At 71.7% G+C, this 112,340-nt stretch carries 107 protein-coding genes and 1 pseudogene (2 of these 108 only partly in view); 44 read left to right on the forward strand and 64 right to left on the reverse strand.

Features of this window, described 5'->3' with window-relative positions:
* The 5 genes in view from cobN to cobI are tightly spaced (each overlapping or abutting the next) and all read left to right on the forward strand, a layout consistent with a single transcriptional unit that may run on beyond the window.
* Positions 1-183, forward strand: partial view of a cobaltochelatase subunit CobN gene (cobN, locus tag ACFVQG_RS15260; RefSeq protein WP_383381916.1) — the 3' portion only. Its footprint begins 3,474 nt before the window's first position; the window shows 183 of its 3,657 coding nt (coding positions 3,475-3,657); the start codon falls outside the window, past its left edge; its stop codon occupies positions 181-183.
* Positions 180-2,168: a putative cobaltochelatase gene (locus ACFVQG_RS15265; RefSeq protein WP_383381919.1), complete on the forward strand. Its 1,989-nt coding sequence runs from the start codon at positions 180-182 to the stop codon at positions 2,166-2,168. Before cobN ends, ACFVQG_RS15265 begins: the two co-directional genes overlap by 4 nt.
* Positions 2,168-2,767, forward strand: a complete 600-nt coding sequence (gene cobO, locus ACFVQG_RS15270) for a cob(I)yrinic acid a,c-diamide adenosyltransferase (RefSeq protein ID WP_383381922.1) — start codon at positions 2,168-2,170, stop codon at positions 2,765-2,767. The genes ACFVQG_RS15265 and cobO overlap by 1 nt, the downstream gene beginning before the upstream one ends.
* Complete coding sequence (locus ACFVQG_RS15275; protein ID WP_383381925.1) at positions 2,764-4,227, forward strand: cobyrinate a,c-diamide synthase; 1,464 nt, start codon at positions 2,764-2,766, stop codon at positions 4,225-4,227. Before cobO ends, ACFVQG_RS15275 begins: the two co-directional genes overlap by 4 nt.
* The gene (gene cobI / locus ACFVQG_RS15280; RefSeq protein ID WP_383381928.1) at positions 4,212-4,958 is read left to right on the forward strand and encodes a precorrin-2 C(20)-methyltransferase; all 747 of its coding nucleotides are present in this window, start codon (positions 4,212-4,214) and stop codon (positions 4,956-4,958) included. Before ACFVQG_RS15275 ends, cobI begins: the two co-directional genes overlap by 16 nt.
* Positions 4,959-4,972: 14 nt before the next feature.
* Here the strand turns inward: cobI and ACFVQG_RS15285 are convergent, their stop codons facing one another.
* Positions 4,973-5,701: a ZIP family metal transporter gene (locus ACFVQG_RS15285; RefSeq protein WP_383381931.1), complete on the reverse strand. Its 729-nt coding sequence runs from the start codon at positions 5,699-5,701 to the stop codon at positions 4,973-4,975.
* A 133-nt stretch (positions 5,702-5,834) separates the two neighbouring features.
* Here ACFVQG_RS15285 and cobM point away from each other — a divergent pair, with 133 nt between their 5' ends.
* The 6 genes from cobM to cobC are packed head-to-tail and all read left to right on the forward strand — an operon-like array spanning position 5,835 to position 12,128.
* The gene (gene cobM / locus ACFVQG_RS15290) at positions 5,835-6,656 is read left to right on the forward strand and encodes a precorrin-4 C(11)-methyltransferase (protein ID WP_383381934.1); all 822 of its coding nucleotides are present in this window, start codon (positions 5,835-5,837) and stop codon (positions 6,654-6,656) included.
* Entirely contained in the window at positions 6,653-7,882 is a 1,230-nt protein-coding gene (cbiE, locus tag ACFVQG_RS15295; RefSeq protein WP_383381937.1) for a precorrin-6y C5,15-methyltransferase (decarboxylating) subunit CbiE, read from the forward strand. Before cobM ends, cbiE begins: the two co-directional genes overlap by 4 nt.
* Entirely contained in the window at positions 7,879-9,567 is a 1,689-nt protein-coding gene (gene cobJ / locus ACFVQG_RS15300; protein WP_383381940.1) for a precorrin-3B C(17)-methyltransferase, read from the forward strand. Before cbiE ends, cobJ begins: the two co-directional genes overlap by 4 nt.
* The gene (locus ACFVQG_RS15305; RefSeq protein ID WP_383381943.1) at positions 9,564-10,151 is read left to right on the forward strand and encodes a precorrin-8X methylmutase; all 588 of its coding nucleotides are present in this window, start codon (positions 9,564-9,566) and stop codon (positions 10,149-10,151) included. Before cobJ ends, ACFVQG_RS15305 begins: the two co-directional genes overlap by 4 nt.
* Positions 10,148-11,080, forward strand: a complete 933-nt coding sequence (locus ACFVQG_RS15310; protein ID WP_383381946.1) for a sirohydrochlorin chelatase — start codon at positions 10,148-10,150, stop codon at positions 11,078-11,080. The genes ACFVQG_RS15305 and ACFVQG_RS15310 overlap by 4 nt, the downstream gene beginning before the upstream one ends.
* On the forward strand, positions 11,070-12,128 hold the full coding sequence (gene cobC, locus ACFVQG_RS15315) for an Rv2231c family pyridoxal phosphate-dependent protein CobC (RefSeq protein WP_383381949.1): 1,059 nt from the start codon (positions 11,070-11,072) through the stop codon (positions 12,126-12,128). The genes ACFVQG_RS15310 and cobC overlap by 11 nt, the downstream gene beginning before the upstream one ends.
* Here cobC and ACFVQG_RS15320 read toward each other — a convergent pair.
* From ACFVQG_RS15320 to ACFVQG_RS15340, 5 genes are all read right to left on the reverse strand, one after another.
* Positions 12,119-13,024: an SCO1860 family LAETG-anchored protein gene (locus ACFVQG_RS15320; protein WP_383381952.1), complete on the reverse strand. Its 906-nt coding sequence runs from the start codon at positions 13,022-13,024 to the stop codon at positions 12,119-12,121. The genes cobC and ACFVQG_RS15320 overlap by 10 nt on opposite strands.
* A 220-nt stretch (positions 13,025-13,244) precedes the next feature.
* Positions 13,245-14,339, reverse strand: a complete 1,095-nt coding sequence (locus tag ACFVQG_RS15325; protein ID WP_383381955.1) for an amidohydrolase family protein — start codon at positions 14,337-14,339, stop codon at positions 13,245-13,247.
* Between the two features lie 21 nt (positions 14,340-14,360).
* The gene (locus tag ACFVQG_RS15330; protein WP_383381958.1) at positions 14,361-15,152 is read right to left on the reverse strand and encodes an amino acid ABC transporter ATP-binding protein; all 792 of its coding nucleotides are present in this window, start codon (positions 15,150-15,152) and stop codon (positions 14,361-14,363) included.
* On the reverse strand, positions 15,149-15,985 hold the full coding sequence (locus ACFVQG_RS15335) for an amino acid ABC transporter permease (protein ID WP_383381963.1): 837 nt from the start codon (positions 15,983-15,985) through the stop codon (positions 15,149-15,151). Before ACFVQG_RS15335 ends, ACFVQG_RS15330 begins: the two co-directional genes overlap by 4 nt.
* Before the next feature lie 4 nt (positions 15,986-15,989).
* The gene (locus tag ACFVQG_RS15340; protein WP_383381966.1) at positions 15,990-16,838 is read right to left on the reverse strand and encodes a transporter substrate-binding domain-containing protein; all 849 of its coding nucleotides are present in this window, start codon (positions 16,836-16,838) and stop codon (positions 15,990-15,992) included.
* A 369-nt stretch (positions 16,839-17,207) separates the two neighbouring features.
* On the opposite strand from ACFVQG_RS15340, the gene ACFVQG_RS15345 reads away from it, so the two are divergent.
* From ACFVQG_RS15345 to thpD, 5 genes are all read left to right on the forward strand, one after another.
* Entirely contained in the window at positions 17,208-18,311 is a 1,104-nt protein-coding gene (locus ACFVQG_RS15345; protein ID WP_383381969.1) for a pyridoxal-phosphate-dependent aminotransferase family protein, read from the forward strand.
* 356 nt (positions 18,312-18,667) lie between these two features.
* A complete protein-coding gene (ectA, locus tag ACFVQG_RS15350) occupies positions 18,668-19,174 on the forward strand; it encodes a diaminobutyrate acetyltransferase (RefSeq protein WP_383381972.1) in 507 nt (168 codons plus the stop codon).
* Between the two features lie 66 nt (positions 19,175-19,240).
* Positions 19,241-20,524, forward strand: a complete 1,284-nt coding sequence (gene ectB / locus ACFVQG_RS15355; RefSeq protein ID WP_383381975.1) for a diaminobutyrate--2-oxoglutarate transaminase — start codon at positions 19,241-19,243, stop codon at positions 20,522-20,524.
* 58 nt (positions 20,525-20,582) lie between these two features.
* On the forward strand, positions 20,583-20,981 hold the full coding sequence (locus ACFVQG_RS15360) for an ectoine synthase (protein ID WP_383381978.1): 399 nt from the start codon (positions 20,583-20,585) through the stop codon (positions 20,979-20,981).
* Between the two features lie 7 nt (positions 20,982-20,988).
* Complete coding sequence (gene thpD / locus ACFVQG_RS15365; RefSeq protein ID WP_383381981.1) at positions 20,989-21,894, forward strand: ectoine hydroxylase; 906 nt, start codon at positions 20,989-20,991, stop codon at positions 21,892-21,894.
* 5 nt (positions 21,895-21,899) lie between these two features.
* Here the strand turns inward: thpD and ACFVQG_RS15370 are convergent, their stop codons facing one another.
* From ACFVQG_RS15370 to ACFVQG_RS15380, 3 genes are all read right to left on the reverse strand, one after another.
* The gene (locus ACFVQG_RS15370; protein WP_383381985.1) at positions 21,900-22,949 is read right to left on the reverse strand and encodes an aminotransferase class V-fold PLP-dependent enzyme; all 1,050 of its coding nucleotides are present in this window, start codon (positions 22,947-22,949) and stop codon (positions 21,900-21,902) included.
* Between the two features lie 97 nt (positions 22,950-23,046).
* Positions 23,047-23,763 (reverse strand): DsbA family oxidoreductase, encoded by a 717-nt coding sequence (locus ACFVQG_RS15375; protein ID WP_383381989.1) that lies wholly within the window; start codon positions 23,761-23,763, stop codon positions 23,047-23,049.
* Positions 23,764-23,994: 231 nt separating this feature from the next.
* A complete protein-coding gene (locus tag ACFVQG_RS15380; protein ID WP_383381992.1) occupies positions 23,995-25,524 on the reverse strand; it encodes an aldehyde dehydrogenase (NADP(+)) in 1,530 nt (509 codons plus the stop codon).
* Positions 25,525-25,673: 149 nt separating this feature from the next.
* Between ACFVQG_RS15380 and ACFVQG_RS15385 the strand changes: the two genes are divergently transcribed.
* The 3 genes from ACFVQG_RS15385 to ACFVQG_RS15395 all read left to right on the forward strand — a co-directional run bounded on the left by ACFVQG_RS15385 (position 25,674) and on the right by ACFVQG_RS15395 (position 28,480).
* Positions 25,674-26,447, forward strand: coding sequence for an IclR family transcriptional regulator (locus ACFVQG_RS15385; protein WP_383381996.1), 774 nt, complete (start codon positions 25,674-25,676; stop codon positions 26,445-26,447).
* A 5-nt stretch (positions 26,448-26,452) separates the two neighbouring features.
* Complete coding sequence (locus ACFVQG_RS15390; protein ID WP_383381999.1) at positions 26,453-26,926, forward strand: GNAT family N-acetyltransferase; 474 nt, start codon at positions 26,453-26,455, stop codon at positions 26,924-26,926.
* A 96-nt stretch (positions 26,927-27,022) separates the two neighbouring features.
* Entirely contained in the window at positions 27,023-28,480 is a 1,458-nt protein-coding gene (locus tag ACFVQG_RS15395; RefSeq protein WP_383382002.1) for a peptidoglycan D,D-transpeptidase FtsI family protein, read from the forward strand.
* On the opposite strand, the gene ACFVQG_RS15400 is transcribed toward ACFVQG_RS15395, so the two are convergent.
* Positions 28,477-29,934, reverse strand: a complete 1,458-nt coding sequence (locus ACFVQG_RS15400) for an NCS2 family permease (RefSeq protein ID WP_383382005.1) — start codon at positions 29,932-29,934, stop codon at positions 28,477-28,479. The genes ACFVQG_RS15395 and ACFVQG_RS15400 overlap by 4 nt on opposite strands.
* Before the next feature lie 251 nt (positions 29,935-30,185).
* On the opposite strand from ACFVQG_RS15400, the gene ACFVQG_RS15405 reads away from it, so the two are divergent.
* From ACFVQG_RS15405 to ACFVQG_RS15415, 3 genes are all read left to right on the forward strand, one after another.
* On the forward strand, positions 30,186-30,758 hold the full coding sequence (locus ACFVQG_RS15405) for a SigE family RNA polymerase sigma factor (RefSeq protein ID WP_383382008.1): 573 nt from the start codon (positions 30,186-30,188) through the stop codon (positions 30,756-30,758).
* Complete coding sequence (locus ACFVQG_RS15410) at positions 30,755-31,588, forward strand: hypothetical protein (protein WP_383382011.1); 834 nt, start codon at positions 30,755-30,757, stop codon at positions 31,586-31,588. Before ACFVQG_RS15405 ends, ACFVQG_RS15410 begins: the two co-directional genes overlap by 4 nt.
* A 102-nt stretch (positions 31,589-31,690) precedes the next feature.
* On the forward strand, positions 31,691-32,524 hold the full coding sequence (locus tag ACFVQG_RS15415) for a pectate lyase (RefSeq protein ID WP_383382014.1): 834 nt from the start codon (positions 31,691-31,693) through the stop codon (positions 32,522-32,524).
* Positions 32,525-32,531: 7 nt separating this feature from the next.
* On the opposite strand, the gene ACFVQG_RS15420 is transcribed toward ACFVQG_RS15415, so the two are convergent.
* From ACFVQG_RS15420 to ACFVQG_RS15490, 15 genes and pseudogenes are all read right to left on the reverse strand, one after another.
* Positions 32,532-33,719: a dienelactone hydrolase family protein gene (locus ACFVQG_RS15420; protein WP_383382017.1), complete on the reverse strand. Its 1,188-nt coding sequence runs from the start codon at positions 33,717-33,719 to the stop codon at positions 32,532-32,534.
* Complete coding sequence (locus ACFVQG_RS15425; RefSeq protein ID WP_383382020.1) at positions 33,716-34,819, reverse strand: pectinesterase family protein; 1,104 nt, start codon at positions 34,817-34,819, stop codon at positions 33,716-33,718. Before ACFVQG_RS15425 ends, ACFVQG_RS15420 begins: the two co-directional genes overlap by 4 nt.
* Before the next feature lie 70 nt (positions 34,820-34,889).
* Complete coding sequence (locus ACFVQG_RS15430) at positions 34,890-36,191, reverse strand: polysaccharide lyase family 1 protein (protein ID WP_383383771.1); 1,302 nt, start codon at positions 36,189-36,191, stop codon at positions 34,890-34,892.
* Positions 36,192-36,224: 33 nt separating this feature from the next.
* Positions 36,225-36,524: pseudogene (locus ACFVQG_RS15435) on the reverse strand (rhamnogalacturonan acetylesterase); the annotation flags it as partial.
* 75 nt (positions 36,525-36,599) lie between these two features.
* On the reverse strand, positions 36,600-37,958 hold the full coding sequence (locus tag ACFVQG_RS15440) for an ABC transporter substrate-binding protein (RefSeq protein ID WP_383382023.1): 1,359 nt from the start codon (positions 37,956-37,958) through the stop codon (positions 36,600-36,602).
* A 75-nt stretch (positions 37,959-38,033) separates the two neighbouring features.
* On the reverse strand, positions 38,034-38,303 hold the full coding sequence (locus tag ACFVQG_RS15445) for a hypothetical protein (RefSeq protein WP_383382026.1): 270 nt from the start codon (positions 38,301-38,303) through the stop codon (positions 38,034-38,036).
* Between the two features lie 33 nt (positions 38,304-38,336).
* Complete coding sequence (locus ACFVQG_RS15450; protein ID WP_383382029.1) at positions 38,337-39,860, reverse strand: family 43 glycosylhydrolase; 1,524 nt, start codon at positions 39,858-39,860, stop codon at positions 38,337-38,339.
* The gene (locus ACFVQG_RS15455; RefSeq protein ID WP_383382032.1) at positions 39,857-40,702 is read right to left on the reverse strand and encodes a PmoA family protein; all 846 of its coding nucleotides are present in this window, start codon (positions 40,700-40,702) and stop codon (positions 39,857-39,859) included. Before ACFVQG_RS15455 ends, ACFVQG_RS15450 begins: the two co-directional genes overlap by 4 nt.
* Complete coding sequence (locus ACFVQG_RS15460) at positions 40,699-41,868, reverse strand: Gfo/Idh/MocA family protein (protein ID WP_383382034.1); 1,170 nt, start codon at positions 41,866-41,868, stop codon at positions 40,699-40,701. The genes ACFVQG_RS15455 and ACFVQG_RS15460 overlap by 4 nt, the downstream gene beginning before the upstream one ends.
* A complete protein-coding gene (locus ACFVQG_RS15465) occupies positions 41,865-42,764 on the reverse strand; it encodes a carbohydrate ABC transporter permease (protein WP_383382037.1) in 900 nt (299 codons plus the stop codon). Before ACFVQG_RS15465 ends, ACFVQG_RS15460 begins: the two co-directional genes overlap by 4 nt.
* On the reverse strand, positions 42,761-43,696 hold the full coding sequence (locus ACFVQG_RS15470) for a carbohydrate ABC transporter permease (RefSeq protein WP_383382040.1): 936 nt from the start codon (positions 43,694-43,696) through the stop codon (positions 42,761-42,763). Before ACFVQG_RS15470 ends, ACFVQG_RS15465 begins: the two co-directional genes overlap by 4 nt.
* 99 nt (positions 43,697-43,795) lie before the next feature.
* On the reverse strand, positions 43,796-45,517 hold the full coding sequence (araD, locus tag ACFVQG_RS15475) for an L-arabinonate dehydratase (protein ID WP_383382043.1): 1,722 nt from the start codon (positions 45,515-45,517) through the stop codon (positions 43,796-43,798).
* Positions 45,514-46,422, reverse strand: a complete 909-nt coding sequence (locus ACFVQG_RS15480) for a dihydrodipicolinate synthase family protein (RefSeq protein ID WP_383382046.1) — start codon at positions 46,420-46,422, stop codon at positions 45,514-45,516. Before ACFVQG_RS15480 ends, araD begins: the two co-directional genes overlap by 4 nt.
* Positions 46,419-47,087, reverse strand: coding sequence for a GntR family transcriptional regulator (locus ACFVQG_RS15485; RefSeq protein ID WP_383382049.1), 669 nt, complete (start codon positions 47,085-47,087; stop codon positions 46,419-46,421). Before ACFVQG_RS15485 ends, ACFVQG_RS15480 begins: the two co-directional genes overlap by 4 nt.
* A 180-nt stretch (positions 47,088-47,267) precedes the next feature.
* Complete coding sequence (locus ACFVQG_RS15490; RefSeq protein WP_383382052.1) at positions 47,268-47,858, reverse strand: TIGR03086 family metal-binding protein; 591 nt, start codon at positions 47,856-47,858, stop codon at positions 47,268-47,270.
* A 162-nt stretch (positions 47,859-48,020) separates the two neighbouring features.
* Here ACFVQG_RS15490 and ACFVQG_RS15495 point away from each other — a divergent pair, with 162 nt between their 5' ends.
* Positions 48,021-49,244: an MFS transporter gene (locus tag ACFVQG_RS15495; protein ID WP_383382057.1), complete on the forward strand. Its 1,224-nt coding sequence runs from the start codon at positions 48,021-48,023 to the stop codon at positions 49,242-49,244.
* Between the two features lie 63 nt (positions 49,245-49,307).
* Here ACFVQG_RS15495 and ACFVQG_RS15500 read toward each other — a convergent pair whose 3' ends face one another.
* The gene (locus ACFVQG_RS15500; RefSeq protein ID WP_383382060.1) at positions 49,308-50,474 is read right to left on the reverse strand and encodes a hypothetical protein; all 1,167 of its coding nucleotides are present in this window, start codon (positions 50,472-50,474) and stop codon (positions 49,308-49,310) included.
* Positions 50,471-51,412, reverse strand: a complete 942-nt coding sequence (locus ACFVQG_RS15505; protein WP_383382063.1) for a 5-dehydro-4-deoxyglucarate dehydratase — start codon at positions 51,410-51,412, stop codon at positions 50,471-50,473. Before ACFVQG_RS15505 ends, ACFVQG_RS15500 begins: the two co-directional genes overlap by 4 nt.
* Positions 51,413-51,592: 180 nt before the next feature.
* On the opposite strand from ACFVQG_RS15505, the gene ACFVQG_RS15510 reads away from it, so the two are divergent.
* From ACFVQG_RS15510 to ACFVQG_RS15535, 6 genes are all read left to right on the forward strand, one after another.
* Complete coding sequence (locus ACFVQG_RS15510; RefSeq protein ID WP_383382067.1) at positions 51,593-52,402, forward strand: NAD-dependent epimerase/dehydratase family protein; 810 nt, start codon at positions 51,593-51,595, stop codon at positions 52,400-52,402.
* 319 nt (positions 52,403-52,721) lie between these two features.
* Complete coding sequence (locus ACFVQG_RS15515; protein WP_383382070.1) at positions 52,722-53,504, forward strand: DeoR/GlpR family DNA-binding transcription regulator; 783 nt, start codon at positions 52,722-52,724, stop codon at positions 53,502-53,504.
* A 110-nt stretch (positions 53,505-53,614) separates the two neighbouring features.
* Positions 53,615-54,982, forward strand: coding sequence for an ABC transporter substrate-binding protein (locus tag ACFVQG_RS15520; RefSeq protein ID WP_383382073.1), 1,368 nt, complete (start codon positions 53,615-53,617; stop codon positions 54,980-54,982).
* Positions 54,979-55,926, forward strand: a complete 948-nt coding sequence (locus ACFVQG_RS15525; protein WP_383382076.1) for a carbohydrate ABC transporter permease — start codon at positions 54,979-54,981, stop codon at positions 55,924-55,926. Before ACFVQG_RS15520 ends, ACFVQG_RS15525 begins: the two co-directional genes overlap by 4 nt.
* On the forward strand, positions 55,926-56,786 hold the full coding sequence (locus ACFVQG_RS15530; protein WP_383382079.1) for a carbohydrate ABC transporter permease: 861 nt from the start codon (positions 55,926-55,928) through the stop codon (positions 56,784-56,786). The genes ACFVQG_RS15525 and ACFVQG_RS15530 overlap by 1 nt, the downstream gene beginning before the upstream one ends.
* Positions 56,783-57,772 carry a zinc-dependent alcohol dehydrogenase family protein gene (locus ACFVQG_RS15535; RefSeq protein WP_383382081.1) on the forward strand — a complete coding sequence of 330 codons (990 nt, stop codon included), beginning with the start codon at positions 56,783-56,785 and terminating at the stop codon, positions 57,770-57,772. The genes ACFVQG_RS15530 and ACFVQG_RS15535 overlap by 4 nt, the downstream gene beginning before the upstream one ends.
* A 125-nt stretch (positions 57,773-57,897) precedes the next feature.
* Here ACFVQG_RS15535 and ACFVQG_RS15540 read toward each other — a convergent pair whose 3' ends face one another.
* A complete protein-coding gene (locus ACFVQG_RS15540; protein ID WP_383382084.1) occupies positions 57,898-58,200 on the reverse strand; it encodes a hypothetical protein in 303 nt (100 codons plus the stop codon).
* The gene (locus tag ACFVQG_RS15545; protein ID WP_383382087.1) at positions 58,197-58,433 is read right to left on the reverse strand and encodes a hypothetical protein; all 237 of its coding nucleotides are present in this window, start codon (positions 58,431-58,433) and stop codon (positions 58,197-58,199) included. Before ACFVQG_RS15545 ends, ACFVQG_RS15540 begins: the two co-directional genes overlap by 4 nt.
* A 451-nt stretch (positions 58,434-58,884) precedes the next feature.
* Here ACFVQG_RS15545 and ACFVQG_RS15550 point away from each other — a divergent pair, with 451 nt between their 5' ends.
* Both ACFVQG_RS15550 and ACFVQG_RS15555 read left to right on the forward strand, forming a co-directional pair.
* Positions 58,885-60,096 (forward strand): helix-turn-helix domain-containing protein, encoded by a 1,212-nt coding sequence (locus ACFVQG_RS15550; protein ID WP_383382090.1) that lies wholly within the window; start codon positions 58,885-58,887, stop codon positions 60,094-60,096.
* Between the two features lie 112 nt (positions 60,097-60,208).
* Positions 60,209-61,411, forward strand: coding sequence for a TerD family protein (locus ACFVQG_RS15555; protein ID WP_383383774.1), 1,203 nt, complete (start codon positions 60,209-60,211; stop codon positions 61,409-61,411).
* Between the two features lie 42 nt (positions 61,412-61,453).
* Here the strand turns inward: ACFVQG_RS15555 and ACFVQG_RS15560 are convergent, their stop codons facing one another.
* From ACFVQG_RS15560 to ACFVQG_RS15585, 6 genes are all read right to left on the reverse strand, one after another.
* Positions 61,454-63,037 carry a TROVE domain-containing protein gene (locus tag ACFVQG_RS15560; RefSeq protein WP_383382093.1) on the reverse strand — a complete coding sequence of 528 codons (1,584 nt, stop codon included), beginning with the start codon at positions 63,035-63,037 and terminating at the stop codon, positions 61,454-61,456.
* 343 nt (positions 63,038-63,380) lie between these two features.
* The gene (locus ACFVQG_RS15565; protein WP_383382096.1) at positions 63,381-64,808 is read right to left on the reverse strand and encodes a hypothetical protein; all 1,428 of its coding nucleotides are present in this window, start codon (positions 64,806-64,808) and stop codon (positions 63,381-63,383) included.
* A 145-nt stretch (positions 64,809-64,953) separates the two neighbouring features.
* The gene (locus ACFVQG_RS15570) at positions 64,954-65,658 is read right to left on the reverse strand and encodes an antibiotic biosynthesis monooxygenase (RefSeq protein ID WP_383382099.1); all 705 of its coding nucleotides are present in this window, start codon (positions 65,656-65,658) and stop codon (positions 64,954-64,956) included.
* 214 nt (positions 65,659-65,872) lie between these two features.
* Positions 65,873-66,304 carry a DUF3618 domain-containing protein gene (locus ACFVQG_RS15575; protein ID WP_383382102.1) on the reverse strand — a complete coding sequence of 144 codons (432 nt, stop codon included), beginning with the start codon at positions 66,302-66,304 and terminating at the stop codon, positions 65,873-65,875.
* A 63-nt stretch (positions 66,305-66,367) separates the two neighbouring features.
* Complete coding sequence (locus ACFVQG_RS15580; RefSeq protein ID WP_383382105.1) at positions 66,368-67,042, reverse strand: hypothetical protein; 675 nt, start codon at positions 67,040-67,042, stop codon at positions 66,368-66,370.
* A complete protein-coding gene (locus ACFVQG_RS15585; protein ID WP_383382108.1) occupies positions 67,039-67,179 on the reverse strand; it encodes a hypothetical protein in 141 nt (46 codons plus the stop codon). The genes ACFVQG_RS15580 and ACFVQG_RS15585 overlap by 4 nt, the downstream gene beginning before the upstream one ends.
* 172 nt (positions 67,180-67,351) lie before the next feature.
* Between ACFVQG_RS15585 and dapA the strand changes: the two genes are divergently transcribed.
* A complete protein-coding gene (dapA, locus tag ACFVQG_RS15590; protein ID WP_383382110.1) occupies positions 67,352-68,254 on the forward strand; it encodes a 4-hydroxy-tetrahydrodipicolinate synthase in 903 nt (300 codons plus the stop codon).
* 27 nt (positions 68,255-68,281) lie between these two features.
* On the opposite strand, the gene ACFVQG_RS15595 is transcribed toward dapA, so the two are convergent.
* The 12 genes from ACFVQG_RS15595 to ACFVQG_RS15650 form a co-directional block, all read right to left on the reverse strand.
* On the reverse strand, positions 68,282-68,509 hold the full coding sequence (locus ACFVQG_RS15595; RefSeq protein ID WP_383382113.1) for a hypothetical protein: 228 nt from the start codon (positions 68,507-68,509) through the stop codon (positions 68,282-68,284).
* 97 nt (positions 68,510-68,606) lie between these two features.
* Positions 68,607-69,596 (reverse strand): 2,3,4,5-tetrahydropyridine-2,6-dicarboxylate N-succinyltransferase, encoded by a 990-nt coding sequence (gene dapD, locus ACFVQG_RS15600; RefSeq protein WP_383382116.1) that lies wholly within the window; start codon positions 69,594-69,596, stop codon positions 68,607-68,609.
* A gap of 150 nt (positions 69,597-69,746) precedes the next feature.
* On the reverse strand, positions 69,747-70,283 hold the full coding sequence (locus ACFVQG_RS15605; protein WP_383382119.1) for a TetR/AcrR family transcriptional regulator: 537 nt from the start codon (positions 70,281-70,283) through the stop codon (positions 69,747-69,749).
* Positions 70,283-70,603 (reverse strand): DMT family transporter, encoded by a 321-nt coding sequence (locus tag ACFVQG_RS15610; protein ID WP_383382122.1) that lies wholly within the window; start codon positions 70,601-70,603, stop codon positions 70,283-70,285. The genes ACFVQG_RS15605 and ACFVQG_RS15610 overlap by 1 nt, the downstream gene beginning before the upstream one ends.
* Before the next feature lie 46 nt (positions 70,604-70,649).
* Positions 70,650-70,982 (reverse strand): metal-sulfur cluster assembly factor, encoded by a 333-nt coding sequence (locus tag ACFVQG_RS15615; RefSeq protein ID WP_383382124.1) that lies wholly within the window; start codon positions 70,980-70,982, stop codon positions 70,650-70,652.
* Entirely contained in the window at positions 70,979-71,446 is a 468-nt protein-coding gene (gene sufU / locus ACFVQG_RS15620) for a Fe-S cluster assembly sulfur transfer protein SufU (RefSeq protein ID WP_383383777.1), read from the reverse strand. Before sufU ends, ACFVQG_RS15615 begins: the two co-directional genes overlap by 4 nt.
* A 17-nt stretch (positions 71,447-71,463) precedes the next feature.
* Positions 71,464-72,720 (reverse strand): cysteine desulfurase, encoded by a 1,257-nt coding sequence (locus ACFVQG_RS15625; protein ID WP_383382127.1) that lies wholly within the window; start codon positions 72,718-72,720, stop codon positions 71,464-71,466.
* A complete protein-coding gene (gene sufC / locus ACFVQG_RS15630; RefSeq protein WP_383382130.1) occupies positions 72,717-73,481 on the reverse strand; it encodes a Fe-S cluster assembly ATPase SufC in 765 nt (254 codons plus the stop codon). Before sufC ends, ACFVQG_RS15625 begins: the two co-directional genes overlap by 4 nt.
* 7 nt (positions 73,482-73,488) lie before the next feature.
* On the reverse strand, positions 73,489-73,806 hold the full coding sequence (locus ACFVQG_RS15635; protein ID WP_031166073.1) for a non-heme iron oxygenase ferredoxin subunit: 318 nt from the start codon (positions 73,804-73,806) through the stop codon (positions 73,489-73,491).
* On the reverse strand, positions 73,803-74,993 hold the full coding sequence (gene sufD, locus ACFVQG_RS15640; protein ID WP_383382133.1) for a Fe-S cluster assembly protein SufD: 1,191 nt from the start codon (positions 74,991-74,993) through the stop codon (positions 73,803-73,805). Before sufD ends, ACFVQG_RS15635 begins: the two co-directional genes overlap by 4 nt.
* A gap of 92 nt (positions 74,994-75,085) precedes the next feature.
* On the reverse strand, positions 75,086-76,507 hold the full coding sequence (gene sufB / locus ACFVQG_RS15645; protein ID WP_383382135.1) for a Fe-S cluster assembly protein SufB: 1,422 nt from the start codon (positions 76,505-76,507) through the stop codon (positions 75,086-75,088).
* Entirely contained in the window at positions 76,504-77,247 is a 744-nt protein-coding gene (locus tag ACFVQG_RS15650; protein ID WP_383382138.1) for a helix-turn-helix transcriptional regulator, read from the reverse strand. Before ACFVQG_RS15650 ends, sufB begins: the two co-directional genes overlap by 4 nt.
* Positions 77,248-77,408: 161 nt before the next feature.
* On the opposite strand from ACFVQG_RS15650, the gene ACFVQG_RS15655 reads away from it, so the two are divergent.
* The 4 genes from ACFVQG_RS15655 (at position 77,409) to ACFVQG_RS15670 (ending at position 81,143) form a co-directional block, all read left to right on the forward strand.
* Positions 77,409-78,221, forward strand: coding sequence for an aminoglycoside N(3)-acetyltransferase (locus tag ACFVQG_RS15655; protein WP_383382141.1), 813 nt, complete (start codon positions 77,409-77,411; stop codon positions 78,219-78,221).
* 91 nt (positions 78,222-78,312) lie between these two features.
* Positions 78,313-79,236, forward strand: coding sequence for an ABC transporter ATP-binding protein (locus ACFVQG_RS15660; protein WP_383382143.1), 924 nt, complete (start codon positions 78,313-78,315; stop codon positions 79,234-79,236).
* A 53-nt stretch (positions 79,237-79,289) separates the two neighbouring features.
* A complete protein-coding gene (locus ACFVQG_RS15665) occupies positions 79,290-80,006 on the forward strand; it encodes an ABC transporter permease (RefSeq protein WP_383383780.1) in 717 nt (238 codons plus the stop codon).
* Positions 80,007-80,111: 105 nt separating this feature from the next.
* Entirely contained in the window at positions 80,112-81,143 is a 1,032-nt protein-coding gene (locus ACFVQG_RS15670) for a heme A synthase (protein WP_383382146.1), read from the forward strand.
* Here ACFVQG_RS15670 and ACFVQG_RS15675 read toward each other — a convergent pair.
* The 4 genes from ACFVQG_RS15675 to ACFVQG_RS15690 form a co-directional block, all read right to left on the reverse strand.
* On the reverse strand, positions 81,098-81,835 hold the full coding sequence (locus ACFVQG_RS15675; RefSeq protein WP_383382148.1) for a nucleotidyltransferase domain-containing protein: 738 nt from the start codon (positions 81,833-81,835) through the stop codon (positions 81,098-81,100). The two genes, ACFVQG_RS15670 and ACFVQG_RS15675, sit on opposite strands and share 46 nt — an antisense overlap.
* A 161-nt stretch (positions 81,836-81,996) precedes the next feature.
* Positions 81,997-83,103 (reverse strand): amidohydrolase family protein, encoded by a 1,107-nt coding sequence (locus ACFVQG_RS15680; RefSeq protein ID WP_383382152.1) that lies wholly within the window; start codon positions 83,101-83,103, stop codon positions 81,997-81,999.
* A 93-nt stretch (positions 83,104-83,196) separates the two neighbouring features.
* Positions 83,197-83,529: a hypothetical protein gene (locus ACFVQG_RS15685; RefSeq protein WP_383382154.1), complete on the reverse strand. Its 333-nt coding sequence runs from the start codon at positions 83,527-83,529 to the stop codon at positions 83,197-83,199.
* An 88-nt stretch (positions 83,530-83,617) separates the two neighbouring features.
* Entirely contained in the window at positions 83,618-84,604 is a 987-nt protein-coding gene (locus ACFVQG_RS15690) for a heme o synthase (RefSeq protein WP_383383785.1), read from the reverse strand.
* 359 nt (positions 84,605-84,963) lie between these two features.
* Here ACFVQG_RS15690 and tkt point away from each other — a divergent pair, with 359 nt between their 5' ends.
* Genes tkt through pgl form a run of 5 tightly spaced genes read left to right on the forward strand, consistent with a single transcriptional unit; the run spans position 84,964 to position 91,560 of the window.
* Positions 84,964-87,051, forward strand: a complete 2,088-nt coding sequence (gene tkt, locus ACFVQG_RS15695) for a transketolase (RefSeq protein ID WP_383382157.1) — start codon at positions 84,964-84,966, stop codon at positions 87,049-87,051.
* Positions 87,052-87,085: 34 nt separating this feature from the next.
* On the forward strand, positions 87,086-88,204 hold the full coding sequence (gene tal / locus ACFVQG_RS15700; protein ID WP_383382159.1) for a transaldolase: 1,119 nt from the start codon (positions 87,086-87,088) through the stop codon (positions 88,202-88,204).
* Between the two features lie 4 nt (positions 88,205-88,208).
* Positions 88,209-89,744, forward strand: a complete 1,536-nt coding sequence (gene zwf, locus ACFVQG_RS15705) for a glucose-6-phosphate dehydrogenase (RefSeq protein WP_383382162.1) — start codon at positions 88,209-88,211, stop codon at positions 89,742-89,744.
* Entirely contained in the window at positions 89,741-90,781 is a 1,041-nt protein-coding gene (opcA, locus tag ACFVQG_RS15710) for a glucose-6-phosphate dehydrogenase assembly protein OpcA (protein WP_383382165.1), read from the forward strand. The genes zwf and opcA overlap by 4 nt, the downstream gene beginning before the upstream one ends.
* Positions 90,778-91,560 (forward strand): 6-phosphogluconolactonase, encoded by a 783-nt coding sequence (pgl, locus tag ACFVQG_RS15715; RefSeq protein ID WP_383382168.1) that lies wholly within the window; start codon positions 90,778-90,780, stop codon positions 91,558-91,560. Before opcA ends, pgl begins: the two co-directional genes overlap by 4 nt.
* A 51-nt stretch (positions 91,561-91,611) precedes the next feature.
* On the opposite strand, the gene ACFVQG_RS15720 is transcribed toward pgl, so the two are convergent.
* From ACFVQG_RS15720 to ACFVQG_RS15740, 5 genes are all read right to left on the reverse strand, one after another.
* Positions 91,612-92,451: a carbohydrate ABC transporter permease gene (locus tag ACFVQG_RS15720; protein ID WP_383382171.1), complete on the reverse strand. Its 840-nt coding sequence runs from the start codon at positions 92,449-92,451 to the stop codon at positions 91,612-91,614.
* Positions 92,448-93,818, reverse strand: coding sequence for an ABC transporter permease subunit (locus ACFVQG_RS15725; protein ID WP_383382174.1), 1,371 nt, complete (start codon positions 93,816-93,818; stop codon positions 92,448-92,450). Before ACFVQG_RS15725 ends, ACFVQG_RS15720 begins: the two co-directional genes overlap by 4 nt.
* A 7-nt stretch (positions 93,819-93,825) precedes the next feature.
* Positions 93,826-95,154 (reverse strand): ABC transporter substrate-binding protein, encoded by a 1,329-nt coding sequence (locus ACFVQG_RS15730; RefSeq protein ID WP_383382178.1) that lies wholly within the window; start codon positions 95,152-95,154, stop codon positions 93,826-93,828.
* Positions 95,155-95,192: 38 nt separating this feature from the next.
* Entirely contained in the window at positions 95,193-96,803 is a 1,611-nt protein-coding gene (locus ACFVQG_RS15735) for an alpha-amylase family glycosyl hydrolase (RefSeq protein WP_383382181.1), read from the reverse strand.
* Between the two features lie 151 nt (positions 96,804-96,954).
* Positions 96,955-98,223: an ABC transporter substrate-binding protein gene (locus tag ACFVQG_RS15740; protein WP_383382184.1), complete on the reverse strand. Its 1,269-nt coding sequence runs from the start codon at positions 98,221-98,223 to the stop codon at positions 96,955-96,957.
* A 119-nt stretch (positions 98,224-98,342) separates the two neighbouring features.
* Between ACFVQG_RS15740 and ACFVQG_RS15745 the strand changes: the two genes are divergently transcribed.
* From ACFVQG_RS15745 to ACFVQG_RS15755, 3 genes are all read left to right on the forward strand, one after another.
* Positions 98,343-98,858: a PadR family transcriptional regulator gene (locus tag ACFVQG_RS15745; RefSeq protein WP_383382188.1), complete on the forward strand. Its 516-nt coding sequence runs from the start codon at positions 98,343-98,345 to the stop codon at positions 98,856-98,858.
* Positions 98,855-99,610, forward strand: coding sequence for an ABC transporter ATP-binding protein (locus ACFVQG_RS15750; protein ID WP_383382191.1), 756 nt, complete (start codon positions 98,855-98,857; stop codon positions 99,608-99,610). Before ACFVQG_RS15745 ends, ACFVQG_RS15750 begins: the two co-directional genes overlap by 4 nt.
* Before the next feature lie 69 nt (positions 99,611-99,679).
* Positions 99,680-101,965, forward strand: a complete 2,286-nt coding sequence (locus ACFVQG_RS15755) for an FtsX-like permease family protein (protein ID WP_383382193.1) — start codon at positions 99,680-99,682, stop codon at positions 101,963-101,965.
* Between the two features lie 6 nt (positions 101,966-101,971).
* Here ACFVQG_RS15755 and pgi read toward each other — a convergent pair whose 3' ends face one another.
* From pgi to whiA, 8 genes are all read right to left on the reverse strand, one after another.
* Complete coding sequence (pgi, locus tag ACFVQG_RS15760) at positions 101,972-103,627, reverse strand: glucose-6-phosphate isomerase (protein ID WP_383382196.1); 1,656 nt, start codon at positions 103,625-103,627, stop codon at positions 101,972-101,974.
* A gap of 143 nt (positions 103,628-103,770) precedes the next feature.
* Positions 103,771-104,106, reverse strand: coding sequence for an RNA polymerase-binding protein RbpA (locus ACFVQG_RS15765; RefSeq protein ID WP_078066843.1), 336 nt, complete (start codon positions 104,104-104,106; stop codon positions 103,771-103,773).
* A gap of 289 nt (positions 104,107-104,395) precedes the next feature.
* On the reverse strand, positions 104,396-104,626 hold the full coding sequence (gene secG / locus ACFVQG_RS15770) for a preprotein translocase subunit SecG (protein WP_381606224.1): 231 nt from the start codon (positions 104,624-104,626) through the stop codon (positions 104,396-104,398).
* Between the two features lie 114 nt (positions 104,627-104,740).
* On the reverse strand, positions 104,741-105,517 hold the full coding sequence (tpiA, locus tag ACFVQG_RS15775) for a triose-phosphate isomerase (protein WP_383382200.1): 777 nt from the start codon (positions 105,515-105,517) through the stop codon (positions 104,741-104,743).
* 5 nt (positions 105,518-105,522) lie between these two features.
* The gene (locus tag ACFVQG_RS15780; RefSeq protein ID WP_383382202.1) at positions 105,523-106,734 is read right to left on the reverse strand and encodes a phosphoglycerate kinase; all 1,212 of its coding nucleotides are present in this window, start codon (positions 106,732-106,734) and stop codon (positions 105,523-105,525) included.
* 133 nt (positions 106,735-106,867) lie between these two features.
* Positions 106,868-107,875 (reverse strand): type I glyceraldehyde-3-phosphate dehydrogenase, encoded by a 1,008-nt coding sequence (gene gap, locus ACFVQG_RS15785; RefSeq protein WP_383382205.1) that lies wholly within the window; start codon positions 107,873-107,875, stop codon positions 106,868-106,870.
* Positions 107,876-108,104: 229 nt separating this feature from the next.
* Complete coding sequence (locus tag ACFVQG_RS15790) at positions 108,105-111,059, reverse strand: M14 family zinc carboxypeptidase (protein WP_383382209.1); 2,955 nt, start codon at positions 111,057-111,059, stop codon at positions 108,105-108,107.
* A 422-nt stretch (positions 111,060-111,481) separates the two neighbouring features.
* On the reverse strand, positions 111,482-112,340 hold the 3' portion of the coding sequence (gene whiA, locus ACFVQG_RS15795) for a DNA-binding protein WhiA (protein WP_383382214.1). 131 nt of this gene lie beyond the right edge of the window; only the last 859 of its 990 coding nucleotides appear in the window; the start codon falls outside the window, past its right edge — the gene reads right to left on this strand; its stop codon occupies positions 111,482-111,484.

Here is a 112,340-nt window from a genome sequence, read left to right on the forward strand (position 1 = left end):
TTCGACCCGGAGAACCGGGACTTCATGAAGCAGTCGAACCCGTGGGCGCTGCGCGGCATCACCGAGCGCCTGTTGGAGGCGGCGGAGCGGGGGCTGTGGGCCGAGCCGGACGCGGACACGCTGGAGCGGCTGCGGGCCACCTATCTGGAGCTGGAAGGCGACTTGGAGGGCGACGACAAGTGAGCACCCCCTTTCCGTTCTCGGCCGTCGTCGGTCAGGACGACCTACGGCTGGCCCTCCTGCTGAACGCCGTGTCCCCGCAGGTCGGTGGCGTACTGGTGCGCGGCGAGAAGGGCACCGCGAAGTCGACCGCCGTTCGGGCGCTGTCGGCGCTGCTGCCCGAGGTGTCCGTCGTGCCGGGGTGCCGGTTCTCGTGCGATCCGTCGGCGCCCGATCCCTCGTGCCCGGACGGACCGCACGACACGAAGCCGGGTGCCTCGCGCCCGGCCCGCATGGTCGAACTGCCCGTCGGGGCGTCCGAGGACCGGCTCGTGGGCGCGCTGGACATCGAGCGGGCGCTCGCGGAGGGCGTGAAGGCCTTCGAGCCGGGGCTGCTCGCCGACGCCCACCGAGGGATTCTGTACGTCGACGAGGTCAACCTGCTCCACGACCACCTCGTGGACCTGCTGCTGGACGCCGCCGCGATGGGTGCCTCGTACGTCGAGCGCGAAGGTGTCTCCGTCCGGCACGCCGCGCGGTTCCTGCTCGTCGGGACCATGAACCCGGAGGAGGGCGAGCTGCGACCGCAGCTCCTCGACCGGTTCGGGCTGACCGTCGAGGTCGCGGCCTCGCGGGAGCCCGAGCAGCGGGTGGAGGTCGTGCGGCGGAGGCTCGCCTACGACGATGATCCGGCGGGGTTCGCGGTGCGGTGGGCGGACGAGGAGACCGCCGTACGGCGGCGGATCGTGGCGGCGCGGGAGTTGGTGCCGTCGGTGCGGCTGGGCGACGGGGCGCTGCGGCAGATCTCGGCGACCTGCGCGGCCTTCGAGGTGGACGGGATGCGGGCCGACATCGTGATGGCGCGGACCGCTACCGCGTTGGCGGCGTGGGCCGGGCGGACGGAGGTGCTCGCGGAGGACGTGCGGCAGGCCGCGCTGCTGGCCCTGCCTCACCGGCGGCGGCGGAACCCCTTCGACGCCCCGGGGCTCGACGAGGACAAGCTCGACCAGACGCTGGAGGAGTTCTCCGGCGAGTCGCCCGACGACGATCCCGACCCCGACGGGCCGGGGGGCGGGGGCGGCGGGCAGCCCTCCCCCGACTCCGGGCCGCAGCAGGACGGGGACACCGCCGCGCGGCCCGAGGCCGGGGAGGGCGGGCAGCCCGCCGGGGGTGCCGAGCAGTCCCCCGTACGGGCCTCCGAACCGTTCCGGACCAAGGTGCTGAGCGTGCCCGGGATCGGCGAGGGGGCCGCCGGGCGGCGTTCGCGGGCGCGGACCGAGCAGGGGCGGACGACCGGGGCTCGGCGTCCCCAGGGCGCGTTGACCAAGCTGCATCTGGCGGCGACCGTGCGGGCGGCGGCCCCGCACCAGCGGGCGCGGGGGCGGTCCGGGACGGGGCTCGTCGTGCGGCGGGACGATCTGCGGCAGGCGGTCAGGGAGGGGCGCGAGGGGAACCTCGTGCTGTTCGTGGTCGACGCGTCGGGGTCCATGGCCGCCCGGCAGCGGATGGGTGCCGTGAAGGGTGCCGTGCTGTCGCTGCTGCTCGACGCCTATCAGCGGCGGGACAAGGTGGGGCTGGTGACCTTCCGGGGGTCGGCCGCCGATGTCGCGCTGCCGCCCACGTCGTCCGTGGACGCCGCCGCCGTACGCCTGGAGTCGTTGCCGACCGGTGGGCGGACGCCGCTCGCGGCCGGGCTGCTCAAGGCGCGTGACGTGCTGCGGGTGGAGCGGCTGCGGGATCCCGCGCGGCGGGCGCTGGTCGTCGTGGTGACCGACGGGCGGGCGACCGGTGGGCCCGAGCCCGTCGCGCTGGCGTCCAGGGCGGCCCGGCTGTTCGCGGCCGACGGGGTCGCCTCCGTGGTCGTCGACTGTGAGTCGGGGCCCGTGCGGCTGGGGCTGGCCGGGCAGCTCGCGGGTGAGCTGGGCGGGACCGCCGTGACGCTGGACGAGTTGCGGGCGGACGCGATCGCCGGGTTGGTGAAGGACGTGACGTCGAGGAGGGCCGCGTAGTGCCGCAGGGACAGCCGAGTGTCGTACCGGACGATGGACTGACGACTCGTCAGCGGCGCAACCGGCCGCTGGTCGTCGTGCACACGGGAGTGGGGAAGGGCAAGTCCACGGCCGCCTTCGGGCTGGCGCTGCGGGCCTGGAACCAGGGGTGGCCGATCGGGGTGTTCCAGTTCGTGAAGTCGGCCAAGTGGAAGGTCGGCGAGGAGAACGCGCTGCGGGTGCTGGGGGCGTCCGGGGAGGGCGGGTCCGTCGACTGGCACAAGATGGGCGAGGGGTGGTCCTGGGTGCAGCGGGACTCCCAGATGGACAACGAGGAGAAGGCCCGGGAGGGCTGGGAGCAGGTCAAGCGGGACCTCGCGAGCGAGACGTACAAGCTGTACGTGCTGGATGAGTTCGCCTATCCGATGCACTGGGGGTGGGTCGACACCGATGAGGTGATCTCCGTGCTGCGGGAGCGGCCCGGGACCCAGCATGTCGTCATCACCGGGCGGAACGCGCCCGAGAAGCTCGTCGGGTTCGCGGATCTCGTGACCGACATGTCCAAGGTCAAGCACCCCATGGACGTCGGGCAGAAGGGGCAGAGGGGCATCGAGTGGTGACCTGTGCCGTCCCTCGGCTGGTCGTCGCCGCGCCGTCGTCGGGCAGTGGCAAGACCACCGTCGCCACCGGGTTGATGGCCGCGCTCGCCGCGCGGGGACTCGCCGTGTCGCCGCACAAGGTCGGGCCGGACTACATCGACCCCGGGTACCACGCGCTCGCCAGTGGGCGGGTGGGGCGGAACCTCGACGCGTACCTGTGTGGGCCACAGCTGGTGGCTCCGCTGTTCGCGCACGGGGCGCGGGGGTGTGACATCGCCGTGGTCGAGGGAGTGATGGGGCTGTACGACGGGGCCTCAGGGGAGGGCGAACTGGCGTCCACCGCGCAGGTCGCGAAGTTGCTTCGGGCGCCGGTGGTGCTGGTGGTGGACGCGTCGGCGCAGGCGCGGTCGGTGGCGGCGCTGGTGCACGGGTTCGTGTCGTGGGATCCGGGGGTCCGGGTCGGGGGCGTGATCCTCAACAAGGTCGGGTCCGATCGGCACGAGGGGGTGTTGCGGGAGGCGTTGGAGTCGGTGGGGGTGCCGGTGCTGGGGGTGTTGCGGCGGGTGGCGCAGGTGGATACGCCGTCGCGGCATCTGGGGTTGGTGCCGGTGGCCGAGCGGCGGGGGGCCGCGGTGGCGGCGGTGGCGGCGATGGGGGCGCAGGTTGCCGCGGGGTGTGATCTTGAGGGGTTGGTCCGGCTGGCGCGGAGTGCGGGGGATCTGCCGGGTGCGGCCTGGGGTCCTGCTGATGCCCTGGCTTCTTCGCCCCCGCCGCCCCTTCCCGTCCCGACCCCGGGGGCGGTGCCCCCGGCCTCCCCCTTCGACCCCGGAAGGGCCTCGTCCTCGAACGCCGGACGGGCGGACAGCGGCGACCCGCGTCAGCCGGTCGTCGCCATCGCCGGTGGGCCCGCCTTCACCTTCTCCTACGCCGAGCACGCCGAACTGCTCGCCGCGGCCGGGGCCGAGGTCGTCGTCTTCGATCCGCTGCGGGATGAGGAACTGCCGGAGGGGACGAGGGGGGTGGTCATCGGGGGCGGGTTCCCGGAGGTGTACGCCGCCGAGCTGTCCGCCAACGAGAAGCTGCGCAAGGCCGTGCGGGAACTCGCGCTGGCCGGGGCGCCCGTCGCCGCCGAGTGTGCCGGGCTGCTGTACCTCTGCCGGGAGCTGGACGGACAGCCGATGTGCGGGGTGCTGGACGCCGACGCGCGGATGTCGGAGCGGCTCAGTCTCGGGTACCGGGACGCCGTCGCCGTGAGTGACAGCGTGCTGGTCGGGGCGGGGGCGCGGATGCGGGGGCACGAGTTCCACCGGACCGTCGTCGAGCCGGGAGCGGGGGACGCGCCCGCGTGGGGCGTGCGCGGGGCGCGGCCTCGTGTCGAGGGGTTCGTACAGCGCGGGGTGCACGCGAGTTATCTGCACACGCACTGGGCGTCGGCGCCCGGTGTGGCCCGTAGGTTCGTGGAGAGGTGCCGGACGTCATGAGCAGCAGCACGTTGGTCGGTGTCGGGGTGGGGCCCGGTGACCCGGAGTTGGTGACCGTCAAGGGCGTCAACGCGTTGCGCGCCGCGGACGTCGTCGTCGTACCCGTGATGGACACGGGCGAGCGCGGGCGGGCCGAGGCGACCGTGGTGCACTACGTGCCGCAGGAGAAGGTCGTCCGGGTGGTGTTCGCGCTGAACGAGCGGACCGACCGGGCGCGGCGCGAGGCCGCCTGGGACGCGGCCGGGGAGCGGGTGACGGGGCTGCTGCGCGAGCACGCCCGCGTCGCCTTCGCGACCATCGGTGATCCGAACGTGTACTCCACCTTCACCTATCTCGCGCAGACCGTCGCGGGCGCCGTGCCGGGTCTGGTCGTCGAGACCGTGCCCGGGATCACCGCCATGCAGGATCTCGCCGCCCGGTCCGGGGCCGTGCTCACCGAGGGGACCGAGCCGTTGACGCTCGTGCCCGTGACCGCGGGGTCCGCCGTGCTGAAGGACGCACTCAACGGGCCCGGGACCGTCGTCGCCTACAAGTTCGGGCGGCAGGCAGCCGAGGTGGCGGAGGCGTTGCGGGACAGCGGACGGCTCGACGGTGCCGTGTGGGGGTCCGCGCTCGGGCTGCCGGAGGAGTCGATCCGGCCCGCCGCCGAGTTGGACGGGGCCGCGCTGCCGTATCTGTCGACGCTCATCGCGCCCGCGCGGCGTGCGGGCGGGCGGGGCGGGAAGCTGTGAGTTCCCGTGCCCCCTCACTCCGCGACGCCCACCACCAGCCAGATGAACAGCACCCCGGCCACCGTGCACAGCAGTGTGGGGCGGGCCGGGTGTTCGTGGTGGGCCTCCGGGAGGATCTCCGCCGCCGCCAGGTAGAGCAGTGCGCCGCCGAACAGGCCCAGGTAGCAGCCGAGCAGGGGTTCGGGAATCGTGACGAGCGTCGTGGACGCCGCGCCCAGCACGGGGGCCACCGCGTCCGCGAACAGCATGGCCAGCGCCCTGCGGCGGGCGTTCCCGTACAGGCTGGTGATCGTGTACGTGTTGAAGCCGTCGGCGAAGTCGTGCGCGATGACCGCGAGGGCGACCGCCGTTCCCATGCCGCCGCCGATCTGGAAGGCGGCGCCGATCGCCACGCCGTCCATCGCGCTGTGACCGACCATCGCCGCCGCGGCCGTCAGGCCCACCTCGGGGGTGCGGACGTCGTTCTCCTCGGCGCCGTGCGCTGCCTGTCGGGCGGCGAGCAGGCGTTCCACCAGGTGGGCGAGGAGGAATCCGGCGACGAAGAACAGCAGGGCCGCGGGGACGCCGTGCACCTCGTCGCCCGCCGCCTCCAGGGCCTCCGGCAGCAGGTCCAGGCCGACCACGCCCAGCATCAGGCCACCGGCCAGGCCCAGCACCAGGTGGCGGCGGTCCGTCACGCGTTGTGCCGTCCAGCCGCCCGCCAGCGTCATCAGGAACGCGCCGAGCGCGACGAAGACCGCCATCCGCCCTTGCTATCCGATGAGCGGGGGCGCCCGCGCCTTCGACATCACCCGCCGCGGTTCTCGTAGCACTTACATCACCAACCGCAGTACTCGTAGCACTTATAGAAGACCTGCAGGAGAGGACCCGAATCCCATGGCCGATGCCCCCACCGGCAAGGTGACCTTCGTCGGTGCCGGTCCCGGCGCCGCCGATCTGCTGACGTTCCGGGCCGCGCGTGCGATCGCCGAGGCCGATGTCGTGATCTGGGCGGCGAGCCTGGTGCAGGCGGAGGTCCTGGAGCACGCCCGTGCGGGGGCCGAGATCCTGGACTCGGCGGCCATGTCGCTGGAGGACGTGGTCGCGGTGTACGAGCGGGCGCACGTGGCGGGGCTGCGGGTGGCGCGTATCCACTCCGGTGACCCGGCGCTGTGGGGCGGTACGCAGGAGCAGCTCGACCGGTGTGCGGCGATCGGGATCGCGACCGAGGTGGTGCCGGGTGTCTCGGCGTTCTCCGCGGTCGCGGCGCTGGCGCGGCGGGAGCTGACGATTCCCGAGGTGGCGCAGTCGGTCGTACTGACCCGGCTGGGCGGCGGCAAGACGCCGATGCCGCCCGGTGAGGAGGTGCGGGAGTTCGCCCGGCACGGCACCACCATGGCCGTCTTCCTGTCGGCGGCGCGCAGTGGGCAGTTGGTGCGGGAGCTGCTGGAGGGCGGTTACCCGACCTCGACGCCGGTCGTGGTCGCGTATCAGGCGACCTGGCCGGAGGAGCTGCTGGTGCGGTGCACCATCGGCACGCTGGAGGAGACGGTCAAGGAGCACAAGCTCTGGAAGCACACGCTGTTCCTGGTCGGCCCGGCGCTCGACGCGCACGGCACCCGCTCGCACCTGTACCACCCCGGCCACTTCCACGGGTACCGCAAGGCCGACCCGGAGGCCCGCAGGGCGCTGCGCTCGGCGCGGGGGACGCAGACGTGATCACGGTCGTCGGTACGGGGACGGGGGCGCCTGCCCCCGACGCGCTGGTGGCTGACCTCGTCGTCGGCGGGCGGCGGCACCTGGACGCCGTACGGCTGCCGGAGGGCGCCGAGCGGATCGTGCTCGGGCCGCTGGCGCCCGCGTTGGACGCCATCGGGGAGTACGTCGCCAAGAAGCGGCCGGTGGTGGTGCTGGCGTCCGGGGACCCGGGGTTCTTCGGGATCGTGCGGGCGCTGGCCGAGCGGTTCGGGCCGGAGCGGCTGGACGTGCGGGCCGGAGTGTCGTCCGTGGCCGCCGCGTTCGCGCGGGTCGGGCTGCCGTGGGACGACGCCGTCGTGGTCAGCGCGCACGGGCGGGAGCTGCGGACGGCGGTGCACGTGTGCCGGGCGCGGCCGAAGGTGGCGGTGCTGACCGGCCCCGGCAGCGGTCCGGCGGAGTTGGGGGCGGCGCTGCTGCACCACGACCGGGTGCTGGTCGTCGCGACCGCGCTGGGGGATCCGGCGCGGGAGCGGGTGGAGCGGGTGACGCCCGCCGAGGCCGCCGCGCGGGACTGGGGTACGGCGGTGAGTGTCGTCCTCTGTCTGGACGAGGCGCGGGCGCTCGGGCCGGTGCGCACGCTCGCGGGGCCGGAGCGGGCGCCCGGCGGGTGGGCCCTGGCCGAGGAGGCGTTCGCGCACCGGGACTCGATGATCACCAAGTTCGAGGTGCGGGCGCTGGCCCTGGCCCGGCTCGGGCCGCGCCTCGGTGACCACGTCTGGGACGTCGGCGCGGGTTCCGGTTCGGTGGCCGTGGAGTGCGCGCGGCTGGGCGCCGCCGTGACCGCCGTGGAGAAGACCGCGGACGGGGCCGGGCGGGTCCGCGCCAACGCCGCCGCGCACGGTGTCGACGTACGGGTGGTGCACGGGGCGGCGCCGACGGTGCTGTCCGATCTCGACGACCCGGACGCCGTGTTCATCGGCGGTGGGGGGCGTGAGCTGCCCGCGATCGTCACGGCGTGCGCGCGGCGCGCCCGGCGCACGGTGGTGGTCGCGATGGCGGCGCTCGACCGGGTGCCCGCTGCGCGGGCGGCCCTGACGAACGCCGGGTTCGGCTGTGACGGGGTGCTGTTGCAGTCGTCACGGCTGGCGCCGCTGCCGGGGGACGTGACCCGGCTCGCGGCGGCCAATCCCGTTTTCCTGCTGTGGGGCGAGCGGCCCCACGCCTGTGCTGAAGGAGTTGACCAGTGATCGGCCTCATTTCCGCCACCGCGGCGGGGGCGGCGGCGCGGGACCGGCTGGCCGCGGCCTGGCCGGACCGGACGCGTGTGTACGACGGTCCCGTGCCGGGTGCCCTGCGGGCCGCGTTCGCGGAGTGCGAGCAGCTGGTGTGCTTCCTGGCGACGGGGGCGGTGGTACGGCTGCTCGCCCCGCTGCTCGACGACAAGCGGACCGACCCCGGGGTGGTGTGTGTCGACGAGGCCGGGCGGTTCGCCGTGTCGCTGGTCGGCGGGCACGGCGGCGGCGCCAATGAACTCGCCCGCGAGGTGGGCGCGTTGCTGGGCGCGGAGCCGGTGGTGACGACCGCGACGGACGCGGTGGGGCTGCCGGGTCTGGACACGCTCGGGTTCCCGGTGGAGGGCGATGTCGCCGGGGTGACGCGGGCGCTGCTGGACGGTGAGCCGGTCGCGCTGGACGCCGAGGTGGCGTGGCCGCTGCCCGCGCTGCCGTTCACCGCGCCGGAGCAGGGGGCGTACACCGTGCGGGTCACCGACCGTGCCGTGGCGCCCGGTGAGCGTGAGGTGCTGCTGCGCCCGCCGTCCCTGGTGGTCGGGGTGGGTGCCTCCAAGGGCGCCCCGGTCGCGGAGGTCCTCGAGCTGGTCGAGGAGGCGCTGTGGGACGCGGGGCTGTCCCCGCGCAGCGTCGCCGAGCTGGCCACCGTGCACGCGAAGGCGAAGGAGCCCGGCATCGTCGGGGCGGCCGAGCGGCTGGGGGTGCCGGTGGTCACCTACTCCGCCGAGGAGCTGTCCCAGGTGGACGTGCCCAACCCGTCGGACGCGCCGCTCGCCGCGGTCGGCACCCCGTCGGTCGCGGAGGCCGCGGCGCTGGTGCGCGGCGGTGAACTCCTGGTGCCGAAGCGGAAGTCGGGCGCGCGGCCCGCGATGGCGACCTGCGCGGTGGTACGGCGGCCGGGGCGCGGGCGGCTCGCGGTGGTCGGGCTGGGACCGGGGGCGCGGGACCTGCTGACCCCGCGTGCGCGGGCGGAACTGCGGCGGGCGTCGGTGCTGGTGGGGCTGGACCAGTACGTGGACCAGATCCGTGATCTGCTGCGGCCGGGCACCCGGGTCATCGAGTCGGGCCTCGGCGCCGAGGAGGAGCGGGCCCGCACGGCCGTGGCCGAGGCGCGGCGCGGGCACGCCGTGGCGCTGATCGGCAGCGGCGACGCGGGCGTGTACGCGATGGCGTCACCGGCGCTCGCGGAGGCCTCCGACGACATCGACGTGGTGGGGGTGCCGGGGGTGACGGCGGCGCTGGCGGCGTCGGCGGTCCTGGGCGCTCCGCTGGGCCACGACCACGTCTCCATCAGCCTCTCCGACCTGCACACGCCCTGGGAGGTCATCGAGCGCCGGGTGCGGGCGGCGGCGGAGGCGGACATCGTGGTGACCTTCTACAACCCGCGCTCCCGGGGCCGTGACTGGCAGCTGCCGACGGCCCTGCGGATCCTCGCCGAGCACCGGGAGCCGACGACCCCGGTCGGCGTCGTCCGCAACGCGTCGCGGCCGGACGAGTCCAGCCGGGTGACGGTGCTGGCGGAACTCGACCCGGCGACCGTCGACATGATGACGGTCGTGACGGTGGGCAACACGGCCACCCGGCGGATAGCGGGCCGCATGGTGACCCCGCGCGGCTACCGCTGGCAGGAGGCGTCGAAGTGAACCGCGTCGTCCACCCCATCGAGCGGGAGTCCTTCCGGCGGCTGCGCGCCCGCCTGGACACCTCGCACTTCCCGCCGCTGACCCGGGCGGTGGTGGAGCGGGTCATCCACTCCGCCGCCGACCTGGAGTACGCGAGCGACCTGGTCATGGCCGAGGAGGAGCTCGCGGGCGCCCATGCCGCGCTGCACGCCGGGGCGCCCGTCGTCGTGGACGTGGAGATGGTGGCCGCCGGGATCACCCGGCGCGAGACCGTCTGCCGGTTGAAGGACGCCGTGGCCGGGCCGGGACTGACCCGTTCCGCGCACGCCGTCCGGCTGGCCTACGAGCAGGTCGGCCCCGGCGCGCTGTGGGTGATCGGCTGTGCGCCGACCGCCCTGGAGGAGCTGCTCACCCTGGACGCCTCCCCCGCGCTCGTCATCGGTCTGCCCGTCGGTTTCGTCGGCGCGGCCGAGTCCAAGGCCGCGTTGCGCGACAGCGGGCTGCCCGCCGTCAGCAACGTGTCCGAGAAGGGCGGTTCGGCGGTCGCCGCCGCCGCGCTCAACGCCCTGCTGTACCACCCGATCCACGCCGAGGAGAACCAGTGACCACCCCGCCGCCGCCCGCCCTGCTCATCGCCGGTCACGGCACCCGGGACGACGCCGGAGCCGAGGCGTTCCGCGACTTCGTGCGCGAACTGGGGCGCCGCCACCCCGAACTGCCCGTCGCGGGCGGCTTCATCGAGCTGTCCCCGCCACCGCTGGGCGAGGCGGTGACCGAGCTGGTGGAGCGCGGTGTACGGCGCTTCGCCGCCGTTCCGCTGATGCTGGTGTCCGCCGGGCACGCCAAGGGCGACATCCCGGCGGCGCTGGCCCGCGAGAAGGAACGCCACCCGGGGATCTCGTACTCCTACGGCCGTCCGCTGGGCCCGCACCCGGCGCTGCTGTCGGTGCTGGAGCGGCGCCTGGACGAGGCCCTCGGCGGGAGCGGGCGCGCCCCCGGTGACCGGGCCGACGTGACCGTGCTGCTGGTGGGGCGCGGGTCGACGGACCCCGACGCCAACGCCGAGGTGCACAAGGCGGCGCGGCTGCTGTGGGAGGGGCGCGGATACGCCGGTGTGGAGACGGCGTTCGTGTCGCTGGCGGCGCCGGACGTGCCGAGCGGCCTCGACCGGTGCGCGAGACTGGGCGCGCGGCGGATCGTCGTCCTGCCGTACTTCCTGTTCACCGGCATCCTGCCGGACCGGGTGCGGCGGCAGACCGAGGGCTGGGCGGCGGCGCACCCGGAGGTGGAGGTACGGTCGGCGGACGTCATCGGGCCGGAGCCGGAGCTGCTGGACCTGGTCATGGAGCGGTACCGGGAGGCCGTCCGCGGCGACCTGCGGATGAACTGCGACTCGTGCGTGTACCGGATCGCACTGCCGGGCTTCGAGGACAGGGTGGGCCTGCCGCAGCAGCCGCACTTCCACCCCGACGACGACGGACACCACGGTCACGGTCACCACCACGGAGGGCACACGCACTCCCATGCGCACTGACGACGGGCACGATCTGCGCCACCACGGGGACGCGGAGGTACGCGACGACGGCTCGGCCCTCGTCGACCTGGCGGTGAACGTCCGCGCGGACACGCCCCCGCAGTGGCTGCGCACGCACATCGCGGCATCACTGTCGTCCCTCGCCGCCTACCCGGACGGGCGGGCGGCGCGGGCGGCGGTGGCCGCGCGGCACGGGCTGCGGGCGGAGCGGGTGCTGCTGACGGCGGGCGCGGCGGAGGCGTTCGTGCTGCTGGCGCGGGGGCTGAAGGTACGGCGGCCCGTGGTGGTCCATCCCCAGTTCACCGAGCCGGAGGCGGCGCTGCGGGACGCCGGGCACAGCGTGGACCGGGTGCTGCTGCGGGAGGCGGACGGCTTCCGTCTCGACCCGGCGGCCGTGCCGGAGGACGCGGACCTGGTGATCGTCGGCAATCCGACGAACCCGACGTCGGTGCTGCACCCGGCCGCCACGATCGCCGAGCTGGCCCGGCCGGGCCGGTTCCTGGTGGTCGACGAGGCCTTCATGGACGCCGTGCCCGGTGAGCGGGAGGCCCTGGCCGGGCACACCGACGTGCCCGGCCTGGTCGTGCTGCGCAGCCTGACCAAGACCTGGGGCCTGGCCGGGCTGCGCATCGGCTACGTCCTCGCCGCCCCGGACACCATCGCCGACCTGGAACGCGCCCAGCCCCTGTGGCCGGTGTCCACCCCGGCCCTGGCCGCCGCGGAGGCCTGCGTGAGCCCGCGCGCGTTGGCGGAGGCGGCCCACGCGGCCCACCGCATCGCCGCCGACCGGGCCCATCTCGTCGCCGCGCTCGCGGAGTTCGCCCCGGTGGGACTGCGGGTGGTGGACCCGGCCGAGGGCCCCTTCGTCCTCGTCCGGCTCCCCCACGCCACCGCCGTACGGCACCGTCTGCGGGACCTGGGGTGGGCGGTTCGCCGTGGGGACACCTTCCCCGGTCTGGGCGGGGAGTGGCTGCGCCTGGCGGTACGGGACCGGGAGACGACGGCGGGGTTCATCGGCGCCCTGCGGCGGGCGGTGGCTCAGGCGTAGTCGCTCCGACCGCCACGACGCCGCCGCGCCAGCGCCACCGCTCCCCCGCCCACGGCCAGCAACGCCACCGCGCCGCCCGCGACGTACGGCGTCGCCGAACTGCCCCCGGTCTCGGCGAGGCCCGCCTCGGCCGGAGCGCCCTGGGGTGTGACGTCGGCGGGTGCCGCCGGTGGGACCACCGAGGAAGCGACCGGCGGCGCCTCGCACGTCGCCTCGGCCAGCGTCAACGAGCCCGTCACCTCCGCCACGTTCAGCTCCAGCGGATTCACCTCCACCGCCAGCTCCAGCGCCGTCGCGCTCGCCGTACGCGTCGTCGTCTCGCGCTGGGACAGGTCGAGACGGACCTCGCCGACCCCCGGCACGGTCACGTTCGTGGGACCGCCCGCGGTGAGGCTCACCCGCTTGCCGAGCACCGTCACCGCGCCCAGCACCTGGGACTCGGCGACCGGCGCCTTTCCGGCCTCGCAGGTCGCCGTGGAGGTGACGCCCTCGATCTCGATGACGGAGAGCAGGGGAAGGCCGGGGACGTGGACCTTGGCGTGGGCCAGGTGGGTCGAGGCCTCGGCCCTGGTGTCGGTGACCGTCGCCTTGGCCTGGGCCACGTCCGCGCCCAGGACGGTGAACGGCTTCCCGCCGTCGACGCCGTCCAGTCGTGCGGTCAGGGCGGTCTTCTCGGCGCTGGCCGGGGCCTCGACCTCGTTCAGGGCGACCGTGAGCGGGACCCGCACGGTCTTGTTGAGCAGGGCCACGTCGAGGCCGGTGCGCAGGACGACGGCGCTGGCGTGGCCCTCGTCGGTGGCGTGTGCGGTGCCCGCGCCGGTCAGCGCGGCCAGGACGGTCGCCGTGGCGACGGCGGTGAGGCGGCGTGCGGGCAGGCGGGAGTTGTTGCCGTTCACGATGGTGGGACCCCTCAGGAGACATGCTTGGGACCCGGCAAGAATTACGCACTGAGAGTGAACGGGCGGCGATCCTGCGTGACTTCACCCCATCGTGGGGATTTCGCGCGCGTCTTCGAATCCGTCGGCACGGTTGTTCCCCGCCGTCACCCGAATCCCCCCACCACCACGCTCCCACCCGGCGCGCGAGTCGGATCCAACGACCGGCCACCGCCCACCGTCACGCCCCGTCAACCACCCGCCCGTTCAGCACCACCCGCCGCGGCGCCGCCAGCACCCGTACGTCGGCCCGCGGATCCTCGTCGTACACCACGAGGTCGGCCGGAGCCCCCTCGTCCAGGCCGGGGCGGCCCAGCCAGCGCCGGGCGCCCCAGGACGCCGCCGACAGGGCCTCGACGGGCGGGATGCCCGCGGTGACCAGTTCGGCCACCTCGCCCGCCACCAGGCCGTGCGCCAGCGCGCCCCCGGCGTCCGTGCCGACGTACACCGGGATCCCGGCGTCGTAGGCGGCGCGGACGGTGTCGTAGCGGGCGTCGTAGAGCCGTCGCATATGGGCCGACCAGCGCGGGAACCGGGACTCGCCGCCGTCGGCGAGGCCGGGGAAGGTGGCGATGTTGACGAGGGTCGGGACGATCGCGACGCCGCGTGCGGCGAACAGCGGGATCAGGTCCTCGGTGAGGCCGGTGGCGTGTTCGACGCAGTCGATGCCCGCCTCGACCAGGTCCGGCAGGGAATCCCGGGCGAAGCAGTGCGCGGTGACGCGGGCGCCCAGCCGGTGCGCCTCGGCGATCGCCGCCTCGACCGCCTCGCGCGGCCAGCAGGCCGACAGGTCGCCGAGGTCGCGGTCGATCCAGTCGCCGACCAGCTTGACCCAGCCGTCACCGCGCCGGGCCTCCCGGGCGACGTACGCCACCAGGTCCTCGGGCTCGATCTCGTGGGCGTAGTTGCGGATGTAGCGGCGGGTGCGGGCGATGTGCCGCCCGGCACGGATGATCTTCGGCAGGTCGTCGCGGTCGTCGATCCAGCGGGTGTCGGAGGGCGAGCCCGCGTCCCGGATGAGCAGGGTCCCGGCCGCCCGGTCGGTCAGCGCCTGCTTCTCGGCCACGTCCCGGGGCACCGCCCCGTGCGCGTCCAGGCCCACGTGGCAGTGGGCGTCGACGAGGCCGGGCAGCGCCCAGCCGGACACCGTGCGGAGGTCGTGGGCGCCCACGGGGCGGTCGTAGGAGACCCGGCCGTCGATCACCCACAGTTCGTCGCGGATGTCGTCCGGACCGACCAGCACCCGCCCCGTGACGTGCAGCACTTCACCACTCATGCACCGCACGATAGTCAGCCGCTACGGCGCCTTGCCCACCTGGTCCGACGTCTCCTCCTCCACCTCGGCCATGGCGGGGTCGAGGAGGCGGGAGAGGAAGTGGCGGGTGCGTTCGTGGCGGGGGCTGCCGATGACCTGGTCAGGGGTGCCGTCCTCGACGATCACGCCGCCGTCCATGAAGACGACCCGGTCGGCGACCTCGCGGGCGAAGGTCATCTCATGGGTGACGACCATCATCGTCATGCCCTCGTGGGCCAGCATCCGCATCACCGCGAGGACGTCGCCGACCAGCTCCGGGTCGAGCGCCGAGGTCGGCTCGTCGAAGAGCATCACCTCGGGGCCCATGGCGAGCGAGCGGGCGATGGCGACGCGCTGCTGCTGGCCGCCGGAGAGGGAGGCGGGGTAGGCCGCGGCCTTCTCCGCGAGGCCCACCCGTTCCAGGTTCTGAGCGGCCACCTTCGCCGCCGTCGCCTTGTCCCGCCTGAGCACCCGGCGCTGCGGCAGGGTGAGGTTCTCGGTCACCGTGAGGTGCGGGAAGAGGTTGAACTGCTGGAAGACCATGCCGATACGGCGGCGTACGGCGTCGATGTCGACGTCCGGGTCCGTGAGTTCGATGCCGCCGACGAAGACCTGGCCCTTGGTGGGTTCCTCGAGCAGGTTCACGCACCGCAGCAGCGTCGACTTGCCGGAGCCGGAGGGGCCGATGACGCACACGACCTCGCCCTGGCCGATCTCCAGGTCGATGCCGCGCAGCACCTCGTTGTCGCCGAAGGCCTTGTACAGGCCCCGGACCTCGATCTCGGGACGGGTCATCGCACGGCCTCCTGAGCCTTGGCCTCCATGCGGCGCACGACGAAGCCGAGCGGGATGGTGATCAGCAGGTAGCACAGGCCCGCGACCAGGATCGGGGTGGAGTTGGCGGTCTGGCTGGCGAGGTCGCGGCCGAACTTGGACAGCTCCCGCTCCTCCAGGGTGACCCCGAGGAACAGCACCAGCGAGGAGTCCTTGAACAGCAGGACCAGTTCGTTGGTGAGCGGCGGCAGGATGATCCGGAAGGCCTGCGGGATGATGATCGAGACCATCGCGCGGGCCGGGGAGAAGCCCAGTGAGCGGGCCGCTTCCATCTGGCCCTTGGGTACCGCCTGGATTCCGGCGCGGATCGTCTCGGCCATGTACGCCGCGGCGACCAGGCCGAGCGCGAGCGCGACCTTGCCGTAGGTGCCGCCGGGGATCTCGGTGCCGGGGAAGGCGAGGGGCACGGCCACGCCGATGAAGATGAAGATCAGCAGGGCGGGCAGGCCACGGAAGATCTCGATGTAGACGCCCGCGAGCCAGCGGTAGGGGCCCACGGACGACAGCCGCATCAGCGCGATGAGCATGCCGAGGGCCAGTCCGACGGCGAAGCCGGACACCGTGTAGAGCACGGTGTTCTTCAGCGCCAGCGTGATGACCTCGGGGAACATCTGTTCCGCGATGGCCTTCTGGGCGAACTGGTTCCGCAGCCGGTCCCAGTCCGCCGCCACCGCGAACGCGATCACGGCGGCGACGAACACGACGTACTGCGCCCCACGCGACAGGCTGCGCTTCTGCCGCCGCGTGAGGCCCTTCTTCTTCGGCTGTACTACAGGGGTTCCGGTGTCGGCCATGGGGTCAGGACGCGGCCGGGGAGGCGGCGGCGTCGTCGTCGTACGGACCGATCCACTGCTCGTAGAGCTTCTTGTACGTGCCGTCGGACTGGGCGTCGGCGAGCGCCTTGTTGATGGCCTCGCGGAGCTTGTCGTTGCCCTTCTGCACCGTGAAGCCGTACTGCTCGCCGGTGTTGACCTGCTCGGCGACGGTGAAGGCGTCGGCGTTGGCCTTGTCCTTCAGCCAGCCCTGGACCACGGGGTAGTCGATGACGACGGCGTCGACCTGGCCGGTGCGCAGGCCGTTGAGGACGGCGTCGGAGGACTCGAAGGAGACCGGGTCCAGGCCCTGGCTCTTGGCGTAGTCCTCACCGGTGGTCTGCGCCTGGGCGCCGACCTTCTTGCCCTTGAGGTCGGCGAAGGAGCCGACGCCGCTCTCCTTGTCCGCCAGCACGGCCTGGGTGGCCTCGAAGTACGGGTCGGAGAAGTCGACGTTCTTCTTGCGCTCGTCGGTGATGGTCATACCGGCGGCGGCCAGGTCGCACTCGCCGGAGTTGAGGAACGCGCCGGTCTTGAAGTTCTCGAACGGGGTGTCGAGGATCTCCTGCTGCACCCCGAGGTCGTCGGCGACCAGGTCGATCAGCGCGACGTCGAAGCCCTGCACCTTGCCGTCGATCTCCGACTGGAAGGGCGGGTAGGGCAGGTGCGTGCAGGTCGTGAGCTGGCCGCCCTTGACCAGTTCGACCCCGCCGGCGGCGGTCTTGCTGGCGCTGCCGCCGTCGTCGTCCGAGGAGCAACCGGCCACGAGAACCAGCCCGGCCGTCGCGGTGGTGGCGGCCAGTACGCGGGCCCGGCGCCCAAGGAGCGTGATCACGGGGGACCTCCTGTGCAGAATCTATGGCTTCCGATTATAAGGAGATGTTTGGGTTACTCAAATTATTCCCATGGCTCGAAGGCCGCCCGGCCTAAGAAGTCATCGGCGGTGGGGCGTTGGCGCGGGGTGACCCAGGGCCTGTCGTCTGGATCACGGTGCAGGGAGGTGACGGCATCTGGTCAGCTGGATCACGGTGCAGGGAGGTGACGGCATCTGGTCAGCGCCGGTGAACGGGGCTGGGGGTGCCCTGCCCGAGCGAAGTCGAGAGCTTGGGGGAGCGCGTGCCAGGCCCCCCGTCCGCGGCGTGACCCCCACGACAGGTCCTAAGCTCGGCGGCGACTGTCCCGCCGTACCGGAGAGAGCACTGCCGTGACCCACCCCTTCCTGGACCTGGCCCCGCTGAGCGCCGAGCGCTTCGCCTCGATCGAGGACCGGGTGGCCCGGCTGCTGGCCACCGAGCAGGACGTCGTGATCATGCAGGGCGAGGCGCTGCTGCCGCTGGAGGGCGCGATCCGCGCCACGGCCGGTCCCGGCACGACCGCGCTGAACGTGATCACCGGGCCGTACGGGCAGACGTTCGGCGACTGGCTGCGGGACTGCGGCGCCACGGTGATCGACCTGGCGGTGCCCTTCCACACGGCGGTCACGGCCGATCGGATCCGGGAGGCCTTCGCCGAGCACCCGCGGATCGACTTCGTGTCCCTGGTGCACGCGGAGGCGGCGACCGGGAACACCAACCCGGTCGCGGAGATCGGCGCGGTGGTACGGGAGCGGGGTGCCCTGTTCTACCTGGACGCCGTGGCCTCGGTCGGGGCCGAGCCGGTGCTGCCGGACGCGTGGGGCGTGGACCTGTGCGTGATCGGGGCGCAGAAGGCGATGGGCGGTCCGGCCGGGGTGTCGGCGGTGTCGGTGAGCGGGCGGGCGTGGGCGCGCATGGCGGCGAACCCGAGGGCGCCACGCCGGTCGTACCTGTCGCTGCTGGACTGGCGGGAGCGCTGGCTCGACGGCGGTCGCCGGGCCCTGCCGCACGCGCCCGCCCAGCTGGAGATGCTGGCGCTGGAGGCGTGCCTGACGCGGATCGAGACGGAAGGGCTGGACGCGGTGATGGCCCGGCACGCGCGCGCCGCCGCGGCGACCCGGGCCGGGGCGCTGGCCCTGGGCGGCGGTCTGGAGCCGTATGTGCACCGGGACGCCGAGGCGGCGCCGGTCGCCACCACCCTGCGGGCGCCGTCCGGCACGGTCGCCGCGGAGCTGGTCGCGCGGGCGCTGGCGGCCGATCCGGCGCTGCCGCTGGCCGCGGGGGGCGGCGCGCTGGCCAAGGAGATGATCCGGGTCAACCACTACGGCGTGGACGCCACGCCGGGCGCGGTGCGCGGGTCCCTCATGGCACTCGGGGCGGCGCTGGCCGAGCGGGGACTGGCGGTGGACCCGGCGGCGGCGCTGCGGGCCGCCGAAGGGGCCTGGCGCGGGTAACGGTTCCGCGGGTGACGGTCTCCTGAATTCTCTGCCATTCACCGAGTGCCGTAATCCCTAATTCCGTAATTCCACCGAGCGCAGCTTCCCGTATTCTTCTGCCCGCTTTCTTTCGACCTAAACACAAAGATTTAGCGAACCTCCGACTACGTAATTCGGGTGCATCTCGCGAAGGTTACACAGTTGTGACGCGTCCCACACAGGCGACCGATTTGTACCTTATCTACCGGTAAAAACGTCACATATCGCCCGACTCTCGCGCGATCGCACGCGCCTGCGCGATAACATAGGAGGGCGCGGGACGTAAGGGCCTGCGGCCATGCAATTTGGAATTTCTCTCGCTAAATTCAATTCGCATGACTGCCGCACAAGCAGACCTGCACATCGACCGTCCGGAGGTGGCGGACGGAGCCGCTCTCTGGCGGCTCGCCAAGGAATCCGGAAGCCTTGACCTGAACTCGTCCTACGCCTATCTGCTGTGGTGCCGTGACTTCTCCGGCACCTGCGCCGTGGCCCGCGGGGACGACGGGGAACCGGTCGGCTTCGTCACCGGGTACCTGCGTCCCGACCGCCCGGGGACACTGCTGGTCTGGCAGGTGGCCGTCGACGCCGCGTACCGCGGCCGGGGCCTTGCCGCGCGGCTGCTGGACGCGCTGACCGAACGGGTCGCCGCCGAGCAGGGCCTCACCGCCGTCGAGACCACCATCACGCCCGGCAACACCGCCTCCGAGCGGCTGTTCACCTCCTACGCGGCGCGGCACGGCGCCCGCGTGGAGCGCGAGGTGCTGTTCGGCACCGACCAGTTCCCGGACGGACCCCACGACCCCGAGGTCCTCTACCGCATCGGCCCGCTGACCGCCTAGCCGGACCGCGTCCGACCACTCGAACCCGCATCACAGGCCCACTGTCGCACCGAGGAGCGATTCGCCGTGACCATCACCCAGCCCGACCTGAGCGTCTTCGAGACCCTGGAGTCCGAGGTGCGCAGCTACTGCCGCGGCTGGCCCGCCGTCTTCGACCGTGCGCAGGGCAGCCGCATGTACGACGAGGACGGCCACGAGTACCTCGACTTCTTCGCCGGAGCCGGGTCACTGAACTACGGCCACAACAACGCCGTCCTCAAACGCGCCCTGATCGACTACCTGGAGCGCGACGGCGTCACCCACGGACTCGACATGTCGACCACCGCCAAGCGCCGCTTCCTGGAGACCTTCCAGAACCTGGTGCTGCGCCCCCGTGACCTGCCCTACAAGGTCATGTTCCCGGGCCCGACCGGCACCAACGCCGTGGAGTCCGCGCTGAAGCTGGCGCGGAAGGTGAAGGGGCGCGAGGCGATCGTGTCCTTCACCAACGCCTTCCACGGGATGTCGCTGGGCTCGCTCGCCGTCACCGGCAACGCCTTCAAGCGGGCCGGGGCGGGCATCCCGCTGGTGCACGGCACGCCGATGCCGTTCGACAACTACTTCGACGGGCAGGTCCCGGACTTCCTGTGGTTCGAGCGGCTCCTGGAGGACCAGGGCTCGGGCCTGAACAAGCCCGCCGCGGTGATCGTGGAGACCGTGCAGGGCGAGGGCGGCATCAACGTCGCCCGCCCGGAGTGGCTGCGCGCCCTGTCCGAGCTGTGCGAGCGGCAGGACATGCTGCTCATCGTCGACGACATCCAGATGGGCTGCGGCCGTACCGGCGCCTTCTTCTCCTTCGAGGAGACCGGGATCACGCCGGACATCGTCACCGTCTCCAAGTCCATCAGCGGCTACGGCCTGCCGATGTCGCTGTGCCTGTTCAAGCCCGAGCTGGACATCTGGGAGCCGGGCGAGCACAACGGCACCTTCCGCGGCAACAACCCGGCGTTCGTCACCGCCACGGCCGCGCTGGAGTCGTACTGGGCCGACGGCTCCGCCATGGAGAAGCAGACCCGCGCCCGCGGTGAGCAGGTCGAGCAGGCCCTGATCGCCGTCACCGAGGAGAACCTCGCCGACGTCAAGGAGTACCGCGGCCGGGGCCTGGTGTGGGGCATGGAGTTCCACGACAAGGCCCGCGCCGGGAAGGTCGCGCAGCGCGCCTTCGAACTCGGGCTGCTGGTGGAGACCTCCGGCCCGGAGAGCGAGGTCATCAAGCTGCTGCCCGCCCTGACCATCACCCCGGACGAACTGGACGAGGGCCTGCGCACCCTGGCCCGCGCCGTCCGGGAGACCGCACCGGCCACCGCCTGAGACGGTTCGGGACCGCCGGAGAAACCAGCACGACCTGACTAGGAGGCATCGCAACACCGTGATCGTCCGATCCTTCAAGGACCTCGAAGGCACCGACCGGCACGTCAAGTCCGCGTCCGGGACCTGGGAGAGCAAACGCATCGTGCTCGCCAAGGAGAAGGTCGGCTTCTCCCTGCACGAGACGATCCTGTACGCGGGCACCGAGACGTCCATGTGGTACGCCAACCACATCGAGGCCGTCGTGTGCACCCAGGGCGAGGCCGAACTGACCGACCGTGAGACCGGGGAGACGTACACGATCACTCCCGGGACCATGTACCTCCTGAACGGGCACGAGCGGCACACGCTGCGCGTGAAGGAGGACTTCCACTGCATCTGCGTCTTCAACCCGCCCGTCACCGGACGCGAGGACCACGACGAGAACGGCGTCTACCCGCTGCTCACCGAGGAGGTGTGAGTCCCCAGTGACCACCACGACCACGCACAGCACCGCCAACGACCTGTACCCGAGCCGGGGCACCGCCGAGGTGAGGATCCCCCGCAAGGACCCCGTCGTCTGGGGCGCCCCGGGCACGCCCGGCCCCATTCCCGGCACCGACCTGGAGTCCTTCGACCGTGACGGCTTCCTGGCCATCGAGGACCTGATCACCGACGACGAGGTCAAGGTCTACCGCGACGAGCTGAACCGGCTGATCGCCGACCCGGCGATCCGGGCCGACGAGCGGTCGATCATCGAGCCGAAGTCGCAGGAGATCCGGTCGGTCTTCGAGGTGCACCGGATCAGCGAGGTGTTCGCCTCGCTGGTGCGCGACGAGCGGGTGGTCGGCCGCGCCCGGCAGATCCTCGGCTCCGACGTGTACGTCCACCAGTCCCGGATCAACGTCAAGCCGGGGTTCGGGGCCAGCGGCTTCTACTGGCACTCCGACTTCGAGACCTGGCACGCCGAGGACGGCCTGCCCCACATGCGCACGGTGTCCGTCTCGATCGCGCTGACCGAGAACTTCGACACCAACGGCGGCCTGATGATCATGCCGGGGTCGCACAAGACCTACCTGGCGTGCGAGGGCGCCACCCCGAAGGACAACTACAAGAAGTCCCTCCAGATGCAGGACGCGGGCACGCCGTCGCACGAGGCGCTGACCGAGATGGCGGGTGACTACGGCATCAAGCTGTTCACCGGCCGGGCGGGGTCGGCGGTGTGGTTCGACTGCAACTGCATGCACGGCTCCGGGGACAACATCACACCGTTCCCGCGCAGCAACGTCTTCATCGTGTTCAACAGCGTGGAGAACCAGGCGGTGGAGCCCTTCGCGGCCCCCGTGCGGCGGCCGGAGTTCATCGGCGCCCGGGACTTCACCCCCGTGCGCTGACCGGCTCAGCCGGACAGCGCGTCGAGCAGCCGGTCCACGTCGGCGGGCGTGTTGTAGAGGTGGAAGGCCGCGCGGAGATTGCCCGCGCGGTCGGACACCTCGATGCCCGCGCCGCTGAGCGCGGACTGCCGGTGGCCGAGCCCCGGCACCGACACGATCGGTGACCCGGGCGCGGCCACCGCGGCGTGCCCGAGCGCGTCGAGCCCCGCCCGGAACCGCTCGGCGAGCGCCAGGTCGTGCTCCCGTACGGCGGCCACGCCGATCTCCTCCAGCAGGGCGAGGGACTGCCGGGCCCCGGCGTAGGAGAACAGGGCGGGGCTCTCGTCGAACCGGCGGGCGGAGCGGGCGAGTTCGTCGACGGGGCCGTAGCAGCTGTCCCAGGGCTCCTCCCCCGCGACCCACCCGGCGAACAGCGGCGTCAGTCCGCCGAGGTCGCCGGGCACGGTCAGGAAGGTCACCCCGCGCGGGCAGAACAGCCACTTGAAGGCGACGGCGGCGGTGTAGTCGTACGCAGCCGCGTCGAAGTCCAGCCAGCCCGCGGCCTGGGAGGCGTCGACATAGGTGCGCGCCCCGTGCTCGCGGGCCGCAGCGCGGATCGCGGGCAGGTCGGCGATCCGGCCGTCCGCGGACTGCGCGGCGCTCACCGCGACCAGGGCCGTGCCCGGCCGCACGGACTCGGCGATCCGCTCCAGCTCGACGGCGCGCACCTTGAGGTCGGAGCGGACGTGGAAGGGATTGACGACCGAGCTGAAGTCGCCCTCCGCGGTCAGCACCTCGGCGCCCTCCGGCAGGGAGGCGGCGACCAGCCCGGAGTACACGGCGACCGACGCCCCGGCCGCCACCCGGTCCACCGGCACGCCGGTCAGCCGGGCGAAGGACGCCCGGGACGCCTCGACGTCGGAGAACATGTCGGTGGGCTGCCCGACGGACGCCGCCTCCACCGCCGTACGCATCGCGGCGACCGTGCGCGCGGGCAGCAGCCCGGTGCTCGCGGTGTTGAGGTAGGTGTTCCTCGGGGCGAACTCGGCGCGGACCAGGCTCTCGAAGGTCTCCATGGACCCACTGTGCTGCCCGCCCGGACCTCTCGTCCATTGCGAATACTTACGTGGTTCCGCTAAGGACTTCTTATACGTCCACCCCGACCTGCGGCTTTCAGCCGTGCTGCGGCACCGCGCACCCGTCGGGCCCGCAGGTGTCCGCGTCACCCTGGTCGACCAGGGTCAGCGGGGACCGCTCACCCCACGCCTGCGCCAGCGCCTGGCCGAAGACCTCGGCGGGCTGGGCGCCGGAGACGCCGTACTTGCGGTCGATGACGAAGAAGGGCACCCCGGTCGCCCCGAGCCGGGCGGCCTCGCGCTCGTCGGCGCGCACGTCGTCGGCGTAGGCGTCGGGGTCGGCGAGCACCTTGCGCACGCCGTCCTCCGCGAGCCCGACGGCCACGGCGATCTCCACCAGCCGCTCGTCGCCGCCGAAGACCGACCGCTCCTCGGCGAAGTTGGCCGCGTACAGCGCCTGCAACAGCTCCAGCTGTCGCCCCTGCTCCTTGGCGAAGTGCAGCAGCCGGTGCATGTCGAAGGTGTTGCCGTTGTCCCGCCCGCGCGTGCGGTACGCCAGCCCCTCGGCGGCGGCCTGGGCACCCACGTTGTCCTCGGCGGCCTGGGCCTGGGCCTCGCTCATGCCGTACTTCTTGGCGAGCATGCCGAGTACGGGCTGGACGTCGCCCTTGGCCCGGCCGGGGTCCAGCTCGAACGACCGGTGGAGGACCTCGACCCGCTCCCGGTGCGGGAAGGCCGCCAGCGCCTTCTCGAAGCGTGCCTTCCCCACGTAGCACCAGGGACAGGCGATGTCGCTCCAGATTTCAACGCGCATGGCGGGGCCTCACTCCAGGTTCAGGGGATTACGTGAACCTTAAAACACCGTGGGGTATTCCCACCCGGGGGGGCGCGGGGCCGGGTCGACATGCGGCTCCGCCGCGGGGCGCGATCCGCCACGTACGACCGGCACCCGGCACCCGGCACCCGGCAGACCACCGCACTCCCGACGGCGAAGCCCTACCGCACCCCGACGGCGAAGCCCTACCGCACCCCCGACGGCGAAGCCCTACCGCTCCAGCCGCCCGTTGAACCTGCGCGGCAGCCCCAGCGGGTTGTCGTCCCGCAGCTCCGGCGGCAGCAGCGCCTCCGGCGCGTTCTGGTACGCCACCGGCCGCAGCCACCGCTCGATGGCCGTCCCCCCCACCGAAGTGGACGTGGAGGTCGTGGCCGGGTACGGCCCGCCATGATGCTGCGCGGGCGCGACCGCGACCCCGGTCGGCCATCCGTTGACCAGCACCCGCCCGGCCAGCGGCGTCAGCTCGGCCAGCAGCTCGGGGCCACGCCCCTGCCCCGCGGCCTCGTCGGACGACACGTGCACCGTGGCGGTGAGGTTCCCCGGCAGCCGCGACAGCACCGCGGTGGCCTCCGCCTCGTCGGCGTAGCGGGCGACGACCGTCACCGGCCCGAAGCACTCCTCCAGGAGCAGGTCGTACGCGCCCTCCTCGGCCAGCTTCTCCGCCGGGACGGTGAGGAAGCCCGCGCTGACCGTGTGCTCGCCGCCCGCGCCGGGCGTGACCGGGGACTCGACGCCGGGCAGCCGGGTGCGCTCGGCGATCCCGGCGAGGAAGTTGTCCCGCATCCGGTGGTCGAGCAGGACGCCCGCCTCGGTGTCGCTGACCGCGTCCGTCAGGGACTTCACGAGCTGGTCGCCCGCCGCGCCCTGCGGGGCGAGGACGAGGCCGGGCTTGACGCAGAACTGGCCGACGCCCAGCGTCATGGAGCCCGCGAGTCCGCCGCCGATCTGCTCGGGACGCTCGGCCGCCGCGGCCTCGGTGATCAGCACGGGGTTCAGGGAGCCCAGCTCGCCGTGGAAGGGGATCGGCACCGGCCGCGCGGCGGCGGCGTCGAAGAGGGCCCGCCCGCCCCGGACCGACCCGGTGAACCCGGCGGCGGCGACCAGCGGGTGCCGGATCAGCTCCAGGCCCGCGTCGAAGCCGTGCACCAGGCCGAGCACGCCGTCGGGGATGCCGTGCTCGGCGGCGGCGCGGCGCAGCACCTTGGCGACCAGCTCGGACAGGGCCGGGTGGTCGGGGTGGGCCTTGACGACGACCGGGCAGCCCGCGGCGAGCGCGCTCGCGGTGTCGCCGCCCGCGACGGAGAAGGCGAAGGGGAAGTTGGAGGCGGAGTAGACGGCGACGACGCCGAGCGACACCTTGTAGCGGCGCAGGTCCGGGATGGGCGGGGTGGCGGTGTCGTCGGGGTGGTTGATGACGACGTCGAGGAAGGCGCCCTCGTCGACGATGTCGGCGAAGGCCCGCAGCTGGTAGCAGGTGCGGGCGAGTTCGCCGGTGAGCCGGACCGGGCCGAGCGCGGTCTCGGCGTCGGCGGCCTCGACGAGCTGGTCCCTGGCGTCCTGAAGCCGCTGGGCGGCGGTGCGCAGGAAGGCCGCGCGCACGGTGCGGTCGGTCAGGGCGGCGCGGGCGTCGTGCGCGGCCCGGACGGCGGCGTCCACCTCCTGGGCCGTGGCCTCCACCGCAACCTGTTCACGCTGCTTCCCGGTTCGGGGGTCGACACTCCAGACTGGTGCTGCTGCCACCGCGGGTCCCTTCACGTGTATCCGGTCACTCATATCCGGTGACTCTGAGCCGGGTCATCCACCAGGGCTGTTCGATATACTGAACGCTGTCTCTGATGGTGAATATGCTGTTGGAGACTATTTCCCGCCGAACGAAGGGGTCAAGGGCGATGTCGGCTGGCGAGACGGGGGGCGGCGCGCAGGTCAAGTCCGCGGTGCGGACGGTTGAACTGCTGGAGTACTTCGCCGGACGCCCCGGTATGCACTCCCTGGCGGCGGTCCAGGAGGCGGTCGGTTACCCCAAGTCCAGCCTCTACATGCTGCTGCGCACCCTGGTGGAGCTGGGCTGGGTGGAGACCGACGCGACGGGCACGCGGTACGGCATCGGGGTGCGGGCGCTGCTGGTCGGCACCTCCTACATCGACGGCGACGAGGTGGTGGCGGTCGCCCGGCCGACGCTGGACCGGCTGTCGGACGACACCACCGAGACCATCCACCTGGCGCGGCTCGACGGCACGAACGTCGTCTATCTCGCCACCCGCCAGTCACAGCACTACCTGCGCCCCTTCACCCGCGTCGGCCGCCGTCTCCCGGCCCACTCGACCTCCCTCGGCAAGGCGCTGCTGAGCACCTACTCCGACGAACAGGTCCGCAAGCTGCTGCCGGAGACGCTGCCCGCGCTGACCGAGCACACCATCACCGACCGGGAGCGGCTCATCGAGGAGCTGCACCAGGTCAGGGAGCAGGGCTTCGCCGTGGACCGCGAGGAGAACACGCTGGGGCTGCGCTGCTTCGGCGTGGCGATCCCGTACCGCACCCCCGCGCGGGACGCGATCAGCTGCTCGATCCCGGTGGCCCGGCTGACCCCCGCCCATGAGCAGATGGTGAAGGACGCCCTCTTCGACGCCCGTGACCGCCTGACCCTCGCCACCCGGAGGCTCTGACCAGCATGCTGATCGCCCTGCGCGCCGTACACGACAGCGACCTGCCCGTGTTCTTCCGGCAGCTGAACGACCCCGAGGCGCTGCGGATGGCCGCCTTCACGCCGGAGGACCCGGCCGACTGGGACGCCTTCGCCGCCCACTGGGGGCGCATCCGCGCCTCGGACGACGTGGTGGCGCGGACCGTGCTCGCCGACGGTGACGTGGTGGGCAGCGCGGCGGTGTACGGGGAACCGGGCGAGCGCGAGGTGACGTACTGGATCGACCGCGCCTACTGGGGGCGCGGCATCGCCACCGCCGCCCTGCGCCATCTGCTGGCCGAGGTGCCCGAGCGCCCGCTGTACGCGCGCGCGGCGGCGGACAACGCCGGGTCGCTGCGGGTGCTGGAGCGCTGCGGCTTCAGGGTCACGGCGCACGCGTCGGGGTACGCGCGGGCGCGCGGCGAGGAGATCGCCGAGGTCGTGCTGCACCTGGAGGGGTGAGTGGACACCGGCGGCCCATGAACGTTCGATGAGAAAACCGCCCGGAACGGTCCGGACGGGAACGATCCGGTCGGCCCCGTTCGTCTTCCGGACGCGATGAACAAGACGATCAGGCGCGCCTCGGTCTTCGCGCTGCTCCTGGTGTTCGCCCTGCTGGTGCGGGCGACCTGGGTGCAGTTCTACGACGGCCAGGCCCTCGCGGACGACAAGGACAACCGGCGGAACGCGATCGCGACGTACGCGGCCCCGCTCGGCGACATCATCGTGGCCGGGGACGCGGTCACCGGCTCGGCCCGGACGTCGGGCGGTGACCTCGCGTACAAGCGCACGTACACCGACGGCGAGCTGTACGCGGCGGTGACGGGCTACGCCTCGCAGGCGTACGCCCCCACCCAGCTGGAGGGCATCTACGCGGACCTGCTCAACGGCACGGACACCCGGCTGAAGACGGTCATGGACACGGTCACCAACCAGCGGGCCGACCCGGGCGACGTGGTGACGACCATCGACCCGGACGTCCAGCGCGCGGCATACGAGGCGCTCGGCGACAAGAAGGGCGCGGCCGTCGCCATCGACCCGTCGACGGGCCGCGTCCTCGGCGTCGTGTCGACCCCCTCGTACGACCCCTCCTCGCTGACCGACGCCAACACCGCCGGGGAGGCCTGGGAGGAACTCAACGCCGACGAGGACAAGCCGCTGACCAACCGCGCGCTGCGCCAGCCGCTGCCGCCGGGCTCGACGTTCAAGCTGGTCGTGGCGGCGGCTGCGCTGGAGGACGGCCTGTACGCGTCGGTGGACGACAAGACGGACAGCCCGGACCCGTACACCCTGCCGGGCACCACGCGGGTCCTGTCCAACGAGAACCCGAACGCCCCGTGCGAGAACGCCACGATCCGTACGGCGCTGCAGTACTCCTGCAACAACGTCTTCGCCAAGATGGCCGTCGACCTGGGCGAGGACGAGGTCCGGGCGATGGCGGAGAGGTTCGGCTTCAACGACGACGAGCAGGACGTGCCGGTGCGCGCGTACGAGAGCGTGTACCCCTCGGACCTGGACGACGCGCAGACCGCGCTGACCGGCATCGGCCAGTTCGACGTCACCGCGCCCCCGCTGCAGATGGCGATGGTGTCGGCCGCGATCGCCAACGGCGGTGAGCTGGTCGCGCCGCACATGGTGTCGAAGATCACCGACAGCGACGGCGACGCGCTGGAGGACTACGACGCCAACGCCTCGTCGAAGGAGATCGTCAGCTCCGCCACCGCGGAGCAGCTCCGGTCGGCGATGGGCACGGTCGTCGACGAGGGCACCGGCTCCAACGCGCAGATCCCCGGCGCCGAGGTGGGCGGCAAGACGGGCACGGCCCAGCACGGCGAGAACAACAGCAAGACGCCGTACGCCTGGTTCACCTCGTACGCCAGGTCCGACAGCTCGGACCGGGAGGTCGCCGTCGCGGTCGTCGTCGAGCAGTCGGACGCGGCCCGCTCGGAGGTCAGCGGCAACGGCCTGGCCGCCCCCGTGGCCAGGGCCATGATGGAGGCGGCCCTCAACGACTAGTGCACGCCGAGGAGTTGCTCGATCGGGTCGATGGCGAAGTACACCAGGAACAGCGCGGCGGCGCCCCAGAGCAGCCAGTGGACGTCCTTCGCCTTGCCGAGGACGGTCTTGATGAGGACGTAGGCGACGAACCCGGCGCCGATGCCGTTGGTGATCGAGTACGTGAACGGCATCACCGCGATGGTGAGGAAGGCCGGGATGGCGATCTCGTAGCGGTCCCAGTCGATGTGCTTGACCTGGGTCATCATCAGGAAGCCGACGGCGACCAGGGCGGGGGCGGCGGCCTGGAGGGGGACGATGGTCAGCAGCGGGGTGAAGAGGAGGGCGAGGGCGAAGAGTGAGCCGGTGACCAGGTTGGAGAAGCCGGTGCGGGAGCCCTCGCCGACGCCCGCCGCCGACTCGATGTAGGAGGTGGCCGACGAGGCGGACGCCGCGCCGCCCGCGACCGCCGCGGCGCCGTCGATGAGCAGCACCCGGCTCAGGCCGGGCACCTTGCCGTCCTCCTCCAGCAGTCCGGCCTCGGCGCTGATGCCGACGACCGTGCCCATGGTGTCGAAGAAGTCGGACAGGATCAGCGTGAAGACCAGCAGGACGACGGTGATGACCCCGACCTCGGGCTCGTCGAACGCGCCGAAGAGGCTGAAGTCGCCGATCAGCCCGAAGTCGGGGGTGTCGACCACCTTGTCCGGCCACTCGGGCGTGGTCAGTCCCCAGCTCCTGATGTCGGCCGCGGAGTTGATGACGATCGCGACGACGGTCATGGTGACGATGCTGATGAGGATGGCGCCCTTGACCTTGCGGGCGAGCAGCCCGATGGTCAGCAGCACGCCGACGCAGAAGACGAGGAGGGGCCAGCCGGTGAGGGTGCCGGTGCCGCCGAGCTGAACCGGCACGGTGGTGTTCGCGGCGTCCGGGATCCGGCTGACGAACCCGGCGTCGACGAAGCCGATCAGGGCGATGAACAGCCCGATGCCGACGCTGATCGCCTGCTTCAGCGACTGCGGGATGGCGTGCATCACGGCCTCGCGCAGCCCGGTCACCACCAGCACACAGATCAGCAGTCCCTCGAGGACGATCAGGCCCATGGCGTCGGCCCAGCTCATCAGCGGGGCGATCTGGAAGGCGACGACGGCGTTGAGGCCGAGCCCGGCGGCGAGCGCGATCGGCAGGTTGCCGCCGACGCCCATGATGACCGTCATCACCGCGGCCACCAGGGCGGTGGCGGTGGTGAGTTGGACGGCGTCCAGCTGCTGGCCGTACTTGTCCTCGGCGCTGCCCAGGATGATGGGGTTCAGGACAAGGATGTAGGCCATCGTGAAGAACGTGGCGAAGCCGCCGCGTATCTCCCGCGTGAAGCTGGATCCCCGCTCGGTTATCTTGAAGAACCGGTCGACGCCGTTCGCCGCTGGTGGCGGGGGGACTGGCCGGTCGGCCACCTGCTGCGTGTCTGCCATGGCGGATGCTCCCTGGTGCCGGAGTGATCAGTGTGCGGATGCTGGCTGGATTGTTCCCCCGCTGAACCGGTTTCAGGTTTTCCCCGTGTTACGGAATCAGAGCCGAACCGTTCGGTCTTCCAACCACCGTTCGGCACCTCGTACGGCACACCCAGCGATCACTGATACAGTCCGGATCCGTTCCCGGCGCACGGCTGTTCGATCCACGCATGCCGACGCATGCCGGGCCACCGCTGCGAGGAGAGACGAGCGTGGGGACAGTCGTCGATGACGCCGCCTCCGTGGAGTTCCATGACTTCTTCGAGCGTCACTACGCCGAACTGGCCCGGCTGGCCCACCTGTTGACGGGCGAGCCCGACGCCGCCGACGACTTGGCGGCCGACGCCCTGCTGGCGCTGTGGCACCGCTGGGACCGGGTGCGCGCGGCCGACCATCCGGTGGCGTACGCCCGTGGCGTGGTCGCCAACCTCGCCCGCACCCGGATCCGCGGCGCGGTGCGCGAGCGCCGCCGGATCGCGCTGTTCTGGTCGCACCGCGAGGAGAAGACGGAGAACCCCGACGTGGCGGGGGTGGTGGACGTCCAAGGGGCGCTGCGCAGACTGCCGTTCCGCAAACGGGCGTGCGTGGTGCTGCGGCACGCCTTCGACCTGTCGGAGAAGGACACCGCGCTGGCCCTCGGTGTGTCGGTGGGTACGGTCAAGAGCCAGACGTCGAAGGGCATGGCGGAGTTGCAGCGCCTGCTCGGCACGGAGGCGACGTCGCGGCGGGTCCGCGCGGCGGCGATGGCGACGCCCGCCGCGGACAGCGAAGGAAGGAACCGATGAGGCGGGACGTGCACGAGGAGTTGCGCGCCCGGCTGCACGAGGCGGCCGAGGCCCACCAGCCCGACCACGCCCGCATGCTGGCCCGCGTCGAGCGCGGCATGACCGAGGTGGACCGCACCCCGGCTCACCGGGCCGTGCTACCCCCGGTGTTCGGCTGGCTCCGGGTCGCGGGCGCCACGGCCGCGGTCGCGGGCGTCCTCGCGGTCGGCGGCTACGCGGTGGCGTCGGCGGTGAAGGAGGAGCCGCCGTCGCGGGGCACGGTCGCCACATCACAGACACCGACGGCGTCACCGACCCCTCCCCCGTCCCCGTCCGCCACGAGCCGCCCGCCCGCCCAGCCGGACCGGACCGAGGACGCCCCGGAGACGAGCGCTCCCCCCTCACGGACACCGCAGAGCCCCCCGCCCCCCACCCCCACGGACGTGGCGGACGGCCCCCTGTGGTCGGACGGCTCGGTGGACCCGCACAGCAACGAGTTCTGGGCGCAGAGCAACGTCACCCTGAAGTCGGAGGAGGAACTGACCTCCCTCACCGTGGAGTTGCGGATCGCCCAGAACGGCGGAGTGACGTCGACGGGCGCCTGGCGCTCCCTCCCGGAGGCCGACTTCGACCTGACGGTGACGGAACGGGACGGCTACCTGATCTACACGTGGGTGCTCAAGGAGGGCCGTACGGTCCCGGCGGGCGAGTTCGTCTTCGCGGGACAGTACGACCACGACAGGGGTGGCCGGGACGCGAAGGACGACGTGTACGAGGCGAGCGCGGACACGGAGGACGACGACCGGCTGGCGGTGACGGGGGACTTCGCCGCGCAGACGGAGACCGACTAGCGCGGGCCCGCTGAAAAAAAACTCCTCAGACACGGCAACCACTTCCCTACCGGTGGCGACAGGAAGACGCAACAGTCACCACCCCACAAAGGAATTCGGCACATGAGTGCTCCAGCAGAACAGCGCGCCCGGCATCGCCGCAGGCTCACCAAGCGGCGGGCCGTGATCGGCTCCGCGACCGCGCTCGCCCTCACGGGAGCGGCGCTGGCCACCACGTCCCTGCTCTCCACGGCGGGCGCGGCATCGACCTGGCCGACGGCGAAGGGCAACAAGCCGGTCACCGCCACGATCCCGGTCTCCGGCACCTACGACGGCGGCTACCAGCGCTTCTACGGCAGTGGCGCGCTCGGCGGCAGCGGTCAGGACGAGGGCCAGGACCCGATCTTCAAGCTGGCCGACGGCGCGGTGCTGAAGAACGTCATCCTGGGCTCCCCGGCCGCGGACGGCGTCCACTGCACGGGCAGTTGCACCCTCCAGAACGTCTGGTGGGAGGACGTCGGCGAGGACGCCGCCACCTTCAAGGGCAAGTCCGCCTCGGCGGTCTACACGGTCCACGGCGGCGGCGCGAAGAAGGCCAGCGACAAGGTCTTCCAGTTCAACGGCGCGGGCAAGCTGGTGGTGACCAGGTTCCAGGTCACCGACTTCGGCAAGCTGGTCCGCACCTGCGGCAACTGCTCCACCCAGTACCAGAACCGCCAGGTCATCATCAACGACGTGGACATCACCGCCCCCGGCAAGTCCATCGTCGGCATCAACTCCAACTTCGGCGAGACGGCGGCCCTGCGCAAGGTCCGCGTCCACGGCGACAGCAGCAAGAAGATCAAGCCCTGCACCCGCTTCCAGGGCAACAACACGGGCGCCGAGCCCAAGGAACTGGGCACCGGCCCCGACGGCACCCACTGCCGCTACGCGACCACGGACCTGACCTACGACTAGGCCCCGGTCACCGGTCCGAGCCCCCCTCGGGCCGGTCCGCCGGAGCGGGCCCCCACCCGTCCGGCACCTCGAGCGCCCCCACCGGTGACGACCGGCGGGGGCGCTCCCCTGGGCCCGTGGTCTCCGGGCGTGGCAGCACGGCACCGAGCCAGTCGAACACCTCGTCCTGCATCCGGGCGGTGAAGGCGTGGCCGACGTCGGGCCAGGTGCGCAGCCGCAGCCGGTCCCCGGCGTCCTGGGACCGCCACACGGTACGCAGCCGGGCGTACGCCGCGCGCACCCCGTCACGGGGGAAAAGCGGGTCGAGAGCGCCGTCGAAGAACAGCATGGGGCGGGGCGCGGCCAGGGACGCCACGTCCGGGAAGTCCAGGTGGCGGGCGAGGCCCGGGTGCAGCATGGGGAACGCCGACTGTCCGCGCAGGATGTTGTTGCCGGGCACCAGAGTCTCCTTCAGGCAGGTCATCCAGCAGACGCAGGCCGCCGCCGCGAGGTCGTCGCCGAGCGCGGCGGTCTGCCACGCGCGGTAGCCGCCCATGGAGAACCCGACGGCCGCGATCCGCCGCCGGTCCACCCGCTCGAGCCCGGCGAGGAACCCGGCGGCGCGGACGTCCTCGCGGGCCATGAGCCCGGCGAGGGAGGAGCCCAGGTGGAACAGCGTGCTCGCCAGCGCCTGCTGCTGCTCGTAGACGAGCGGACCCCGGTCGCCCCAGCCGAGGGCGTCGGTGGCGAGGACGACATGGCCGCGCCGGGCCAGTTCGTCGCCGAGGAAGCGTCCGGCGTAGCAGCGCCGCACCCAGGCGTGCGCGGCGGCGGCGCGGGTGTCGTCGTACCAGGGCCGGACCAGTTTCTCCTTGCCGATGTCGAACCTGGACCCGTGGTCGTGGAGCAGGAGGACGGCCGGGAACGGGCCGGTGCCGTGCGGGGTGAGCAGGGCGGCGCGGACCCGTTCGTGGCGGGTGAGGGAGAGGGTGACCAGCTCCCGGGAGTAGCCCTCGCCGGTGCCGCCGTCCTGGAACTCGGGGGCGTACGGTGTCTCCTCGTCCCGCTCCACCACGAGCAGTTCCTCCACCTTGGCGCGCGCGGCCCGGCGCCAGGCGCCGAAGTCCCGCAGCGGCGCCCGCCCCCAGGCGAGCGGGAAGTCCAGCTCGGCCTTGAGGGCGGGGTGGAAGGCGGGCAGCGGACCGTCGGTGATCACCGCTCGCGGTCGTACGGCCGCCAGTCGCCGAGGTAGGCGCCCCGGGTGTGCCCGGTGGCCTCGGCGGGCGTCAGCTGGGGTCGGTTGTCCGGCACCAGGACGGCCGCTCCCGGGCCCGTGTTGGCGTACTCCCGGAAGCGCATCGACTGCCACGGGTAGGCGTCGCGCATGTTCGCGTACGGGGTCACCGCGTCGATGCCGGGGCCCAGCCAGGTGTCGCGGACGGTGAGCATCGGGACGGCGGTCGGGTCGGAGCTGGGGACCCAGGGGCGGGCCAGTTCGTAGAAGGCGTCGGGGGCTTCGCTGGTGACCCGGCTGCGCAGGACCAGGTAGCCGTGGGGGTTGGGGCCTGCCGTGGAAGGGGCGAAGACGAAACCGTAGGGGGCCGTCGACAGGTCCGTGCGGGTCAGGGTACGGAAGTGGCAGTGCTCGTAGACGGCCGTCGCCCGGCCGAAGACAAAGTCGACGTCGCCCTCGACATAGCAGTGGGCGTAGTAGTGGCGGGCGTACGCGTCGAGGGAGCGGGTGTCGGCGTACAGGGTGTCCTGGTGGCCCAGGAACCGGCAGTGGGTGAAGGCGCTGCGGTCGCCCTGGACCTTGATGGCCACCGCCTGGGTGCCGCTGACGCCGGGGTGGTCGGCGCGCAGCCAGTCGTTGGCGAAGGTGATCCAGCGGGCGGTGAAGCCGTCGGCCTGCACGGTGGTGGTGGCCGAGCCGCTGGTGCCGTAGGTGCCGGAGCCGTCGGGCTTCGGGGTGCCCGCGGCGTTGTCGTGGACGATGACGACGTCCCGGGGGTTCTCGGAGGCGCCGATCCAGGTCATCTCGGTGGCGGTGGCGGCGACCGTCACCGTCTCGCGGTAGGTGCCGGGGGCCAGGACCAGGGTCCAGCCGCTGCCCGCGGCGGTCACCGCGGCCTGGACGGTGGTGAAGTCGCCGCGGCCGTGCGGGTCGACGTACAGGACGCGGTCGTGGGGGCGGTGGGCCGGTGAGCCGTGGCGGCCGAACGGGCGTCGTCCGGTGGCGTGGGCGGGGGTGGCGGTGAGACCACCCACGGCGAGGGCGCCGCCCGCGATGAGCAGGCTTCTGCGGGAGAGGGGCATGCCTGTGGTGCTCCTTCGACTGGAGGGCCGGGGCGGGCGTCTCGTGCCGCCCGCCCCGGCCGGGGGTGGGTCAGCGCAGCCTGCCCGCGCCCGCGCCGCCGTCGACGATCCACGGGACCGCCTTCGGCGAGTGCACCTTGGTGCGCAGGGTGGGCGTCCAGCCCGCGCCGGACTGGAGGGTCTCGGCGGGGATCTCCGCGTTGTGCACGGCGATCAGGTCGACCCGCCTGCCGTTGACGTAGTTGTTCTCGGCGGTCAGCGGCGCCTCGCTCCACTTCTTCAGCGCCTTGCCCACGCTGACGCCCGGGGCCAGCGAGAACGCGTTGTCGGTGGCGTGCAGTCGTGACTCGTGGCCGATGCCGAAGACATAGCCGTAGGGCTGGTCCCTCGTCACGACGAAGTGGTTGTTGTACGAGTCCACCTGCCCGAACCTGACCCGCGGCGCCCGCTCCACGACGCCCTCGAAGCGGTTGTGGTGGAGCGTCACCTTCAGCTTGCCCGCGTCGGTGGCGCCCGCGCCGTCGCTGTTGCCGATCAGCATGGTCTTGTCGTGGTCCCGGAAGGAGTTCCAGGAGACGGTGACGTGGTTGGCGCCGCGCACGATGTCGAGCAGTCCGTCGTGCTGCTGGTAGGTCTTGCCGTAGTACGACGGCAGGGTGCTGTCGGGGTAGCGGCCGTCGGTGAGCGTGTTGTGGTCGATCCAGACGTGGGTGGAGCCGTAGACCACCACGCCGTCGTACTCGGAGTTCCAGGCGCCGGTCTTGTTGTCGTCCGTGGGGTCCCACTGCGGGAAGCAGTCGATCGGGGCCTCGATGGTGAGGTTGCGGACGATGACGTTGTCCACGCCCCTGATCTGCAGGCTGCCGCCGAGGATCGCGGCGTCCCGGCCGACCCCCACGATGGTGGTGTTGGCCGGGACGTCGACCTTGATGGCCCGGTTCTGGTTGGCGGCGGACGCGGCGCGCAGGTCCTCCTGCGTCCCGGTGACGGGGGTGTCGTGGCCCCAGACGGCGGGGTCGTAGTCGGCGAGGTACTGGTCGAAGTCGTACCCCTCGGCCGCGAACGCCTCGCATCCCTGCGACACGGCGTCGATGGTCCCCTTCACCTTGATGATCCGGGGTGCCGTCCCTCCCGCCTCCAGCGCGGCCCGGAACTCCTCCCAGGTGGTCACCGTGTGGACGCGCTCGGCGGCGGCCCCACCGGTCGTGCCGGTCCCCTCGGCGGCCCAGCCGTCATGCGCGCCGAGCACCTGACGGCCGAGGTCCCCGCCGCCACCGGCCTGCGCGGCGGTACCGGTCAGGGACAGGACGAGGGCGGTACAGCCGACCAGTGCGGCGGCTCTGGCATGCCCATGCCATTTCTTACGTTCCATTGTGCGGCTCTCCTTCTCACGTTGGGGGTCTTGCGCGGCGGCCTCCGGCCGGGTGATCCACGCCTCGGGGATCTCCTCCTCCAGCCGCCGTACATCGCGCGGCGCGAGCACCCGCGTGCGCAGCGGCTCCCGCGCCACCAGCCGCGCCACGGCGATGGCACCCGGCGGATGGAAGTGCGTGGTGTCCTGCTCGGTGGCCGTCCAGTCGAACTACTTCTTCGTCTCCTCAGGCCCCGGCTCCTGCCACAGCGGGAGCGCCTGCACGTCGAGCAGCGCCACACCCTCCCGCCCGGCCAGCACCCGCATCGCCGCCGGGTACTCCCCGTGGCCCGGCCGCGGGGCGCGCCCGGCCGGGGGCGGCCCGCAGCCCGAGAACCACAGACCGCCCCACGACGAAACCCGGCGGAATCAACCAGTCTGCTGCTTCCACTCGGCCTGCGCCTCATTCAGCTGCTCCGCCAGCAGGTCGCAGAAGTCCTCCGCGCTCATCTTCCCGAGCAGCACCTTCTGGAAGTTCGGCTCGTTGTCCGCCTTGGAGATCGTGTTCCAGTCAGGCAGGTAGTACGGCAACTGCACGATCGTCGTCGACCCGTCCGACAACGCGTCCGCCGCCAGCTTCGTCGGCTCCGCCTCGGAAACCCACGGGTCCTTCGCCGCGTCGAGATTCGCGGGCACCTGCCCGGCCGACTGGTTGAACTTGGAGTTCGACTCGTGCGACGTGGCGAACTCGATGAACTTCCACGCGGCGTCCTTGTTCTTGGAACTCTTGAACAGACCCAGCCCGTCCACCGGGTTGGACACCTGGACCCGCTTGCCGCCGGGCCCGGCGGGCTGCGGAATGCCGCGGAACTTGTCGGCGCCGAAGGCCTTCACATGGTCCTGGTAGGAGCCCAGGTTGTGGTTGAGCATGCCGATGGTGCCGGAGTCCCACTGCGCGACCATCTTGGTGAAGTCGTTGTTGAGGTCGGCGGCGGGGGTGACCTTCTTGAACAGGGCGGCGTACTTCTCCAGCGCCGCGACGTTCTTCGGGTCGTTGAGGGTGGTCTTCTCACCGCTCGCGTCCCAGAAGGAGGTGATGCCGGACTGGCCGTACATCGCGTCCAGCGCCTGGGCGATGGACCCGGCGCCACCGCGGATGGTGTAGCCGAACTCGTTGTCGTCCGCGTTGGTGAGCTTCTCCGCGGCCTCGTAGAACGCGTCCCAGGTGGCCGGTTCCTCGAGCCCGGCCTTCTTGAAGAGGTCGGTGCGGTAGTACAGGACGCCGTTGTTGGCGGAGGTCGGGATGGAGTACAGGCGCTCGGAGTCACCGGCGGCCTTCAGCGACTCGACCATGTCCTCGTTGAGCCTGCCGTTGAGCGAGGACCCGGCGAGCCGGTTCTCCAGCGGTTCGAGGGCCTGCTGCGCGGCGAACCCGGCGAGCATCGCCGCGCCGACCCCGCCGACGTCGGGCAGGCTGCCGCCCTGGATGGCGGTGTCGACCTTGGACTGGTACTCGGTGGAGGCGATGCCGACGTACTCGACGTCGATGTCCGGGTTCGCCTTCTCGAAGTCGGCGATGATCTCCTTCCAGATGTCGGTGCGGACACCGCCGTTGTTGTCCCAGAAGACGATCTTCCCGGTGCCACTGCCCTCGGCGCCCTTGTCGCCGCCCGAGCCGCTGCCGTCGTCACCGCAGGCGGTGGCGGTCAGCGCGAGGACGGCGGTCAGGGCGACGGCGGCGGACAGCCGCTGCCTGCCGGTGCTGCTTCTGTGGTTGCTGATCTTCATTGGTCGGCTCTCTTCTTTGGGATCCAACGGAGATGTGGAGGGAAAACAGGGAAGTCAAGCGAGATCGGAGGAGACTCAGTGCGGCTGCGGCCCAGCGAACCGCTTCACCGACGCGGGCACGGCCACCGACGGGTCCAGCCGGTAGTCGTGGAAGTCCCGCGGGTCGAAGGCGGGGCCCCCGGCCAGGGCGGCGAACCCGTGCGGCCGGTCGGCGAACCGGTCCGGGCCGGGCGGCGCGGCGTCGGCCTGCCCGACCGCGCCCAGGGCGAGCGCGGCGACCAGGCCCACGACCGCGGCCAGGGTTCTGCCCGCTCCTGGCAAGCGCTTGCTACGGAGGTGCGTCATTGCGGCTCCCAACAGGCGTGTCCATGGGGTGGGTTACGGACGTGGGGCTTCCGGCGCGCCGATCCTGAACCGGCCGAACGTGCCCGCTCCGGCATGCCCCGCCCCCTCCGGCGCCAGGGCGAACAGACCGAGCAGCGCGCCGACCCAGCGCCAGGGCGTGGCCGCGAACACCGGTCCGGAGGGGCGCGGGCCGTCCCCGGTGTCGTAGAAGAACCGGCAGCGGGCCCCGGCGCCGATCTCGACGCGCAGCCGCGCCCGGCCCTCGGGGGCGAGCCGCGCGTGGTCGGCGTCCCGCTCCCGCTCGGCGACGGATTCCGCGAACCGGTGCACCAGGTGGACCGTCCCGTCGGTCCCGCGCTGGAGCCCGATCCACGCGAACGCGTCCCCGAGCACCGCGAGACCGGCCCGTGCGCCGGGTTCCTCGCTGTCAAGCCGCAGGTCCACCTCGACCACGCTCGGCAGGCCCGGCAGCCGCTGGGTCAGGACGTTCGGCAGGGTGCGCAGGTCGTGCGCGGTGGCCGAGCGTACGCAGGTCAGCCGGAGACCGTCGCCGGTGTGCTCGGTGGCCCAGCCGTCCTCGGGGTTGGCCGTCCACTGCCACTGGCGGCCGTGGCGTCCGCCGGGGAAGTCGTCGTCGGTGGCGGGCGCGGCGGGCGGCTGCGGCGGCAGGTCCGGGAGGCGGTGTCGGGCGACGGGGGCGCCCTTGTCCCCCAGCACCGGCCAGCCGTCCGGGCCCCAGCGCATCGGCTGGAGGTGGACGACCCTGCCGTACGCGCCGCGCTGCTGGAAGTGCAGGAACCAGTCCTCGCCGGACCCGGTGCGCACCCAGCCGCCCTGGTGGGGGCCGTTGACGTCGGTGTCCTGCTGCTCCAGGACGATCCTCTCCTCGTACGGACCGAAGAACCCGCGCGAGCGGAAGGCGCCCTGCCAGCCGGTCTCCACTCCCCCGGCGGGGGCGAGGATCCAGAACCAGCCGTCGTGCCGGTAGAGCTTGGGGCCCTCGAGGGTGAACCAGCCGGGGATGCGGTCCCCGTCGACGATCAGCTTGCCCTCGTCGAGGAGGGTGGTGCCGTCGGGGTGCATGCGGTGGCCGGTGAGGCGGTTCTTGACGCCCGACCGGGACTTCGCCCAGGCGTGCACGAGGTACGCCTCGCCCGTCTCGTCGTCCCACAGCGGGCAGGGGTCGATCAGGCCCTTGCCCGGCTTCAGCAGGTGCGGCCGGGTCCAGGGGCCGCGGATCTCGGGGGCGTTGACCTGGAAGACGCCCTGGTCGGGGTCGCCCCAGAAGATCCAGAAGCGGTCGTCGTGGTGGCGCAGGGAGGGCGCCCAGACGCCGCGGTCGTGGCGCGGGACGCGGAACTCCTCGGCGGGTTCCAGACGGTCCAGGGCGTGCCCGACCAGGGTCCAGTTGACCAGGTCGCGGGAGTGCAGCAGCGGCAGTCCGGGGGCGCGGCCGAAGCTGGAGGCAGTGAGGTAGAAGTCGTCGCCGACGCGGATGACGTCCGGGTCGGACCAGTCGGCGTTGAGGACGGGGTTGGTGTAGGTCCCCGCGGTCACTGGGCCACCGCCTTGCGGACCAGGGCCGCGGCCTCGCCCCGGTCGAGGCGGCCGTCGGCGACGACCGTGACGACACGGCGTACGAGGGTGTCGCCGGGCGGGAGCGGGACGCGCTCGGTGTGCGCGAGGGAGGAGCCCACGCCGGGGTACTCGGCGGTGCGCACGAACCAGGGGTCGCGGCGGGTGGCGTCGGTGGCCCCGGCGAACACCAGCGTCCAGGTGGTTCCGGCCAGCGCCAGCCAGTCGGCGGGCTGACCGTGCACGGCCCGCTCGCCCTCGGCGCCGGGCGTGAAGACGTCGGGTGCCGCGTTCTCCTTGCGGGCGCGCCAGAAGAAGCCGCCGTAGGCCGCGCCGGGGCGGCCGTTGGTGGCGGGGCTGCCGAAGGACAGGGGGGTGGAGGTGGGGTTGGTGAGGGCGAAGGTGAAGTCCAGCGCCCAGGCGGTGGCGGTGAGTTCGGTGGCGGCGACCGTGCGGCGCTCGCGCAGCAGCTCGGTGCCCGCCGCCATCCAGCGCAGCTCCTGCACGAAGCCGTCGGGGTCGCGCAGCTGGTAGGCGACGTGCCGCTGGCTGCCGTGATTGGCCAGCTCGGTGGGGCCCTGGTCGCGGACGTAGGTGCGTCCGCCCCAGAAGTTGTGCCCCTCGACGTCGGGAACGGCGACACCGACGCCGAGGTGGTGGAGGTGGTCGGCGGGGCTCAGCTCGGTGACCGCCGTGCCGGAGAGGGTGGTGACGGGGTGCAGGTAGGGGCGCGGGGAGAGCCGCTCGGGCAGTTCGGGCCGGGTGACGTAGCGGCCGACGGGGCGGCCCGCGACGCGCAGCACCGGGGAGTCCTGGCCGGTCATCGGGTGCTCACCTCTTTCCGCGGGGCGTGCGGCTGGTACGGCGCCCAGTCGGCGCCCAGTTCGGAGTACAGGGAGAGGGTGTCGGCGGCTGCGGCCACCAGCGCGTCGACGCCGGGCACCACCCGGCGCCGCTCGGCGGGCAGCGACCGCCAGGCGGTGGGCGGCAGCGGGGCCGGGTCGGGGGCGCCGCGGACCGCCTCGACGACCCGCATGAAGGCGCCGGTAGCCGCCGGGGGGACGAGCAGGTCGGCGCCCGTGGTGAGGTGGGCGACGAGGTTCTCCAGCAGGTCGGTGCGGCCGTACTCGTACTCCCGCGGGCCGTGGTCGGCGCGCTGGAGCAGGACGCGGTCCTGCTTGTACCAGAAGGTGATCCGGCCGCGGCTGCCGTGCACGAGGACGTACGGCTCGCCGGGGTGCTCGGCGCACAGGGTGGCGGCGACGGTGACGGGGCGGCCGTCGGCGGTGGTGACGCGGACGCAGGAGGTGTCGTCGGCCTCGATGGCGTTGGCGTGCCACAGCTCGGTCTCGACGGCGGTGACGTCCTCGGCCCGGGTGGCGCCGCCGAGCGCGAGGCCGGTGGCGACGGCGTGGGCGAGCGGGTTGGTGAGCGCCCCGTCGATCACGTCGGCGCCGTTCAGCCGCCGCCGCCCGGCCCAGGGGGCACGCCGGAAGTAGGCCTCGTCGCGGGCCCAGGCCCCGGCGCCGCCGACGCCCCGCACCTCGCCGATGGCGCCCTCGGCGATCAGCTCACGGATCGCGGGCAGGGCGTGCGAGCCCAGCGACTGGAACCCGATCTGACAGGCGACGCCCGCCTCCGCGACCCCGTCGGCCATCCGGCGGAACTCCGCGTACGACGGCGCCGGGGGCTTCTCGAGGAGCAGGTGGACGCCGTTGCGGGCGGCGGTCAGCGCGAGGTCGGTGTGGGTGGGGATCGGGGTGCAGACGACGGCGGCGCGGGCGCCGGTCGACTGCAGCAGGGCGCCGAAGTCGGCCGACTGGGCGGGGAGTTCACCGCCGTACTCCGCCTCGGTGAGCGGGGTCAGCTCGCAGATGCCCACCAGGCGTACCAGGCCCCGGTCCGCAAGGCGGCGGATGTTCTCGACGTGCCAGCGGCCGTGGCCGCGGGCACCCGCGAGGACGACGGGGACGGGCGGGGGTGTCGTCATCCCTTCACCGCCCCCGCGCTGAAGCCGGTGATCAGCCACTTCTGGATGAAGGCGAAGACGAGGACCACCGGTACGGCGGCGATGATGCCGCCCGCCGCGAGGGCGCCGAGGTCGACGCTGTCCGAACTCATCAGGGTGTTCAGGCCGACCGGGATGGTCTGCTTGTCCTGGTTGTTGAGGAACATCAGGGCGAACAGGAAGTGGTTCCAGGAGTGCACGAAGGCGAAGGAGCCGACGGCGATCAGGCCCGGCCGCAGCAGCGGCAGCACGATCGCGCGGAAGGCGGTGAAGCGGTTGCAGCCGTCGACCCAGGCCGCCTCCTCCAGGGAGTACGGCACGTTCTTGATGAAGTTGCTGATCAGGATCATCGACAGCGGCAGTTGGAACACCGTCTCGGCGATGATCACACTGCCGAGCGAGTTGATCATCTGGAGTTCCGCGAAGATCTCGAACAGCGGGACCAGCAGCAGCGCGCCCGGCACGAACTGCGAGCAGAGCAGGGCCAGCATGAACGCCCGCTTGATCCGGAAGTCGAACCGGGCGAGCGCGTAGCCGCCCGCGAGGGCGACGACGGTGGTCGTGAGCAGCGTGGCGATGCCGACGTAGACGCTGTTCTCGAAGTAGGTGCCGAAGCTGCGTTCGGTCCACACCTTCTCGAAGTGGTCGAAGGTGATCGGCCAGGGCACCAGCGAGGTGGAGCCCGCCGGGCGCAGCGCGAACAGCAGCATCCAGTAGAAGGGGATGAGCGTGAAGAGGAGATAGATCGACAGGGGCAGGTAGATCTGCCAGCGCGGGGCCTCGTCCCAGGCGCGCTTGCCCTTCACCGGGCGCTGCGGCTGAGGAGCGGCGCGCCGGGGCGCGGGCAGCGCGACGGCGGCTTCCTTGGTGGCGCTCACTTGTTCTCACCTCCGAACTTGCTCAGCCGCAGATAGACGATCGAGCAGAAGAGCAGGATCACGAACGCGACCGTGGTCAGGGCGGACGCGTAGCCGAAGTTGTGGGCGTCGACGCTGGTGTTGGCGATGTAGAGCGGCAGGGTGGTGGTCTCCCCGGCCGGTCCGCCGCCGGTGAGGGTGTAGAGCAGGTCGACGTTGTTGAACTCCCAGACCGCGCGCAGCAGCGTGGACAGCACGATGGCGTCCTTCAGGTGCGGGAGGGTGATGTGCCAGAACTGCTTGATGCGGCTGGCGCCGTCGACCTCGGCGGCCTCGTACAGGTCCTTCGACACGGACTGGAGGTCGGCGAGGATGAGGATGGCGAAGAAGGGCACCCCGCGCCAGAGGTCGGCGACGATCGCCGCCGGGAACACGGTGGAGGTGTCCGACAGCCAACTGGTGCCGTAGGAGCCGATGCCCATGTCCGCGAGGTAGCGGGTGATACCGGTCTGGGAGTTGTAGAGCAGCACCCAGATCGCGGAGGTGAGCACGCCGGAGACGGCCCACGGGGAGAACACCAGGGCGCGGCCGAGGCCCCGGCCGACGAAGGTCTGGTTGACGATCAGGGCCAGCGCGAGTCCGAAGAGGAGCTGGAGTCCGACCTCCACGACGACCCACTGGGCGCTGAAGACCAGCGTGTCCCAGAAGACGGGGTCCTCGGTGAAGGCGTGGACGAAGTTGTCGAAGCCCGCGAAGCCGTTCCGCCAGGGCTTGGTGGGGTTGTAGTCCTGGAGGCTGTAGTAGAAGACGCTGAGCACCGGGTAGGCGATGAAGCCCAGCATCAGCAGGGCCGCCGGAGCGATCAGGAGGTACGGCAGCCTCCGCGGTGTGGCGGAGCCACGGCGCCGCCTCGGTGGCGCGGGCGGTTTCGCCACGGCTGCGGCTTGGGCCATGACTTTCTCCGTTCTTGGGGGAAGCGCTTTCTCGAAGTGCGCGGTGCGTTCTTGGCCGTACGGGGCGGGCAGGGCAACCGTCGGCCCGGGTACGGGGCGTCAGCCCGCGTACGGGTCCGGCACGTGGCCCGGGCGGGCCAGGAACTCGAAGTCGCAGCCGGTGTCGGCCTGCGTGATCTGGTCGTTGTAGAGGGCGCCGTAGCCCCGCTCGTAGCGGGCGGGCGGCGGTGTCCAGGCGGCGCGGCGGCGCTCCAGCTCCGCGTCGTCCACGTGGAGGTGCAGGGTGCGGGCGTCGACGTCGAGGGTGATCGTGTCACCGGTGCGCACCAGGGCGAGCGGTCCGCCGATGTACGACTCCGGCGCCACGTGCAGCACGCACGCGCCGTAACTGGTGCCGCTCATCCGGGCGTCGGAGATCCGCACCATGTCCCGTACGCCCTGCCTGAGCAGGTGGTCGGGGATCGGCAGCATGCCGTACTCGGGCATGCCGGGGCCGCCCTTGGGTCCGGCGTTGCGCAGCACCAGCACGCTGTCGGCGGTGATGCCCAGCTCCGGGTCGTTGATGGTGCGCTGCATCGTCCGGTAGTCGTCGAAGACGACCGCGGGGCCGGTGTGCTTGAGCAGGTGCGGCTCGGCGGCGATGTGCTTGATGACGGCGCCGTCCGGGCAGAGGTTGCCGCGCAGGACGGCGACCCCGCCCTCGGCTGCGACCGGGTTGTCCCGGGGGCGGATGACGTCGTCGTCGTGGACCGCCGCGCCCGCGAGCTGCTCGCGCAGGGTGTCGTGGGAGACCGTGGGCCGCTCCAGGTGCAGCAGGTCGGTGATGCGGGAGAGGAAGCCGGGCAGGCCGCCCGCGAAGTGGAAGTCCTCCATCAGGTACCTCTGTCCGCCGGGGCGGACGTTGGCGAGGACGGGGACCGTGCGGGCGACGCGGTCGAAGTCGTCCAGGGTGAGCCGGACGCCCGCGCGTCCGGCCATGGCGATGAGGTGGATGACGGCGTTGGTGGAGCCGCCCAGGCCGAGGACCGTGGTGACGGCGTCCTCGAAGGCCTCACGGGTGAGGATGTCGGAGAGGGTGCGCCCCTTGTGGACCTGCTCGACGATCCGCATGCCCGCCGCGGCGGCCATCCGGTCGTGCCCCGAGTCCACGGCCGGGATGCTGGAGGCGCCCGGCACGGTCACGCCCAGCGCCTCCGCGGCGGCGGTCAGCGTGGACGCCGTCCCCATGGTCATGCAGTGCCCGGGTGAGCGCGCGAGGCCGCTCTCCAGCTCGGCCATCTCGCAGTCGCCGATCAGCCCGGCGCGCTTGTCGTCCCAGTACTTCCACATGTCGGTGCCGGAGCCGAGGGTCTCGCCGCGCCAGTGGCCCGGCAGCATCGGCCCGGCGGGCACGAACACGGTCGGCAGGTCGGCGCTCGCGGCGCCCATCAGCAGCGCGGGCGTCGACTTGTCGCAGCCGCCCATCAGCACCGCCCCGTCGACGGGGTAGGACCGCAGCAGCTCCTCCGTCTCCAGGGCGAGGAGGTTGCGGTAGAGCATCGGGGTCGGCTTCTGGAAGGTCTCGCTGAGGGTGGCGACCGGGAACTCCAGCGGGAACCCGCCCGCCTGCCACACCCCGCGCTTGACGGCCTGCGCCCGGTCCCTCAGGTGGACGTGGCAGGGGTTGATGTCGGACCAGGTGTTGAGGATCGCGATGACGGGCTTGCCGAGGTGCTCCTCGGGCAGGTAGCCGAGCTGGCGGGTGCGGGCCCGGTGGCTGAAGGAACGCAGGCCGTCGGTGCCGTACCACTGGTGGCTGCGGAGTTCCTCAGGCGCCTTCATATCGACCACCCCGAGGCGATGGCGGCGACCTCGGCGCGCTCGTCGTCGGGCAGCGGCTTGCTCGGCGGGCGGACCTCGCGGCGGCACAGACCGAGCGAGGCGAGCGCCTCCTTGACGACGGTGACGTTGTTGGCGGAGCCGTGGGCGGCGCGCAGCTCCTCGAAGCGGCGGATCTGCTCCCACACCTTCATGGCGGCCGGGTAGTCGCCGGACCGCAGCGCCTCGATCATGTTCCGCGAGACGGCCGGGGCGACGTTCACCAGGCCGGAGGTGAAGCCGGTGGCGCCCGCGGAGAAGTACGAGGGCGCGTACGGCTCGGCGAGCCCGGCCACCCAGACGAACCGGTCCAGACCGGCGTCGCGGGCGAACGCGGCGAAGCGGGCGGCGTCCGGGACTGCGTACTTCACCCCGATCACGTTCGGGCAGTGGTCGGCGAGTTCGGCGAGCCGGGCACCGGCCAGCTGGGCGTTGCGGATGTACGGCACCACGCCCAGCTCGGGCACGGCCTCGGCGATGGCGCGGTGGTAGTCGACCCAGCCGGACTGGGAGACGTACGGGTGGACGGGCTGGTGCACCATCACCATCGCCGCGCCCAGCTCACGGGCGTGCCGGGCGGAGGCGACGGCGGTGGGCACGTCGTGGCCGACGCCGACCAGGATCACCGCGCGGTCCCCGGCCTCCTCGACGGTCAGCTCGGTGACCAGGCGGCGCTCCTCGGGGGTGAGGGCGTAGAACTCGCCGGTGTTGCCGTTGGGGGTGAGGGTGGTGATGCCGCCGTCGAGCAGGCGGCGCAGCAGGGCGCGGTGGGTGTCCTGGTCGACGGAGCCGTCCTCGGCGAACGGGGTCACCGGGATGGCCACCACCTCGGCCAGGGCCGCCCGCTGGGTCTCGAACGTCGTGGTCATGCCTGACCGTCCTCTCCCTGGGCCCCGGTCCCCGCGTCGGGAAAGGCCTTCAGCACGAACGACTCGATGTGGGCGTGCAGGGCGCGGGCCGCGCCGTCGGCGTCGCCCTCCGCGGCGAGCCGCAGGATCTCGCGGTGCTCATGGGCCTCCCGCTCCCAGGACGGGTCGGCGGCCCAGGCGACGGCGGAGACGAGGGCGGCCTGGTCGCGGACCTCGTCGAGCATCCGGCCGAGCAGCGGGTTGCCGCAGGAGACGTACAGGGCGCGGTGGAACTCCCGGTTGGCGAGGGAGCGTTCGGCGGTGTCGGTGGCCCCGTCGGCGCGGGTGAGCGCCTCGCGGGCGGCGTCCAGGGAGGCCTTGCGGCGCACGGTGCGGCGGAGCGCCTCGGGCTCCAGCAGCAGCCGGACGTCGTACACCTCGCGCGCCATGTCCGCGTCCACCATGCGCACCGTGACGCCCTTGTACTGGCTCATCACGACCAGTCCGGTGCCGGCCAGGGTCTTGAGCGCCTCGCGCACCGGGGTCTTGGAGACCCCGAACTGTGCGGCGAGTTCGGTCTCGACCAGGGCCTGACCTGGCGTCAGCTGTCCGGTGAGGATGCGGTGTTTGATCCCCTCCAGCACAAACTGCGTGCGGGAGGGGATCGGCGTGGGCACAGAGGTCATGCGCGCCTCTCGGATCTCGCGTCTCGAAGGGAGATCGCGTATCGGATCTCGCGTATCGCGTCTCATATATGACGTACGACGTACGACGCGTTGAAGGTAAGAGCGCCTCTGTGTTTCGTCAATGCTTCTGACAAAGGAAGGTGGGATTGCCTGGTCAGGCGGGGTCACCCAGTGGGTCGTTCAGGGCCGCCACCCCGGATCCCGCCCGCTGAGCCCCACGACCCGGTCCAGCAGCGGGGCATCCGACGGCACGTCGACGGGCGGGCCGAAGAGGCCGGGTACGGGCTCCGGTTCGGCGGCCGTCGCGAGGACGAAGGCGTGGGCGGATTCGAGGGCGGCCGGGTCGGGGGCGTAGGACTGGCCGGTGGCGCGGGCCAGGTCCCAGCCGTGGATGACCAGTTCGTCGGCGGCGACGGCGAGGGCGACCGGGGCGGGCAGCGTCACCCCGCCCGCGCGGGTCTCGCCGGTCAGCGCGGCGGGGTCGCGCCAGGCCTCGGCGAGTTCGGCGAGCACCCTGGGCAGTTCCTCGCGCCAGCCCGGTCCGATGTCCGGCACGGCCGAGTCCGGGCTGGTGTCGGTCGTGGGTCCGAAGTCCTTGCGCCCGGCGTCCCGGAAGGCCACCGCGAGCCCCGCGAGGTGCCCCAGCAGATTCCGTACCGCGTACCGCGGGCACGGTGTCGGGCCGGTGAGCCGGTCGTCGCCGACCCCGGCCACGAGATCCGCGACGATCTTGGTCTGCGGGCCGAGGTCGAGGGGGGCTTGGTCGTTCATGGGGTTCCTCCGGGTGTCGTGATCTCTGTCGGGATTACGGCTGTCGTGGTCCAGCTCATGAGGAAGACCGACGCGACGCGCGGAACTCATCGGCCGGACCACCGGCCGATAGGGCATCCGCCCGATCCCGGCCCGCCCCCCTTAGCCCCACGATGACCAGGCATGACGACGACATGGACGGCTCTGCGCGTGCTGCGCGACCGCACCGCGGGCCGGTGTCTGGCCGGGGTACTGGTCTCCGGCTTCGGCACCTCCGCGCTGTGGCTGGCGGCGGGCGTGTGGGTGAAGGACCTGACCGGCTCGAACGGGCTGGCCGCGCTCACCCTGCTGGCGATGTGGGCACCGGTCCTGCTGGGCCCGCTCCTCGGGACCCTCGCCGACCGCTTCCCCCGCACATCCCTGCTGGTCGGCACGAACCTGCTGCTGGCCGCGCTGCTGCCGACCCTCCTCACCGTCGACTCGGCGGGCGAGGTGTGGCGGGTCCACGCGGTGCTGTTTGTCTACGGCGCCGCGGGCGTCGTCCAGGACGCGGCCGAGTCGGCGCTCGTCACCACCACCCTGGACCCGGCGCTGCTCGGCCACTTCAACGGGCTGCGGATGGCGGTGAACGAGGGCATGAAGCTGGTCGCTCCGCTGGCGGGCGCGGGCCTGTACGCGGCGCACGGCGGTGCGGCCGTGGTGCTGCTGGACACGGCGACGTTCGTGCTGGCCACAATCCTGTACGCCGGGCTGCGGGCGGACGGGCCCCGGTCCGCGCCGCCGACGCCGGGGTGGTGGGCGCGCACCGCCGAGGGCGCCCGCCATCTGTGGGGGCACCGGCTGCTGCGGCCCCTGGTCCTGGCGGGCGGTACGACGATGCTGTGCGCCGGGGTCAACGGCGCGCTGGTGTACGCGGTCGTCGACGGCCTGGGGCACCCGCCCGCGTACGCCGGTGTGCTCGCCGCCGTCCAGGGCGCCGGGTCGGTGCTGGTGGGCCTGGTCTCGGGCAGCGCCCTGCGGTGGCTGGGCGAGCGCCGGTTCGCGGCCTCGGGCATGGCGCTGACCGGCGTCGCGGTGGCGCTGCGGGCGGTGCCGTCCGACCCGGTGGCACTGGTGGCCAGCGCGGCGCTCGGGGCGGGCCTGCCCGGTGTGCTGATCGCCGCGTTCACCGCCGTGCAGCGGCTGACGCCGGACGCGCTGCGGGGGCGCGCGGCGGCCACGGCGAGCACGCTGGTGTTCGTGCCGAACGTGCTCGGGCTGGCGGCGGGAGCGGCCCTGGTCGAGCCGCTGCCCTACGGGCCCCTGCTGGCGCTGTTGGGGCTGGCGCAGGTGCTGTCCGCGCTGCGGCTGCGGCTCAGCGCCACCCGCGGGACCACCGGGGCGGCGTCCGACGCCGGTGCGGCGTGACAGTTCAGCTACCGCTCAGGGCCGCCGGATCGCCGTCCGACGCCGGTGTGGTGGGAGAACGGTTCACCTGCCGCTCAGTGCCTCCCGTACCGCCATCAGGTCACCGTCCGACGCCAGTCCCGCGTGGTACAGGCGCAGTTCGGTCGCCCCGAGGTCCCGCGCGCGTGAGGCGTCGGCCGCCAGGGTCTCGGGGTGGCCGCCCATGCCGGAGACGACGGTGAGGTTGGCGGCGAGGACGGCGCCGTCCCGGTGCTGGTCGGCGAACGGGGTCAGCAGGCCCGCGCCGCCGGTACAGGGCACGACCACGCCGTCCGCGACGGACAGGATGTGCGCCGGGTCGACGCCCGCGTTGGCGCCGCAGTGGTAGGAGACCGGGTCGGCGTGCAGCAGGACCTGGAAGCCCTCCGGCGCGGCGGCGCGGACCGCCGCGACCGCCTCTTCCTGGAGGCCGCGGGCGGTGGCGTCACGCCACGCGCGCGTGGCGGTCGCCTGCGGCTCGCCGAGGAGCTTCTCCACCCCCGCCCAGCCTCCGTCGGAGGGCGCCCCCCGCCACACGGGCTCCAGCGCGGCGCGTACGGCGGCGGCCAGTTCGTCGGCGTCCAGGCCCTGAGCGCCGTATCCCGCGCGGCAGTCCGGGCAGAAGCACAGGGACATCAGGTACTGCCCGGCGTCCCCGAGGCCGACCCCGCCGGTCTTGTCGTGGGCGTGCAGATGGGCCAGGCCGTACCAGCCGAGCGACTCCAGTTCGGTGCCGTGCGCGCCGGGCCGCACCGCCGCCTCCGCCGCCAGGTCGGTCAGGTACGCGCGCGTGGCGGGCTGTGCGACGCACGGCGCCCACGGGTAGCGGTCGCCGTAGGCGTTGACGACCGAGGTGTGCGGATGCTCGGCGCCCAGGCGGGAGTTGTGCGCGAGGACGACCCAGGTGTGCGTCTCCAGGCCCGCGTCCGCGAGCGCGGCGGCGGCCTCGCCGTAGGCGTCGCCGGGCGCCCAGGCCCCGGCCGGGTACGGGCGCAGCTCGCGGCCCCGCCAGCGGGCGTCGTCCACGGGGTAGTGCACGGCGGCGTGTTCGGCGGTGACGACGCGGTGGCGGGGGTGGCGGGGGGTGAGGGCGCGCGTGGAGTGGTAGGCGGCGGCCAGGGTCACCTGTGTCACGCCGAGCGCGGCGATCCGCGCGGGTGCCTCCGGGTCACCGTTGACGTCCCACGGGTAGACGAACGCCGATGCCTTCACTTGGCTCCCTCCAGCAGCGCGTAACCGCGCTCGATCACCTGCGCGAGCTGCTTGACGTGGTCGTCGCCCGGTTCGTGCAGCGGTGGCCGCACCTCGCCGACGTCCAGTCCGCGCAGCCGTACCGCCGCCTTGACCAGGGCGACGGCGTAGCCGCGCCCCTGGGCGCGCAGTTCGACGAACGGACGGTAGAACCCGTCCAGCAGCCGGTCAACCGTGGCGCGGTCGCCCGTCTCCAGCGCCCGGTGGAAGGCGAGGGCGATCTCCGGGGCGAAGCAGAACACGGCCGAGGAGTAGAGCGGCACGCCGATGGCGCGGTAGGCGAGCTGGGTCTGCTCGGCGGTCGGCAGCCCGTTGAAGTAGAGGAAGTCGCCGGGCCCCTCGGTGCGTACGGCGCTGACGGTCCGCTGCATGAGGTCGAGGTCGCCGAGCCCGTCCTTGAGCCCGATGATCCCGTCCGTGCGGGCGAGTTCGACGACGGTGCGCGGGGTGAACACGGCGTTGTCGCGCTGGTAGACGACGACGGGCAGCGCGGTCGCGGCGGCGACCTCGCGGTAGTGCCGCAGCAGCCCCTGCTGTCCGGCGACGACGAGGTACGGCGGCATGGCGAGCAGCCCGTCCGCCCCGGCCGCCGCCGCGAGCCGCGCGTACCGCACCGCGAGGGCGGTGCCGTACCCGGCGCCCGCCAGGACCGGCACCCGCCCGCCGCTCTCCTCCACGGCCGCCCGCACGCACGTCTCGAACTCCTCGGGCGTCAGCGCGTGGAACTCCCCGGTGCCGCAGCAGGCGAAGACGGCGGCGGCCCCGGCCGCCACACCCTGGCGTACGTGCGCGCGGTAGGCGTCGAGGCCGACGGCGCCGTCCGGGCCGAAGGCGGTGACGGGGAAGAACAGCGGCCCGCTGGGGATACTGAGCCGGGCGGCGAGGTCGGCAGGCGTCACAGGCTCTCCCTAGAACAGGGTGGCTACAGGGGGACGTACAGGTTTCTGATCGAAGTTTATGTTTATGAACGGACACCGCGCCACCCTTGACGAGCCACGACCCCGCCCCACACCTTGTCCACGCATGTGAATCCGGGATATGAATACGGCTGACCGTCCAGGAAACCGAGGAGACCGAGGATGCCCGCACCCCGCACCGTTCTGCTCACCGGCGCCGCCGGCGGACTCGGCACCCTGATGCGGGACCTGCTCCCCGAGCACGGCTACCGGCTGCGCCTGCTGGACCTGCGCCCCATCGACGGCGAGCCCGACGCGATCACCGCGGACCTCGCCGACCGGGCGGCCCTGCGCGAGGCCGTGCGCGGCGTCGACGCGATCGTCCATCTCGCGGGCATCTCCCTGGAAGCCTCCTTCGACAAGATCCTCAAGGCGAACATCGAGGGCACCTACCACCTCTACGAGGCCGCCCGTGAGGAGGGCGTCGGCCGGATCGTCTTCGCCTCCTCCAACCACGCGGTGGGCTACACCCCCCGCCCGCGGGGCGACGACCCGCTGATCCCCGTGGACACCCCGCACCGCCCGGACACCTTCTACGGGCTGTCCAAGTCCTTCGGCGAGGACCTCGCCCAGTTCTACTGGGACAAGTACGGCCTGGAGACCGTCTCGGTGCGCATCGGGTCCTGCTTCCCGGAGCCGACCAGCGTGCGGATGCTCTCGGTGTGGATGAGCCCCGCCGACGGCGCCCGCCTCTTCCACGCCGCCCTGACCGCCGAGGACGTCGGCCACACCGTGGTCTACGGCTCCTCCGCCAACACCCGGCTGTGGTGGGACCTGTCCTCCGCGCGGGCGCTCGGTTACGACCCGCGGGACGACTCCGAGCCGTACGCCGGGAAGCTCATCGCCGAGCAGGGCGAGCTGGACCCGGCCGACCCGGCGCACGCCCGCCTCGGCGGCCACTTCGTCACCGAGCCGCCGATCTGGCCGTACTGAGCACGCGTACCGATCCGGCCCGCACGGCCGGAACCGGACGTTCGCGCGAGCGGGCGGGCACCGAACGGGCCCGCCCGCTCACACATTCGGGCATCCACCGTGCCCGATCCCACCTCACCCGTCACACCCGCGCAGGTCCGCGACGGACTCCGAGCCAGCCAAACGGGCACAACCGGGCAGCATCGGATCCGTAACAGGCCTGTTCAGCCAGGAATCCCCGCTGTAGAACTTCCCCCATGACCTCCTCGGGGCCCGAACGGGCAGCTCCGGCGGCCGAGGGGCCGGGAACCACAGCACAGCAGGGAAGCGGGTGTCGACGATGACGACGGCGAAGGCGGCGAGGAGCGCCGAGGAGCGCCAGCGCGAGATCGTGCGCATGGCGCGCGCCACCGGCGCTGTCGACGTCACCGCACTCGCCGACGACCTCGGCGTGGCCAGGGAGACGGTACGCCGAGACCTGCGCGTCCTGGAGGACCACGGCCTGCTCCGCCGCACCCACGGTGGCGCCTACCCCGTGGAGAGCGCCGGTTTCGAGACCACGCTCGCCTTCCGCGCCACCAGCCATGTCCCCGAGAAGCGCCGGATCGCGTCCGCCGCGGCCGAGTTGCTCGGGGACGCCGAGACGGTCTTCGTCGACGAGGGCTTCACCCCGCAGCTCGTCGCCGAGGCGCTGCCCCGGGACCGGCCGCTGACCGTGGTCACCGCGTCCCTGCCGGTCGCTGGCGCGCTCGCCGAGGCCGAGCAGATGTCGGTGCTGCTGCTCGGCGGCCGGGTCCGCTCGGGCACGCTGGCGACCGTCGACCACTGGACGACGAAGATGCTCGCCGGTTTCGTCATCGACCTGGCCTTCATCGGCGCCAACGGCATCTCGCGCGAGCACGGCCTCACCACCCCCGACCCGGCCGTCAGCGAGGTCAAGTCGCAGGCCATCCGGTCCGCCCGGCGCGTGGTGTTCACGGGCGTCCACACCAAGTTCGGGGCGGTCAGCTTCTGCCGGTTCGCCGACATCGGCGTCCTGGAGACGATCGTCACCAGCACCCTGCTCCCCGCGGCCGAGGCCCACCGCTACTCCCTGCTGGGCCCCCAGGTCATCCGCGTCTGACGCACCCTCAGTTCCGCAGCCAGCTCCAGAGCCCACGACAACCCGCCCCTCCAGAGGACTTACGCACCCCTCGTCCGTCCCCTTTGTCACTATTCGTCCAGGAGAACCGCATGCGAACCCAGAGCCGACGGGCACCACGCACCCTCTTCGCCGTGGCCGCCATAGGGACGCTGATCACTCCGCTCGCCGCCTGCTCCGGCGCGGGCGGCTCCGGATCCTCCGAAGGCAACGCCATCAACGTCCTGATGGTGAACAACCCGCAGATGGTCGAGTTGCAGAAGCTCACCGCCGACCACTTCACCAAGGACACCGGCATCAAGGTGAACTTCACCGTGCTCCCGGAGAACGACGTCCGCGACAAGATCAGCCAGGACTTCGCCAACCAGGCGGGCCAGTACGACGTCGCCACCCTCAGCAACTACGAGATCCCGATCTACGCCAAGAACGGCTGGCTGCACTCCCTGGACTCCTACGTCGAGAGCGACACCGCCTTCGACCAGGCCGACATCCTCCCCCCGATGACCCAGGCCCTCACCGCCGAGGACGGCAAGCTCTACGGCGAGCCCTTCTACGGCGAGTCCTCCTTCCTGATGTACCGCAAGGACGTGCTGGAGAAGGCGGGCCTGACGATGCCCGAGAAGCCCACCTGGAAGGAGGTCGCCGAGATCGCCGCCGAGGTGGACGGCGCCGAGTCCGGTATGAAGGGCATCTGCCTGCGCGGACTGCCCGGCTGGGGCGAGGTCATGGCCCCGCTGACCACGGTCGTCAACACCTTCGGCGGCACCTGGTTCGACGAGAACTGGCAGGCGCAGCTCGACTCCAAGGAGTTCAAGGAGGCCACCGAGTTCTACGTCGACCTGGTCCGTGAGCACGGCGAGTCCGGCGCCGCCCAGGCGGGCTACGCCGAGTGCCTGAACAACATGACCCAGGGCAAGACGGCCATGTGGTACGACGCCACCGCGGGCGCCGGTTCCCTGGAGGCCAAGGGCTCCCCGGTGAAGGGCAAGATCGGCTACGTGCCCGCGCCGGTCGAGAAGACCGACAGCTCCGGCTGGCTCTACACCTGGGCCTGGGGCATCCAGAAGTCCTCCGGCAACGCCGAGGACGCCTGGAAGTTCATCTCCTGGGCCTCCGGCAAGGAGTACGAGAAGCTCGTCGGCGAGGAGATCGGCTGGTCCAACGTCCCGGCGGGCAAGCGCGCCTCGACGTACGACATCCCGCAGTACCGCAAGGAGGCGGGCGCCTTCGCCGACGTCACCCGGGACGCCATCGCGAACGCCAAGCCGGAGGACCCGGGCGTGCAGCCCCGCCCCGCGCCCGGCATCCAGTTCGTCGGCATCCCCGAGTTCACCGACCTGGGCACCAAGGTCTCCCAGGAGATCAGCTCCGCCATCGCCGGTCGCCAGTCCGTGGACAGCGCGCTGAAGAAGTCGCAGTCCCTCGCCGAGTCCGTCGGCAAGAAGTACGAGGGATCATGACCGTCACGACTCCCCCCACCCGGGTCGCCGCCGCCCCCGCGCGGCCGGCGGCCCGGCGGCCGAACCGGATGCGCGCCTGGGCGACCCGGGCGCCCCTGCTGCCCGCGCTGATCTTCATGGTCGTCGTGACGCAACTGCCCTTCGTGGCCACGCTGGTCATCTCGTTCTTCGACTGGAACGCGCTCTACCCCGACGACCGCCAGTTCGCCGGACTCTCCAACTACTCCGAGGTCCTCAGCACCCCGGAGCTGCGCAAGTCGGTCTGGACGACGATCCTGCTGACGGCCACGGTCGTCCTGGTCAGCCTGGTACTGGGCCTGCTCCTGGCCCTGCTCCTCGACCGCCGCTTCCGCGGCCGGGCCGCCGTGCGCACCATGCTCATCGCGCCCTTCCTGCTGGTGCCGATCGCGTCGGCGCTGCTGTGGAAGCACGTGCTGTTCAACCCGGAGTACGGCCTCTTCAACGGCGTCCTGAACTGGATCGGCGGCGAGGGCGCGGCCCAGCCGGACTGGATCTCCGAGATGCCGCTGATGGCGGTGGAGGCCTCGCTGATCTGGCAGTGGACGCCGTTCATGATGCTGATCCTGCTCGCCGGACTGCAGAGCCGGGACTCCCAGCTCGTCGAGGCGGCCCGGATGGACGGCGCCAGCGACTGGCAGGTCTTCGTCCACATCACGCTGCCGCACCTGCGCCGCTACCTGGAACTCGGCATCCTGCTGGGCTCGATCTACATCGTGCAGAACTTCGACGCGGTGTTCACCATCACCTCCGGCGGCCTCGGCACCGCCAACCTCCCCTACACGATCTACCAGACCTTCTACCAGGCGCACGAGAACGGCCTCGCCTCCGCGGCGGGCGTGATCGTCGTCATCGGCTCGATCATCCTGGCGACCTTCGCGCTGCGCGTGGTGTCGTCGCTGTTCCGTGAGGAGGTGTCCCGCTGATGGCCGCCACCACCGCGACCCCGGTCGGCCCCCGCGGCGGTCGGCTCAAGGGCGCCGCCCTGGGCGTCACCGCATGGCTGGCCGGACTGCTGTTCGTCGCGCCCATCCTCTGGATGGCCCTGACGTCCTTCCACTCCGAGGCCGACGCGGCGACCAACCCGCCGTCGCTCGCCGCCTCCCTCACCCTGGACAGCTACCGCGAGTTCTTCGGCGTGAACGGCGGCGCGAGCCCCTGGCCCGCGCTGATCAACTCCATGACGGCATCGCTGGTCTCCACACTGCTCACCCTCCTCCTTGCCCTGCCCGCGGCCTACGCCCTCTCCATCCGCCCGGTCAAGCGCTGGACGGACGTCCTGTTCTTCTTCCTCTCCACCAAGATGCTGCCGCTGGTGGCGGGCCTGCTGCCGATCTACCTCTTCGCGAAGAACACCGGCCTGCTCGACAACATCTGGGCGCTGGTCATCCTCTACACGGCGATGAACCTGCCGATCGCGGTGTGGATGATGCAGTCCTTCCTCTCCGAGGTCCCGGTCGCCATCATCGAGGCGGCCCAGATCGACGGCGCGAAACTCCCGACGATCCTCGGCCGCGTGGTCGCCCCCATCGCCCTCCCCGGCATCGCGGCGACGGCCCTCATCTGCTTCATCTTCTCCTGGAACGAACTCCTCTTCGCCCGGGTCCTCACCGGCGTGGTGGCCGAGACGGCCCCCGTCTTCCTCACCGGCTTCATCACCAGCCAGGGCCTGTTCCTGGCCAAGGTGTGCGCCGCGTCGCTCGTCATCTCCCTGCCGGTGCTCGCCGCGGGGTTCGCCGCCCAGGACAAACTGGTCCAGGGCCTGTCGTTGGGAGCCGTCAAATGAAGGCCGCCGTCATCGAGTCCGTGGGCCGCGCCGTCGTCGCCGAGGTCCCGGACCCGACGCCGGGCCCGCGCGAGGTCGTGGTGGAGGTCGCCGCGTGCGGCCTGTGCGGCACCGACCTGCACATCCTCCAGGGCGAGTTCGCACCCAAGCTGCCGATCGTGCCGGGGCACGAGTTCGCCGGTGCGGTGGTCGGCGTCGGCACCCAGGTCACGGAACTGTCGATCGGCGACCGCGTGGCCGTCGACCCCTCCCTCTACTGCTACGAGTGCCGCTACTGCCGCACCGGCCACAACAACATGTGCGAACGCTGGGCGGCGATCGGCGTGACGACGGCGGGCGGCGCCGCCCAGTACGCGGTCGCCCCGGTCGCGAACTGCGTCAAACTCCCGGACCACGTCCGCACCGAGGACGCGGCCCTGGTCGAACCCCTCTCCTGCGCGGTACGCGGCTACGACGTCCTCCAGTCCCGCATGGGCGCCCACGTCCTGATCTACGGCTCCGGCACGATGGGCCTGATGATGCTGGAGCTGGCCAAGCGCACGGGCGCCGCGAGCGTGGACATCGTGGACGTCAACCCGTCCCGCCTGGAGACGGCCCGCAGCCTGGGCGTCTCGGCCTCCGCCGCGACCCCGGACGAACTGGACCGCCCCCAGGGCTGGGACCTGGTCATCGACGCGACGGGCAACGCGGCGGCCATCCAGGACGGCCTGGACCGCGTGGCCAAGGCGGGCACGTTCCTCCAGTTCGGCGTCGCCGACTACGCGACCCGGGTCCAGATCGACCCCTACCGCATCTACAACCAGGAGATCACCATCACCGGCTCCATGGCCGTCCTGCACAGCTTCGAACGCGCGGCGGAACTCTTCGCGGGCGGCGTCCTGGACCCGTCGGTCTTCATCAGCGACCGCATCCCGCTGGACCGGTACCCGGAGGCGCTGGACCAGTTCAAGGCGGGGGTGGGTCGGAAGATCGTGGTGGTGCCGTAGGTAAGAACGGTGCCCTCAACTGACCTCGCACAGTTGGGGGCGCTCGGACTGCCCCGGACAGCGGCTCAGCATCCGCAACCGACGCCGCCGTCCGGCTTCCGCCTCGTACCGCGCCATACGTCCCTTCACGCGTCACCGGCGGACGGGTAGCCCAGCGATTGAGCGACGAGGTCGATTTCCCTGTAGGGGTTGCCCTCCGCAGGACTCACACGCCAATACGTCTCGACCATGGCTTTGTACTGCCGGTGATCGGGATTCATGCCCGTGTGTCTCAGCGCCCAGAGTTCAACGGGCGCAGGGTCGTTGTCCGACGCCGGGGCCTCCGCACCGCATGCCATGCACAGGGCGGAGTAGATGCCCTGCGGGCTGCCCTCGGCGGTCTCCGGTCCCAGCGACCATTCCGCCGCCTTGATGACTGAGCGGGTCACAGTTCCCCCCTGCTCCGCTTGTTCACGGCGGCGAGTTTGACACTCAGCGTGTCCGAATCCTGGGCCTTCTCGGTCACCGGCTCGACGTCATCGAGCGGCACGGGCCATTCCCGCCCTCCGCGCTCCGGGCGCAGATAGGCAGTCGTGCCGATGACGTCGACGAGAATGCCGATTCTCCCGTCCGGGCCGCTCACACGCTTGCCGATCAGAGGGTGGTGTCCGGGCTTGCTCATGAGGCACTCCCCCAGGCCACCGCTGCCCGAGCGCTCCTGGGCTCCTCGCTCAGTGCTGCGACGTAGGGCCGGACCAGGGCGTCTGTCTGTTCCCGGGCATCGTCCGCTTCCCAGCCGCCGGGCGGGAACCATTCGGCGTGCTCCTGCGGGGGCGCGGGTTGCCGATGCCTGCGGGTGCTGCGTGTGATCACCAGGCGGGCACCCGAGACCACCGGGGTGAGGGGCCTGGGCGGCGCGGAAGGCGCAACTGGGGTGCGCGGCCCCAACAGGAAGGCTCTCATCCATTCGAGTGCACGTGATAGGAACTGCATGTCAGCGCTCCTTCGAAGCGTTGGCCATGCCCCCGGGCCGGTCGCACGGTCGCGGGGGTCTCTTCGTCTCCCACGCTTCCGAATTGCCGATTCCCTGCCTAGCGGCCTCATGTAGGCCTGTTGTAGGCCAGACTTGAGACATGCGCGGTGAGACGGCGGCCCACATCATCCGACGCCTACGGCAGGCCAGAGGATGGAGTCAGGCACGGCTGGCGGCGGAGGCATGCCGCGCTGCGGGTTTATCGCCCGACTCCCTTACGCGGCAGGACATCTACCGGTACGAGAAAGGCAAACGCACTCCGCGCGAATGGTTGCCGTTTATTGCTGCCGCTCTGGGCGTGCCTGTGCCCGAGCTGGAACAAGCAGCCGCTGCGGGCTCCCCGGAAAGCGCCCCCGTCACGGTCGCTGATTTTTTGCCGGACGACGACCCGTTGGCGCCGCTGAAAGCTCGACAAGGGCGCCGTATCGGGGCAGGCGATGTGGCTGACCTAGCGGGACGTGTTCACGGTCTGCGCCTCGCCGATGACGTCCTGGCCGGAGGCGACCTCATTGGGCCCGCACTGCGGGAATTACGCTCAGCAGTGAAGCTCTACCGGGAGGGAACGCACACTGAGGAAGTCGGGCGCTCACTGCTCTCCCAGATTGGCGAGCTGGCACAGATCGCAGGCTGGATCGCGTCTGACGCCGGACGCCATGAGGAAGCCGAACGCATTTACAAGCTGGGCATGAGTGCGGCGCAGCAAGCGGGAGACAGGACGCTGGTCGGCAACCTCGCGGGATCGCTCGCCTATCAATACAGCAACACGGGACTGGAAAGAGAAGGGCTGTTGCTTGCCCGGGCAGCGCTCGACCAGGCAGGCGAGGACGCGCCCCCGAAGGCGCGAGCGCTCTACCTCGACCGCGTGGCCTGGGCTCACACCAAAGCCCATGAGGCGCAGCCTGCCATGCGCGCCTTGGGCGAGGCGTCAGAAGCGCTGACCGAGGACAGCGAGGGGTACGAGTCCCCGCAGTACCTCTATTGGGTCGAGGCGGGAGAATTGCAGGTGATGGAATCCCGCGTCTACACGGAGCTGAAACGCCCCCTGCGCGCTGTTCCCTGCCTCCGGCAAGTCCTCGCCCGATACGACGCCACGCACACGCGGGAACTGGCGCTGTACCTGTCCTGGCTCGCCGTGGCATTGGCTGACGCCAACGAACCCGAGGAAGCGGCGGCAACGGCACAACGGGTCATCACGCTCTCCGCGGACGTGGCAAGCGAGCGCACCGCCGAGCGGGTCAAGGTGGTCCTGCGAAGCCTTATGGGGTTTCGGGACATCCCGGAGGTTCGGGAAGTCCTGGAGGGCGCCGCCTAGGGGGCGTGCGCCTGTGGTACCCACCGTTCGCCCCGCCAGCCCTCTCCCCCGCCGTATGGTCCAGGTAAGGGAACGGTAAGAGCCCTTCGATCGTTCACCCGTCATGACCGCTATGACCCCCGGCTCGAACATCCCTCTGCCCGCCCCCCGCGTGGCGGTGGACGTCGCCGCCCCGGTGCGCCTCGACGTCTCGGGCCTCCTGCTCACGGCCGACGGCAAGGTGCGCTCCGACGACGACTTCATCTTCTACAACCAGCCCAGCGGCCCGGGCGTGACCTACCGCTCGGGCGGCGGCGCGGCCCCGGACGCGATCATCGTGGACACCGCCGCCCTGCCCCCGGGCATCGAGAAGATCGTCGTCACCGCCAGCCCCGACGCCGCGGGCCAGACCTTCCAGGGCGTCGAACCGACCGCCACCCTCCGCAACGCCGACGACAACAGCGTCCTGGCCACCTTCACACCCCCGCAGCTCGGCAACGAGACGGCCCTGGTGATCGTGGAGATCTACCTGCGCAACGGCCAGTGGAAGGCCCGCGCGGTCGGCCAGGGATACGCCAACGGCCTGGCGGGCATCGCCACGGACTTCGGCGTCACGGTGGAGGAACCGGCCCCGACCCCGGTGACGCCCCCCACCCCGGTGACGCCCCCGACGCCGGTGACGCCCCCGACCCCGGTGACCCCGCCCGCTCCCCAGGTCCCCCAGGCACCCCCTGCGCCCGCCGCGCCCCCCGCCACCGGCAAGATCAACCTCGACAAGGGCCGCGTCAGCCTCCAGAAGAACCAGACCGTCTCCCTGGTCAAGGGCGGACGCCCGCTGCTCTCCCAGGTCAAGATGGGCCTCGGCTGGGAGCCCGCCTACCGCGGCAAGGACATCGACCTGGACGCCTCGGTCATCGCCTACGGCCCCCAGCGCAACCACGTCGACAGCTGCTACTTCGGCAAGCTGACCATCGTCGGCGGCGCGATCCGGCACTCCGGCGACAACCTCACCGGCGAGGGCGGCGGCGACGACGAGGTGATCACCGTGGACCTCGGCCGTCTCCCCCAGGAGGTCACCGGCCTGGTCTTCACCGTGAACTCCTTCTCCGGCCAGAAGTTCACCGAGGTCGCCAAGGCCTACTGCCGCCTGCTGGACGCCGCGACCGGCGAGGAGCTGGTCCGCTTCGACCTCACCAGCGCCGAAGCCCAGACCGGCGTGATGATGGCCAAGCTGATCCGCCAGTTCTCCGGCGAGTGGGAGATGACGGCCATGGGCGACTTCGTCAAGGCCCGCACGGTCCGCAACATGGTGAAGCCCGCGGCCCAGGCGCTCTGACCAGGCAGGAAGGTGGGGCCGCCGAGGCCCCACCTCCGCCCGTCACACCAGCCACGGCCAGTCGCCGTCCCGACCGCTCTCCAGCAGCGGCACCATCCGGAACGCGGCGTCCGACAGCCCCGCGAAGACATGCCGGTTGCCCTGCCCGGACGGACCCTGGCCCGCCCGGTAACCGGCCAGGTTCCAGGTGTAGACGGGCACATCGGCCGGGACCTGCTCGGTCGGGTCGCCGTGACGGCTCGCCGCGTACTGCTCGTCGGTGACGATCAGCACCCGGTCGTGCCGCCGGTAGTGGCGGCGTACCGCCTCGGTGGTGTCGGTGCCGCCGAGGTCACCGAAGCGCTCCAGGATCCGCAGCACCGACTCGCCCCGCCGGAACGGCACCGCACGACTGCTCGACCCGAACTCGACGAGATCGGCACGCGCCGCCCGCAGCGCCAGCGCGGTACCGAAGATCGCCGCCGCGTCGGCCCGGTTGAGCTGTGAACGGTCCGACATCCGGCTGTAGAACATCGAACCGGAGCGGTCCACGAGCACCAGCGTCCGGCCGGGCAGCGCGGGCACGTGCGCCAGCGAGTGGCCGAGCGCCTGCTCCAGCGGGTACGACCAGCGCAGCGAGGGCGCGTGCTGGTGGGCGGCGAGGTACCGGAAGGGGAACTGCCGCGAGCGCGCGACCTCCGCCGGGTCGCTGATCCGGGCCGCCACCCGGGCGGCGACCTCGTCCGAGACCCCGGCCTCGTCGAAGTTCCGCAGGTTGCGAACGAGTGCCATCGCACCCATGGACGGGATCACCGCCTCCCAGGCGGCCTTGTCCATCGGCCCCTGGAGCCACCCCGCCAGCGCCTCCCAGGTGATCCCCGCGGCGGCGAGCCGCTCGGCACCGTCGGGCGCGGTGACGATCGCCCGCCGCGTCTCGACGGGGACGGCCATCAGCTCGCGGTGCGCGGTGAGCACCCGGTCCGACGCGGGCGGCACGGCGGTCTCCGGGTGGTGGCGGCGGTCCAGGGCGTACTGGAACAGCGCGCCCTGCCACGGCTTGTCCGGGTCCGGCGCCGCGTGCACCAGGTTGAGGACGTCACCGAAGCGGTAGCCCTTGGACGCGGTGTCGTACTTCAGCAGCGCCCGGCCGCCGTACAGCCGCCGTACGGCGTCGGCGATGCCCCGCTTGACCGGCTTGGGCACGGCCCGGCCGTGGGTCGCGGTCCAGTAGGCGAGCAGTTCGCCGGGCTCGTCCGGGCGCTGCAGGACGGAGTCCACGACCTGCCGGTTCGCGGGGCCGTCGGTGACGCCCGCGTCCAGCCGTGCCTGCACGTACTCGGCGGCGCCCACGATGGCTGCCGTACGGAGCTGGCCCGCGCCGCGCAGCCAGCCGAGCAGTCCGGCGGTCCAGGACGGGTCGGCGACGGCCAGCTCCCGTACCAGCCGCACGAAGCGGTCGTCGCGGTCGGCGCCGGACTCGTAGAAGGTCTGCTGCGTCACGAAGTTGGCCACGGCGAGCAGAAAAAGCTCGGAGCGGGCGTCCCGCTCGTGGCCCCGGCCGCCCTGGAAGGTGCGCAGGAGGCGTCCCGTGGAGGTGACGCGAGAGGTGGGCCGCGCCCGGGCCGGGCGGCCGTTGAAGCGTGCCATGCTGAATTCCCCCGAATTCATTCGGCTTTCGGGAAGGAGGCACGGCAGGAGGAGGGGGCCCGAGGACAGAGTCGACGGCGGTACATTGCCTGGCGCGTCTTCCCCTTCCGCCACATCGACCCGAAGTCGATGACGGGATTCGAACCCGCACGATTTCTCACCAGGTCCGGAAGTAACCGCAGCCCGCGCACCGGGCACCCACCACGTGCCGCGCCTCCCGAGATCAAGTCGGCGGCGGCCTGGATTCTTGGAAAGAGAAGTAGCCGCAGCCCGCGCACCGGGAGGTGCGTGAGATTCACTTTAGGCGGGCGTCCCCGGCGGGAGCCAACGAATTACCCGGGTCTCAATTCCCGTGCTGCGAGCGCGCCTTGAACGCCGCCTTACGGGCCTCCTTGGCCACCTTCTTGTCCGGGTGCAGCCGCCCCATCGCCTCCAGTACGTCGCCGGTGGCGGGGTGGTCGACCCGCCAGGCCGCCTCGAAGAAGCCGCTGTGCTGCTGGGCCAGGCCCTGGGCGAGGGCGCGCAGTTCCTCGGAGTTGCCCTCGGCGGCGAGTTGGGCGGCGAGGGTGTCGATGGTGAGCCAGAAGATCATCTCCTGGGAGGGGGCGGGGACGTCCGGCAGCCCGTGCTCGGTGAGCCACACCCGGGCCAGCCCGCCGAGTTCCGCGTCGTCGAGGACCTCGCGCAGCGCGGGCTCGGCCTCCGTGCCGACCAGCGACAGCGCCTGCTGGCAGCGCAGCCTGCGCAGCGGTGCGCCGGGGTCCGCGCCCCGGGCGGCGGCCAGCAGGTCGCGGGCGGCGGCGAGGGGATCGCGGCGGCCCAGCCACCGCTCGGTCTCGGCCTGCGCGGCGCGCGGACCGAACGCGGCGGTCCCGTCGAGCAGCGCGTCCGCGCCCTTGTCGGCGAGGTCCCCGACGGCGGGCGCCTCGACGCCGGACTCCAGCAGGCGGGCCCGCAGCCCGTAGAGCCCGAGGGGCGTCAGCCGGACCATGCCGTAGCGGGAGACATCGGTGTCGTCGACCGGTGCGGCGGGCTCCTCGTCGGTCTCGGCCATCAGCGTCTCGTCGACCGGCTGGTACTCGACCAGCCCCACCGGCTCCAGCACCCGGAACTGGTCGTCCAGCCGCATCATCGCGTCGGACACCTGCTCGAGCACGTCGTTGGTGGGCTCGCCCATGTCGCTGGGCACGAGCACGGACGCGGCCAGCGCGGGCAGCGGCACCGGGGCGTCGCCGGGACCGTCCTCGCTGACGGTGAGGAGGTACAGGCTGCCGAGCACCCCGTCGAGGAAGTCCGCCTCGGCCTCCGGGTCCCAGTCCAGCTCGGAGAGGTCGACCCGGCCGCCCTCCCCCATCGCCTCCATGAGCCCGTCCAGGTCGGGCACACTGGCGTCGGCGAGGACCGTCTCCAGGGCGACCAGCCACACACCGAGGATGTCCTGCGGGGAACCGCCGGTGAGCAGCGCCAGATCGGCGCCCGCCGTGACGGTGCCCTCCTCCTCGTCGACGATCTCCACGAGCCCGGTGTCCACGGCGACCCGCCAGGCCTCGCTGGCGTACGCGGCGGCGTCGTCGCCGGTCAGCCCCAGCGCCTCGGCCGCCGCGGGCAACTGCTCCTCAGCCAGTGCGCCCCCGGCGTCCACCCGGGTTTCCGGCCCGGCCCAGCGGGCGAGCCGGGCGGCACGGGAGAGCACCGGCGTGGACAGCGCGGCACGCGCCAGCTCCGCTTCGGAGGACAGCCGCACCGGCGGCAGGGGGGAGCTGTCTGACATCGGCTGGTTCTCCTAGGAGGTGAGGTTCAGCCGCTCAGCCTAGACGGATTTCCACCCATGCCGCCCGGTTCATCTCCTCGTCGCCCACCGCACATGGCCGAATCCCTGACAAGTGGCCGGAACAAGCGGCAGTTTGGCCCTTCGGTCAGCCCGGCACGAGCCCGAGGGCATGCTCGTACCGACTGACCGTGGACCCTCGCACGCCGGGATACGTCCGCACCCGCTCCCAGTGCGGCGACGGCGTCCCGATCCCCGCACCCGGGGCCGCGAGGGCCGCGTCGTAGGCCTGCTCGCTCTCCCACTCGGCGTAGTTGAGGACGTGGGTGCCGTCGGTGCTGAGATGGAAGTGGGCGGAGATCAGCCCACGGTGCCCGTCGCCGTCCTCGGCGAGCGCCTCCAGGACGGCGTCGACCCAGCCCCGCCGCCGCTCGGCCGCGTCCTCCTCGAAGTCGATCCGCACGGTGACGACCAGACCGGGCGGCCGCCCATCCCCCTCAGCCCGCGTCCGGGACCGGTAGTGGCGGTACCGCCCGAGTCCCAGCCGCTCGATGCCGGGCACGGCGGTGTCGATCTCGTCGACACGCTCCTGCCGCCCGGTCTTGGCGAACGCCTCGTAGGCCTGCTCGGCCGTCCACTGGGAGTGGTGCATCAGGGTGGAACCGTCCCCTCCGACGTAGACGTGGTAGGCGACGAGCCCGGACGTGGGCCAGGGACGCCGCTCCCACGCCTCCGCGATCGCCCCCACGGCCGCCCGCTGCCACTCGGGTCCGTCGACCCGCCAGGTACTGAAGAGGGGCGCTCCGACGTCCGTGCGGGTGAGGTCGGGGTGAAGGTCGGTACGGCGGGTCATGGGAAGCCTCCGTGGGGTCGCTGGTCGGGCTGACGACCCCACCTTTCAACCTCAAGCATGCTTGAGGTCAAGCCCTGCCGTACCCGTCATCCGTCACCGTGCCGTACCCGTCACCCGTCACCCGTCACCCGTCACCCGTCACCCGTCACCGTGCCGTACCCGTCATCCGTCATCCGTCACCCGCCACCGTGCCGCACCCGTCACCCGTCACCCGTCACCGCCCGCCGTGCCGCCTCCGCAGCATCCCCGCCGCGACCACCGCCGCACCGGCGGCAGCCCCCGCGACCAGTACCGGGCGCGGATGGCGCAGTCCGGCCTGCACGACCATGCGGACCGGCTGCGGGGCGCGGTGTTCCACGGCGTGGCCCGCCTGGGTCGCCTTGCCCTGGACGGCGTGGCCCGCCTGGTTGGCCCTGTCCTGGACGGTGTGTCCCGCCTGGGCGGCGCTGCTGCGGAGCTGGACCGTCATCGCGCCCGCCTTGTCGCGGAAGTCGGCCGCCCGGGCGCGGGCGCGGCCCTTCACATCCGCCTTCGCCGCCAACTGCCCGGCGGTGTCGCCGAGTCGGCTCCGGGCGCTCTCCACCTGCTGCCGCAGCTCATCGGGCCCCTTCGCGCCGCCGGTTCCCTTAGCTGCCTTGTGCGTCATCGTCGTGCCCTTTCCACGGCCGTCTGCTCTCGGTTCGCACCCGGGTACCCAGCGTGCACCCCGCTACCCCTGCGCCGTGGCGCCCCCGTCACGCCCCTGCCCGAGCCGGGCCAGCTGGGTCTGGAACCAGTCGAGGCGGGCCTGCAACAGCGCGGCCTCGGCGACCAGTTCGGGCACGCCGAATCCGGCGGCGGGTGCCGCGCCCGGCCCGGCGACCACCCGCAGCCCTTCCCCGGCCAGCCGGGCGAAGGCGGCGAGCGAGAGGGACGTACGACCGCGCACACAGCCCGCGCAGACGGCGGCCAGCCCCCGCCAGCCGGGTCTGCCCCAGCCCGCGTCGGCCAGCACGACCGCCGCGGCACCGCACTCGCACGGTCCCACGGTCGCCGTCCGCACCCGCTGCCGGGCGCAGCGGAACCCCCGCTCGAAGCGGATGTAGGCGCCCAGGACCGTGACCTGGAGCAGCACCGCGCCCCGGTGCTCGGTGGCGCACAGCAGCCCTTCGGCCACCGCGCGGTCGTGCACGCAGTGGAAGCCGCAGTCGCAGCGGCGGTGCGGTACCCGGTGCCGCAGGCCGTAGGCGCAGGACGCGTCGGCCAGGACTCCGTACGGCAGCGCGCCGCCCAGCGACACACCGGTGAACCCGGCCCGGGTGCCGTCCTGGGACAGCACCGGGCGGGCGATCTTGTATCCGGTCGGCGGCTCCGCGGGACGTTCCTCCGGAAGCCGCAGCCTCATCGGGCGACCGGCACCTCTTCGGGGACGGGGCCGGTGGCCTGGACGTCGCTGATCTCCTCGGGGAGTTCCGGAGCTTCCTCACGCACGACGGGCCGCTCCTCGGCGACTCCGGTGGCCAGTGCCTTGCCGAGCTTCATGACGCCTCCCATGACCAGGGGCCGATGACCGTCCCGGCCATGGTGACCCATGAGGGCCGGGTTCGGCAGTGGGCCTGGGGGCGCGTGCGGCACGAACGCTTCACCACCCCTTACCAGCACCTGGAAGCAGAATTAAGTAGATCTGAACGATCAGGGTGCCGAGACTGCTTCCATGACCTACACCGGCTCCCCGCCCTTCGGCCGCGCCCTCTGCGCGATGATCACGCCCTTCACCGCGTCGGGCGGGCTCGACCTGGACGGCGCGCGGCGGCTCGCCGCCCATCTGGTGGCCGAGGGCTGCGACGGCCTGGTGCTCTCCGGTACGACGGGCGAGTCACCGACCACGACGGACGCCGAGCAGGCGGCGCTGATCAGGGCCGTCCGGGAGGCGGTGGGCGACGGCGCCACGATCGTGGCGGGCGTGGGCACCCCGGACACCCGGCACACGGTCCGGCTCACCCAGGCCGCCGAGCAGGCGGGCGCGGACGGCGTCCTGGTCGTGACGCCGTACTACAGCAGACCGCCGCAGGACGCCGTCGAGGCGCACTTCCGTGAGGTCGCGGACGCCTCCGCCCTGCCGGTCATGCTCTACGACATCCCCGGCCGCACCGGCACCCGCATCGAGCCGGAGACGGTCCTCCGGCTCGCCGAGCACCCCCGGATCGTCGCGGTCAAGGACTGCTCCTACGACTTCCTCGCCGCCCAGAAGGTCATCTCCGCGACGGAGCTGGCGTACTACGCGGGCTGCGACGAGCACAACCTCGCCCTGTACGCGGTGGGCGCGGCGGGCTACGTGAGCACGGTCGCCAACGCGGCCCCCGGTCAACTGCGCGCGGTACTGGACGCGTTCGACGCGGGCGACACGGCGACGGCGGCCCGCCTCCAGCGGGCGGCGATCCCGCTCATCGAGTCGATGATGTCCGCGGGCCTGCCCGGCGCGGTCACGGCGAAGGCCCTCCTGAACCGCCTGGGCCTGCCCGCGGGCCCGGTGCGCGCCCCCCTGCGGGCGGCGGCCCCGGAGGCGACGGACGCCCTGCTGTCGGCGTACCGGAAGCTGCCGGAGCCCACCGTCTGACGGACAGGCGATGGGCTCCACGCCGCATCAGCCGAGCAGGTACTCGTCCCCGATCAGCCGGAAGTGCTCCAGCACGTCCTCCATCGGGTCGTCGACCTGACCGAGGTTGACCAGCCCGACCCGCGGGCCGTTGTGCGAGGCCGTGTTGGTCTCGTCGGCGTGCGCGACGCCCGCCGCCGACAGCCAGCACACCGCCCCGACGGCGGCCACCCGGCCCAGCCTGCCCGCCACGGTCCCAGCCCGCTCGTTCCTCATCGCTCCACCCTCGTCTCGCGTCCGCTTGCTCTTCCCGTTCATCGGGAAAGACACCCGGGAGGACACGGAGGGTAATCCTTTTAAGCGATATGCGTGATCAGTTGTGGCTGTGCAGGATGTCGTTCAGACCGCCCCAGTCGGCGTTGTTCGGGCGGGCCTCGACGGTGCCGGTGACCGAGTTGCGGCGGAAGAGGATGTTGGAGGCGCCGGACAGTTCACGGGCCTTGACGATCTCTCCGTCGGGCATGGTGACGCGGGTACCGGCGGTGAGGTAGAGCCCCGCCTCCACGACGCAGTCGTCACCCAGCGCGATGCCGATACCGGCCTCCGCGCCGACGAGGGAGCGCTGCCCGATGGCCACCCGCTCCTTGCCGCCGCCGGAGAGGGTGCCCATGGTGGAGGCGCCGCCGCCGATGTCGGAGCCGTCGCCGACGACGACGCCCTGCGAGATCCGGCCCTCGACCATGGAGCTGCCGAGGGTGCCCGCGTTGAAGTTGACGAAGCCCTCGTGCATCACGGTGGTGCCGGACGCGAGGTGGGCGCCCAGGCGGACGCGGTCGGCGTCGGCGATCCGGACCCCGGCCGGGGCGACGTAGTCGGTCATCCGCGGGAACTTGTCGACGCCGAAGACGCTCAGGTGCAGACCGCGCGCGCGGGCGGCCAGCCGTACGGTCTCCAGGGTGTCCACGGCGACCGGGCCGAGCGAGGTCCAGGCGACGTTGGCGAGCAGGCCGAAGATGCCGTCGAGGCTGGGCTGGTTCGGCCGGACGAGACGGTGCGAGAGCAGGTGCAGGCGCAGATACGCGTCGTGGGTGTCGAGCGGCTTGTCGTCGAGGGAGGAGATGACCGTGCGGACCGCCACGACCTCCACACCGCGCACCTCGTCCTTGCCCAGGGCCGCGACGGCGTTCACACCGAGCAGTTCGGCGGCCCGCTCGGCGTCCAGCCGCTCGCTCCCGGCCGGTCCGGGCTCCGCGGCCAGCTCGGGCGCGGGGTACCAGGTGTCGAGAACGGTGCCGTCAGCGGCGATGGTGGCAAGCCCGGCGGCCACGGCGCCGGTGGTACGAGGAGCAGTCGTGTCGGTCATAAGGGCAACCTAACGCCCGCGACCCTACGGGAGCGAACCGGTCCGCCATCCGACCAACGGCTGAACAGCCGCCCTAAAGGGGCGCGGGGAACTGCGCGACCAGCCCCCACGAACCCGCACCCGGCAACGCACGAGAAACCGCCCCCCACCTCACCCGACAATCCTGCCGAGCATCTCCCGAGCCCACTCCTCGTCATACCGCACATCCAGCAGCAGCGCCTCAAGACAGATCCCGTCCATCAACGCCACCACCGCCCGAGCGGTCGCGGCATCCGTGCGCCGCACCAGCCGCGCGGTGATGTCATCGACCCACTCCGCGGCCACCGGCCGCAGCGCAGGTCGCCGCAGGGCTGCCAGATACAACTCGTACTCCAGCTCGACCCCGGCGCGATCACCGGAAAACCACTCGCCCATCAGAGCGGCCAGCTCGGCGGCGAGATCGCTCGCGGGATCACTGAGACCGTCCCGCGCGGCGACGAGCCGCGCAAACCCCTCGTTAGCCTGCCGCAACGCGGCGACCATCAGCTCGTCGAGGGTCTTGAAGTGGTACGTCGTCGAGCCGAGCGGCACGTCCGCCTCGGCCGCGACCGTACGGTGGCTGAGCCCGGCGATGCCCTTCTCGCCGACCACGCGGATGGCCGCATCGATGATCCGCCGTCGGCGGTCGGGGTCGTACCGCCGGGCCATCAGTGCGCTCCGCTGAGGTTCAGCACGACCACGCCGACCACGATCAGCGCGATCCCCGTGGTCTTGGCGAGGTTCATGCCCTCGCCGAGGAACAGCATCCCGATCGTCGCGATGGCCGCCGTACCAACTCCGGCCCAGATGGCGTACGCCGTGCCGACCGACACCGTCTTCAGGGTCTGGGCGAGCAGCGCGAAGGCCACCAGATACCCCAGCCCCGTCACCAACGACGGCCAGAGCTTGCTGAAGCCGTCGCTGTACTTCATCGCGGTGGTCGCGGCCACCTCGGCGGCGATGGCACCGGCGAGCAGCAGGTATCCCATGCGTACGAGCGTACACAGCGATGTGTACGCCCGTACACAAAATGCGTCAGACGTTGAAGCCCAGCGCCCGCAGCTGGTCGCGGCCCTCGTCGGTGATCTTGTCCGGGCCCCACGGCGGCATCCAGACCCAGTTGATGCGCAGCTCGTTGACGAGGCCGTCCGTGGCGGACTTGGCCTGGTCCTCGATGACATCCGTCAGCGGACAGGCCGCCGACGTCAGGGTCATGTCGACGGTCGCGATGTTCGCCTCGTCGACATGGATGCCGTAGATGAGGCCGAGGTTGACGACGTCGATGCCCAGTTCGGGGTCGACGACGTCCATCAGGGCCTCGCGCAGCTCCTCCTCGGAGGCGGGCTTGATCTCCACGGTCTCGGTCATGCCGTCTTCCTTTCGGCGTCGGCGTCGCCCAGCGCCTGGGCCGTCGCGTCCTTCCACGCCATCCAGCTGAGGAGGGCGCACTTCACCCGGGCCGGGTACTTGGAGACCCCGGCGAACGCGACCGCGTCCTCCAGGACGTCCTCCATCGCGTCGTCCGGCTCCAGCTTGCCCTTGGACTGCATCAGTTCCAGGAAGGTCTCCTGGATCTTCTGCGCCTCGGTCACGTCCTTGCCGACGAGCAGGTCGTTCAGCACCGAGGCGGAGGCCTGGCTGATGGAGCAGCCCTGGCCCTCGTACGAGACGTCCTCGATGGTCGTGCCGTCGTACTTCACGCGGAGCGTGATCTCGTCGCCGCAGGTGGGGTTGACGTGGTGCACCTCGGCGTCGCCATCCCGCAAGCCCCGCCCGTGCGGGTTCTTGTAGTGGTCCAGGATGACTTCCTGGTACATCGAATCCAGCTTCACGGTTTCCAGCACGCCCTTCAGCCGAAGAAGTTCCGTACGTGCTCCAGCCCGTCGACCAGCGCGTCGATCTCGGCAGGCGTGGAGTACAGATAGAACGACGCTCGCGTGGTCGCAGGAATTCCGTACCGGAGGCAGACGGGGCGGGCGCAGTGGTGGCCGACCCGGACCGCGATGCCCTGCTCGTCGAGGACCTGGCCCACGTCGTGCGGGTGGATGTCACCGAGCGTGAAGGAGATCGCGGCGCCGCGCTCCTCGGCCGTGGTCGGGCCGATGATCCGCAGGTCGGGGACCTCCAGGAGCCGCTTCACCGCGTACTCGGTGAGGGCGTGCTCATGAGCGAGGATCTTGTCCATGCCGATCGAGTTGAGGTAGTCGATCGCCGCGCCCAGACCGACCGCCTGCGCGATCGGCGGGGTGCCCGCCTCGAACTTGTGCGGTGCCGGGGCGTAGGTCGAGGAGTGCATCGACACCGTCTCGATCATCTCGCCGCCGCCCAGGAACGGAGGCAGGTCCTCCAGCAGCTCCTGGCGGCCCCACAGCACGCCGATGCCGGTCGGGCCACACATCTTGTGGCCGGTGAAGGCCACGAAGTCGGCCTGGAGGCTCTGCACGTCCAGCGGCATGTGCGGCGCGGCCTGCGAGGCGTCGACGCAGACCAGCGCGCCGACCTCCTGCGCCCGGCGCACGATCGCCTCGACGGGGTTGTGGGTGCCGAGGATGTTGGAGACCAGCACAAAGGAAACGATCTTCGTCTTCTCGGTGATGATCTCGTCGATGTTGGAGAGGTCCAGGCGGCCGTCGTCCGTCAGGCCGAACCACTTCAGCTTCGCGCCGGTGCGCTGCGCGAGCAGCTGCCACGGCACGATGTTGGAGTGGTGCTCCATCTCCGTGATGACGATCTCGGTCTCGTGGTCGACCCGGTAGGGCTCGTCGGCCCAGCCGAGCATGTTCGCCACGAGGTTGAGCGATTCCGAGGCGTTCTTGGTGAAGATCACCTCGTCGCGGCTGGGCGCGTTGATGAACTCCGCCACCTTGTCGCGCGCGCCCTCGTACAGCGCCGTGGCCTCCTCGGCGAGCACATGCACACCGCGGTGGACGTTGGCGTTGTAGCGCTCGTAGTACTCGCTGAGTGCGTCCAGCACCTGGCGCGGCTTCTGCGAGGTCGCCGCGTTGTCCAGGTACACGAGCTTCCGGCCGTCGTGGACCTGGCGGTCCAGGATGGGGAAGTCCTTGCGGATCGCCTCGGTGTCGAGGAGGCCCGGCAGCTGTGTCACGCGGATGCGCCACCCTTCGTGTACGCCTCGTAGCCCTCGGCCTCGAGCTTGTCGGCCAGCTCGGGGCCGCCCGACTCGACGATCCGGCCGCCGGAGAAGACGTGGACGTGGTCGGGCTTGATGTAGCGCAGGATGCGCGTGTAGTGGGTGATCAGCAGGGTGCCGACCTCGCCGCTCTCGCGGACCCGGTTGACGCCCTCCGACACGACCCGCAGCGCGTCGACGTCCAGGCCGGAGTCGGTCTCGTCGAGGACCGCGATCTTCGGCTTGAGCAGTTCGAGCTGGAGGATCTCGTGGCGCTTCTTCTCACCGCCGGAGAAGCCCTCGTTGACGTTGCGCTCGGCGAAGGCGGGGTCCATGTTGAGGCGCTCCATGGCCTCCTTGACCTCCTTCACCCAGGTGCGCAGCTTGGGGGCCTCGCCGCGGACGGCGGTGGCGGAGGTGCGCAGGAAGTTGGAGACCGAGACGCCGGGGACCTCGACGGGGTACTGCATCGCCAGGAACAGGCCCGCGCGGGCGCGCTCGTCGACGGACATCTCGGTGACGTCCTCGCCGTCGAGGGTGACGGTGCCGCCGGTGATGGTGTACTTCGGGTGACCCGCCAGGGAGTAGGCGAGGGTCGACTTGCCCGAGCCGTTGGGGCCCATGATGGCGTGCGTCTCGCCCTGCTTCACGGTGAGGTCGACGCCCTTGAGGATCTCCTTCGTGGCGTTGTCGGCCTCGACGGTGACGTGCAGGTCTCGGATTTCAAGCGTTGCCATGGGTGCCTCAGGACTCCTGGGTGACGGAGACGAGCACATCGTCCCCTTCGATCTTTACGGGGTATACGGGGACGGGGCGCGTCGCGGGAAGGCCGGACGGCTTGCCGGTGCGGAGGTCGAAGCTGGAGCCGTGCAGCCAGCACTCGATCTGGCAGTCCTCCACCTCGCCCTCGGAGAGCGAGACGTTCGCGTGGGAGCAGATGTCGTAGATCGCGAACACCTCGCCCTCGGTACGGACGACCGAGACCGGCGTGCCGTCGAGTTCCACCCGCTTCGGGGTGTCCTCCTCCAGCTCGCTCAGCCCACAGGCGCGTACGAAGGTCATGCGACGGACGCCTCCAGCTCCTCTTCGATCCTGGTGAGGAGGCGCTCCTCGATGTCCTTCAGGCCGATCTGCTGGACCAGCTCGGCGAAGAAGCCGCGGACCACCAGACGGCGGGCCTCGAACTCCGGGATGCCGCGGGCCATCAGGTAGAACAGCTGCTCGTCGTCGAAGCGGCCGGTGGCGCTGGCGTGCCCGGCGCCGACGATCTCGCCGGTCTCGATCTCCAGGTTGGGGACCGAGTCGACGCGGGCGCCGTCGGTGAGGACGAGGTTGCGGTTCATCTCGTAGGTGTCGGTGCCCTCGGCCTTGGCCTCGATGAGTACGTCACCGATCCACACCGCGTGCGCCTGCTCGCCCTGGAGGGCGCCCTTGTAGACGACGTTCGACTTGCAGTGCGGGACGTTGTGGTCGACCAGGAGGCGGTGCTCCTGGTGCTGGCCCTGGTCGGTGAAGTACAGGCCGAACAGCTCGGCCTCGCCGCCGGGACCGGCGTAGGTCACGCGCGGGTGCAGTCGTACGACGTCACCGCCGAAGGTGACGACGACCGACTTGAAGGAGGCGTCGCGGCCGACGAGGGCGTTGTGCTGGGCGACGTGGACGGCCTTGTCGTCCCAGTCCTGCACGGAGACGACGGTCAGCCTGGCGCCGTCGCCCAGGAGGTACTCGACGTTGGCGGCGAGCACGGCGTCACCGGTGTGGTCGATGACGACGACGGCCTCGGCGAACGCGCCCAGCTCGATGACCTGGTGGCCGTAGGCGGTACCGCCCTCGCCGTGCACGGCGATCCGGATCGGCTCGGTGAGCACTGTCTCCTTGGGCACGGTCACGACCGAGGCCCGCTCGAAGGCGGAGTACGCCTGCGCGGCGACGCGGTCCACCGGGGTGCCCGCACGGCCGAGCCGGGCGTCGTCGCGGCCGACGGTCTCGACGGTGACGCCCTCGGGGGCCTCGACGGCGACCTTGACGCCTTCGCCGGTGGCGACGGCGGTGCCGTCGTGCAGCCCGCGCAGCCGCTCCAGCGGGGTGAACCGCCACTCCTCCTCGCGGCCGTGCGGGACGGGGAAGTCCGCGACGTCGAAGGACGGGGGCGCGCTCATGCGCGTGGCGACGGTCGAGTCCGCCTCGGCGGCGACCGCGATGGCACCGGCGGTGGTGGAGCCCACCGGGATGTTCTGAGCCTCAGCCATGGCTGTCGTAGTGCTCGCTTTCCGTTACGTAAGGGGCGTGGTGGGACGGCGGTGGGGGGCGGCCTCCTGGTGCCGCCCCCGGCAGCCGGTCGTTAACCGACCGCGCCCTCCATCTGCAGCTCGATCAGCCGGTTGAGTTCGAGCGCGTACTCCATGGGCAGTTCCTTGGCGATCGGCTCGACGAAGCCGCGCACGATCATCGCCATCGCCTCGTCCTCGCTCAGGCCACGGCTCATCAGGTAGAAAAGCTGGTCCTCGGAGACCTTGGAGACGGTCGCCTCGTGGCCCATGGAGACGTCGTCCTCGCGGACGTCGACGTACGGGTAGGTGTCGGACCGGGAGATGGTGTCCACGAGCAGAGCGTCACACAGGACGTTCGACTTCGAGCCCGGGGCACCCTCGCCGATCTCGATCAGACCGCGGTAGGAGGTACGGCCGCCACCGCGCGCCACCGACTTGGAAACGATGTTGGAGGAGGTGTTGGGGGCCATGTGGACCATCTTGGCGCCCGCGTCCTGGTGCTGGCCCTCGCCCGCGAAGGCGATGGACAGGGTCTCGCCCTTGGCGTGCTCGCCCATCAGGTAGACGGCCGGGTACTTCATCGTCACCTTGGAGCCGATGTTGCCGTCGATCCACTCCATGGTCGCGCCCTCGTACGCCACGGCGCGCTTGGTGACCAGGTTGTAGACGTTGTTCGACCAGTTCTGGATGGTCGTGTAGCGGCAGCGGGCGTTCTTCTTGACGATGATCTCGACGACCGCGGAGTGCAGCGAGTCGGACTTGTAGATCGGGGCGGTGCAGCCCTCGACGTAGTGCACGTAGGCACCCTCGTCGACGATGATCAGGGTCCGCTCGAACTGGCCCATGTTCTCGGTGTTGATCCGGAAGTAGGCCTGCAGCGGGATCTCGACGTGGACGCCCGGCGGGACGTAGATGAAGGAGCCGCCCGACCACACGGCGGTGTTCAGGGAGGCGAACTTGTTGTCACCGGCGGGGATGACGGTCCCGAAGTACTCCTTGAAGAGTTCCGGGTGCTCCTTCAGCGCGGTGTCGGTGTCGAGGAAGATGACGCCCTGCTCCTCCAGGTCCTCGCGGATCTGGTGGTAGACGACCTCCGACTCGTACTGCGCGGCGACACCGGCGACCAGGCGCTGCTTCTCCGCCTCCGGGATGCCGAGCTTGTCGTAGGTGTTCTTGATGTCCTCGGGCAGGTCCTCCCAGGACTCCGCCTGCTTCTCCGTGGAGCGCACGAAGTACTTGATGTTGTCGAAGTCGATGCCGGAGAGGTCGGAGCCCCAGTTCGGCATGGGCTTCTTCTCGAAAAGCTTCAGGCCCTTCAGGCGCAGCTTGGTCATCCACTCGGGCTCGGACTTCTTGCCCGAGATGTCGCGGACGACCGCCTCACTGAGACCGCGCTTGGCTGCCGCACCGGCCTCGTCGGAGTCGGCCCAGCCGTATTCGTACTTGCCCAGACCCTCGAGTTCGGGGTGGGCAGTCTCCGTGGGGAGAGTCATGCGGGGTTCCTCCCGGCCGTGCTAGCAGATGCGTCAGTGTCAGTAGGGGAAAGCTTGGGGATGAACGTCGTGCAGACGCCGTCGCCGTGCGCGATGGTCGCCAGTCGCTGGACGTGGGTCCCGAGCAGTTCGGCGAAGATCTCGGTCTCCGCCTCGCACAGTTGCGGGAACTTCTCGGCGACATGGGCGACCGGGCAGTGGTGCTGGCACAGCTGTTCGCCGACCGGTGCGCTGCGCGCCGTAGCAGCGTACCCGTCCGTGCTCAGGGCCTTGGCCAGCGCCTCGGTGCGCTTGTCGGGGGCGGCCGACGCGATCGCCTCGCGGTAGGCGCCCGCCTGGGCGGCGATCCGGGCGCGGGCGAAGGCGGCGACCGCCTCGCTGCCGCCCTCGCGCTCGGCGATCCAGCCGAGCGCGTCCACGGCCAGCTTGTCGTACGACTGGTCGAAGGCGTCCCGGCCGCAGTCCGTCAGGGCGAAGACCTTGGCGGGGCGCCCGCGCGTGCGCGCGCCGTAGACGCGGCGTTCGCGGGCCTCCACCACGCCGTCGCCGCCGAGCGCGTCGAGGTGCCTGCGTACGGCCGCCTGGGTGAGGCCGAGCCGTCCGGCCAGTTCGGCGACGGTCGAGGGCCCGTGGTCCAGGATGGACCGCGCGACCCGGTTGCGCGTGGAGCGCTCACCGGTCGCGAACTCCTCCTGAGGGGCCCCGTGAGGGGTCTCCCGAGCCTCGCCGACGTTTTTCACAACGCCATTGTTGCGTAATTCCTCAGGCACGGGCAAGCGGCGTCTGGATCACCCGGTGGTGCGCTGCGTCACTTAGGCATACCTAATCTGACCTGCGCAAACGATCTCTGATCGATCAAATGGGTGGCCCCGCGGCCCCCTGTCGTGGACACTGCCGAACCATGCCCACACCCCCTCCGACCGGCCCTCTTGTCACGCGCGACAGCCTCGCCACCGACCTGCGCGCCCTGGGCGTCCGCCCCGGCGAGACCCTCCTCGCGCACACCTCGCTCAGCGCCCTCGGCTGGGTCTGCGGCGGCGCCCCCACGGTGGTCCGCGCCCTCCTCGACGCCCTCGGCCCGGACGGCACGCTGGTCGTCCCCACCCAGTCCGGCGACCTGTCCGACCCGGCCGTCTGGGGGAACCCGCCGGTGCCCGAGGAGTGGTGGCCGACCATCCGGGCCACCATGCCCGCCTACGACCCCCTGACCACGCCCACCCGCGGCGTCGGCGTGGTCCCGGAGACCGTACGCACCTGGCCGGGCGCCCTGCGCAGCGCCCACCCGCAGACCTCGTTCGCCGCCCTCGGCCCCGGCGCCGCCCAGGTCATCGACGGCCACGCCACCGACTGCCGCCTCGGCGAGCACAGCCCCCTGGCCCGCCTGGAGCGGCTCGGCGCCCGCGTCCTCCTGCTCGGCTGCGGCTACGACACCTGCACCAGCTTCCACCTGGCCGAGTACCGGATACCCGCCCCGGTCGTGGACGTCGGCCGCCCCGGCCCGGACGGCTGGGAGGTGGTGCGGGAGGTGTCGATCTCCTCCGAGCGCTTCGACGAACTGGGCCACGACTTCGAACGGGACCGGCCCGTCGTACGGGGCACGGCGGGCGCCGCCGGGGCCCGGCTGTTCCCGGTCGCGGACGCGGTGGCGTACGCCGAGCGCTGGCTGGCCGTGCACCGGCCGCGCGAGCAGGAGTACCGGCACTCACGCGGCTGAGCGCCGCGCGCGCCGGAGCCTCCCGCCCCGGGCGAGGACTTCTCGCACCCGGCCGCCGGACAGCCGTGTGGGCTACCTAGACTCAGGGGTCATGCGATACGAGCCCGTGGTCCAGGTCCAGGCCCTGGTGCAGCGGTACGGCGACAAGACCGCGGTGGACGGCCTCGACCTGGTGGCCCGGGCGGGGATCACCGCTGTCCTCGGGCCCAACGGCGCGGGCAAGACGACGACCGTGGAGACCTGCGAGGGCTACCGGAAACCGCACTCCGGGACCGTGCGCGTGCTGGGGCTCGACCCGGTGCGGCAGTCCCGTGAGCTGCGGCCCCGGATCGGCGTGATGCTCCAGTCCGGCGGTGTCTACTCGACCGCCCGCGCGGACGAGATGCTCCGCCATGTCGCCAGGCTGCACGCCCACCCCCTGGACGTGCCCGCGCTCGTCGAACGGCTCGGCCTCGGCTCCTGCGGCCGGACCCCGTACCGCCGCCTCTCCGGCGGCCAGCAGCAGCGGCTCGCGCTGGCGATGGCCGTGGTCGGCCGCCCCGAGCTGGTCTTCCTCGACGAGCCGACCGCCGGACTCGACCCGCAGGCCCGCCGCGCCACCTGGGACCTGGTCCGGGACCTGCGCGCCGACGGTGTCTCCGTGATCCTCACCACCCACCACATGGACGAGGCCGAGCAGCTCGCCGACGACGTCGCCATCATCGACGCGGGCCGCGTCATCGCCCAGGGCTCCCCCGAGGAACTGTGCCGCGGCGGCGCCGAGAACACCCTGCGCTTCAGTGGCCGCCCCGGCCTCGACGTCGCCTCCCTGCTCAAGGCCCTCCCCCCGGACAGCGCCGCCGCCGAGCTGACGCCGGGCTCCTACCGGGTCACCGGCAAGGTCGACCCGCAACTGCTGGCGACGGTCACCTCCTGGTGCGCCCAGCACGGCGTGATGCCGGAGCGGATCTCGGTCGAACGGCACACCCTCGAAGACGTCTTCCTGGAACTGACCGGCAAGGAGCTGCGCTCGTGACCACCCCCACCGGGACCTACGCCCCCCGGCCCGGCGCCGCGCCCCTGCCCCGCATGATCGCCGCGCAGGCCGCGCTGGAGACGCGGATGCTGCTGCGCAACGGCGAGCAACTGCTGCTGACGGTGGTCATCCCGACCCTGCTGCTGGTGCTGTTCTCCACCGTCGACGTCGTCGACACCGGCGCGGACGAGGCCGTCGACTTCCTCGCCCCCGGCATCCTCGCGCTCTCCGTGATGTCCACGGCGTTCACCGGGCAGGCCATCGCGACCGGCTTCGAACGCCGCTACGGCGTGCTGAAGCGGCTCGCCGCCTCCCCGCTGCCGCGCTGGGGCCTGATGACCGCCAAGACGGTGTCCGTCCTGGTCACCGAGGTGCTCCAGGTGCTCCTGGTGACGGTGATCGCGCTCGCGCTGGGCTGGTCGCCGCAGGGCAACCCCCTCGCCGTAGTGCTGCTGCTGGTCCTGGGCACCGCCGCCTTCTCCGGCCTCGGGCTGCTGATGGCGGGCACGCTGAAGGCCGAGGCGACGCTCGCCGCGGCCAACCTGGTCTTCCTGCTGCTGCTCGTCGGCGGCGGGGTCATCGTCCCGCTGGACAAGTTCCCGGACGCGGCACAGAGCGTCCTCGGGCTGCTGCCCATCTCGGCGCTCTCCGACGGCCTGCGGGACGTCCTCCAGCACGGTGCCGGGATGCCGTGGGGCGACCTGGGCGTGCTGGCCGTCTGGGCGGTCCTGGGACTGGCCGCGGCGGGGCGCTTCTTCCGCTGGGAGTGAGCGTCACCCGACGCGTCACCCGACGCCTGACCCGACGCGTCACCCGACGCGTGACCCGACGCGTGACCCGACCCTCGTGAAAGCGTGCACAAACCCCGTCCTACGATGGTGGGCGTGCCAAACGTGACCCGCGCGGACGCCTCGGCGGTCCTGCGCAACCCGCTCGCCTTCATCGCCGCACGCTGGACCCCGGATCCCCGGACGGTGCGGCGGGCGGCACTCGCCGCGCTCGTCATGTCGGTGGTGATCGTGGTCACCGGCGGCGCCGTCCGGCTGACCGGCTCCGGCCTGGGCTGCCCGACCTGGCCCAAGTGCACCGAGGACTCGCTGACCAACACCAGCGAGATGGGCGTGCACGGCGTCATCGAGTTCGGCAACCGCCTGCTGACCTATGTGCTGTGCGCGGCGGTCGGCTGGGCGATCATCGCCGCCCGCTCCCAGAAGCCGTTCCGCCGGAGCCTCACCCGGCTCGGCTGGGCACAGTTCTGGTTGGTGATGGGCAACGCCGTCCTCGGCGGCATCGTGGTGCTGGTCGGCCTCAACCCGTACACGGTCGCGGCGCACTTCCTGCTCTCCTCCGCGCTGATCGCGGTCGCCGCCGTGATGTGGCAGCGCACCCGCGAGGGCGACGGCGCGCCCCGGCCGCTGGTCGGCAAGGCCGTGCAGCAGCTGGTGTGGGTGCTGGTCGGCGTGGCGGCGCTGCTGATCACGGTCGGCACCGTGGTGACCGGCGCGGGCCCGCACGCGGGCGACTCCAGCGAGGTCCCGCGCATGGACGTCCCGTGGGAGGACGTCACCCGGCTGCACGCCGTACTCGCCTGGGTCGTGGTCACCCTGACCTTCGCCCTGTGGTTCGTCCTCAAGGCGGTCGACGCGCCGCGCGGGCCGCTGCACCGGACGCGGGAGCTGTTCCTGGTGCTGCTGAGTCAGGGCGTCATCGGTTACGTCCAGTACTTCACCAGCCTCCCCGAGATCCTGGTCGGCCTCCACATGCTCGGCTCCTGTCTGGTGTGGATCGCCGTCCTGCGGGTGCTGCTCTCGCTGCGCGAGCGTCCCGGGGCCGCGCTGCCCGGCATCCCGGCCCCGCCCGCTCAGGCGTACGACGCCACCAGCGCGTCGATCGCGGGTCCCAGGTAGCCCCGCGTCAGCTCCCCCCTGCGCGCCGTCCACTCCTCGGTGGGCGGCTCGGGGCGGTCGTAGCGGCGTAGGCGGATGTCCTCGACGACCTCGGCGGGGGCGCCCAGGGCGAGGAGTTCGGCGAGGGACTCGCGCTTGGTGATCAGGCGGCCGTCGCGCAGGGTGACGGTGGCGCGGGCGAAGGTCGTCAGGCCCACGTCGACCCAGGCGTCCTGCCGCCAGCGCGGCGCGTGTGCGACGGCGGGCCGCCAGAAGTCGCGTTGGTCGCGTACGACGAAGGCGCGCAGTTGGCCGTCCGGTACCGGCGGCAGCAGTTCCGCCGGGGGCGCCCCGTGCAGGACGCGGCCGAAGGCGTGCAGCTCACGGCGGGTGACGGCGGTGACCGGCCGTTTGAACAGCTCCTCGTGCGCCCAGGTGAGGTGCCGCCGGTCCGCACCCGCCGCCGTTGCGGGCGTGAGGTACGTGCAGTGCAGCTTTGCGGCGAGCGGCTCGGCCCGCAGCCGGGCGTGCAGCAGGGCCACCCGCCAGACGGTCCGCGGCGTGATCGGGCCGGGCAGGACGACGATCAGGTCCAGGTCGCTGCGCCCCTCCCGGTAGTCGCCCCCAGCGAGGGAGCCGTGCGCCCAGACGGCGACGGGGGCGAGCGGGTCCAGCCCGGTGAGGAAGCGGTCGAGGAGTGCGTCGGTCGGCATGGGTGCAGTCTGTCCGCCGCCCGGTGATCCACACCCTCGCCGCCCCTGGCCCACGCTCACCCCAGCCCGTCCGCCGCCCGGTGACCCACGCTCACCCCAGCCCGTCCGCCGCCCGCTGACCCACGCTCACCCCAGCCCGTCCGCCGCCCGCTGACCCACGCTCACCCCAGCCCGTACACCCGCCGCGCGTTCCCCGAGGCGATCAGCCCGGCGACCCGCTGCGCGTCCGTCAGCGCCCACGCCCCCTCGGCCACCCAGGTGCCGAGCACCCGTGCGAGCGCCTCCCGGAACAGCCGGGCGCCCACCACGTGCAGTTCCGGCAGCCCTTGGGCCCCGCTAGAGAAGAGGATCTTGCCGAAGGGGGCCAGCTCCAGGATCTCGGCGAGGATGGTGGCCGCGCGGGCGCCGGTGCGCACCAGGGCGGCGCCCGAGTCGGCGTACACGTGCGGGAAGACCCCGGCGAGATGGGCGGCGTGCCGGTGGTACGGGTAGCCGTGCAGCAGGACCAGGTCGGTGCCGAGCCCGGCGGTGGCCCGCACGAAGTCGGTCAGCAGCACCGGGTCGGTGCGGTCGATGCGCAGGCCCGGCTCCCCGAGCCCGGCGTGCAGTTGGAGCGGCCTGCCGGTGGCGACGGCGATCCACAGCAGGTGCCGGAGCAGCACCGGGTCGCTCAGCTCGCCCCCGACCCGGCGCCGGGCCAGCCAGCGCGCCGCCGCGCCCCGCACCTCACCGGGCCCCGGCGGCTCCGGCGCGAGGGCGAGTCCGTGCCGTACGCCCGCCACGGAGGTGAAGGCGACGGCGTGCGCGGCGGCGCCGTGGACCGACTCGGCGAGGTTGGCGAGGAGGGACTCGACGGTGCCGGAGGTGTCGGCGACCTGCTCGGCGAGGAGTTCCAGGCGGACGATCTCATGGGCGTCGGCGGCCGAGGCGGAGGCCAGTTCGGCGGGCGGGGTGAGGTCGCCGGGCAGCCCGGTGTCGACCAGGTAGGTGGTGATGCCGCTGCCGCGCAGCAGCCGTCGGCCGGATTCCAGCACGCCGAGTTCGCGGCGCCGGGCGAGATAGCGGGCGGGCGGGCAGTGCGGTTCCAGGCCGAGCAGCGGGGGGCACCAGCGGCGTACCGCGAACCCGGTCTGGGTGTCGAAGAGGGTGGTGCCCGGCGCGGGCGGTCCCTCGGTGCGCGCCAGCTGGGCCTCGAAGGTGCCGAGGCCCAGCTCCGTCCGCAGTACGCCGTGGCAGTACTGGTCCACGAGGGACGGCGTTTCGATCATCCGGGCTCCCCGTGTCGGACCGCTCGCAAGAGTCGTACCGCTCTCAGCAGTCCTAACGGGTGAACCGGGTCCCAGGTGTTGCGGGGCGCGGCCTCAGTCGTTGGCGGGGCCGCCGAGCTGGATGCCCGCCATCCGGCTCCACTCGTACGGCCCTGTCCTGACCTTGGCCGCGAACTCGCCGTCGAACGCCTCGTGCACGGTGACCCCGGCCCTGCGCACCGCATCCTCGGCGATCGCGTGGGTGGGCGCCACCAGGTCGCCCCAGCCGCCGTCCTCGCCGACGAGGACGATCCGGGCGCCGCGCTGGCCGAGGTACGCCACCTGGGCCTCGGCGCCGCCGTGCGCCTTGCTGAAGGCGTCGATCTGCTTGGCGAGCCGGGCCGCCCTGCGTCCGGCCTTCGCGTCAACCGCTTGCGTGTCTGCCATGACCAGGATGCTACCGACGGGTAGATCAAACGGCGACGGGCGGGGTGCGTGGCCTTGACCACGCACCCCGCCCGTCGGGCAGACCGATCTAGCGGAGGAAGGGGTCCACCGCCACCGCCACGAACACCAGCGACACATAGGTGATCGACCAGTGGAACAGCCGCATCTCCCGCAGCTTCGCGCCCGTCACCTCGGCCTTGGCCCGGTTCTGCAGGGCGTGCGCCTCCCACAGCCACCAGCCGCCCGCGGCCAGCGCGACCAGGGTGTAGAACCAGCCGGTGTAGCCGAGCGGGGTGAGCAGCAGCGAGGCGCCGACCATCACCCAGCTGTAGAGCACGATCTGCCGGGCGACGACCTTGTTGGAGGCGATGACCGGCAGCATCGGCACGCCCACGCGCGCGTAGTCGTCCTTCACCTTCATCGACAGCGGCCAGTAGTGCGGCGGCGTCCAGAAGAAGATGACGAGGAAGAGGATGAGCGGCGCGTAGGACAGCGAGTTCGTCACCGCCGACCAGCCGATGAGCACCGGCATACAGCCCGCGATGCCGCCCCAGACGATGTTCTGCGAGGTGCGGCGCTTGAGGATCATCGTGTAGACGACGACGTAGAAGAGGAGCGCGCCGAGGGCCAGCCAGGCGGAGAGCCAGTTGACGGCGAGGCCGAACAGCAGGGTGGAGACGATGCCCAGGGTGATGCCGAAGGCGAGGCACTCGCGCGGGCTGACCATCCCGGTGACCAGGGGCCGCTGCGAGGTGCGGTCCATGAGGGCGTCGATGTCCCGGTCGATGTACATGTTCAGCGCGTTGGCGCCGCCCGCGGAGAGATAGCCCGCGAAGCAGGTGACGAGCACCAGGCGGAGGTCCGGAACGCCCTGCTCGGCCAGGAACATCACCGGGACGGTGGTGATCAGCAGCAGTTCGATGATCCGCGGCTTGGTCAGCGCCACGAACGCCTTGACCCGGGCCCCGAACGGCCGGTGAGTCGGGCTCTGGCTCGTCCCGATTTCCCCCATTGCCTTAACGGCATGGGCGGTGCCCCCATCCGCAGGACGGGATTCAACGGCCGTCACACACACCCCTGACAGAGACATCCCAGCAAGCCTCCCGGTGTGAAGTCCGGGTAAAGGGCTCGCGCGTACCACGCCACTTTAGACGTTGCCCATACCTCGGCCTCCGCGGGGGTGGGGTCGTGTTGGCGGACGCGTTCCGGACACCGTTCCAAGGTGCGCGGCAGGGCTCGATTGAGCACTCGGATGAGGGGCCCCGTATTCATGTGTCGAGCCCCGTCGGACCTGGCCGGGAGGCGAATTCGAAAGAGTCCCGGCAGTCTGGAATGACTCGAAAAGACGCACGTCCCTCCGGGGGTAGGCTCGACTGCGGCCGGTGGGCCAGAACACACCGGCATCCGACATGTGGAGAGGAGCCCTGACCCAGGGTGAGCACCAAGCCGACCACCACAGACCTCGAGTGGACCGAGTTGGACCAGCGGGCCGTCGACACCGCACGCGTCCTGGCCGCCGACGCCGTACAGAAGGTCGGCAACGGCCATCCGGGTACGGCGATGAGCCTCGCGCCTGCCGCCTACACCCTCTTCCAGAAGGTGATGCGGCACGACCCGGCGGACCCGGAGTGGGTCGGGCGTGACCGCTTCGTGCTGTCCGCCGGCCACTCGTCCCTGACCCTCTACACCCAGCTCTACCTGGCCGGTTTCGGTCTGGAGCTGGATGATCTGAAGGCCTTCCGCACCTGGGGCTCCAAGACCCCGGGGCACCCGGAGTACGGCCACACCAAGGGCGTGGAGACCACGACCGGCCCGCTCGGGCAGGGTGTCGCCAACGCCGTGGGCATGGCGATGGCCGCCCGCTACGAGCGCGGCCTGTTCGACCCGGAGGCGGCCGAGGGCACCTCGCCCTTCGACCACTTCGTCTTCTGCATCGCCGGTGACGGCTGCCTCCAGGAGGGCATCTCCGCCGAGGCGTCCTCGCTCGCGGGCCACCAGAAGCTGGGCAACCTGATCCTGCTGTGGGACGACAACCACATCTCGATCGAGGGCGACACCGAGACCGCGGTCTCCGAGGACACCGCCCTGCGGTACGAGGCCTACGGCTGGCACGTCCAGCGCGTCGCGCCGAAGCCGGACGGCGACCTCGACCCGCACGCCCTGTACGACGCGATCGAGGCGGCCAAGCAGGTCACCGACCGGCCGTCGTTCATCGCGATGCGCTCGATCATCGCCTGGCCCGCCCCGAACGCCCAGAACACCGAGGCCGCGCACGGCTCGGCGCTGGGTGACGAGGAGGTCGCGGCCACCAAGCGCGTCCTGGGCTTCGACCCGGAGCAGAGCTTCGAGGTCACGGACGAGGTCATCGGCCACACCCGGCAGGCGATCGAGCGGGGCCGCCAGGCCAAGGCCGCGTGGGAGAAGCAGCTCCAGGAGTGGCGCAACAGCAACCCCGAGCGCGCCGCCGAGTTCGACCGGATCAGCAAGGGCGAGCTGCCCGAGGGCTGGGAGCAGAAGCTGCCGGTCTTCGAGCCGGGCAAGGGTGTCGCCACCCGTGCCGCGTCCGGCAAGGTGCTGCAGGCGCTCGGCGCGGTGATCCCGGAGCTGTGGGGCGGCTCGGCCGACCTGGCGGGCTCCAACAACACCACGATCGACAAGACGTCGTCGTTCCTCCCGGCGGACAACCCGCTCCCGGAGGCCGACCCCTACGGCCGTACGATCCACTTCGGCATCCGCGAGCACGCCATGGCCGCGGAGATGAACGGCATCGCGCTGCACGGCAACACCCGTGTCTACGGCGGCACCTTCCTGGTGTTCTCCGACTACATGCGCAACGCGGTGCGGCTGTCGGCGCTGATGCACCTGCCGGTGACGTACGTGTGGACGCACGACTCCATCGGCCTCGGTGAGGACGGCCCGACGCACCAGCCCGTCGAGCACCTGGCGTCGCTGCGCGCGATCCCGGGCCTGAACGTGGTGCGCCCGGCCGACGCCAACGAGACCGCGATCGCCTGGCGCGAGATCCTCCGGCGCTGGACGAAGGAGTTCGGCAAGGGTGCCCCGCACGGTCTGGCGCTGACCCGGCAGGGCGTGCCGACGTACGAGCCCAACGAGGACGCCGCCAAGGGCGGTTACGTCCTGTTCGAGGCCGAGGGCGGCGAGCCGCAGGTCGTGCTGATCGGCACCGGTTCCGAGGTGCAGGTGGCCGTGGAGGCGCGTGAGCAGCTCCAGGGCGCGGGCATCCCCACGCGGGTGGTGTCGATGCCGTCCGTGGAGTGGTTCGAGGAGCAGGACCAGGGGTACCGGGACAGCGTCCTGCCGCCGCGGGTGAAGGCGCGGGTCGCCGTGGAGGCGGGCATCGGGCTCACCTGGCACCGCTACGTCGGGGACGCCGGTCGCATCGTTTCCCTGGAGCACTTCGGCGCGTCCGCCGACGGCAAGGTCCTCTTCCGCGAGTTCGGCTTCACTGCCGAGAACGTGGCCGCGGCGGCGCGGGAATCGCTCGCCGCCACCCAGCGCTGACGCCCATACACGACACGTAGGAGATGCAATTTCCATGACAGACGCACTGAAGCGCCTCTCCGAGGAAGGCGTCGCGATCTGGCTGGACGACCTGTCGCGCAAGCGGATCACGTCCGGCAACCTCGCCGAACTGCTCGACCAGCAGCACGTCGTGGGCGTCACCACCAACCCGACGATCTTCCAGAAGGCGATCTCGTCCGGGGACGGGTACGAGCAGCAGCTCACCGACCTCGCCGCCCGCAAGGTCACCGTCGAAGAGGCGGTCCGCATGATCACCACGGCGGACGTCCGGGACGCCGCCGACATCCTGCACCCGGTGTTCGAGGCGACCGGCGGCCAGGACGGCCGGGTCTCCATCGAGGTCGACCCGCGGCTCGCCCACCACACCCGCGCGACCGTCGCCGAGGCCAAGCAGCTGGCCTGGCTGGTGGACCGGCCGAACACGCTGATCAAGATCCCGGCGACCAAGGCGGGTCTCCCCGCGATCACCGAGGTGATCGGCAACGGCATCAGCGTCAACGTCACGCTGATCTTCTCGCTGGAGCGCTACCGCGAGGTCATGGCCGCCTACCTGGCCGGTCTGGAGAAGGCCAAGGAGAAGGGCCTGGACCTCTCCCTGATCCACTCGGTGGCGTCGTTCTTCGTGTCCCGCGTGGACACCGAGATCGACAAGCGGCTCGACGCGCTCGGCACCGACGAGGCCAAGGCGCTGCGCGGCAAGGCCGCCGTCGCCAACGCGCGCCTCGCCTACCAGGCCTACGAGGAGGTGTTCTCCTCCGACCGCTGGTCGGCGCTGGAGAACGCGGGCGCCAACAAGCAGCGTCCGCTGTGGGCGTCGACGGGGGTGAAGGACCCGGCGTACAAGCCGACCCTGTACGTGGACGACCTGGTCGCGCCGAACACGGTGAACACCATGCCGGAGGCCACCCTCCAGGCCACCGAGGAGAAGGGCGAGATCAGCGGCAACACCATCGCCGGTACCTACGAGCAGGCCCGCGCCGACCTGGACGCGGTCGAGGCGCTCGGCATCAGGTACGACGACGTGGTGCAGTTGCTGGAGGACGAGGGCGTCGAGAAGTTCGAGGCGTCCTGGATCGACCTGCTGACGTCGACGGAGGCCGAGCTGAAGCGCCTCGCCCCCACGGAGGGCTGACACCTTGTCCCCCTCAGTCACCGGAGCGAATCCGCTCCGTGACCCGGCGGACCGACGGCTCCCGCGTATCGCGGGGCCGTCGGGCCTGGTGATCTTCGGTGTCACGGGCGACCTGTCACGCAAGAAGTTGATGCCCGCGGTGTACGACCTCGCCAACCGGGGTCTGCTGCCGCCGGGCTTCTCGCTCGTCGGCTTCGCCCGCCGCGACTGGGAGCACGAGGACTTCGCCCAGGTCGTGCACGACGCCGTCAAGGAGCACGCGCGCACCCCGTTCCGCGAGGAGGTCTGGCAGCAGCTGCTCCAGGGCATGCGGTTCGTGCAGGGCACCTTCGACGACGACGACGCGTTCGAGCGGCTGCGCGGCACCATCGAGGACCTGGACAAGGCGCAGGGCACGGGCGGCAACTTCGCCTTCTACCTGTCGGTTCCGCCGAGTTCGTTCCCGGTGGTCATCCAGCAGCTGAAGAAGCACCAGCTGGCCGACCAGCAGGGCGGTTCCTGGCGGCGCGCGGTCATCGAGAAGCCGTTCGGCCACGACCTGAAGTCGGCCGAGGAGCTGAACAAGGTCGTCCACGAGGTTTTCGCCCCGGACCAGGTCTTCCGTATCGACCACTACCTGGGCAAGGAGACCGTCCAGAACATCCTGGCGCTGCGCTTCGCCAACACGATGTTCGAGCCGATCTGGAACCGGTCCTTCGTCGACCACGTCCAGATCACCATGGCCGAGGACATCGGCATCGGCGGCCGGGCGGGCTACTACGACGGCATCGGCGCCGCCCGTGACGTCATCCAGAACCACCTGCTCCAGTTGCTCGCGCTGACCGCGATGGAGGAGCCCTCCTCCTTCGACGCCGACGCGCTCGCCGCGGAGAAGACCAAGGTGCTCGGCGCGGTGAAGCTGCCCAAGGACCTGGGCCGGGACACCGTGCGCGCGCAGTACGCGGCGGGCTGGCAGGGCGGCGCGAAGGTCATCGGCTACCTCGACGAGGAGGGCATCGACCCCAAGTCGAAGACCGACACCTACGCGGCGATCAAGCTCGGCATCGACAACCGCCGCTGGGCGGGCGTCCCCTTCTACCTGCGCACCGGCAAGCGGCTCGGCCGCCGGGTGACGGAGATCGCGGTGGTCTTCCAGCGCGCCCCGCACTCGCCCTTCGACACCACGGCGACGGAGGAGCTGGGCCAGAACGCGATCGTCATCCGCGTCCAGCCCGACGAGGGCGTCACCGTCCGCTTCGGCTCCAAGGTGCCGGGCACCTCGATGGAGATCCGGGACGTGTCCATGGACTTCGCCTACGGGGAGTCGTTCACGGAGTCCAGCCCGGAGGCGTACGAGCGGCTCATCCTGGACGTGCTCCTCGGCGACGCCAACCTCTTCCCGCGCACCGAGGAGGTGGAGCTGTCCTGGGAGATCCTCGACCCGATCGAGGAGTACTGGGACGCCAACGGCAAGCCCGCCCGGTACCCGGCCGGAACGTGGGGTCCCGTCGAGGCGGACGAGATGCTTCAGCGAGACGGACGGAGCTGGCGGAGGCCATGAAGATAGACCTCACCGACACCACCTCCAGCAAGATCAACAAGGCGCTGGTGCAGGGCCGCCGCGCCATCGGCACCCCCGCCGTCGGCATGGTCCTCACCCTCGTCATCGTCACCGACGAGGAGAACGCCTACGACGCCATGAAAGCCGCCGAGGAGGCCTCGCACGAGCATCCCTCGCGCACCCTCGTGGTCATCAAGCGCGCCTCCCGCTCCCCCCGCGACCGCACCCAGTCCCGGCTCGACGCCGAGGTCCGGGTCGGCGCGGAGGCGGGCACCGGGGAGACGGTGGTGCTGCGGCTGTACGGCGAGGTGACCGGGCACGCCCAGTCCGTGGTGCTGCCGCTGCTGCTGCCGGACGCCCCCGTGGTCGTCTGGTGGCCGGTCAACGCGCCGCTCGACCCGGCGAAGGACCCGCTGGGCGCGCTCGCCCAGCGCCGGGTCACCGACACCTACGCCGCCGAGCAGCCGGTACGGGACCTCGCGGCCCGCGCCGCGACCTACACCCCCGGTGACACGGACCTGTCGTGGACCCGCATCACGCCCTGGCGCTCGATGCTGGCCGCGGCCCTGGACCAGGTCACCTGCCGGGTGCAGGGCGTCGAGGTGGAGGGCGAGGAGTTCAACCCGAGCTGTGAGCTGCTGGCGATGTGGCTGGCGGACCGGCTGGACGTGCCCGTGCAGCGGTCGCTGTCCAGTGGCCCCGGGCTCACCGGCGTACGGATGGACACCGACTGCGGCCCGATCGTCCTGGACCGGGCCGACGGCACCCTGGCCACGCTCTCCCTGCACGGTCATCCGCACCGCGCGGTGGCGCTCAAGCGCCGGGACACGGCCGAGCTGATCGCGGAGGAGCTGCGCAGGCTGGACCCGGACGACACCTACGCCTCGGCCCTGCGGTACGGGGTGAACCGGCTGAAGCCGTCGGCCGGTTCCGGGGAGGAGCCGGTCGCGGTCCCCGCGCCGGAGGAGTCGGCGGTGAAGGCGCCCGCGAAGAAGGCCGCCAAGAAGGCACCGGCGAAGAAGGCGGCGGCGAAGTGAACACCCCGCAACTGGTCGTGCACCACGACAAGGAGCTGATGGCGCAGGCCGCCGCGGCGCGGCTGATCACGAAGATCGTGGACGCGCAGGCCTCGCGGGGCTCCGCGTCGGTCGTCCTGACCGGTGGCCGCAACGGCAACGGCCTGCTGGCCGCGCTGGCGGCGGCACCGGCCCGGGACGCCATCGACTGGGCCCGCCTCGACCTGTGGTGGGGCGACGAGCGGTTCCTGCCGGAGGGCGACCCGGACCGCAATGTCACCCAGGCCCGCGAGGCACTGCTGGACGCGGTGCCGCTGGACCCGAAGCGCGTGCACGCCATGCCCGCGTCGGACGGCCCGTGGGGCGGTGACGTGGACGCCGCAGCCGCCGCCTACGCCGAGGAGCTGGCGGGCGCCGCGGACCCGGAGGCCCACGGCCCGGTGCCGTCCTTCGACGTGCTGATGCTGGGCGTCGGCCCGGACACCCACGTGGCCTCGCTGTTCCCGGAGCTGCCCGCCGTACGGGAGACCGAGCGCACCGTCGTCGGGGTGCACGGCGCGCCCAAGCCGCCGCCGACCCGGGTCACGCTGACCCTGCCCGCGATCCGCGCCGCCCGTGAGGTGTGGCTGCTGGCCGCGGGCGAGGACAAGGCGCGGGCCGCGGCGATCGCGCTGTCCGGCGCGGGCGAGATCCAGGCCCCGGCGGCGGGCGCGCGGGGCCGCTCGCGCACCCTGTGGCTGCTGGACGACGCGGCGGCCTCGCAGTTGCCGCGGTCGCTGTATCCACCGGCGTCTCCGTGACCGCACCGGGCCCCGCTCGCAGCCGTGAGCGGGGCCCGGTCCGTACGGGGGCTACTTGACCGAGCCCGCCATCACGCCCTGGACGAAGTGCCGTTGGAAGGCGAAGAACACCGCCACCGGCACGATCAGCGACAGGAACGCGCCGGGCGCGAGCACATCGATGTTGCTGCCGAACTGCCGGATCTGCGACTGGAGTTCGACGGTGAGCGGCTGTGCGGAGCTGTCCGCGAACAGCAGCGCCACCAGCATGTCGTTCCACACCCACAGGAACTGGAAGATGGCGAGGCTGGCGAGCGCCGGGCGGCCCACCGGCAGCACCAGCCGGGTGAAGATCCGCCACTCGCCGCCGCCGTCCATCCGCGCGGCCTCCAGCATCTCCTTCGGCATCTCGGCGAAGTAGTTCCGCAGCAGGAACACCGCGAACGGCAGCCCGTAGGCCACATGGAACAGCACCACGCCGGGGATCGTGCCGAACAGGCCCAGCTGGCCGAAGAGTTTGGCCACCGGCAGCAGCCCGATCTGCACGGGCACCACCAGCAGCGCCACCACGACCAGGAAGACCGGCTCCCGGCCGGGGAAGTCCAGCCAGGCGAACGCGTATCCGGCGAGCGCCGCGATCCCCACGACCAGCAGGGTCGTCGGCACCGAGATCAGCACCGTGTTCCAGAACGCCTGGGTGATGCCCGCGTTCTCCAGCAGGGCCCCGTAGTTGTCGAAGGACAGCTGACCGGGGCTGGTGAACACCGTCCACCAGCCGCCGCGCGCGGTGTCCTCGGAGGACCGCAGGGACGACAGCAGCAGCCCGGCGAGCGGGGTCATCCAGACCAGGCCGATCACGACCAGGAACGCCTGCACCACACCGTTGCCCAGGTAGCGCCGGACCGCGTTCATCGCTGACTCCTTCGGAAGCGGCGGACGTTGAAGACCATGGCCGGGACCACCAGCAGCAGGAGCAGCACACCCAGCGCGCTGCCGAGCCCCTGGTCGTTGCCGCCGCCGAACGACACCAGCCACATCTGCGTCGCGAGCACGGTCGCGTCCTCCTGCACGGGGCCGGGCGCGATGATGTAGACGAGGTCGAAGACCTTCATCACGTTGATCACCAGGGTGACGAAGACGACCGTCAGCACCGGCGCCAGCAGCGGCACGGTGATCTTCCGGAAGATCTGCCACTCGTTGGCCCCGTCGATCCGCGCCGCCTCCAGCGCGTCCCGGGGCAGCGCCGACAGTCCGGCCCCGATCAGCACCATCGCGAACCCGGTCCAGATCCACAGGTACGCCCCGATGATCGCCGGGGTGACCAGCGTCGGGCCGAGCCAGGAGATGCCGTCGTAGGGCGGCGCGAAGTTGGCGGCGGGCAGTCTGAGGTCGTAGCCGCCCCGGTCGAGGCCGGTGAAGCGGAAGGTGCCGTCGGCCCCGGTGGTCGTGCTGGCGACCGTACGGCCGTCACGTACCGCCTCGACCGTCATCTCCGGCAGTCCGCTCTCGCGGGCGTCGACCTCGCCCTGGGTGCCGCCGCCTCCGGGTGTGAAGTCCAGGTAGACCACGCCGCTCAGCTCACCGGGGACGGCCTTCAGTCCGTCGGCCCCGCGGGCGGGCCGCGCGCCACCGGGCAGGTCGTCCGGCGCCACCCCGACCAGGCCGAGCGCCACCGGGTCCCCCAGGGACACGCTGGTGCCGGTCCGGTAGGAGCCGTCGCCGCCCTCGGTCAGCCCCTGGTCGGGGCGCGGCCGGGCGGTCGGGTACGACGAGGTGCCTTCGAAGGCGTCGTGCACCGAGACGACGGCCGCGTTGAGGACGCCCTTGTCGGGGTCCTCGTCGTAGGCGAGGCGGAAGATGATGCCCGCGGCGAGGAAGGAGACCGCCATCGGCATGAACAGCAGCAGTTTGAAGGCGGTCGCCCAGCGGATCTTCTCCACCAGTACGGCCAGGATCAGGCCCAGGCCGGTCAGCAGGGTGGGGGCCACCACCACCCAGATCGCGGTGTTGCGGACGGCCTTGAGGGTGGCCGGGTCGCGGAAGATCTCGGTGTAGTTGTCGTCGCCGACGAAGCGGGTGCCGGAGGCGTCGAAGAAGCTGCGCCCGACGGAGAACAGCGCCGGGTACAGCACGAGGGCGCCGAGCAGGAGCAGCGCGGGGAAGACGAACAGCAGGGCGATGACCCGGCCCCGCCGCCGGGCGCGCCGGGCGCCCGGCGGCGGGGTGACCGGCGGCGGGGCGCTCGCCGGGCTCGTCTCTTTCGCGAGGGTCGCGGTCATGGCCGTATCAGCCCTTGTACGCCTTGGCCGCCGCGTCCTCCAGGTCGGCCGCGGTCGCCTCCGGGTCCGAGGGGTCGCGCAGGAAGTCCTGGAGGATCTTCCACTCGCCGACGCCCTTGGTGCCGCCGAAGGCCGCCGGGGCCTGGTCGGACATGTCGAAGCGGACGGAGTCCCCGGCGGCGACGAGGGACTTGGCGGTGGCGCGGGTGACCTCGTCGCCGTACGCGGCGAGGTCGAGCGCCTTGTTCGGGGAGAGGAAGCCGCCCGCCTCGGCCCATACGGCGGCGGCCTCAGGGGTGGCCAGGTACTCCAGGAGCGCCATCCCGGCCTCGCGGTTCTTGCCGTCCTTCAGGACGACGGCCGCGTCACCGCCGCTGACCACGGGCGCGGTGCCGCCGTCGACCGCCGGGAAGGGGAAGAAGTCGGCGTCCTTGCCGATCTCCTTGCCGAACTGGTCCTTGGCGACCCCGGCGACGAAGTCGCCCTCGTAGACCATCCCGGCCTCGGGCTCGGGGCCGAACACCTTCTCCACGGAGCCGGGGAAGTCGGTGTTCAGGGCCTGCTTCTGGCCGCCCGCGATCAGCTGCTCGTCCTGGAACAGCTCACCGAGGGTGGTGAGCGCCTTGACCACCGAGGCGTCGGTCCACTTCAGCTCGTGCGCGGCGAGGGCGTCGTACTTCTCGGGGCCCGCCTGCGAGAGGTAGATGTTCTCGAACCAGTCGGTGAGCGTCCAGCCGTCCTGACCGGCGACGGAGAACGCGGCGAGGCCGGAGTCGGAGACGGTCTGCCCGGCCTCCAGCATCTCGTCGTAGGTCTTCGGCGGCTCGACACCGGCCTGGGCGAGGGCGTCGGGGCTGTACCAGACCGTCGACTTGTGGGCGGCCTTGAAGTAGAGGCCGTAGAACGTGCCGTCGACGCTGCCGTAGTCCTTCCAGACGGGCGCGAAGTCGCTGTCCACGGCCTGCTCGGTCTTCTTGGACAGCGGGGCGAGCCAGCCCTCCTTGGCGAACTGCTGGAGCACGCCGACCTGCGGGACCATCACGACGTCGGGGGCGTTGCCGCCCTCTATCTTGCTGCCGACGACGGTGGAGACGTTGTCGCCGGTGGAGACGAACTGGGTCTTGGCGCCGGTCTCCTCGCTGAAGGCGTCCAGCACCTTCTGGAAGTTCTTCTGTTCGGTGCCGGACCAGACCCCGGCCACGGTCACGGTCTGGCCGGAGAGTGCCTGGTCGCCGCCGCCCGCGGCGACCGGGTCGCTGTCGCCGCAGGCGGTGGCGGTGAGCGCGAGGACGAGGGCGGTGCAGCCGGTGAGCAGGGTGGTACGTGGTCGCATCATCGTTGATGTCCCTTCCGTGGACTGGGTGGTGCGGGGGGTCAGAGGTCGCTCATCCACCAGGCGGCCGTGGAGCCGGGGAGCACTCCCGTCGGGCAGGGGCCGCTGGCGAGCAGCGGGGTGCCGGAGACCGGTGCGGGCGTGGGCACGGTGGTGAAGTTGACGGCGCAGACCAGGCCGTCGCCGCGGACGAAGGCGAGCACGCCGGGCGGGGTGTCCAGCCAGGTGAGCGGGCCCTCGCCCAGTTGGGGCAGGGCGGCGCGCAGTTGGAGGCCGTCGCGGTACAGGTGCCAGAAGGAGCGGGTGTCGGCGAGGGCCCGGTCGGTGGCGTACTCGGCGAAGTACGACGGCTGCGGCAGCCACGGCTTGGCGCCCTCCGCGCCGGAGGTGAACCCGAACGGGGACGCCTGTCCCGACCACGGCAGCGGCACCCGGCAGCCGTCGCGGATCCGGGCGCGGCTGCCGGTGCGGTGGAAGATCGGGTCCGTGAGCACGTCGTCGGGCAGGTCGACGACCTCGGGCAGGCCCAGTTCCTCGCCCTGGTAGATGTACGCGGCGCCGGGCAGCGCCAGCATCAGCAGCGCGGCGGCGCGGGCGCGGGCGGGGCCGAGGCCACTGCCCTCGGGGTGGGGTTCGCCGTAGCGGGTGACGGTGCGGATCTGGTCGTGGTTGTTGAGGACCCAGGTGACCGTGGAGCCGGTTCCGGCGATGTCCTGCATGGCCTCGGAGATCACCTTGCGGAAGGCGTCGGCGTCCCAGGGGGCACTGAGCAGGTCGAAGAAGAAGGCCTGGTGGAGTTCGTCGGGGCGGACGTACCGGGCGTGCTCGCGGGCGGTCGGCACGGACACCTCGCCGACGAGGAGGCGTTCGTGGCCGTCGCGGGCGGTGTACTCCTCGCAGACCGCGCGCCAGTGCCGCCACACGTCGTGCACCTCGGGCTGGTTCCAGGCGAGCGGGTTGACCGAGTCGCGGGTGCGGGCGTCGGCCTCCGGGTCGTCGGAGTCGGGCAGCTCGGGGTGCTTGAACAGCCCGGCGGCGACGTCGATGCGGAAGCCGTCGACGCCCCGGTCCAGCCAGAAGCGGAGCACCTGGTCGAACTCGGCGCCGATCTCGGGGTTGCGCCAGTTCCAGTCGGGCTGCTCGGGCGCGAACATGTGCAGGTACCACTGGCCGTCGTCGACGCGGGTCCAGGCGGGGCCGCCGAACATGGAGTGCCAGTTGTTGGGCGGCTCGGCGCCGTCCGGGCCGCGCCCGTCGGCGAAGTGGAAGCGGGCGCGGGCCGCGCTGCCGGGCGCCGCGGCGAGGGCCTCGCGGAACCACGGGTGCTCGCTGGAGCAGTGGTTGGGGACGATGTCGAGCAGCACCTTGACGCCGAGCCGCCGGGCGGCGGCCATCAGCTGCTCGAACTCGGCGAGGTCGCCGAAGAGCGGGTCGACGTCGCGGTAGTCGGCCACGTCGTAGCCGTGGTCGTGCTGGGGCGAGGGATAGAAGGGGCTCAGCCATATCCCGTCGACGCCGAGCTTCTTGAGGTACGGGAGCCCGGCCCGGACCCCGGCCAGATCGCCGATGCCGTCCCCGGTGCTGTCCAGGAAGCTGCGGACGTACACCTGGTAGATCACCGCGTCCCGCCACCAGTGGTGCTTGCTTGACATGCATGCATGTTAAGTAGGCGTAACGCGAGGGTGTCAATGAACAGGCGCGACAGTCCTGCAGGGTTGACCGTGGATAGAGGGATTTATCCACCCCATGCGGGCAGAGTTGAGACCTGGGCGTTACTTAACAAGTAACTAGGATGATCGGGGTTCAGCCCGTGATGGCGTCGAGTTCCCGCGCCAGCCGCCGCACCGCCGCCTCCGGCGTGTGCCGCCCGGCCAGCGCGTCGTGCACGACCGCCTGCACCACCAGGCTGACCTGGTCGTAGCGGGCGCTCTTGGGGCGCGGCGCGGCCGTCAGCACGCTCTCGCGCAGCGTCGGCAGATACGGGAACCGCCGCACCAGCTCCGGGTCCTCGTACAGGTCGGCACGGACCGGCGGCAGCGCGCCGCGCGTGAGCACCTGGCGCTGCACGCGCTCGCTGGTGAGGTACGCGATCAGGCGGGCGGCCGAGTCCGGGTGCCGGGCGTGGCTGCTGACGGCGAGGTTGGAGCCGCCCAGCACGCTGGTGCCGGGTCCGTCGGGTCCGGGCAGCGGCACGGCGCCGATCTTCCCGGCGACCGGGGAGCCCTCGGCCGCGGCGACCACGTACGCGTAGGGCCAGTTGCGCAGAAAGAGCAGGCGGCCGTCCCGGAAGGCCCGCTTGGACTCCTCCTCCTTGTACGTCAGCGCCTCGCGCGGGATCCAGCCCTCGCGCACCCCGCGCGCCAGGAACCCGATGCCCTCGCGGGCCGCCGCCGAGTCGACGGTGACGCGCTCGCCCTCGCCGCCGAGGATGGTGCCGCCCGCCGAGTAGACGGCCTCGGCGGCGTTGACGGTGAGGCCCTCGTAGGGCAGGAACTGGCCCGCGTAGCCGTCGAGTCCGTACTTCGGGGCGACGGTCTCGGCGATCCGCTCCAGCTCGGCCCAGGTGCGCGGCGGGGCGAGGCCCTCGCGGTCGAGGACGTCCTTGCGGTAGAGCAGCAGCCCGGCGTTGGTGACGTACGGGACGGCGTACAGGTGCCCGTCGTAGGTCGCGGTGCTGACGACCGGCCGCAGGAAGGTGTCCAGCGGGAAGCGGTCGCGCGGCAGCGGGCGGATCCATCCGGCGGCGGCGAACTCGGAGGTCCAGTTGACGTCGATGTTGAGGACGTCGAACCGGCCGGGTGGGGCGCCGCGCAGGTCGGTGGCCATCTGGGCGCGGGTCTCGTCGGCGGAGTCCGGCAGTTCGACGAGGGTGACCCGCTCGTCGGGGTGGGCGCGGTTCCAGCCTTCCAGCAGCGGGCCGAGATAGCCGGTGAGGTCCCCGGCGGTGGCGAGGGTCAGCGGCCCACGCCCGTTTGCGGCACCCTCGTCGGCGCGGGCGCCGGTGGCGGCGTAACCGGTCAGGATCACGACGAGAACGAGGAGGCCCCTACCCGCGGCCCGGATCCACCGCATAGGTTCCTCCCTGTACCCGCCGCCGGGCACCTTCGCCCGGGATCACGGGCATGTATACCGGTTAGGTATGGGCGATACTAGGGCCTGGACCACAAAACGAGGACTGGAGGACTGCACGAGTGCGCCTGCCCCTCCTGGCACTCCTCGCGCGCGGCCCGGCCCACGGCTACGAGCTGAAGCAGGACCTTGAGCAAGTGCTGGGCTCCGCGTACCCTCAGCCGAACGTCGGCCAGATCTATGTCACCCTCGGCCGCCTGGAGAAGTCCGGACTGATCGAGGGCGAGGACGTCGAGCAGTCCAGCCGACCCAACAAGAAGGTCTACCACCTCACCGACGCCGGGCGCGAGGCGCTGCGCGCCTGGTACGAGGAGACGGCGGACGAACCGCGCGTACGGGACGAGTTCTTCATGAAGCTGGCGCTCGCCCCGCAGACCGGGATGGCCGACCGGATCGCCCTGATCAACAAGCAGCGGCGCCAGTACCTGAACACCATGCGCGACCTGTCGAGACTGGCCGCCGCCGAAGACCGGGACAACCGCATCGCCCATCTCCTCATCGAGGGCGCCATGCTGCACCTGCAGGCCGACCTCGACTGGCTGGAGCGGTGCCAGGAAGATCTGGAGGGGCTGGAATGAGCGGCGGTCCCGCGCCCGTACTGCTGCGCGCCGAGGGTCTGGTCAGGACGTACCACGGCGAGGGCGCGCCCGCGCATGCCGTGCGCGGTGTGGATCTGTGCGTCCGGCGCGGCGAGTTCGTCGCCGTCACCGGTCCGTCCGGCGCGGGCAAGTCGACGCTGCTGCATCTGCTCGGCGGGCTCCAGCGCCCGGACAGCGGCACCATCCGGCTGGACGACGAGCGCACCGACGGCTGGAGCGAGGCGCGCTGGGCCGTGGAGCGCCGCAAGCGCATCGGCATCGTCTTCCAGTTCTTCAACCTGGTGTCCAACCTGTCGGTCGCCGACAACGTCGAACTGCCCGCCCTGCTCGCCGGTGTCCCGCCGAAGCAGGCGCGCGCCGAACGCGAGCAACTGCTGGCCGAACTGGGCCTCACGGGCCGCGAGCGCGCCATGCCCGGCGAGCTGTCCGGCGGCGAGCAGCAGCGCGTCGCGCTGGCCCGCGCCCTGGTCAACCACCCGCCCCTGCTCCTCGCCGACGAACCCGCGGGCAGCCTCGACAGCAAGGGCACCCGCGAGGTGATGCGGCTGCTGTCCCGCTTCCACCAGCGCGGCCAGACCATCCTCCTGGTCACCCATGACGCCCGCCTCGCCAGCGCGGCCGACCGCGTGATCAGCTTCTACGACGGCCGCATAGCCGACGACGCCGACCTGACGGACGGCACCCCGCCCCGCCGTCCCGGCATATCGGGCGTGCTGGAGCTGAAGGACTGAGATGCCGGTGTACGACGACCGCGCCGAACCCCGGACGCACGCCCCGCGCGGGCCGAGGGACTGAGGCCCGTGCGAGCCACCTTGCGCTGGGCGCACTCCGATCTGCGGACGCACCGCGGCGAGGCGCTGTTCCTGGTGTTGGCCACGGCCGGGATCGTCGTCTCACTGCTGCTGGCGACCGCGCTGTTCGGGTACGCGACCAACCCCTGGCAGCGCGTCTTCGCCCAGGCGCACGGCGCGCACGTGTGGATCCACTCCGGCGCCACCGCGGACGCGGGCAGGCTGGCCCGGCTGGAGGGCGCCGAGTCCGTCGCGGGCCCGTACCGCACCGAGTCGGCGACCGTCACCGCCCGCGGTGCCCGCGCCTTCGTCGAGCTGCGCGCCACACCGGAGGCACAGCCCGAGGTCGGCCGCCCCCTGCTCGCCTCGGGCCGCTGGCTGGACCCGGGCACCCCCGACGGCGTGGTGCTGGAGAGCAGACTGGCCCAGGCCCTGCTCGCCGAACCCGGCGACGAACTGGCCCTCCCCGGCACCACCCGCACCCTGACCGTCGTCGGCGTCGCCGACAGCGCCGAACCGCGCTACCGCCCCGGCGAGCGCCCCGGCCTGGTCTGGGCGCTGCCGTCCGCCGTACGCGCCCCCGACGGCCAGGTGACCGGGCTGCGCCTGACCGACCCGCAGGACACCGACTACGCCGTCCAGCGCGCCGTCACCGCCCTGGGCGCGGGCGCGATCGGCGAGGTCTCCACCTGGCAGCAGGCCCGCGCCGAGGCGCAGGGCGGCAACCGGCTCCTCGGCCAGGTCATCGGCCTGTTCGGGCTGGGCGCGCTGGTCGCCGCCGGATTCGCCGTGCACGGCGCGATCGGCACCCGGATCCGCGGGCATCTGCGGGACATCTCGGTGCTCAAGGCGATCGGCTTCACGCCCGGCCAGGTCGTGCGGGTCTTCCTCATCCAGCACCTCGCCTACGCGCTGCTGGGCGCGGTGGCCGCCGCCGCCCTCACCCAGGCGCTGGGCAGCCGGATGCCGGGACGGCTCGGGGACGCGGTCGCCGTGTGGCAGGGGCTGCCCGGACACACCGTGACGCTGGCCGCGGTGCCGGTGGCCGCCGTGCTGTTCATCGGCGCGACCACGGGGCTCGCGGCCTGGCGGGCGGGCCGGGTGGAGCCGGTGCCGGTGCCGCGGCCCGCCGCGCCGCCGGGCGGCGGGATGTCGGGGCTGGCCCGCCGGGCGCTCGGGGTGCGGGTGCCGCCCGCGCTGGTGCTGGGCTGGCACAAGGCGTTCACCCGCCGCCCGCGCTCACTGGCCGCCGTCGGCCGTCTGGCGCTGCCGCTGCTGCTGATCGTGGTGGCGATGAGCGCCTGGACCACCCTCGACCGCTTCCACAGCAGCCCCGAGCGGATCGGCCTGCCCGCCGCGCTCACCGTCCGCCCGGACTCCGCGCTCGACGACCGGCAGACCCGTGCCCTGCTCCAGCGCGAGCCGCGGGTGGCCGCCGCGCACCCGGGCGTCGAGGTCGCGGCGCTCGTCCCCGGCCAGACCGGCACGATCGCGCTGCGCGGCCTCGGCACCCGCGAGGACCCCTTCCCGTACACCGTCGCCGAGGGGCGCCCGGCGCGCGGCCCCGACGAGGCGGTGGCCGGGCAGGGGCTGCTCGATCTGCTGGACGTGCGGGTCGGCGACTGGGTGCGGATGACCGTCGGGGACCAGCCGCAGATCCTGCACATCGTCGGCCGCAGCATCGAGCCGGAGAACGCGGGCCGGGTGATCTCGACCTCCCTGGACACCCTGCGCGCCAACGACCCACGGCTGCGGGCCACGCTCTACCAGGTCCGGCTGACCCCCGGCGCCGATCCGCACGAGGTCGCGGACCGGCTGGCGGCGGCCGGGCGCGGGCAGCTGGACGTGCACCCCGTCACCAATCCCGCGGACGGGCTGTCGCCGCTGCGCGGAGTCGTCGTCGGTCTGATCGCCGTACTCGCCCTCATCGGACTGATCGAGCTGCTCACCGCGATCGGCGGCACCGTCCGCGAGGGCGAGCGGGACCTGCTCGCGCTGAAGGCCATCGGCCTGTCCCCGCGCCAGATCACCGCCGTCACGGTCACCGCGACGGCCGGTACGGCACTCGCGGCCACGCTGCTGAGCACCGCCGTCGGCGTGCCGCTCGCGCGCTGGCTGATCGACGCCCAGGGCAGGTCGAGCGGCATCGGCGCGGGAATAGCGCAGGTGCCCTCCCCCGCGTTCCTGCTGCTGTTCGGGACGGCCGCCGTGCTGGGCGCGGCGGCCCTGTCGGCCCTGCCCGCGGCGCGCGCCGCGCGCCGCAGGCTGGCCGACACCCTGCACTCGGTGGCCTGACGGCGGCTACCGGCGGTCGCGCAGCTCCCGGTACTTGGTGACGAGGGCCTTGGTGGACTCGTCCAGGCCCGGCACCTCGGCGCCCTCGGTCAGCGCGGGCTCGACCCGCTTGGCGAGGACCTTGCCCAGCTCCACGCCCCACTGGTCGAAGGAGTCGATGTTCCACACGGCACCCTGCACGAAGACCTTGTGCTCGTAGAGGGCGACGAGCTGGCCCAGCACGGACGGGGTCAGCTCGCGGGCGAGGATCGTGGTGGTCGGGTGGTCGCCCTTGAAGGTCTTGTGCGCGACCAGCTCCTCCGGTACGCCCTCCGCGCGCACCTCGTCAGGGGTCTTGCCGAAGGCGAGGGCCTGGGTCTGGGCGAAGAAGTTGGCCATCAGCAGGTCGTGCTGCGCCTTCAGCTCGTCACTCAGCTCGGCGACCGGCTCGGCGAAGCCGATGAAGTCGGCCGGGATCAGCTTCGTCCCCTGGTGGATCAGCTGGTAGTAGGCGTGCTGACCGTTGGTGCCGGGCGTGCCCCAGACCACCGGACCCGTCTGCCAGTCCACTTCGCGCCCGTCCCGGCCGACGTACTTGCCGTTGGACTCCATGTCGAGCTGCTGGAGGTAGGCGGTGAACTTCGACAGGTAGTGGCTGTACGGCAGCACCGCGTGCGACTGGGCGTCGTGGAAGTTGCCGTACCAGATGCCCAGCAGACCGAGCAGCAGCGGCACGTTCTCCTCGGCGGGGGCCGTGCGGAAGTGCTCGTCGACGATCCGGAAGCCGTCGAGCATCTCGCGGAAGCGGTCCGGGCCGATGGCGATCATCAGGGCGAGACCGATCGCCGAGTCGTAGGAGTAGCGCCCGCCGACCCAGTCCCAGAACTCGAACATGTTGGCCGTGTCGATGCCGAACTCCGCGACCTTCTCGGCGTTCGTCGACAGTGCCACGAAGTGCTTGGCCACGGCGGCCTCGTCGCCGCCGAGCGCGTTCAGCAGCCAGGTGCGCGCGGAGGTGGCGTTGGTGACCGTCTCGATGGTGGTGAAGGTCTTGGACGCGATGACGAACAGCGTCTCGGCCGGGTCCAGGTCACGGGTCGCCTCGTGCAGGTCGGCCCCGTCCACGTTGGAGACGAAACGAATCGTCATCTCGCGGTCGGTGAAGGCGCGCAGCACCTCGTAGGCCATCGCCGGGCCCAGGTCGGAGCCGCCGATGCCGACGTTGACGACATTGCGGATGCGCTTGCCGGTGTGGCCGGTCCACTCGCCCGAACGTACCCGGTTCGCGAAGTCGGACATCCTGTCCAGCACGGCGTGCACGCCGGGAACGACGTTCTCGCCGTCGACCTCGACCACCGCGTCACGCGGGGCGCGCAGCGCGGTGTGCAGCACGGCGCGGTCCTCGGTGGTGTTGATCTTCTCGCCACGGAACATGGCGTCCCGCAGCCCGAAGACGTCGGTGGCGGCGGCCAGCTCGCGCAGCAGCCGCAGTGTCTCGTCGGTGACCAGGTGCTTGGAGTAGTCGACGTACAGGTCACCGACCTGGAGCGTGTACCCGGAGCCGCGCCGCGGGTCGGCGGCGAACAGCTCGCGCAGCCGCGCCTCTCCGAGTTCCTCGCGGTGCTTGGCCAGAGCGGTCCACTCTGGCGTCTGGTTGAGCCGGGTACGGCCGTCTGCGTTCATCTGGGACTTCAGCCTTCTTTCCTGCCTGCGCACTTACTGCGTAGCGTGCCCCGCTGCGGGTCCCAACCTAATGGAGCGGGACACCGCACGTCGCACAACGGCAGGTCCGGCCGGGCACTCCCGCGCCCGGTCGGTCTGAAGTCCTAGATCTCGCCCCGCAGTTTGGCGAGCGCCTCGGCGAGGATCGCCTCGCCGTCCGCGTCACTGCGGCGCTCGCGCACATACGCCAGATGCGTCTTGTAGGGCTCGGTGCGCGGCGGGTCCGGTGGGTTGTCCCGGTCCTGTCCGGCCGGGAACCCGCAGCGCGGACAGTCCCAGGTGTCGGGGACCTGCGCGTCGCTGGCGAAGCTCGGCTGGGTTTCGTGCCCGTTGGAGCACCAGAAGGAGACGCGCAGACGCGGCGCGGACTCGCCACGCTCGGCCTCACCCATCGGCCCCGCCCCGACCCGGCTTCCCCGGATCGCGTTGCCACTTGCCACGGTCGTAACTCCCTGCGTGATGGTGCCGCAAAGCGAGTCGGCGTTTCGCTTCGCTGCGAGCGCCTCAGTCTACGTAAGGCCCAACGCGCGTCCAGTGATTGGAGTTACCGGCCCCATATCCAGACGCAAGCCCCATGATAGGCCGCGCTCCGGGGCGCGTACCGAACATGGGGCGTTACGTGCGGAATGTGTGCGTCAGCCAGAAGTTGACCGACCGGTTGTGGGACGACCGGTTGTCGGACGACCGGTTGTGGGACGACCGGTCGCCGACCGGCCAGTTGCCGACCGATCAGTTGTTGATCTTCATCAGCAGGCCGAGCACGACGATGCAGGCGAACCAGAGGAGACCCACGACCACGGTGATGCGGTCGAGGTTGCGCTCGGCGACCGAGGAGCCACCGACGGACGACTGCATACCGCCACCGAACATGTCGGAGAGGCCGCCGCCCTTGCCCTTGTGCATCAGCACCAGCAGCATCATCAGCAGGCTGAAGACGATCAGGGCGATCGAGAACCCCATAACCACGGCTGGACCAACTTCCTCGGATTCGGATGGACGACAGGGGCGCGGCCGTAGGGCCACGCCCCCGCAAGGGTACGACGGATCGCTGCTACCGCATACTCACTGGTCGTCTCACTGGTCGCGGAAGCGGACGATCTTGACGAACTCGTCCGCGTCCAGGGAGGCGCCGCCCACCAGGGCACCGTCGATGTCGGCCTGCGCCATGATCTCGGCGACATTGCCCGACTTCACGGAGCCGCCGTACTGGATGCGGACCTTGTCGGCCACGTCCTGGGAGTACAGCTCGGCGACCTTGCCGCGGATGGCGGCGCAGACCTCCTGGGCGTCCTCGGCGCCGCAGACCTTGCCGGTGCCGATGGCCCACACGGGCTCATAGGCGATCACGACGGTCTCGGCCTGCTCGGCCGGGAGGTCCTTCAGACCGCCCTCGACCTGGGCGAGGGTGTGCGGAACGGCGTTCCCCGCCTCGCGGACGTCCAGCTCCTCGCCGACGCACATGATCGGGGTGAGACCGTGCTTGTAGGCGGCCTTGACCTTGGCGTTGACGATCTCGTCCGTCTCGGCGTGGTACTGGCGGCGCTCGGAGTGGCCGATGGCCACGTACGTGCACTTGAGCTTGGCCAGCATCGGCCCGGAGATCTCGCCGGTGTAGGCGCCGGAGTCCTGGGCCGAGATGTCCTGGGCGCCATACTTGATCTTCAGCTTGTCGCCGTCGACCAGGGTCTGCACGGAGCGCAGGTCGGTGAAGGGCGGCAGGACGGCGACCTCGACGGCCTCGTAGTCCTTGTCGGCCAGGGCGAAGGCGAGCTTCTGGACGTGGGCGATGGCCTCCAGGTGGTTGAGGTTCATCTTCCAGTTGCCCGCCATCAGCGGCGTGCGCGTGCTCATTGAGGTCAGTCCTCCAGTGCGGCGAGGCCGGGGAGCGTCTTGCCCTCGAGGTATTCGAGGGAGGCGCCGCCACCGGTCGAGATGTGGCCGAATGCCTTTTCGTCGAAGCCCAGGGTGCGCACGGCCGCGGCGGAGTCGCCGCCGCCGACCACGGTGAAGCCCGGGGAGTCGATGAGCGCCTGGGCGACCGCCTTGGTGCCCTCGGCGTAGTCGGGGTGCTCGAAGACGCCCATGGGGCCGTTCCAGAAGACGGTGGCGGCGTCGGCGAGCTTCGAGGCGTACAGCTTGCGGGTCTCGGGACCGATGTCCAGACCCTCCTGGTCGGCGGGGATGGCGTCCGCGGCGACGGTGGTGGGGTTGGCGGGGGCCTTGGTCTTCAGGTCCGGGAACTCGGGGGCGACCAGCACGTCCACCGGCAGGACCAGCTCGACGCCGCTCTGCTCGGCGCGCTCCATGTACTCCTGGACGACCGGGACCTGGTCCTCCTGGAGGAGGGAGATGCCGACCTCGTACCCCTTGGCCTTGAGGAAGGTGTACGCCATGCCGCCGCCGATGAGGAGGCGGTCGGCCTTGCCGAGCAGTTCGTCGATGACGGCGAGCTTGTCGGAGACCTTGGCGCCGCCGAGGGCGACCACGTACGGCCGCTTGACGTCGTCGGTGAGCTTCTTCAGGACGCCGACCTCGGTGGCGATGAGGTAGCCCGCGTAGTGCGGCAGCCGGGCCGGGAGGTCGAAGACGGAGGCGTGCTTGCGGTGCACGGCGCCGAAGCCGTCGCCCACGTAGACGTCGGCGAGCGCGGCGAGCTGGTCCGCGAAGGCGGCGCGCTCGGCGTCGTCCTTGGCGGTCTCGCCGGGGTTGAAGCGCAGGTTCTCGATGACCGCCACATCGCCGTCGCTGAGGCCCGCGACGGTGCTGGTGGCGGACTCGCCGACGGTGTCGGAGGCGAACGACACGGCGGTGCCGAGCAGTTCACCGAGCCGGGAGGCGGCGGGGGCGAGCGAGAAGACCGGGTCCGGGGCGCCCTTGGGGCGGCCCAGGTGGGAGGCGACGACGACCCGGGCACCCGCGTCGGCGAGGGCCTTGACCGTGGGCAGTACGGCGCGGATGCGGCCGTCGTCGGTGATCGTGGTGCCGTCCAGCGGCACGTTCAGGTCGGCGCGGACGAAGACCCGCTTGCCCGCGACGCCTTCGGCGAGCAGAGCGTCGATCGTCTTCATAAGGAACTCCTGGACTCCTGAGCAGGGCTGGTGATCGTATGAGGCCCGCGGGGGCGGACGTGAGTCAGGGCTCGGACAGCACGTTCACGCGCTGTCCGAGCCCTGCCCTCACATGCGGTCCCCTCGCCGGGGATCAGAGCTGGTTGCCGACGAAGACCGTCAGGTCGACGAGGCGGTTGGAGTAGCCCCACTCGTTGTCGTACCAGCCGATGACCTTCACGTTCTTCCCGTCCTGGACCATCGTCAGGGAGGAGTCGAAGGTGCAGGACGCCGGGGCGTTGACGATGTCGGAGGAGACGATCGGGTCCTCGGTGTACTCGAGGATGCCCTTCAGCTCGCCCTCGGCCGCCTTCTGGAAGGCGGCGTTGACCTCTTCCTTGGTGACCTCGCGGGACAGCTCGAGGACCAGGTCGGTGACCGAGCCGGTGGGAACCGGCACGCGCATGGCCATGCCGTCCAGCTTGCCCTTGAGCTGCGGCAGCACCAGGGCGGTGGCCTTCGCGGCGCCCGTGGTGGTCGGGATGATGTTCTCCGCGGCGGCGCGGGCGCGACGCAGGTCCTTGTGCGGGAAGTCCAGGATGCGCTGGTCGTTGGTGTAGGCGTGCACCGTGGTCATCAGGCCCTTGACGATGCCGAAGCTCTCGTCGAGCACCTTCGCCATCGGCGCCACGCAGTTGGTGGTGCAGGAGGCGTTGGAGATGACGTGGTGGTTCGCCGGGTCGTACTGCTCGTGGTTGACACCCATGACCACGGTGATGTCCTCGTCCTTCGCCGGGGCGGAGATGAGGACCTTCTTGGCGCCACCGGCGATGTGCTTCTCGGCGTCCGCCTTCTTGGTGAAGATGCCCGTCGACTCGATGACGATGTCGACGCCCAGCTCACCCCAGGGGATGTCGGCCGGGTTGCGCTCGGAGAGCACCTTGATGGTCTTGCCGCCGACGGTGATCGTGTCGGCGGTGTGGGAGACCTCTTCCTTGAGGCGGCCCATGATGGTGTCGTACTTCAACAGGTGCGCGGTGGTCGCCGTGTCACCCAGGTCGTTGACAGCCACGATCTCGATGTCCGCACCCTGCTCGAGCAGCGCGCGGAAGTAGCTGCGACCGATGCGGCCAAAGCCGTTGATGCCTACGCGGATCGTCACGAACCGATCTCCTCGTTGGTACGCCGACTCCGTTGTCGTCGGCGAGCTGTATGGGATGTCCCCGACCGCTTACGACCCTACCTCCCCGCGGCCTTCTCAGTGACATCGAGTGGGCCGTACACGGCACGGCGGCCCGTACCCACCAGTAGGGGTACGAACCGCCCGCCGGGAAACCCGGCTCACTCACATCGGCTACGGAGCCCGGTGTGCCGTTGACACGCTGGTCTGGTCAGCTGCCCAGGGCCGCCAGCGCCTTGCCCAGCAGGGCGCTGCGGGCGGCGGGCACGGTGAGGTGCTCGAGCCCGAAGCCCAGCAGCACGGTGTCGTCGGTGGCGACGGCGCCGAATGTCCGGAACAGTTCGCCCGTCAGCGCCCAGTCCCGGACCACCGCGGGGCTGCCCGCGGGCGGTCCGGGGACGGTCCAGGCGCCGAGGGACGTCTCGAAGCCCTCGGTGCCCGTCGACTGGCCGCCGACGACGACGGACGCGTTGTCCACCAGGACGCCACGGCCGCCGGAGCCCGGGTCGGTGACATAGCTGATGGAGATCTCCACCGTCTTCCCGGCGTACGCCGACAGGTCGAAGGCCACCTCCTGCCACCCCGGCGAGACACCGGTCAGGCTGTTGAAGGAACCGCTGGTACCGGTGGCCGTGCAGCCGTCGGCGCCCAGGGTCAAATACCGCTTGAGCGCGGGGTGGGCCTGGATGAAGTACCCGGCCTCGCACTCCTCGGGCACGGTGGTGCTGGTGGCGCCCCCGGTCTCCGCGAGCGTGGTCCAGTCGTCGCCCCCGGCGGTGCGGGCCTCGATCAGGACGTGGTCGTAGCCCTCCTCCGTGTCCCAGAACATCCGCGTGGTCAGCGTCGGGGCGTCGGCGGCGGCCACCGAGCCGAGGTCGACGGTGCGGGAGAGCCGGTTCCAGGCGTAGTCGGAGTGGCGTACGGCCGCCATGGAGTCGCCCTCGTAGGGGCCGTACGGGTTGACCGTGCCCGGGTACCGGCCCGCGCCCGCGCTCTCGAACTGCGGGAACGTGGCCGTCGGCAGGGAGTCGGAGGTGACGCTGAAGGAACCCGCCGTGTCCAGCGGGTTGCCCGGCGCGGCACCGAGCGCCCCGTCGGCCCCGGCGAGCGCTCCCGCGCCCTCGAAGGAGGTCACGGACGGCAGCGACGTACGGGTGTAGGCGCCCAGGTAGTACTGGCTGAAGTCGTTCGACGGGGTGCCGTCGCCGAGGTCGACGCTGCCGCCCGCGCGCTCCCCCGCCTCGATCAGCTTGCCGCCCTCGTTGAGGTAGGCCCGCAGGTGGAGCTGGGTGGCGATGCCGGGGACGGCCGCGCCGGTGTAGTGGACGACCGCGTCGAAGTGGCCGAGGACGCCGAGCGCGTCGGGCGCGCCCTGGGTGGCGACGTCCCAGACGACCGCCTTGTGCCCGTTGGCCTTCAGCGCGTCGACGTAGGTCTGCGCCTGGGTGGCGGCGGTGCCCTCCTCGGCTACGACGAGGACGTCCGCGCGCGGGCGTTCGGCGACGGTGTAGGTGAAGTGCTCGCTGGCGGTCGGCTTGCCCCTGCGGGTCTCGCCGGTGAACCACACCTCGACCTTGTCGCCGGGTTCGCCGTGCCGCACCTTGGCCCGGTACTCGTCGAAGTGGAGGTTGTCCTCACCGCCGTAGGTCTCGCCGCCCCGCCAGGCGCGCAGGTCCGCCTCGTGCGTACGGCCGTTGTTGACGCGGTACTTCAGCTCCTTGTCGCGCACCGACTTGCGTGCGACGACGGAGACCTCCTGGTCGGCGCCGCGCGAGTACGACGTGCTGAACGGCGCCGGGGTGAAGTCGGGCGCCTCGATGCCGACCGAGGACTTCGGCTGGTCGGGGGTCGCGGCGGACTCGGCGACGGAGAGCGCGAAGGGGATGTTCTTCTCGAACTCGTCCTGGATCAGCTTCTCGTCGTCGGGGAAGTTGAAGACCGACTGGCAGTCGGCCGCGTTCCAGGGGTCGTCCGGGTAGAGGTTGGAGATCGTCTGACAGGTCGACATCTCGGGGGTGAACATCGCCGTGCCGTTGACGTTGGCCGCGTGGCCGTCCGCCTCGCCGTTGGTGGTGTACAGCTCCGAGGACACCTGCGGGCGGTAGCCCGGGATCGCGGAGTTCTCCGGCGTACCGGCCAGCGACTTGTACAGCACGTCGTCGGGGGTGTCGGTGGCCACCTGCCAGCCGACGCCGTAGAGCAGGAGTTCGGCGGCGGAGTGGTAGTTGATGCCGTACTCGAAGCCGATACGGCGTTCGAAGGCGTCCAGTGCCTTGGTCTCGGGCTCGGAGTTCGGGCCCGCGCCGCGGTAGGTCTGGCTGGTGGGGTTGGGGGACGAACCCTCGTCGTCGTAGCCCCACTTGTAGGCGAAGTTGCGGTTCAGGTCCACGCCGTCGCCGGTGCTGATGGCACCGTCGGCGTTGACGTCCCGCAGGTTCTTGCGCCAGAGGCGGTTGTCCTCGTGCTGGAAGGTGTAGTCGTAGCCGTCGGGGTTGGCCGAGAGCACGAACCACAGCTCGGTGGTGTCGACGATCTTCTTGACGCGCTTGTCGGTCTTGTAGCTGTCCAGGTAGTGGTGGAGCAGCCGCCTGGTCATCTCCGGCGTGATCCACTCGCGCGCGTGCTGGTTGGACACGTACAGCACCGACGGCTTGGCGCCGTCCTTGGTCTTCTTGGCGTTCTTGGTGAGCTTGAGGGCGAGGATGTCCTGGCCGTTGACCGTCTTGCCGATGGAGACGACCTTGGTCAGGGCCGGGTTCGCCTGCGCGGTGGCGAGGATCTCCTCCTTGAGGCCGCCGTCGCCGCCGTACGGGCGGAACACGCCCTCGGCGGCGGCTGCCACACGGCTCTCGGCGCGGGCCGACAGGGTGTGCTCGGTGAGGTCGACGCCCTTCTTCTCCAGCTTCGTGGCCTGCTGGTCGGTGAGGTAGACCTCGACGGTGGCGGTGCCCTTCGCGGGTACCGTCTCGCTGAGTTCATGGCCGTCCTGACCGGCCTCCAGCAGCAGGGGTACCTGCTTCTTGGTGACCTCGGCGCGGAAGACCTTGACTTCGTCGGCGTCCGCGGCGGACGGGTCCGCGGGCTGGGCTTGGGCGATGGGCGCGAGGCCCGCTCCGGTCAACAGGAGCGCGCTGACAGCGAGGATCGATCTCGCTCTGTGTCTCATGTACCCCCCTAGCTGTGATTCGCCACGCGGCGAATGGATGCCAGGCTCATGTCAGTTCTTGATCCAGTCAAGGGTGCGTCAGAGGGTTTACGGGCATATTCCGGCACTTACGCGAAACGCCGGTACCGAGCGCCAAGTGGGCGTCGGCACCGGCTTGTTGGGGCGCAGTGTGGGGGGCTCGTGTGTGGGGGGGGTGGGGGGCGTGGTTCGTGGTGTCGGGGGCGCGCGGGGGGTGGGGGTGGGGGTGGGGTTTCGGGCGCGCGCGGTGTGTGTGGGGGGTGGGGGGTGGCGTTTCGGGCGCGCGCGGTGTGTGGGGCGGGGTTTCAGGGGTGCGGCGCGTGTCGGGCAGGGTTTCGGGGCCGCGGCGCGTGTCGGGCGGGTTTTCGGGGGCGCGGCGGCGTGTCGGGCGCGGTGAGGGTGTGTCAGCCCGCGAGGTTGTCCGCCAGTTCCTCGGTGAGGTTGGCCTCCGTGCCCGGGATGCCCAGGTCGGTGGCGCGCTTGTCGGCCATCGCCAGCAGTCGGCGGATCCGACCGGCCACGGCGTCCTTGGTCAGCGGCGGGTCGGCGAGGGCGCCCAGTTCCTCCAGGGAGGCCTGCTTGTGCTCCATGCGCAGGCGTCCGGCGGCGGCGAGGTGCTCGGGGACGTCGTCACCGAGGATCTCCAGCGCGCGGGCGACCCGGGCACCGGCGGCCACCGCCGCGCGGGCGGAGCGGCGCAGGTTGGCGTCGTCGAAGTTGGCCAGCCGGTTGGCCGTCGCGCGGACCTCGCGGCGCATCCGGCGCTCCTCCCAGGCCAGCACCGACTCGTGCGCGCCGAGCCGGGTCAGCAGGGCGCCGATCGCGTCGCCGTCCCGGACGACGACCCGGTCCACACCGCGCACCTCGCGCGCCTTCGCGGCGATCGAGAGTCTGCGGGCGGCGCCGACCAGGGCGAGCGCGGCCTCCGGACCGGGGCAGGTCACCTCCAGGGAGGAGGAGCGGCCCGGCTCGGTGAGCGAGCCGTGCGCCAGGAACGCCCCGCGCCAGGCCGCCTCCGCGTCACAGGTCGCGCCGGAGACCACCTGCGGGGGCAGCCCGCGGATCGGACGGCCCCGCCCGTCGACGAGGCCCGTCTGCCGGGCCAGCTGGTCACCGCCCGCGACGACCCGGACCACGTACCGGGAGCCGCGGCGCAGACCGCCGGGCGCCATCACGATCAGTTCCGAGCTGTGGCCGAAGATCTCCAGGATGTCCCGCTTGAGGCGGCGCGCCGCCATCGCGGTGTCCAGCTCCGCCTCGATC

The sequence above is a fragment of the Streptomyces sp. NPDC057877 genome (genome assembly GCF_042796855.1).
Classification (GTDB): domain Bacteria; phylum Actinomycetota; class Actinomycetes; order Streptomycetales; family Streptomycetaceae; genus Streptomyces.

Coding starts and splice junctions, on each gene's coding strand:
- ACFVQG_RS15285 (WP_383381931.1), bottom strand. CDS start 5,701: ATGGCGGTCTTCGTCGCGCTCGGCGCGTTCCTGATGACGCTGGCGGGC.
- cobM (WP_383381934.1), top strand. CDS start 5,835: ATGGCCGATGCCCCCACCGGCAAGGTGACCTTCGTCGGTGCCGGTCCC.
- cobC (WP_383381949.1), top strand. CDS start 11,070: ATGCGCACTGACGACGGGCACGATCTGCGCCACCACGGGGACGCGGAG.
- ACFVQG_RS15325 (WP_383381955.1), bottom strand. CDS start 14,339: ATGAGTGGTGAAGTGCTGCACGTCACGGGGCGGGTGCTGGTCGGTCCG.
- ACFVQG_RS15330 (WP_383381958.1), bottom strand. CDS start 15,152: ATGACCCGTCCCGAGATCGAGGTCCGGGGCCTGTACAAGGCCTTCGGC.
- ACFVQG_RS15335 (WP_383381963.1), bottom strand. CDS start 15,985: ATGGCCGACACCGGAACCCCTGTAGTACAGCCGAAGAAGAAGGGCCTC.
- ectA (WP_383381972.1), top strand. CDS start 18,668: ATGACTGCCGCACAAGCAGACCTGCACATCGACCGTCCGGAGGTGGCG.
- ACFVQG_RS15370 (WP_383381985.1), bottom strand. CDS start 22,949: ATGGAGACCTTCGAGAGCCTGGTCCGCGCCGAGTTCGCCCCGAGGAAC.
- ACFVQG_RS15375 (WP_383381989.1), bottom strand. CDS start 23,763: ATGCGCGTTGAAATCTGGAGCGACATCGCCTGTCCCTGGTGCTACGTG.
- ACFVQG_RS15385 (WP_383381996.1), top strand. CDS start 25,674: ATGTCGGCTGGCGAGACGGGGGGCGGCGCGCAGGTCAAGTCCGCGGTG.
- ACFVQG_RS15390 (WP_383381999.1), top strand. CDS start 26,453: ATGCTGATCGCCCTGCGCGCCGTACACGACAGCGACCTGCCCGTGTTC.
- ACFVQG_RS15395 (WP_383382002.1), top strand. CDS start 27,023: ATGAACAAGACGATCAGGCGCGCCTCGGTCTTCGCGCTGCTCCTGGTG.
- ACFVQG_RS15400 (WP_383382005.1), bottom strand. CDS start 29,934: ATGGCAGACACGCAGCAGGTGGCCGACCGGCCAGTCCCCCCGCCACCA.
- ACFVQG_RS15410 (WP_383382011.1), top strand. CDS start 30,755: ATGAGGCGGGACGTGCACGAGGAGTTGCGCGCCCGGCTGCACGAGGCG.
- ACFVQG_RS15415 (WP_383382014.1), top strand. CDS start 31,691: ATGAGTGCTCCAGCAGAACAGCGCGCCCGGCATCGCCGCAGGCTCACC.
- ACFVQG_RS15425 (WP_383382020.1), bottom strand. CDS start 34,819: ATGCCCCTCTCCCGCAGAAGCCTGCTCATCGCGGGCGGCGCCCTCGCC.
- ACFVQG_RS15430 (WP_383383771.1), bottom strand. CDS start 36,191: ATGGAACGTAAGAAATGGCATGGGCATGCCAGAGCCGCCGCACTGGTC.
- ACFVQG_RS15440 (WP_383382023.1), bottom strand. CDS start 37,958: ATGAAGATCAGCAACCACAGAAGCAGCACCGGCAGGCAGCGGCTGTCC.
- ACFVQG_RS15445 (WP_383382026.1), bottom strand. CDS start 38,303: ATGACGCACCTCCGTAGCAAGCGCTTGCCAGGAGCGGGCAGAACCCTG.
- ACFVQG_RS15455 (WP_383382032.1), bottom strand. CDS start 40,702: ATGACCGGCCAGGACTCCCCGGTGCTGCGCGTCGCGGGCCGCCCCGTC.
- ACFVQG_RS15460 (WP_383382034.1), bottom strand. CDS start 41,868: ATGACGACACCCCCGCCCGTCCCCGTCGTCCTCGCGGGTGCCCGCGGC.
- ACFVQG_RS15470 (WP_383382040.1), bottom strand. CDS start 43,696: ATGGCCCAAGCCGCAGCCGTGGCGAAACCGCCCGCGCCACCGAGGCGG.
- araD (WP_383382043.1), bottom strand. CDS start 45,517: ATGAAGGCGCCTGAGGAACTCCGCAGCCACCAGTGGTACGGCACCGAC.
- ACFVQG_RS15480 (WP_383382046.1), bottom strand. CDS start 46,422: ATGACCACGACGTTCGAGACCCAGCGGGCGGCCCTGGCCGAGGTGGTG.
- ACFVQG_RS15485 (WP_383382049.1), bottom strand. CDS start 47,087: ATGACCTCTGTGCCCACGCCGATCCCCTCCCGCACGCAGTTTGTGCTG.
- ACFVQG_RS15490 (WP_383382052.1), bottom strand. CDS start 47,858: ATGAACGACCAAGCCCCCCTCGACCTCGGCCCGCAGACCAAGATCGTC.
- ACFVQG_RS15495 (WP_383382057.1), top strand. CDS start 48,021: ATGACGACGACATGGACGGCTCTGCGCGTGCTGCGCGACCGCACCGCG.
- ACFVQG_RS15510 (WP_383382067.1), top strand. CDS start 51,593: ATGCCCGCACCCCGCACCGTTCTGCTCACCGGCGCCGCCGGCGGACTC.
- ACFVQG_RS15515 (WP_383382070.1), top strand. CDS start 52,722: ATGACGACGGCGAAGGCGGCGAGGAGCGCCGAGGAGCGCCAGCGCGAG.
- ACFVQG_RS15520 (WP_383382073.1), top strand. CDS start 53,615: ATGCGAACCCAGAGCCGACGGGCACCACGCACCCTCTTCGCCGTGGCC.
- ACFVQG_RS15525 (WP_383382076.1), top strand. CDS start 54,979: ATGACCGTCACGACTCCCCCCACCCGGGTCGCCGCCGCCCCCGCGCGG.
- ACFVQG_RS15530 (WP_383382079.1), top strand. CDS start 55,926: ATGGCCGCCACCACCGCGACCCCGGTCGGCCCCCGCGGCGGTCGGCTC.
- ACFVQG_RS15535 (WP_383382081.1), top strand. CDS start 56,783: ATGAAGGCCGCCGTCATCGAGTCCGTGGGCCGCGCCGTCGTCGCCGAG.
- ACFVQG_RS15545 (WP_383382087.1), bottom strand. CDS start 58,433: ATGAGCAAGCCCGGACACCACCCTCTGATCGGCAAGCGTGTGAGCGGC.
- ACFVQG_RS15550 (WP_383382090.1), top strand. CDS start 58,885: ATGCGCGGTGAGACGGCGGCCCACATCATCCGACGCCTACGGCAGGCC.
- ACFVQG_RS15555 (WP_383383774.1), top strand. CDS start 60,209: ATGACCCCCGGCTCGAACATCCCTCTGCCCGCCCCCCGCGTGGCGGTG.
- ACFVQG_RS15560 (WP_383382093.1), bottom strand. CDS start 63,037: ATGGCACGCTTCAACGGCCGCCCGGCCCGGGCGCGGCCCACCTCTCGC.
- ACFVQG_RS15565 (WP_383382096.1), bottom strand. CDS start 64,808: ATGTCAGACAGCTCCCCCCTGCCGCCGGTGCGGCTGTCCTCCGAAGCG.
- ACFVQG_RS15570 (WP_383382099.1), bottom strand. CDS start 65,658: ATGACCCGCCGTACCGACCTTCACCCCGACCTCACCCGCACGGACGTC.
- ACFVQG_RS15575 (WP_383382102.1), bottom strand. CDS start 66,304: ATGACGCACAAGGCAGCTAAGGGAACCGGCGGCGCGAAGGGGCCCGAT.
- ACFVQG_RS15580 (WP_383382105.1), bottom strand. CDS start 67,042: ATGAGGCTGCGGCTTCCGGAGGAACGTCCCGCGGAGCCGCCGACCGGA.
- ACFVQG_RS15585 (WP_383382108.1), bottom strand. CDS start 67,179: ATGAAGCTCGGCAAGGCACTGGCCACCGGAGTCGCCGAGGAGCGGCCC.
- dapA (WP_383382110.1), top strand. CDS start 67,352: ATGACCTACACCGGCTCCCCGCCCTTCGGCCGCGCCCTCTGCGCGATG.
- ACFVQG_RS15595 (WP_383382113.1), bottom strand. CDS start 68,509: ATGAGGAACGAGCGGGCTGGGACCGTGGCGGGCAGGCTGGGCCGGGTG.
- dapD (WP_383382116.1), bottom strand. CDS start 69,596: ATGACCGACACGACTGCTCCTCGTACCACCGGCGCCGTGGCCGCCGGG.
- ACFVQG_RS15605 (WP_383382119.1), bottom strand. CDS start 70,283: ATGGCCCGGCGGTACGACCCCGACCGCCGACGGCGGATCATCGATGCG.
- ACFVQG_RS15610 (WP_383382122.1), bottom strand. CDS start 70,603: ATGGGATACCTGCTGCTCGCCGGTGCCATCGCCGCCGAGGTGGCCGCG.
- ACFVQG_RS15615 (WP_383382124.1), bottom strand. CDS start 70,982: ATGACCGAGACCGTGGAGATCAAGCCCGCCTCCGAGGAGGAGCTGCGC.
- sufC (WP_383382130.1), bottom strand. CDS start 73,481: ATGGCAACGCTTGAAATCCGAGACCTGCACGTCACCGTCGAGGCCGAC.
- ACFVQG_RS15635 (WP_031166073.1), bottom strand. CDS start 73,806: ATGACCTTCGTACGCGCCTGTGGGCTGAGCGAGCTGGAGGAGGACACC.
- sufD (WP_383382133.1), bottom strand. CDS start 74,993: ATGGCTGAGGCTCAGAACATCCCGGTGGGCTCCACCACCGCCGGTGCC.
- sufB (WP_383382135.1), bottom strand. CDS start 76,507: ATGACTCTCCCCACGGAGACTGCCCACCCCGAACTCGAGGGTCTGGGC.
- ACFVQG_RS15655 (WP_383382141.1), top strand. CDS start 77,409: ATGCCCACACCCCCTCCGACCGGCCCTCTTGTCACGCGCGACAGCCTC.
- ACFVQG_RS15660 (WP_383382143.1), top strand. CDS start 78,313: ATGCGATACGAGCCCGTGGTCCAGGTCCAGGCCCTGGTGCAGCGGTAC.
- ACFVQG_RS15665 (WP_383383780.1), top strand. CDS start 79,290: ATGATCGCCGCGCAGGCCGCGCTGGAGACGCGGATGCTGCTGCGCAAC.
- ACFVQG_RS15670 (WP_383382146.1), top strand. CDS start 80,112: ATGGTGGGCGTGCCAAACGTGACCCGCGCGGACGCCTCGGCGGTCCTG.
- ACFVQG_RS15675 (WP_383382148.1), bottom strand. CDS start 81,835: ATGCCGACCGACGCACTCCTCGACCGCTTCCTCACCGGGCTGGACCCG.
- ACFVQG_RS15680 (WP_383382152.1), bottom strand. CDS start 83,103: ATGATCGAAACGCCGTCCCTCGTGGACCAGTACTGCCACGGCGTACTG.
- ACFVQG_RS15685 (WP_383382154.1), bottom strand. CDS start 83,529: ATGGCAGACACGCAAGCGGTTGACGCGAAGGCCGGACGCAGGGCGGCC.
- tal (WP_383382159.1), top strand. CDS start 87,086: ATGACAGACGCACTGAAGCGCCTCTCCGAGGAAGGCGTCGCGATCTGG.
- opcA (WP_383382165.1), top strand. CDS start 89,741: ATGAAGATAGACCTCACCGACACCACCTCCAGCAAGATCAACAAGGCG.
- ACFVQG_RS15720 (WP_383382171.1), bottom strand. CDS start 92,451: ATGAACGCGGTCCGGCGCTACCTGGGCAACGGTGTGGTGCAGGCGTTC.
- ACFVQG_RS15725 (WP_383382174.1), bottom strand. CDS start 93,818: ATGACCGCGACCCTCGCGAAAGAGACGAGCCCGGCGAGCGCCCCGCCG.
- ACFVQG_RS15730 (WP_383382178.1), bottom strand. CDS start 95,154: ATGATGCGACCACGTACCACCCTGCTCACCGGCTGCACCGCCCTCGTC.
- ACFVQG_RS15735 (WP_383382181.1), bottom strand. CDS start 96,803: ATGTCAAGCAAGCACCACTGGTGGCGGGACGCGGTGATCTACCAGGTG.
- ACFVQG_RS15740 (WP_383382184.1), bottom strand. CDS start 98,223: ATGCGGTGGATCCGGGCCGCGGGTAGGGGCCTCCTCGTTCTCGTCGTG.
- ACFVQG_RS15750 (WP_383382191.1), top strand. CDS start 98,855: ATGAGCGGCGGTCCCGCGCCCGTACTGCTGCGCGCCGAGGGTCTGGTC.
- pgi (WP_383382196.1), bottom strand. CDS start 103,627: ATGAACGCAGACGGCCGTACCCGGCTCAACCAGACGCCAGAGTGGACC.
- secG (WP_381606224.1), bottom strand. CDS start 104,626: ATGGGGTTCTCGATCGCCCTGATCGTCTTCAGCCTGCTGATGATGCTG.
- tpiA (WP_383382200.1), bottom strand. CDS start 105,517: ATGAGCACGCGCACGCCGCTGATGGCGGGCAACTGGAAGATGAACCTC.
- ACFVQG_RS15780 (WP_383382202.1), bottom strand. CDS start 106,734: ATGAAGACGATCGACGCTCTGCTCGCCGAAGGCGTCGCGGGCAAGCGG.
- ACFVQG_RS15790 (WP_383382209.1), bottom strand. CDS start 111,059: ATGAGACACAGAGCGAGATCGATCCTCGCTGTCAGCGCGCTCCTGTTG.